The sequence below is a fragment of the Alsobacter sp. P4_H11 genome (genome assembly GCF_056400925.1).
Genome location: NZ_JBFUKI010000005.1, coordinates 2,501 through 113,813 on the forward strand (window position 1 = coordinate 2,501; position 111,313 = coordinate 113,813).

Below are 111,313 nucleotides of genomic sequence, written 5' to 3' on the forward strand. Positions count from 1 at the left end.
CGTCGCGTTTGACCCTGCGCGCCTTGGCGCTTCTTGCGGCTGCCTCCGTGGCCAGCCATCCGGCTTTCGCGCAGTCCGCCCCCCCTGCCCCGGCGGGTAAATCCGACGCGAAAACCCCGGGGGCGGCGGGAGCGGCGCCCCGCTCGGTTCCGGTCGTGCTCGGCAAGGCGGAACGGCGCTCGATGCCGCTGAGGTTCGACACGATCGGGACCGTGCAGCCGATGGCGAGCGTGACTGTTCGCAGCCGGGTCGAAAGCCAGATCGCGGCCGCTCCGTTCGACGATGGCGGCAAGGTGCGCAAGGGCGACCTCCTGTTCCAGCTCGACAGCCGGCAGATCGAGTCGCAGATCAAGCAGAGCGAGGCGACGCTGACGCGTTCCCGGGCGCAGCTCGAACAGGCGCAGCGCGACGTGCGCCGCAACGAGGCGCTCGCCGCCAACGAATACGCCTCGCGGCAGAAGCTCGACGACAGCCGCACCGCCGTGCAGACGATCTCGGCGCAAATCCAGGCCGACGAGGCCGCGATCGAGACGCTGAAGGTCCAGCTCTCTTATTATACGCTGCGGGCGCCCATCGACGGGCGCATCGGCATGGCGGGGCTGAAGGCCGGCAACATCGCCAAGACGGGCGACAACTCGGTCGCGCTCGCGACCATTAATCAGATCAGCCCGATCTACGTGTCCTTCTCGATGCCGCAGCGGCTCCTGCCGGAGTTGCGCGACGCGATGGTGAACGGCGCGGGGTCGGTGCTCGCGACGCCTCAGGGCGCCCGCAAGGGCGTCGAGGGCAAAATCGCGGTGTTCGACAACGCCGTAGATGCTTCCACGGGCACCATCACGATGCGGGCCGTGTTCGAGAACGCCGACGAGACCCTGTGGCCGGGCGCTTTGTGCAATGTCCGGGTGACGCTGCGGACAGACGTGGACGCGGTCGCGGTGCCGCGCGAGGCCGTGCAGACGAGCCAGAACGGCACCTTCGTGTTCGTGGTTGTGGACAATGTCGCCAAGGTCCGGCCCGTGAAGGTCGCCCGGCTTGTCGATACATTTGCGGTGATCGAGACCGGCCTCAACGGCGACGAGACCATCGTGACGGACGGACAACTCCTGCTGACGGACGGCGTGCGTGTGGAGCCGCGTGAGCGCAAGCCCGTCGCTGCGCCTTCCGCCCCCACGGCGGGCGCGGCCGAAACGAAACCTGCAGACGCCGGCAAGGGAGCCTGACGATGTCGCTCCCGGAGCTTTGCATCCGCCGGCCGGTGATGACCACGCTCATCACCCTGTCCTTCATCATCTTCGGTCTATTCGCCTATCGGCAACTCCCGGTCGCCGCCCTGCCCCGGGTCGACTTCCCGACCATCAGCGTGCAGGCCAACCTGCCCGGCGCGAGCCCCGAGACCATGGCGGCCTCCGTGGCCGCGCCGCTGGAGCGGCAGTTCTCCAACATCTCCGGCATCACTTCGATGACGTCGCTCTCCTCGCAGGGGTCGACGAATATCGTGATGCAATTCGACCTCGACCGGAACATCGACGGCGCGGCGCTGGACGTGCAGTCCTCCATCGGCGCGGCGGCGCGACGGCTGCCGGCCGACCTGCCGAATCCGCCGAGCTTCCGCAAGGTGAACCCGGCCGACCAGCCGATCCTGTTCCTGGTCGTGACCTCGGCCACCCAGCCGCTTTCGGTGGTCAATGATTATGCCGAGACGGTGCTGCAGCAGCAGATCTCGCAGATCCCGGGCGTCGCGCAGGCGCTGATCTTCGGCGCGCAGAAATACGCCGTGCGCATCATGGTGGATCCAGAGGCGCTCTCGGCGCGCGGCCTTTCCTTCACGGACCTGCGCACCGCGATCTCGTCGGCCAACTCCAACCAGCCGACCGGCACGCTGCGCGGCGAGCGCCAGCGCGTCACCATCGAGGCGACCGGGCAGCTGCGCAAGGCGGCCGATTACAACGATCTCATCGTGGCGTCGCGCAATGGCGCGCCGGTGCGGCTGGAGGACGTGGCCACCACCAAGGATTCAGTGGAGAACGACGAATCCGCCAGCTGGTACAATGACCAGCGCTCGCTGATCGTCGCCATTTTCCGCCAGTCAGACGCCAACACGGTGGACGTGGTCGACAAGATCCGCGAGCGCATCCCGAGCTATCGCGAGCAGCTGCCGGCCTCCATCGGCCTGAACGTGTTGAATGATCGCTCCGTGCCGATCCGTGAGGCCGTGCACGACGTGAAGTTCACGCTCATGCTCTCCGTCGCGCTGGTCGTGATGGTGATCTTCCTGTTCCTGAAGTCGCTCACCGCCACGCTGATCCCCACGCTTGCCTTGCCGGTGTCGCTCGTCGGCACCTTCGCGGCGATGTATGTGATGGGATATTCCATCGACAACATTTCGCTGCTGGCCTTGACGCTGTCGGTCGGCTTCGTGGTCGACGACGCCATCGTGATGCTGGAGAACATCGTCCGGCACATCGAGGAGGGCATGAAGCCCTTCGAGGCGGCCCTCCTGGGCTCGCGCGAGATCGGTTTCACGATCGTGTCGATCACGCTGTCGCTCGTGGCCGTGTTCATTCCGGTGTTCTTCATGGGCGGCGTGGTGGGGCGCGTGTTCCGCGAATTCGCGGCCGTGATCTCGGTCGCGATCCTGGTTTCGGGCTTCGTGTCGCTGACGCTAACCCCGATGCTGTGCGCCCGCATTCTCAAGGCGCACGACGCGCATGCGCGGCCGAACCTGTTCTCGCGGATCGTGGACGCGGTTCTGGACGGCATCCTGGCGGCCTACCGGTGGGCCCTGGACGTGTGCCTGAAGGCGCGGCTCATCGTGCTGCTGCTCACGATCGCGTCCGTGTTCGTCAGCGTGAAGCTCTACATGGACGTGCCGAAGGGCTTCTTTCCCACCGAGGACACCGGCCTGATCCGCGGCGCGACCGAGGGGCCGCCGGACACCTCGTTCGAGGCCATGGCGGCGCGCCAGCAACTGCTGAACGAGATCGTCCGGGCCGATCCCGCCGTGGACTACTTGACGTCGAATTCGGGGTTCCAGTCGATCAGCCAGGGCTTCATGTTCATCGCCCTGAAGCCGCGCGAGGAACGTGAGCCCGTGAACGAGGTGATCGCGCGGCTGCGCCGCAAGGTCGCCGGCGTCCCGGGCATCAGCCTCGTGATGCAGCCGGTGCAGAACATCAATCTGAACTCCGGCCGTCAATCACGCGCGCAATACCAGTACACGCTGCAAAGCGCCGACCTGGCGGCCCTCTACAAGTCCGCGCCCGACATGCGTGCCCGGCTGGCCAAGATCGACATGCTGCGCGACGTCAACATCGACCTGCAGCTTTCCAACCCGCAGGCCATGGTGGAACTCGACCGCGAAAAGGCGGCTCAGTTCGGCGTCACCTCGGACCAGCTGCGGCAGACCCTCTACAGCGCCTTCGGGTCGCGACAAATCTCGACCATCTTCACCCCCGCCAATGACTACCAGGTCATCATGGAGGCGGACCGCATCTTCCAGACCGATCCGTCGGCGCTGTCGCGCATCTTCGTGCGCAACAATGCGGGCCAGAACGTGCCACTGGAAGCGATCGCGACGGTGACGCGCAATGTCGGTCCGCTCTCGGTGAGCCGGCAGTCGCAGCAGCCGGCCGTGACGATCTCGTTCAACACCGCGCCGGGCGTTTCGCTTGGCGACGCCGTGGAGGCGATCAAGCGGGCGGAGCGAGAGGCGGCGCTTCCGGCCTCGATCACGACCGGGTTCACGGGCTCGGCGCAGCTGTTCCAGGACGCGCTGAAGGGCCAGGGCGTGCTGATCCTGGCGGCCGTGCTGGTGATCTACATGGTGTTGGGCGTGCTCTATGAGAGCTTCATCCACCCGATCACGATCCTGTCCGGCCTGCCCTCGGCCGGCCTGGGCGCGCTGCTGGCGCTGCAATATTACGGCATGGACCTGTCGGTGATCGCGATCATCGGCATCCTGATGCTGATCGGCATCGTCAAGAAGAACGCCATCATGATGGTGGACTTCGCGATCGAGCGGCGGCGCGAGGGCGCGGACGCGCTGACGGCGATCCGCGAGGCCGCGCTGCTGCGTTTCCGGCCCATCATCATGACGACCTTCGCGGCCCTGCTCGGCACCCTGCCGATCGCGCTCGGGTCGGGCGCAGGCTCGGAGTTGCGGCAGCCGCTCGGCATCGCGGTGGTGGGCGGCCTGTGCGTCTCGCAGCTGCTGACGCTGTTCATCACCCCGGTGGTCTATTTCTACCTCGACAAGATCGAGACCATGCTGTCGGGCCGCGGCAAGCACGCGGTTCGGGATGACGCGGCCATTAGTGAAGCGGTTCCGGCCGGCGCGGCCCCGACGGGAGCCGCCTACCAGCGCGCCGACTGAGCTTTCGCTCTTCGCTAAAGGTTAACGCCGTCGCAATACGTGCAATCGGCGTTAACGCTCTCTTGAACATGCGGTTGAATGCCTGCCGGTTTATGGCAGGAATAACCATGAGTTCAATTTGAGTGGCGTCGCGCGTGATGCGTAGGGTGAAGTGGAGTTCCTCGGGCGCCGAGCCGTCGTTCGGCCCGCAAGGCCTCGCCGGCTCCGGCGGGAGTGGCATGCAGAAGCTCTGGAAGGGCTTTGCAGCTTTTCTGCTCGGCGTGACGCTTGGCGTCAGCGCGATCATCTTCGGTGAAACGGCGATCAGCAGTGCGCCCGGGGACGAACCCGCGAGCGTCTGGCAGGGTCAACCGCAACTGCGGCGCTGACCGGCGCTTTCCCGCAAGACGGACGAAGGCGGCCTTTGGGCCGCCTTTTGCGTTCAGGCGTCCGTGACGGTCGCGACCTTGAAGGTGTGCAACACGCCCTCTTCGTCGCGGATGGAGACGTAATCTCCCGGGTTGAACGTGTGATCGCCGAAGCGATAGCCGGCCTCGTCGTCGGCGCTGCGGGCGGGATCGTAATCAAAGGCCCAGTTGGCGCCGCCCTTCCCGCCCGGCCGGTGCACGAGGTGGCCGGTTTCGGTCGGCTCGCCGTCCCAGAAGCGCCTGACGCGGCAGCGGGCGCGCGCCTCGCGCCAGGCGTGGGCGTCGAGGCGCCCTGCCGCGTCCAGGGGCGCAACGAGATCGTAGCCGTGGCGGCTGGAGCCCTCGGGGTGCTCCTTGGAGCGCGCGAGGTGGAGGACGATGCGCTTGAGGGCCGTCTTTGCGCCGAGAACGTCGGACATGGGGGGATCTCCCGGTTGGATCAGTCGCGATCCAGCTTTCGGCCTCTTCGGCGTCCACGTCCTTGATGTTCCGCAAAGCCGGCCTGCCCGGACCGGCTTTTCTCAGCGGCCTCTCAGCTCTGCAGCTCGGGCAAGTTCGCGAAGAGCTCCAGCGCCTCGGGGTTGGCCAGCGCTTCCTTGTTATTGATGGGGCGGCCGTGCACGACGTCGCGCACCGCGAGCTCGGTGATCTTGCCGCTCTTGGTGCGCGGGATGTCGGCCACCGCCACGATGCGGGCCGGCACGTGCCGCGGGCTCGCGCCGGTCCGGATCTTGGTCCGGATGAGCTGCTGAAGCGCGTCCGTGAGAGCAGCGCCTTCCCGCAGGCGCACGAAGAGAACGACGCGCACGTCATTGTCCCAGTCCTGCCCGATGGCGAGGGCTTCGATGACCTCGGGGATCTGCTCGACCTGCGCGTAGATCTCGGCCGTCCCGATCCGCACGCCGCCCGGGTTGAGGGTGGCGTCGGAACGGCCGTGGATGATCATGCCGCCATGGGGCGTCCACTCGGCATAATCGCCGTGACGCCAGACGCCGGGGAACCGGTCGAAATAGGCGGCGTGATACTTGGCCCCGTCGGGATCGTTCCAGAACGCGATCGGCATGCACGGGAAGGCCTTGGCGCAGACCAGCTCGCCCTTGCCGGACGCGATGGGACGGCCCGCCTCATCCCACACGTCGACCGCCATGCCGAGGCCCGGCGCCTGGATTTCGCCCTTGTAGACCGGGCTGGTGGGATCGCCGAGAACGAAGCAGGAGGCGATGTCCGTGCCGCCCGACACGGAGGCGAGGTGCACGTCCGGCTTCACGGCCTCGTAGACATAGTCGAAGCTTTCGGGAGCCAGGGGCGAGCCCGTGGAGGCGAGCAGCCGGACGCTCGACAGGTCATGCGTGTCGCGCGGGCGCAGGCCGGCCTTCTTGCAGGCATCGATGTATTTCGCCGACGTGCCGAAGAGCGTGAAGCGCTCCGCCTGGGCGAAATCGAACAGCACCGGCGCCTGGGGGTGGAACGGCGAACCGTCGAACAGCATCAAGGCCGCCTTGCTGGCGAGCGCCGAGACGAGCCAGTTCCACATCATCCAGCCGCATGTGGTGAAGTAGAACACCCGGTCGCCCGGGCGCACGTCGCTGTGCAGCTGGTGCTCCTTGAGGTGCTGCAGCAGCACGCCGCCGGCGCAGTGGACGATGCATTTGGGCACGCCCGTGGTGCCCGACGAATACAGGATGTAGAGCGGGTGATCGAAGGCGAGCCGCTCGAACCGCAGCGGCTGCGGGGCGAAGGGCTCAAGGGCGTCCGCCAGCGCCACGCCATTGGGGAGCGCCGCGGCGGTCGCGGCGGCGTCGCCCAGATAGTCGACCACCAGCACGGTCTCGGCGCTCGTGAGCTGCGGCGCAATCTCGGCGAGCTTGTCGAGGATCGGCAGCCGCTTGCCGGCGTACCAGTAGCCATCGCAGGCGATGAAGAGCTTCGGCGCGATCTGGCCGAAGCGGTCGAGGACGCCGCGCACGCCGAAATCCGGCGAGCAGGACGACCACGTGGCGCCCAGCGAGGTCGCGGCCAGCATCAGGATCACGGTTTCGGGCAGGTTGGGCATCATGGCGGCGACGCGGTCGCCGACGCCGACGCCGCGCGAAGCCATCCATTGCTGGGCGCGAGACACCTCGGCGCGCAGCTCGCGCCAGCTCAGGCGCTTCTCGACCTTGTCCTCGCCGCGAAACACGATCGCGTCACCGTCGCCGTCGAGCGGCAGCAGGTTCTCGGCGAAGTTCAGCCGCGCATCCGGGAAGAAGCGTGCGCCCGGCATTTGGTCGTCGACCAGCACGCGATCGCCCTTGTCGCCGACCACGCCGGCGAAATCCCAGAGCAACGACCAGAACGCCTCGCGCCGGTCCACCGACGCCGCATGAAGCTCGCGGTAGGACCGTGCCTGCGTGCCTTCGCGCGCGTTGAACGCGTCCCGGAAGCGCGCCATCGCGGTTGATTCGACGCGTTCCCGCGAGGGTGTCCAGAGCGGGCGTTCTGCATCGGTCATCGTTCGGCCTTCTTGTCGGCTCAGCGGAGCTTCTGGGATAGCCAATCCTGCGGGTCGGGGAAAGTCGGCACAACGGCTGCGCGAAGCCTTTGGACAAACTCCATGCTTCAGCTTCGCCATCCTGCGCATGGTTAAAAAGTGGTATATCGTCTTGCTTAGTCGAACGGGCCCAACGGCCCTTGCGGGATCAGGATGACGGCTGGTCAGCTCCTCACGCGCGGCGGCGCGGCATGACGCGAAGGCTCGCGATCGCGCTCCTTTTGCTGGTCCTGGCCATCGGCGCCGGGGTGACGCCCTGGCCTGCGCCGCGGGCGGCGATTGACGCCCTGAGCCGTCTGGCCGCGCTGGGCGGTCCTGCGCCGCTGCGCGTCGCCGCAGCCGACGGGGCGACTTTCACGCTTCTCCCCGAACCGCGCCTCCAGACCGCCGGTCTGCGCGTCGAGAGCCCAGCCGGCGAGACGCTGCTCACCGTCGAGCGCGCGAGCGCATCGGTGCGGCTCGCGTCATTGTTGACGGGCGCGTTCGAAGTCGCGGACCTCACGCTCGTGCGGCCGAAACTTGCCGCGGCGAACGCCGCCTCGCTGGTCCCGGGCCTGGGTCTGGCTGGACCAGGGAGCGATGCGCGGGGCCGCATCGCTGATCTGGACCGAATGATCCTGATCGACGGCGAGGCGACCGGCGCGGCGATGCCGATCCAAGCCGTCAACATGGTGCTGCGGAGACGTGCGGCCGGCCTCGAAGCCGCCGGAACGCTGCGGCTGGGTGGGCAGGCGCTGGAGGTGCAGGTCGCCGGGCCTCGGCTCGATGCGCTCCTGTCGGGCGAGTACGGTCCCCTCGCGGCCTCGCTGCGCACCGGCCATGGATCGGTCGATTTCTCCGGCTCCTTCTCGGCCGGCCCCAATGCCCCCCAGGCAAACGGCAGCCTGACGGCGGCGCTCTCCAACGCCCCTGCCCTCACGCGATGGCTGGGCGTAGACTGGCCGCTCCCGCTCGGCGAAAGCGCGTCCGTGACGGCGACGCTGCGGCTCGCCGGCGCTGCGGTGGCGCTCACCGACGCGCGCATCCAGACGCCAGCCGGCGCGCTGGATGGAGCCTTGTCCGCAACCCTGACGGCCGGGCATGTCGGCCTGAGCGGGACGCTGGCCGCCGAGCGGCTCGACCTCACGGCGGCGCTGCGGCCCTTGTTCCCGGCGCGCCGCGCCGACGGCTCCTGGAGCGCCGAGCCGATCGATCTCAAGGCGCTGCCGGCCGGCGACGCCGACCTGCGCCTTTCGGCCGGGCGGCTGACCATGGGCAAGACCGTGTTCGACAATGCCGCCCTCTCGCTCCTGTCGCGGGCCGGAAGGGCGGACGTGACGCTGAGCAGCGGGGACTTCCTGGGCGGGCGCGTGAAGGGCCGGGCGACGCTGGTCTATGGCGAGGGCGACGGCGTCGACTTAAAGGCGCAGGGCTCGTTCGAGCGTGTGGACGCCGCCCTCGCGGCGCTGCTGTTTGCGGGCAGCGAGCGGCTGACCGGCGCGGCCGGCGGGTCCTTCGCGGTGGACGGGTCCGGCGCCAGCTTCGCGGCCCTGGTCCGCTCGCTCGACGGCAAGGCTTCGGTGACGATCCGCCAAGGCGAGCTGCTGGGCGTCAACCTGCCCGAGGTGCTGCGCCGGATCGAGCGGCGACCCCTGATCGCAGCACTCGACATGCGCGGCGGCAAGACGCCGTTCGACGTCGCCAGCTTCGGTGGGCGTATCGGCAAAGGCGTGCTCGACATCGCGGACGGCTCGCTGGCGTCTCCGGCCACCAAGGTGCTGCTCTCGGGCCAGGTCGGGCTTGCGGAACGGACGCTACAGCTCACCGGGCAGGTCCAATCCGCTGACCAGGGGCGCGACGCGGTCGTGCTGCCCTTCGCGGTGAGCGGCAGCTTCGACGAGCCCTCCGTCACGCCGAACGCCAGCGCCCTGTTCCGGAAGTCAGGCGCGCTCGCGCCGCAGCCCGTGCCGGCCAGCGCGGTGGTGGAGGCGGATCTCCCGCTGCCCTCGCCCTGATCAGTGGTCGCTCTGCAGGGCCTCGGTGATCCGGTCCTCGAGGACCTTGGGCTGGCGGATCACCAGCGCGCCGCGGGTCTTGGCGATGACGCCCTGCCCGGACAGGGCCGAGAGCTCGCGCGTCACCTGCTCGCGCCGGCAACCGATGCGCGCCGCCAGCACATGGTGGAAAGGCGGCGGGCTCACCACCCGCTCCCCGTTTCCGCCCGCGCGCGGCGCCGACATGCGGATCAGTTCGGCATAGAGCCGGTGTTTCAGGTCGAACACCGAATGCTCTGTGATGCGGGCGTTGAGCTCGCGGATGCGGGCGGTGAGGAGCCGAAGCAGGCGATCGCCGACCACCGGCGACGCGAACACGATCTCCTTGAACACGGACGCGGGCATGATGCACATCTCGGCGCGGGTCAGGGCCGTGACGTTGGCCGAGCGGCGAACATCGTCGATGGCGGCCAACTCGCCGAAGAACTGCCCGCCCTTCATCTCGGCCAGGATGATCTCCTTGCCGGACTGGGTCCGAATGAGGATCCGCACGTCGCCAGAGAGGATGAAGTACACGTCCGTCGATGGGTCTTCGAAGTCGACCACGATTTCGTCGTCGTCATACCGGCGCCAGGCGCAGCGCCGGTCAAACTTGTCGAAGTCGATGCCGGCGTCCTTGAAGAACGGAACGCGCGCGAGCGTCTGCATCCACCAGCCTCCCCATCAGAGAGGCGCATGCTAGTGCAGCTACAACTCAAGCGCGAAGTGCAAATGCGCTCTTAGGTTGCATTCCGGTCAAAGAACTGCGGCCATGTAGCCATGGGCGCGCATTTCGCCCGGCTGCAGCACGATCATGCCCGGTTTTTCGAAGAGATCGCCCGTGAAGCCCTCGGGATCGCCCGACCCCGTCCAGGTCTCGACGCATACGAACGGCGCTCCGGGCTTGCTCCACACGACCACGTTCGGGTAGTCGCGCCAGCCAATGCGCAATGTGGCGCCATCTCCCGTCGACAGGTCGAGCGAGCGGCTGCGGACGTCCATGAAGCAGAGCGCATCGTCGGGGAAGAGGCTGTCATCCAGAGGCAGGACGCGACCGTCCTGGAGGGGCGCTGTGCGGCGCCGGTCTGAGATCAGGCCGCCCGGCGCGATCACGGGCACGCTCGCCTCCTCGGCGGCCTCGAAGACGAGGCGCGCGCTCGCCTTGCTGGCCAGAAAGCCCGGATGGACGCCGACAGCGTAGGGCATGGGCTCGTCGCCCGTGTTCCGGACGGTGAGCGTCAGATCGATCGAGGTTTCGTCGATGGCGTAGTCGGCCGTGAGCGCGAATCCGAATGGATATTGGGCCAACGTCTCGGCGTTTTGCTCCAGCCGCATCCGGACAGTGCGATCGCCCGTCTGCTCGGCGCTGAACACCGAGCGCCGTGCGAAGCCATGCAGGCCGAGCGGGTAGGTGCGGCCGCCGACCCGCGATTCGCCTTCCCGCGTCCACCCCACCACCGGGAACAGGATGGGGCTGCGCTCCGGCCACCACTTGGGATCTCCCTGCCAGAGGATCTCGCGCCCTCCCAGCCGCCAACTGCGCATCTCGGCGCCGAGCGTCGCGATCTCGAGCCGATTCGCGCCGGCCTCCAGAACAATGGCATCCGTCATGGGCTCGCCCTCCCCGGCTAGGCGTCGATCTCGGCAGGTTTGCGCCGCGATCGCCGGCGCTACTCGGGGCGAAACCTAGCCTGCCGCGGTTTGCGCCGCCACGTTCGAGCGACGCCCGATTCAGGCTGGACAGCCGACGATCCCACCCCTATAAACCGCCCCGTTCGCGGCGCTCTGGCGCCCGCCGGACGCCCAGGTAGCTCAGTTGGTAGAGCATGCGACTGAAAATCGCAGTGTCGCTGGTTCGATTCCAGCCCTGGGCACCATCCGCCCTGCGGAATGGTCCAAGCTGCCTTTTCTGACATCATCAGGCTGACGAGCGCTCGAAGTGAGCGCGTCAGGCGACTGCGACCTGCGTCCGAGCGCGCCAGCGGGCGCACACCAGTTTTCGTATCGGTTGTTCGGGTCTAAATCCGATTTGCCGTTGTTGCCCATTCAAGCCCGAACTATGCTGCCCAAATAAGCGAGCGCTCGAGAAAGCGCCGCGCCTCGGGAGGAAATGATGAGCCGCACTACTCGTGCCTGGCTGATGGCAGCCTGCGTCCTTTCGCCAAGTCTTTTCGCGCTCGCCGCGCCTGCGAATGCTCAGGGCATTCCGCAGAACATCCCGCGTAACGAGACGCTCATCCTCGAAAATCCTGAAGGCACGATCAAGAACGCCGGCTGGTTCAATATCTGGTCCATCAATGCTGGCAGCCAGTCCAACGGCCTGCAGCAGGCTGCGCTGGATACGCTCTGGTATATCGACCCGGAAAGCGGGATCGATGGCGTGTGGGACAATTCGCTCGCGTCCGAGAAGCCGAAATACAACGCCGACTTCACCGAGATGACCGTGAAGCTGCGCAAGGGCATCTTCTGGAGCGACGGCGTGGAGTTTTCGGCCGCCGACGTGGTCGGCACGGTCGAGACCCAGATCAAGAACCCCAACATGCGCTTCAGCGCCGTGCTGGCCAACAACGTGGCCAGCATGGAGATGCCGGACGAGAGCACGGTGATCTTCAAGCTGAAGAAGCCGAACTCGCGCTTCCACACCAACTTCACGGTGCGGTGGGGCGCCATCTGGATCATGCCGAAGCACGTCTTCGACAAGGTCGCCGACCCGCTGAAGTTCGACTTCAACAAGCCGGTGTCGCTGGGCGCCTACACGCTCAACAGCTTCGACCCGGACGGCAAGTGGTACATCTGGCAGCTGCGTGAGGACTGGCAGCGCAGCTCGCTCGGCCGCTTCGGCAAGCCCGGCCCGAAATACCTCGCCTATGTGGATCCGGGCCCGCCCGACAAGCGCGTGATCGCGCAGCTAAACCACGAACTCGACGTCATCCACGACATCGCCCCCGAGGGCATGTTCACGCTGGCGAAGCAGAGCAAGACCACGACGGCCTGGTTCAAGGGCTTCCCCTTCGGCCACCCGGATCCGACGCTGCCCGCTCTGGTGTTCAACACGCAGAACGAGAACTTCAAGAACAAGGACGTCCGCTGGGCGCTGGCGCTGCTGATCGACATCAAGGCCGTCGCGATGGCGGCCTATCGTGGCGCGGCGACGATCTCGGCCATCGCGGTGCCGCCGACCGGCAAGCACCCGGAGGCCTATCACCAGCCCATGGAGGCCTGGCTGAAGGACTTCGAGGTCGACACCGGCAAGCAGAAGTTCAAGCCGTATGATCCGACCGTGGGCAAGCAGATCGCCGACATGCTGCGCCCGTCGCTGGGCGAGCAGATCCCGCAAGACCCCAAGGACATAGCCAAGGCCTTCGGCCAGGGCTGGTGGAAGACCAACCCGCAGGCCGCGCAGGAGCTGCTGGAGAAAGCCGGCTACAAGAAGGTCGGCGGCCAATGGCAGACGCCGGACGGCAAGCCGTTCACCGTCCGCGTCATGGTGGAAGGCGACCTGCGGCCGGTGATGACCCGCGCCGGCAGCATGATCGCGCAGCAATGGAAGCAGGCCGGCATCGACGCCAAGATCGACGTCGCGCAGGGCACGCTGCTGACGCGGCGCGGCGCCGGCGACTTCGACACCTTCATCGGCTGGAGCGTCGAGACCTGGGGCGGACACCAGGACCTGTCCTACTTCATGGACAGCTGGCACTCGCAATTCGTCGCCGAGGCCGGCAAGCCGCAGCCTCTGCGCAACTGGCAGCGTTGGTCCAGCCCCGAGCTCGACAAGATCATCGAGCAGACGCGCACGATCGACTTCGACGATCCGAAGGCGATCGAGCTCGGCAAGGACTATGTGAAGCTCGCCGCGCGCGAGATGCCGATCATTCCGCTGATGGCCTACAACGTCTTCACGGCGATGGACCAGACCTACTGGACCGGCTACCCGACGGCCGAGAACCCCTACGCCAACCCGGTCACGAACTGGGGCAACTCGCGCTACATGTTCGTCAAGCTCAAGCCCACCGGCAAATAAGGGGCACGCGCCTCTGCAATGCCCGAACGGGCGGCGATCCCCTCGCCGCCCGAACGCTCCCCGCATCCCGGAAGGCTCATGAGCGGTTACCTCGCATACCTGGCCAAGCGGCTCGGGCAGTTCGTGCTGGTCGTCTTCATCGGCGTGAACATCGCCTATGTGGTGACGCACGCGACGCCCATCGATCCCGTCGAGCAATCGATCTCGGCCGTGACCTCCTTCGGCAACACGGCGCCGGAGGCGATCGAGCAGATGCGCCAGTCGCTCAAGGAGCTCTATGGCGTCGGCGGCTCCTGGCGGGAGCAGTATTTCACCTTCTGGTCGCGCATCCTGCGCGCTGATTTCGGGCCGTCCATGTCGGCCTTCCCAACGCCCGTCTCGGCGCTGATCGGCCGGGCCCTGCCCTGGACGGTCGGACTCCTGGTGGTGTCGACGCTGGTCACCTGGGCGCTCGGCAACCTGCTTGGCGGGCTGGCCGGCTACTACCAGCGCAGCCGCTCCTTCAAGCTCATGGGCGTGGTCGCGATGGGGCTGCACCCGATCCCGTACTACATCGTCGCCCTCATGCTACTGATCGTGTTCGGCTTTCTCTGGCCTGTGCTGCCGATCACGGGCGGCTCGGCCATGAACCTGCCGCAGGGCTGGACGCTGGCCTTCATCGGCAGCGTGATCAAGCACTCCATCCTGCCGGCGCTGTCGCTGATCCTGATCGGGGTCGGCAGCTGGTTCCTCGGCATGCGTTCCTTGGTGTCCAACATCGTGACCGAGGACTACGTGCAGTTCGCCGAGCTCGGCGGCGTCAACCGCCGGCGCATCCTCGGCTCCTACGTGATGCGCAACGCGCTGGGGCCGCAGGTGACCGGGCTGGCAATGTCGCTCGGCGGCATCTTCAACGGCGCGATCATCACCGAGAAGGTGTTCGGCTATCCGGGCGTGGGCACGCTGCTGGTGGACGCCGTGTATGCGGGCGATTACGGGCTGGTGCTGGGCGTGACCACGATCTCGATCCTGGGCGTGTCCGCCGGCGTGCTCGCCATCGACCTCCTTTACCCCCTCCTCGATCCGCGCGTGCAGGTGGCCTGATGCTGGCGATCCTCCGCGACCTCCTAAAATACAATCTCGAATTCCGGATCGGGATCATCCTGGTCGGAATCGTGGTCGGGCTGGCGATCTTGTCGGGGTTCTCGCCCTACCCGCCGGGCGACGTCTATGTGGTGCCGCCGGACGTGCCGCCCTCGAGCGCCTACTGGTTCGGGACCACCTCGCGCGGGCAGGACGTGTTCTGGCAGGTCTGCGTCGCCATCCGCAACACGCTGCTGTTCGGCATCACGGTGGCGGCCATCAGCCGAGTGCTGTCGCTCGTGATCGGGCTGCTCAGCGGCTACAAGGGCGGCTGGATCGACCGCGCGCTGATGGCTGTGAACGACACCTTCATCGTCATCCCGCTCTTTCCCATCCTGGTGCTGTTCTACTTCGTGATGCGCGACAGCATGACGTGGCTGATGCTGGCCATGATCATGGCGACGCTGGGCTGGGCCTATGACGCGCGCTTGATCCGCGCCGTCGCGATGAGCCTGAAGACGCGGGAGTTCAGCCAGACGGCCGTTTTCTCGGGCATGAGCACGCGCGAGATCCTGACGCGCGAGCACCTGCCCTACGTCATGCCCATCGTGTTCTCGACCACGATGAACAACATGAACTGGTCGATCGGCCTGGAGGTGACGCTCTCGGTGCTGGGATTCACGGACATCAACACCCCCACGATCGGCGGCATGATCTATTGGGCCAACCAGCACACCGCCATCGTGGCGGGCGTCTGGTGGTGGATCGCGTTCCCGATCGCGGTCGTCATCATGGCGTTTGTCGGGCTGTTCCTGCTCGCCGTGTCGATGAACGAGTATATCGACCCGCGCAGCCGGTTGAGCCGCATGGGCGGAGGCGCGCGATGAGCGGTCCCGTCGCCCTGCAATCGCCCGCGACGCCCGTCGCCGGGGCTGATTCCGCAAGCGATCCCGTGCTGCGGGTGAACGACATCCAGGCGCATTTCCGGACGCAGCATTTCGGCGTGAGCCGCGAGGTGCGCGCCGTGGACGGCGTGACCTTCGACGTGCGCCGCAACGAAATCTACGGCCTGGCTGGCGAGTCCAGCTCCGGCAAAACCACGCTGATCAAGACCATCGCGGGCGCGATCAAGCCGCCCCTGCAGGTGGTGGGCGGCAGCGTCCATTTCAGCTTCATGCCGGGCTATCCGGGGCTGCACGCCGCGCCGCCGGCCGAGGTGGAGCGGGTGCGCTGGCGCCACCTCTCCTATGTGATGCAAGGCTCCATGAACGTGCTGAACCCGATGCGCCGGGTGATCAGCACCTTCCAGGATTTCGCCTGGCGGCATCTTGGCGGCTCCCGCAAGCAGTTCGAGGAGCGCGTCGTCGCGCATCTGGCGCGGGTGCGGCTCGATCCCGCGGTTCTGCGCGCCTATCCGCACGAGCTCTCGGGCGGCATGCGCCAGCGCGTCACCATCGCGCTGGCCACCATCTGCAAGCCGGACTTCATCATCGCGGACGAGCCCACGACGGCGCTGGACGTGATCGTCCAGAAGGACGTGCTGGGGATGATCCGCAGCATCCAGCAGGAGATGGGCTCCTCGGTTCTGTTCGTCACGCACGACATGGGCGTGCATGCGCATCTCACCGACCGGCTCGGCATCATGTATGGCGGGCGGCTCGTCGAGGAGGCGCCGACGCCGGAGATTTTCTCCCGGCCGCTGCACCCCTACACGGTCTACCTGATCGGCAGCCTGCCGCGCATCGGCGACGACACGCCACGCAAGAGCCTGGAGGGCAGCCCGCCCAACCTCGCCGACCCGCCCACCGGCTGCCGCTTCCACCCGCGCTGCCCGCTGGCCATGGAGGTCTGCGCCCGGCAGGTCCCGCCCATGGTGGAGAGCCTGCCCGGCCACCGGGTCGCCTGCCACGCCGTGAACCCGGGAGCCGCCGCATGAGCGAGCCCCTGCTGCGGCTGGACCACGTGTCCAAGACCTTCGCGCGCGGCGGCTTCTTCAGCCGCCGCCGGATCGAGGCCGTGAAGGACCTGTCTTTCACGATCGCGGCCGACAAGGCCGAGATCTTCACAATCATTGGCGAGTCGGGCAGCGGCAAGTCGACCACGGCGCGCATGATCCTGGGGATCGAGCGACCCACCGGCGGCAGCCTCCAGTTCGACGGGCTCGATGTCGGCGCGCTGAACGGCCATGCCGACCGGATGCGCTTCATGCACGCCGTGCAGCCGATCTTCCAGAACCCGTTCGAGGCCTTCAACCCGTTGAAGCAGCTCGACCGCTACCTCTTCCTCACCGCCCGGCGCTTCGGGGCGGCGCGGGACAATGCGGAGGCCGAGCGGCTGGCCGACGAGGCGCTGCGCAAGGTCGGGCTGTCGCTGGCGGAGGCGAAGGGCCGCTTTCCGCACGAGCTTTCGGGCGGCCAGCTGCAGCGCGTCGCCATCGCGCGGGCGCTTCTCTCGAACCCCAAGCTGATCGTGGCGGACGAGCCGGTCTCGATGGTGGACGCCTCGCTGCGCATGGCGATCGTGAACCTGTTTAAGGCGCTGCGCGACGAGCTCGGCATCTCGATCATCTACATCACGCATGATCTCGCCACCGCGTACTCGATCAGCGACCGCATCATCATCATGCAGAAGGGCGAAGTCGTGGAGGCGGGCGACGCCCGCGCCGTGCTGGCCGCGCCCCAGCATCCCTATTCACGCCAGCTGCGCGAGGCGGTGCTGACGCCCGACTCGCCGCGGGCGCTTGCTTCCTGAAACGCCGCTCTCCGAGGGAGACCACGATGAGAAAAGCCACCGTCCTCATGGACCGCGATTTCGCGATCGGACAGACCGATCCGCGCCTGTTCGGCGCCTTTGTCGAGCATCTCGGACGCTGCGTGTATGGCGGCATCTACGAGCCGGGCCACGCCACGGCCGACGAGAAGGGCTTCCGCCGCGACGTGCTGGACCTGGTGCGCGAGCTCGGGCCGACCATCATGCGCTACCCGGGCGGCAACTTCGTTTCCGGCTACAATTGGGAGGACGGCGTCGGCCCGGTGGAGCAGCGGCCGACCAGGCTGGATCTCGCCTGGTTCACCACGGAGCCGAACACCTTCGGCACCAACGAGTTCATGGACTGGTGCAAGGCAGCGGACGTCGAGCCCATGATGGCCGTGAACCTCGGCACGCGCGGCGGCGATGAGGCGCGCAATCTGGTCGAGTACTGCAATCATCCGGGCGGCACCTACTGGTCCGACCTGCGCAAGCAGCACGGCTGGGAGCAGCCGCACAACATCAAGTTCTGGTGCCTGGGCAACGAGATGGATGGCCCCTGGCAGATGGAATACAAGACCGCAACGCAATACGGCATGGTCGCCAAGGAAGCGGCCAAGATGATGCGCTGGATCGACCCCACCATCGAGCTCGCGGCCTGCGGCTCCTCGGCGCGCAACATGCCGACTTACGGTCGCTGGGAAGACGAGGTGCTGGAGCACACCTTCGACCACGCCGAGTTCATCTCGCTCCACACCTACTTGAACAACTACAAGGACGACACGGCCTCCTTCCTGGCCTCGCCCGACCTGATGGACAACTTCATCGACGAGGTCGTGGCCATCGCGGACGGCGTCGCGGCGCGCCGTCGCTCCACCAAGCGCATGATGCTGAGCTTCGACGAGTGGAACGTCTGGTACCGGACCCGCCGCAAGCGCCAGGACCGGGTGAAGGAAGGCTGGCCGGTGGCCCCGCCGATCCTGGAGGAGATCTACACGATGGAGGATGCGCTCGCGTTCGGCGGCGCCTGCATCTCGCTGCTGAACCACGCCGACCGCGTCAAGTCGGCCTGCCTGGCGCAGCTCGTCAACGTGATCGCGCCGATCATGACCGAGACCGGCGGCCCCGCCTGGCGGCAGACGATCTTCCACCCCTTCGCGCAGATGTCGAAGTTCGGCCGCGGCAAGGTGTTGCGCGCGCAGGTCGAGAGCGACAGCTACGATTCCGAATACTACGACCCGCGCGGGTCGCAGGAGGTGTCGTACCCGGTCACCAACGTGGCTTACCTGAAGCTCTCGGCCGTCGCCGACGAGAAGGGCGGGCTGTCGCTGTTCCTGCTCAACCGCGACATCGCGCAGAACATGGAGGTCAGCATCGACGTGCGCGGCTTCGGCCGGCTCGCGGTCGGCGAGGCGCTGGAGCTCCGGCACGATGACCTCAGCGCCATCAACGACAAGAATGCGCCCGATCGCGTCGCGCCGACGGCTCTTTCGGGCGTCGTCGTGGATGGCGGGCGCATCCGCGCCACGCTGAAGCCGGCGTCCTGGAACGTCATTCACCTGACAGCCAACTAACCGCCGCCGGCCATCGGCCGGTCCGGCTCAGGATTGCGACATGCTGGACCGCAAGGACGCCAAGACCGCGACGGGCTCGACCAAGCCCGTCGCCAAGCCGAAAACCGGCGACGACGCCCGAGAAGCCGCCGGGCGCAGCTTCCTGGTGGTGAACCCGGAACGCCAGTTCGACGTGATCCGCGGGCTCGCCTCTCCCGTGCGGGTCCGTATCCTACGGCTGCTGCGCCGCAGCGGGGCGCTGAACGTCAACCAGATCGCCGAGAAGCTCGGCCTGCCGCAATCCACCATCGCGACCAACATCCAGATCCTCGAAGAGGCGGAGTTGATCCTCACCGACGTCGTGAAGGCCGCGAAAGGGCAGCAGAAGATCTGCTCGGCGCGTTTCGACGAGATCGTCGTGCGGCTCGACGCGGACGACCCCAGCCGCGACAAGAACGTCATCGAGGTGGAGATGCCGCTCGGCCTCTACACCAGCTACGACGTCTCGGCCCCCTGCGGCATGTGCTCGACCCAAAGCATCATGGGCGTGCTCGACGTGCCGGACCTGTTTCTGGACCCCTGCCGCGTGCAGGCGGCGCTGATCTGGTTCGGCCGGGGCTTCGTGGAATACAAGTTCCCCAACAACGCCAAGGTGCTGAAGGCCGACCTCGCCGAGATCGAGTTCCAGATGGAGCTCTCCTCCGAGGTGCCGGGCACCAACACCAACTGGCCGTCCGACATCAGCCTGTGGGTCAACGGCGTGAAGGCCGGCACCTGGACGTGCCCGGGCGACTATGGCGACCGGCGCGGCGCGCTGACGCCGCGGTGGTGGAAGCTGGAGGGCTCGCAATATGGCGTGCTGACGCGCTGGCGCATCACGCCCTCAGGCGCGTTCATGAATGACGAGAAGCTCTCGGACGTGTCGCTGGCCGACCTGTCGCTCTCCGATCACCACTCGATCCGCCTGCGCATCGGCATCGAGCCGAGCGCGTCGCATCCGGGCGGCGTGAACATCTTCGGCCGCGGCTTCGGCAACCACAACCAGGACATCCTGATGCGGCTGCACCTGCGCCCGGCGGGCTCGCCCCGCGCTGAGCGGCCGCTCAGGCTGCCGCCGTGAGCCCGCCGCCGACGTCCGGCGTCTTGCGCCGGCGCATCAGCAGCCAGCCGGCCGCCGTGAGGTTCAGCAGGTTCCAGGCGACGCCGTTCAGGAAGGCAATGCGGTAGCTGCCGGTGTAGTCGTAGATCACGCCAGACACGTAGCCGCCGAACGCCATGCCCAAGATGGTGGCCGACACCACCAGGCCGATCTTGGCCCCCGCCTCGCGCGGCGGCAGCAGCTCGCGGCAGATCACCGCGTACATGGGGACAATGCCGCCCTGGAAGAGCCCGAAGATGCCCGACACGATGTAGAGCGACGTGAGCCCGTCAAACAGCGTGTAGAGCACCAGCGCCAGCCCCTGCATGAAGGAGCCGATCAGCAGCGTCGCCGCGCCGCCGATGCGGTCCGCGACCAGGCCGGAGCCGATGCGCGAGAAAATGCCGAGCGCCAGCATCAAGGACAGCATCTCGGCGCCGCGGGCGACGCCGTAGCCGAGGTCGCCGCAATAGGCGACGATGTGGACCTGCGGCATCGACATGGCGACGCAGCACGAGAAGCCGGCCGCAATCAGCAGCATCACGAGAAAGCGCGACGACATGCCGACGTCTGCACGAGCCGCCTTGGTGGCGGCCTCAGCGTCCGCCATCATGCGGGCCGAGGGGCGCTGGCGCATGAAGAACGCGAGCGGCGTCACCGTGACGGCGATGAAAAGGCCGATGCCCACATAGGTGTAGCGCCAGCCAATGGCCGGGATGCCGAACTTGATCACCAGCGGCCAGATCGTGCCGGCGATGTAGTTGCCCGACGCCACGATCACGACCGCGAGGCCGCGCCGCTTCACGAACCAGTGCGAGATGTCGGCGATCATCGGGGCGAAGCCGGTACCGGCGAACACGCCGATCAGCAGCGCGTGAATGGTGGAGAACACCATGAGATTGGGGGCGAGGCCCGCGATCACGAAGCCGCCGCCAAGACCAACGCCCGCCATGCCGAGCAGAAGCGCGATGCCGGTGCGGTCCATCATGCGCCCGAGCACGATGGTGCCGAAGGCGACGCCGAACATCATCACCGTGTAGGGCAGCGAGGCGCCGGCGCGGTCGACGCCGAACTCCGTCTGCACGCTGGGCAGCACCACGATCACGGCCCACATGCCGGCGCCCAGGATGGTGGCGATCAGCAGCGACAGCGCCAGCCGCGTGTAGGCGTAGCGGCTGTCCGGAACGTAGCGGTCGGCCGGGATCGGCTGGCTCTGGGCGGCGGGCATCGGCAAGGTTCCAGGTTCCGCGGGACTCGCGGGAGTGGGCGGCAGGTGAACACCTGCGGTGAGGCTGCACAAGGCTTGATCATGCATGGCTGGGGACGCCGCGCCTCGTATTTGATCGGCCGCAAGGCGCACGCTGCCTATAAACAAGGCAGTCACCCGCCTCGCGAAGCGCGTTCGTCTCGCGCCCGGGCGCTTCCCGCGATCTGGCCCGCTCCTTGCTGATTGGCATTCCGCAATCGCTGGAGACCCGCGACCCATGAAGACCATGCATTTGGCCGGCTACGCCGCAGCCCTGACGCTCAGCCTCGGCCTGACGGGCTCGGCCCTGGCGCAAGGCACGCTGCGCATCGGCATGACGGCCTCCGACATTCCGCTCACCACCGGACAGACCGACAACGGCGGCGAAGGCCAGCGCTTTCTGGGCTACACGGCCTATGACGCGCTGATCAACTGGGACATGAGCAGCGCCACCAAGCCGTCGGACCTCGTGCCCGGACTCGCGACCTCATGGGCCGTGGACGCGACCGACAAGACGAAGTGGGTCTTCAAGCTGCGCGACGGCGTGAAATTCCACGACGGCAGCGCGTTCACGGCCGACGCCGTGGTGTGGAACCTCGACAAGCTGCTCGTGAAGGAAAGCCCGCAGTTCGACCCGCGCCAGTCTGCGCAGGGCCGCTCGCGCATTCCGGCGGTGGCGAGCTATAAGGCGATCGATCCGCTCACCGTGGAGATCGTTACCAAGACGCCCGACGCCACCCTGCCCTACCAGCTCGCCTGGATCATGATGTCCTCCCCGGCAAACTGGGAGAAGCAGGGCAAGAGCTGGGATGCGGTCGCCAAGGCCCCGTCCGGCACCGGCCCGTGGAAGATCGTCAACTTCGTGCCGCGTGAGCGCGTCGAGCTGGTTCCCAACGCGGACTATTGGGACAAGCCGCGGGTCCCGAAGCTCGACAAGATGGTGCTGATCCCGCTGCCCGAGGCGAACGCCCGCGTGGCGGCGCTGCGCTCGGGCCAGGTCGACTGGATCGAAGCGCCTGCGCCCGATGCCGTGGCGTCGCTGAAGCAGGCCGGGTTCAGCATCGTCACCAACGCCTATCCGCATAACTGGACGTGGCACCTGTCGCGCGTCGAGGGTTCGCCCTGGAACGACATCCGCGTCCGCAAGGCCGCCAACCTGGCGGTGGACCGCGAGGGGCTGAAGGAACTGCTCAGCGGCATGATGATCCCGGCCGAGGGCTTCTTTCCGCCCGGCCATCAGTGGTTCGGATCGCCGAAGTTCAAGCTGAAGCACGACGTCGCCGAGGCCAAGAAGCTGATGGCGGAGGCCGGCTACGGCCCCAACAAGCCGATGAAGACGAAGATCCTGATCTCGGCCTCCGGCTCGGGCCAGATGCAGCCGCTGCCGATGAACGAGTTCGTGCAGCAGAACCTCGCCGAGGTCGGCATCCAGGTCGATTTCGAGGTTGTGGAGTGGAACACGCTCATCAACATCTGGCGCGCCGGCGCCAAGCATGAGAGCTCCCGCGGGGCGACGGGCATGAACTACACCTACTTCATCCAGGACCCCTTCACGGGCTTCGTCCGCCACCTGCAGTGCAATCTCGCGCCGCCGGCCGGCACCAACTGGGGCTCCTATTGCGATCCCGAGATGGACAAGCTGTTCGACCAGGTACGCAACACCTTCGAGCCGAAGGAGCAGACCGCGATCCTGCAGAAGATCCACGAGAAGTACGTGGACGAAGCGCTATTCCTGATGGTCACGCATGACGTGAACCCGCGCGCCATGTCGACCAAGGTGAAGGGCTTCGTGCAGGCGCAGAACTGGTTCCAGGACTTCTCGCCCATCACGATGACGAAGTGAGGCGCACCGCCGCTCCGTCCCGCGCCGCTCTGGCGCGGGACGCCCCCGCCAAGGCCGGACGCCCCCATGCTGCTCTACATCCTGAAGCGCATCCTCTACGTGCTGCCGGTCGCGATCGGCGTCAGCATCGTCTGCTTCCTGCTCGTGCACATCACGCCGGGCGATCCGCTCACGGCCGTGCTGCCGGTGGACGCGACGCTTGAGCTGCAGCAGCAGATGCGGGCGCTTTACGGCTTCGACAAGCCGCTTCCGGTGCAATACGGGCTCTGGATCTGGCGCGTCGTCCAGGGCGACCTCGGCGCCTCCATCGCGACCGGGCGGCCGGTGACATCCGAGGTGTTCAACGCCGTCAAGAACTCGCTCGCGCTGGCGGCCGCCGCCACACTGATCGGCTTCGTGGCCGGCGCCGGGCTCGGCATTCTGGCCGGCTATTTCCGGGGCGGCTGGGTGGACCGGGTCGCGTCCTTCGTGTCGGTCCTGGGCGTCAGCGTCCCGCACTACTGGCTCGGCATGGTGCTGGTGATCATCTTCTCGGTGCAGCTCGGCTGGCTGCCCGCCACCGGCGGCGGGCCGCAGGGCTCCGCCAGCCGTTCCTGGGATTGGGACTACCTGCGCTTCCTGGTGCTGCCGGCCGTCACCATGTCGGTGATCCCGATGGGCATCATCGCCCGCACCGTGAAGGCGCTGGTGGGCGAGATCCTGAACCAGGAATTCGTCAACGCGCTGGCCGCCAAGGGCCTCACCGAGCGCGGCGTATTCCGGCATGTGATCAAGAACGCGGCCCCGACGGCTTTCGCGGTGATGGGACTGCAATTGGGCTACCTGCTCGGCGGGTCGATCCTGATCGAGACCGTGTTCTCGTGGCCGGGCACCGGCTTCCTGCTGAACGCAGCCATCTTCCAGCGCGACCTGCCGCTGCTGCAGGGCTCGATTCTGGTGCTGGCGCTGTTCTTCGTGTTCCTGAACCTGACGGTCGACATTCTCCAGGCCGCCATCGATCCGCGGGTGCAACGCGCATGAGCCTCAGCGCCGCCATTGGGCAGAACCCCAGCCCCTCCCCGGTCGCGGACGCCGCCGTGGTCCGCTCGCCCGGCTACTGGACCGGCGTGCTGCGCCGGCTGTCGCGCGATCCCGTCGCGATGACGGCGTTGGCCGTGATCGTCCTGTTGCTGCTGATGGCGATCTTCGCGCCCTGGATCGCGCCGGCCGACCCCTCCAAGGGCTCGATGCTACGGCGGCTGAAACCGATCGGCTTTCCGGGCTATCCGCTCGGAGCGGACGAACTCGGCCGCGACATGCTCTCGCGGCTCATCCACGGTGGACGGCTATCGCTGCTGATGGGCGTGACCCCTGTGCCGATCGCCTTCGTGATTGGCTCAATGCTGGGCATCACGGCCGGCTATGTCGGCGGCCTGACCAATACGCTGATCATGCGCACCGTGGACGTATTTTACGCCTTTCCGTCGGTGCTGCTGGCCGTGGCGCTCTCGGGCGCGCTCGGGGCCGGGCTCACCAACGCGCTGGTGTCGCTCACGCTCGTGTTCGTGCCTCCGATCGCGCGGGTCGCCGAGAGCGTCACCACGCAGGTGCGCGGGCTGGACTACATCGACGCCGCGCGCGCCTCAGGGGCTAAAGCGGGGTCCATCATCCGCGTGCACGTGCTCGGCAACGTGCTCGGGCCGATCTTCGTCTACGCGACCAGCCTCGTGTCGGTATCGATGATTCTCGCGTCCGGCCTGTCGTTCCTGGGCCTCGGCGTGCGCCCGCCGGAGCCCGAATGGGGCCTGATGCTGAACACGCTGCGCACCGCGATCTACACGCAGCCAATGGTGGCGGCGCTGCCGGGCGTGATGATCTTCATCACGTCGATCGCCTTCAACATGGTCTCGGACGGGCTGCGCAGCGCCATGGACGTGAAGTCATGATCATCGGCGAACCCGCCTTTCTGCCGGACGACCCGGATCGCGGCGGCCCGGCCCAGCCGCTGCTCAGCGTGCGCGACCTCGTCAAGCACTTCCCGGTGAAGGGCAAGGGCCTGTTCGGCAAGGGCGCGGTGGTGCGCGCGGTGGACGGCGTGTCGTTCGACATCCGCAAGGGCGAGACGCTCGGCGTCGTCGGCGAGAGCGGCTGCGGAAAGTCGACGACGGCGCGACTGCTGATGCACCTGATCAAGGCCGACGCCGGCGAGATGGTGTTCGACGGCGAGAAGGTCGGGGCCGACCTCGACCTCACCGCCTATCGCCGCCAGGTCCAGATGGTGTTCCAGGACAGCTACGCGTCCTTGAACCCGCGCCTCACCATCGAGGATTCCATCGCCTACGGGCCGCAGGTGCATGGCGTGCCGGCCGCGAAGGCGCGCGCCAGGGCGCATGACCTCTTGGCGCGCGTCGGGCTGGAGCCCGGGCGCTTCGCGGGCAGGTACCCGCATGAGCTCTCGGGCGGGCAGCGCCAGCGCATCAACATCGCGCGCGCGCTCGCGCTCGAGCCCCGCCTCGTGATCCTCGACGAGGCTGTGTCGGCGCTGGACAAGTCCGTGGAGGCGCAGGTGCTGAACCTGCTGCAGGACCTGAAGGACGAGTTCGGGCTCACCTACGTGTTCATCTCGCATGACCTGAACGTCGTGAAGTTCATCGTCGACCGCGTGATGGTGATGTATCTCGGCAAGGTCGCGGAGATCGGCGAAGGCCCGGCCGTGTTCGGCGCGCCGCGCCATCCCTATACGGCGGCCCTGCTCGCCTCCATGCCGAAGATGGATCCGGACGCGCGCAGCACCGAGGCGCCGCTCACGGGCGATCCGCCCAATCCCATCAATCCGCCAAGCGGCTGCCGCTTCCATACGCGCTGCGCCTTCGCGGAGCCGGTCTGCTCGGCCAAGGAGCCGCCGCTGGCGGCGATAGAGGGCCTGCAGGAGGCCGCCTGCCTGATGGCGCTGCCGGGCTCCGGCCACAGCCGCGCGCCCGCTCTCGCGGAGGCCGCCGCATGACCGACGCCGTCGCGATCGAAAACCTGAGCGTCACCTTCACGGGCGGCTCCAAGCCGGTGCGCGCCGTGGACGGCGTGTCGCTGTCGCTGGCCCAGGGCGAGGTGCTGGCGCTGCTGGGCGAATCCGGCTCGGGCAAGAGCGTCACGCTGCGCTCGCTCCTGCGCCTGCACCCGCCCAGGCGCTCGCTCATGACCGGCGCGATCCGGGTCGGCGGCCGCGACGTGCTGGCGCTGTCGCCGGGCGAACTCGCCGATTTCCGCGGCGGCACGGTCTCGATGATCTTCCAGGAGCCCATGCTGGCGCTGGACCCGGTCTACACCGTCGGCGCCCAGATCACCGAGGCGATCCGCCGGCACGAAAAGATCTCCGCCGCGGACGCGCGCCAACGCGCGCTGGCGCTGTTCGAGCGCGTGCGCATCCCCTCGCCCGATCGCCGGCTGGACGCCTACCCGCACGAGATGTCGGGCGGCATGCGCCAGCGCGCCATGATCGCGCTCGCGCTGGCGTGCCGGCCGAGCGTGCTCTTGGCCGACGAGCCCACCACGGCGCTCGACGCCACGGTGCAAATCCAGATCCTGCTGCTGCTGCGCGAACTGCAGCGCGAGCTCGGGCTGTCGATCATCTTCGTCACCCACGACATCGGCGTGGCGGTGGAGATCGCCGACCGGATCGCCGTGATGTATGCGGGGCGCGTGGTGGAAAGCGGCTCCGTGCGCGACGTCATCCGCTCGCCCCGGCACCCCTATACGCGCGGTCTCCTCGCCTCGCGGGTCGAGCGGGCCCAAAAGGGCGACCGGCTGGAGACAATTCCGGGCTCGCCGCCGGATCTCACGGCCCTGCCGCCCGGCTGCGCCTTTGCGCCGCGCTGCTCGCTCGCCGCACCGCAATGCCGCGAGATCGTGCCGCCATTGGCCGAGGTCGGCGTGGCGCACGCGGCGGCGTGCATCCGGGTCGCCGAGACGGTGTAGCTTCGGGCGATGCGCATCCTGCTCGTGAACCCGAACACAAACGCTGCGACCACGGCCGCCATGGTGGCGATCGCCAAGGAGGCCGCCGGCGCCGCCGCGACGATCACCGGCGTCACGGCCCCGAGCGGGCCGCCGCTCATCACCAGTGAGGACGCGCTTGTGGCCGCCGCGCTGACGGTGGCCGGCATGGCGGACGCGATCGCGTCCCTCGCTCCGGACGCCGTGATCGTGTCGGCCTTCGGCGATCCCGGCCTGGCCGCGCTGCGGACCGCGCTTCCCATGAAGGTGGTCGGGATCGGCGAGGCGGCGTTCCGGGCCGCGCCGCCAGGGGAGCCGGTAGCCGTGGTGACGACCACGCCCGATCTCGTTCAATCGATCAGCGCCATGGGCCGCACCTATCGGGGCGACGCGTTTCTCGGCGTGTTCCTGACGCCCGGCGAGCCCGCCACCCTGATGGCGGATGCATCCGCGTTGCGGGAGGCGCTCTACCGAGCCTGCGGGGACGCCCAGCAGGCGGGCGCACGGGCGATCATTATCGGCGGCGGCCCGCTGGCCGCGGCCGCACGGAGCCTCCGCAACGAGGTGTCGGCGCGCCTCCTGGAGCCCATTCCGGAAGCCGTCAGGTTGGCGATCTCGGTCATCGAAGAGTCATAAACGGGGTCGGCGCTTGCGGGCGACGTTGCGGTCGGGTTCAACGGAGCGGCCCCCTGCCGGAGTTCGCCCATGCCGCCCCTCGATCCCGCCTTCTTCGTCGAGACCGTCGCCGATCTGGAGGCGCTCTATGGCGCGCCGGGGGCGGCATCCACCGCCAAGGTGGCGGACCGGATCACGCCGCACTACCGCGCGCTGCTGGAAAGCTCGCCCTTCTGCGCGCTCGCGACGAGCGGCCCCGAAGGGCTCGACTGTTCGCCTCGCGGCGACGTGCCTGGTTTCGTGCGCATTCACGACGACCGCACGCTGCTGATGCCGGATCGGCGCGGCAACGACAGGATCGATTCGCTACGCAACATCGTGCGCGACCCGCGCGTCGGCCTGCTGTTCCTGATCCCCGGCCTCGGCCACACTTTACGGGTGAACGGCCGCGCCCGCATCAGCAAGGAGCCGGCGCTGCTCGAAAGCTTCGCGCAGGACGGCAAGGCGCCGCGCAGCGTGATCGTGATCGGCGTGGAGGAGGTCTATTTCCAGTGCGCCCGCGCCATCGTGCGGTCGCAGCTCTGGAACCCGGAGCGGCGCGTCGATCCCGCGAGCCTGCCAACGCCCGGGCAGATCCTCGCCGGCATGACGGATGGCGCTGTCGGGGGCGACGCCTATGACCGCGAGTGGCCCGAGCGCGCCCGCAAGACCATGTGGTGACGTGGCGGGCGTCTCTGCGCCACCGCGGCGCGCGCCCGCCTGAACGAGCGTCAGCCCTGGCCTTCCTCGGCCGGCGCAGCGGCGTCCTCGACGGCGGGGCCGTTGTAGTACGGCTCGACCGGCCCCTTCAGCTTGATGGTCATCGGGTTGCCGAAGCGGTCCTTGGTGTTCCCGACGCTCAGGCGCACCCAGCCTTCGCTGACGCAGTATTCCTCGACGTTGGTCTTGTCGACGCCCTTGAAGCGAATGCCGACGCCGCGGCCCAGCACGGCTTCGTTGTAATAGGGGCTCTTGGGGTCGACCGAGAGGCGGTCGGGAAGGCTGTCGGCCATGGTGGTGAACTCCTTGCGTGTGGGCGCAGACCTATCCAAATGCGGGCGCGAGGACAATCCGTCGGGGACCATCAACTTTTTTCACCATGCGCTGGAACCGCGGACAGTGCGGGACGTTATCGGTCCGCAAGCTGAGAATGCCCCCTCCAGATTGCACGAAGCCCTCGCGAGCTCCAAAGCTTTCGGGGGCTTCTTCTTTTTGGCCTCGGCTTTCTCGCTTCGTTTCTCGCCGCCCTTTTGGCGTGCTAACCAGCCGTTCGGACGAGCTGGAGAAAACGGATGTCGGACGAAATTCTTTATTCGGTCGAGGACGGCGTCGCGCGTCTGGTTCTCAATCGTCCGGCGTCCCGCAACGCCCTCACTTTCGAGATGTATGAGCGGCTCGCCGAAATCTGCTCCTCGCTGAGCGGCCAGACGGACGTGCGGGCCCTCGTGATTACGGGCGCCGGCGACAAGGCCTTCGCGGCCGGCACCGACATCGCGCAATTCAGGGCGTTCTCGACGCCCGAGGACGCGATTGAGTATGAGAGCAAGATCGAGCGAGTTCTGTCCGCGCTGGAGGATTGCCCGGTCCCCACCATCGCGGCCATCGCGGGCGCGTGCACGGGCGGAGGGGCGGCCATCGCGGCCTGTTGCGATCTGCGCATCGCGGCCTCGAACGCCCGGTTCGGATTTCCGATCGCGCGCACGCTCGGCAACTGCCTTTCGGTCGGCAACTATGCACGGCTGGCGGCGCTGATCGGCCCCGCCCGGGTCAAGGACCTCATTTTCACGTCGCGGCTCGTGGACGCCGCCGAGGCCAAGGCCATCGGCCTCGTCACGGAGCTGGTCGAGGATGTCGCCGCCCTCCCCTCGCGCGCAGACGCCCTCGCGCGACTGGTCGCCGGTCAGGCTCCGTTAACGCTGCGAGCGACAAAGGAGGCTCTGTCGCGCATTCGGCGGGCGTCGGCCGGGGCGGCCGGCGATGATCTGGTCGTCCTTTGCTACACGAGCGCTGATTTCAAGGAAGGCATTGAATCGTTTCTGGAAAAACGTCCTCCGCAGTGGAAGGGACGCTAACTTCAGCGTCTATGTCCAAAATTCAAAAGATCATGTCGCGTCGAATTGGCTGATCCGCTTGATAATTGTCTTCTTTTTTGACCAGTTCTATGCATAGCGGCGTATTTTTACGCACGGGATACACCGCATGGCGTAGCTCATGCCGACGTGACAAGGATCATACCTCGCAGTCGAGGATGATTGATGTATCCGGTTCCCGCCAACGAAACGGCTCGCCAAAAGGCGCTCGACCGCTTGGAGATCGTGGACACCAGCGCCTCCCCGGCGTTTGACCGCATCTGCCAGATTGCGCAGGAATACTTCCACGTTCCCATCGTGCTGGTGACGTTCATCGACAGCAACCGCGCCTGGGCCAAGGCCAAGATCGGGCTGCAGGCCTCCGTGCTGCGCCGTGAGGACGCGTTCTGCAGCCATACGATCATGGGCGACGACGTTCTGGTGATCCAGGACACGCTCCGGGATACGCGCTCGGCCAAGAACCCCTTCGTGGTCGGCCAGCCCCATATCCGCTTCTACGCCGGCGCTCCGATCGTGCCGTCGAGCGGGTGTCGGGTGGGCAGCGTCTGCATCATCGATACGAAGCCGCGCACGCTAAGCCGCGCCGAGACGATCGTGCTGCGCAACCTCGCCGACATCGCGGTGTCGGAACTCCGCCTGGTTCAGGCCGGCCGCGTCGCGCGCGAGATGCTGGCCGAAAAAGCCTGCATGGCGGGCTGAAATCGCTCAGGCGGCCTTGCGACGCGCCTGGTCGACGGCGAGGCGGATGCACGCGATCGCCTCCTCGATGCCCTTGGCCTGGGCCCCATAGGAATAGCTCGGCAGCTCCATCTGCTTGACCTCGCGCAGGATGCGCCGGTCGAGGTCGTCCGGGTCGCGTGCGCCGCCATCCGTGGCAGCCTCGAAAGCGACGCGAAGCGCCTCCATCATGGCCATGATCGTGACCGCGTCGGCTGCCAGAGTGGCGTCGCTTCGCATTGAACTCTCCACGCACGAACAGGCGGGCCCGGACCCGCTATGGGTCAAGTTGCAGCAGAAGCGTTGAACTTTCCCTTACCATGCTGGTGAACCGGCGCGCGCCGGACCTTGCGGCGCCGCACCGCCGACCCAGGATTTGCGCTCGGCAAGCGCGGCTAGAACGCCGCTTTCCGAATGCTCTTCCCTCGGGGCCGCGCTTTCGCCTACTCTTTCCGTCCCTTAGGGAGGGATTGAAACAATGAACATGAAAAAATGGCTGCTCAGCGCAGCGATGACGCTCGCGGCCGTATCGGCGCAGGCGCAGACTTCCGTGAAGATCGGCGTGCTGAACGACCGGTCCGGCCTCTACGCCGACATCACGGGTGAAGGCTCGGCCATCGCGGCCCGCATGGCGGTCGAGGACTTCAAGGCCGCCGACAAGGGCATCAAGGCCGAGATCGTCGTCGCCGACCACCAGAACAAGCCGGACATCGGCGCCGCGATCGCGCGGCAATGGTATGACCGCGACGGCGTCGACATGATCATCGACGTGCCGACCTCATCCGTCGCGCTGGCCGTATCGCAGATCACCAAAGAGAAGAACAAGGTCTACATCAATTCCGGCGGCGGCACGTCCGATCTCACCGGGGCGCAGTGCTCGCCGAACACCATCCACTGGACTTATGACACTTGGGCGCTCGCCAACGGCACCGGCACCGCCATGGTGCAGCGTGGCGGCAATACCTGGTTCTTCATCACGGCCGACTACGCCTTCGGGGCGGCGTTGGAGCGCGACGCCTCGGCGCTGGTCACCAAGGCGGGCGGCAAGGTCGTCGGCTCGGTGAAGCACCCGTTCCCGGGAACGGACTTCTCGTCCTTCCTGCTGCAGGCGCAAGCCTCGGGAGCCAAGGTGGTGGCGCTGGCCAACGCGGGCGGCGACACCATCAACTCGGTGAAGCAGGCGGCGGAGTTCGGCATCGTCAAGGGCGGCCAGAGCATTGCCGGCCTGCTGGTGTTCATCTCCGACGTGAAATCCCTCGGGCTGAACGTCGCGCAGGGGCTGGTGCTGACCGAGTCATTCTACTGGGACAACAACGACCAGACCCGCGCCTTCTCCAAGCGCTTCGCCGAGAAGAACAACGGCAAGATGCCCAGCATGGTGCAGGCCGGCGTCTACGCGGGCACGCTCCACTACCTGAAGGCGATCGAGGCCATGAAGGCCAAGGATGACGGCCTTAAGGTCATCAACAAGATGAAGGAAATGCCCACCGACGACCCGCTGTTCGGCAAGGGCTCGATCCGCCCGGACGGCCGCAAGCTGCACGACATGTACCTGTTCGAGGTCAAGAAGCCGTCCGAGTCCAAGGGCGAATGGGACCTCTACAAGACGCTCGCCACCATCCCGGCCGACAAGGCGTTCCGGCCGATGGCGGACGGCGGCTGCGCGTTCGTGAAGGGCTGATCAAGCCCTGCTCAACGATGTGAGAAGGGCTCCCTCTCGGCCGAGAGGGAGCCCTTTTTGATGGTGACCAGGGAGTTCAGGCCGCCAGGCCGCGCATTGCTTACGGACCGGCCTTCAGCGTGCGAGCCTTGTCGTACCAGGTGGCGGCCGCGGCGGCGTCGGGCTCGAGGCCGATCACCGGCAGCTTGGAAAGAACCTCGGGATCGAAGGTGCGTCCCATCGCGGTCGCGCCGCGGGCGTCTCCGGCAAGGGCGACCCGCTCGAAGTAGCGGCGGGCCGAGGCGATGTCGCCGGCTTTCAGCCGCGCCTCGCCACGCGCCAGCGATGACAGGACTTCCTGGGTGGACAGGTTGAGCGACCCCGTCGCGAGAGCGCCCACGGCCGCGGCGCCCGCTTTCTGGTCAGCCGTCATGGCCGGCGCGGGCGCCGACGGCGCGGGGCTCGCCGGCTCGGGCGGGGCCACGACGGACGCCACGGGCGGAGCAGCGGGCTCGGGAACAGCCGCCGCAGAAGGAGGCGCTGCAGGCGCAGCCATCTGATCGGCCGGCGTCGGCGATGTGGTCTGCGGCAGGGCGGCAACCGACGAAGGCTTCGGGGCCTGCGCAACCTCGGCGGGTTGTGGTTGCGAGGCAGGCGCGGCCGCCTGCCGATAGGACCCCAACCGATCGGCCTCGCCGGGCGCGAGCGCCTGCACGATCACGGTGGCGAGGCCCGCCGCCATGAGGGCGATCACGGCCGCACCCGCGAAGGGCTTCCAGGCGCCTTTCCGCTTCTTGCGCGCATGCGGAGCCTTTCTGGGCCCGCTGTTGCGCAGCCGCGCGGCTCCGATCGGGGCGTCGCGGTCGATGGCGTCAGGACTGAGCATTCAACTCCTCCTCGATCAGCCGGATCACTGCGCCGCCGAGGCGGCGCGCCGTGTCTTGATCTGGCTCTGCACCCACTGGTCGGCGGCCTTCAGCCGCCGCTTGCCGTCCACCACGGCGGCGAGGTTGGTCTCCTTCCACTTGGGATGGCGACCCTCCTTCAACAATTCAGGGAAACGCTCCATCAGGGCCCGGGAGCCGGCCGTGAGATCTTGCTGCCGCGGCGAACTCTCGCGCCACCACGGCGCGACGAGGATCGCGTCCACCGCCGCGGTCTCGATGCGCTCGCCCTCTCGCACGAGGCCCGGATAGTCGGCGCTGGAGAAGGAGGCGGGATCGTAGTTTTCGCCGAGCGCCGCATATGACACGGGCACGAGGTGCAGGCCCCCTGCTCCGCCCAACTCGGCGATCGGCGCGAAGGGCTTCGGAGCCAGCAGCATCACGGCCGCGATCCGGCCTTCCCGCAGGCTCGCGAGCGCCTCCGCGAGCGTTCCGCCAGCCGGGGTCACGTCGACGCCGCGCTGCGTCAACGCCGCGCGGGCGACGAGCTCGCTGTCGCCACCCGCCGCCCCGAGATAAACGGTCTTTCCGGCGAGATCCTCCAACGTCCGGACTTCGGATCCGGCGACGACGTGCAGTTCCTCGCCGAATAGCTTGGCGACGTAGACCAGCTTGGCGGCAGCCGGGCCTGCGTCGGCCAGCATGGGCGACGACACCACCGCCATGTCGACGCTCGGCAGGGACAGGAGGTCCTTCAGCGGCGCAGCCTTGCCGCGGACCGGTTCGATCCTGACCTTCGGGTCAAGCGCGGCGCCCAGGTCGGCAAGGATCGGGGCGAGCGCCTCGTCGGGGCCCATCAGGACGCCAAGGCGTGCGGGGCCGGCCTTCGCGGGCGCTGGCGCTTTGCCGGACGCAGCCCGCGAGGCTTCGGCGGCCGGCTGCGCGGCGCCGTCGTCTGGGGCGTTGCGGGCGGCCACAGGGGCATCGCGCACCGCCGACGTAGCGAGATCGTTGACGGAGGTCCCAGCGTTGCGGCGCGGCGCTTGGCCCACCGCACGGCGCACATGTTTCGGCTTCGCGGTCTCGAGAGCCAGCGGCGGTTGTCCGGTCGCCTGCGGCGGCGCGGCGGCCTGGCGCGCGCCCGGCGGATTGCGATCGCCGCCGATGCCGCGCACCAGCTGGCACAAGGCGTTGCAAGGCTCGGCCGCCGGCTGCTGGGTCGGCTGCGGGGTCGGCTGCGGGGCGGGTTGCTGGGCCGTGGCCTCACCGGCCGCAAAGGATGCCGCAGCGGCGATCATGGCGGCCGCGAGCGCAGCGCGAGCGGTCGTTTGCATGGTCCTGATCCTCGGATGCTACCCGCGTTCAGTGGCGTGTGAATCCGGCCAACTTGTGTCCAAGTGGTTGCGGAGGCTGGCTGTTCGCACACAGTCAAGCGAATTTCCGGCTTGAAGCGCGCCATATGGGACTTCGCGCAGCCCTCCGCCGCGACCCGAGGTCTCGCCCAGGAACCACCCCGCGCCAGCGCCGTTGCTTGCCACATCCGCCGCGCTCGCGGCCCAAAAGCAGCAAGGGAAACGTCATGATGAGCAACACAGTCACTCGCAACGCGCTCCTGGGCATGAGCGCCGCCGTCGCGCTGGGTCTCATGGGCGGCGCGGCCTTCGCGAAAGAGCCCGCCAGCAAGGCCTTCATCACCAAGGCCATCCAGGGCAACATGGCCGAGGTCTCCATGGGCCAGCTCGCGCAGCAAAACGGCCAGTCCGACGCCGTGAAGCAGTATGGGCAGATGCTGGCGACCGACCACGGCGCCGCCAACGAAAAGGCGCAGGCGGTGGCGCAGCAGATGAACGTCACGGTTCCGACCGAGCCTTCCAGGAAGCAGAAGGCCGACATGGCCAAGATGCAGAAGCTGAACGGCGCCGCCTTCGACAAGGCCTTCGCACAGCACGCCGTGATGGACCACAAGAAGGACATCGCCGAGTACACCAAGGCGTCGAAGATGAAGGGCGATCCGGCGGGCGACTACGCCAGCCAGACGCTTCCCGACCTGCAGAAGCATCTCGAAGCCGCCCAGGCCCTGCAGAAGGGCGGCGCGAAGAGCATGTAATTGGAAACTGGGGCGCGTCTCAGGGCGCGCCCCACTTCAGATGCGGGCGTGCGGCAGGGCCGCTAGCGCCATTCGCGCAAGATCACGTCCGTGGCAGCGGTCTCAACCTGCTGGCCGTAGCGCCGATGATAGAGCGTCATCATCGCGTCGTGCGTTTCGTCGGATGAACTGCACAGCGCGTCCGTGGCGACGACGACGCGATAGCCGCGGTCCACCGCGCCCAGCACCGCCGCGAGCACGCACACGTCCGTCTCGCCGCCGCTGACCACGACCGTGTCGGCTTTCATGTCCCGCAGCACGCCTTCGAGCCCGGCGTCGATCCAGGGCGAGTAGACCCTCTTGTCCAGCACCCGCGCGGGCGGGGCGAAGCGGCGCAGGTCGGGGACGAGGTCGACCATGTCGTCGCCGATGCGCTCCACGGTTACGTCGGCCCAGCGCTCGTAATAGCGTTTCCAGGTCCCCTCGCCTTCGCCCGGCCGTCGGGCCGGCACGAAACGGGTGAAGATCGTCCGTTCGGGCCGCGGCTCGACCAGGCGCGCGACCGCCGGCGTGACCCGGGTCATCCAGGGCGTCCGCCAGGGCGTGTCCTCGGCGAACAGGCGTTGCATGTCGACGCAGAGATGGACGGTGGTGTCGGGCCTCAGGGGGCCGTAGCGCAGCGCGTCATCTTCGGACATGCAAGACCTACTCCTTGGGAACGTTGCGTTCGAGTTCCGCCAGCCAGGCGTCGGCATTGCCGTCCGACGGCGCCCGCCAGTCGCCGCGCGGCGACAGCGAGCCGCCCGCCACCACCTTGGGCCCGTTCGGCATGGCCGAGCGCTTGAACTGGCTGAAGGCGAAGAAGCGGCGCAGGAAGACCTCCAGCCAGCGGCGGATCTCCGGCAGCCCGTGCGCCCGGCGGCGATCGTCCGGGAAGCCGGGCGGCCAGGCTCCGGCCTCCGCGTCACCCCAGGCGTGCAGCGCCATGAAGGCGATCTTGGATGGCCGGAAGCCATAGCGCAGCGTGTAGAACAGGTTGAAGTCCTGCAGCTCGTAGGGCCCGACCTTGGCCTCCGTGCTCTGCGGCTTCTCGCCGGCCTCCACGGGCACCAGCTCGGGCGAAATCTCGGTCCCCAGGATTGCGTCCAGCGTCTTGCCGACGTTGTCGTCGAACTGGCCTGACGCGATGACCCAGCGGATCAGATGCTGGATCAGCGTCTTGGGCACGCCGGCGTTGACGTTGTAGTGGGACATCTGGTCCCCCACCCCGTAGGTGCACCAGCCGAGGCCGAGTTCCGAGAGGTCGCCGGTGCCGATCACCATGCCATCATTGTGATTGGCGAGCCGGAACAGGTAGTCGGTCCGCAAGCCCGCCTGAACGTTCTCGAAGGTGACGTCGTAAACGGCCTCGCCTCTCGCGAAAGGGTGGTCCAGATCGGCCAGCATCTGGCGGGCGGCGGGGCGGATGTCGAGCTCGCTCCAGGTCACTCCCAGCGAGGACATCAGCGCGATGGCGTTGGTCTTCGTTTCATCGCCCGTGGCGAAGCCCGGCATCGTGTAGGCTAGGATGTCAGTGCGAGGGCGCTTCAGCAGGTCCATCGCCTTGGCGACGACGATCAGCGCCTGGGTGGAATCCAGCCCTCCCGAAACCCCGATCACGGCCCGCTTGACGCCCGAGGCCTTGAGCCTTTGCACGATGCCGGCGACCTGGATGTTGTAGGCTTCGTAGCAGTCCTGCGCGAGGCGCTCCGGGTCGGCTGGCACGAACGGGAAGCGCTCGACCCGGCGCATGAAGCCGCAGTCTTCGGCGTGAGGCTCCACCGCGAAGCCGATCCGGCGAAACGCGATGGCGCCGCCGGCCAGCCCGCGATTGTCATCGAACGTGCCCTGCCGGGCGCGCTCCTGCCGCAGGCGATCGAGATCGACATCGGCGAGCACGAACTGCGCGCCCTCTGGAAAACGCGCGCTCTCGGCCAGCAGGGCGCCATTCTCATAGATCGAGGTCTGGCCGTCCCAGGCGAGATCGGTGGTCGACTCGCCCGCTCCGGCGGCCGCATACAGATAAGCGGCAAGGCAGCGCGCCGATTGCGATGCGCAAAGCTGCGCCCGCGTCTCGGCCTTCGCGATGGTGATGTTGCTGGCCGAGAGGTTGGCCAGCACGGTCGCGCCCGCCAGCGCGCCGAAGCCGCTGGGCGGCGCCGGCACCCACAGGTCCTCGCAGATCTCCGCGTGCACCACGAGGCCGGGCACGTCATGCGCGTCGAACAGGAGGTCCGGCCCGAAGGCGGCGTCCTGCCCGGCCAGCGTGATCATGCCGCCATCCGTGTCGAGACCGGACGCAAACCAGCGGCGCTCGTAGAACTCGCGGTAGTTCGGCAGGTGGACCTTTGGAACGACGCCGAGCAGCCGGCCTCGCTGGACCGCGAGCGCGCAGTTGTAGAGGCGGCCCTCCCAGCGCAGCGGCGCGCCGACGAGTAAAAGAGGACGGAGGTCCTGCGAGCCCTCGATCAACGCCTCGACCGCGGCCTCGACGGCGTCCAGGAGCGTGTCCTGCAGAAACAGATCGTCGATCGAGTAGCCGGACAGCGCGAGCTCCGGAAACACCGCCACGGCTGCGTTCTGGTCGTGGACCTGCCGGGCGACCTCCAGGATCCGCTCCGCATTCGTGAGCGGGTCGCCCAGACGAGTCACCGTCGTGCAGGCCGCCACGCGTGCGAAGCCGTGCCGGTAGATGGAGCGGAATTCCATGGTCGTCATCCCGTTTTGAAGCCGCGCAGGCGGCTCTCGGTTCCGAACCCGCGGCGCCGCGCACCGAACCGCGCAGGGCGCGGCGCCGTCGCGACCGAACATATGCTCAAACTGAGCAAAAGATTATAGTGGCGACCCACGTGGATGAGAAGCGACGGCGCCCCATTTTGTGCGGCGCGCGCGTTGTGCCCCCGCTATGGTTCGCGCCGCCGATCAGAAAAGGACAATTTGCATGGAAACCCGCACCCTTGGCCGCTCAGACATCGCCGTTCCGCCGCTGTGCCTGGGCGGCAACGTGTTCGGCTGGACCATCGACGAGGCGCGCTCCTTCGAGGTGCTGGACGCCGCTTTCGCGGCCGGCCTGACGTTCATCGACACGGCCGACGTTTACTCGCGCTGGGCCGAGGGGCATGTGGGCGGCGAATCCGAGACCATCATCGGCAAGTGGATGAAGGCGCGCGGCAATCGTGACCGCATCGTGCTGGCCACCAAGGTCGGCATGGACATGGGCGACGGCAAGGTCGGGCTGAAGCCCGCTTATATCCGGCAGGCCGTGGAGGATTCGCTGCGTCGCCTTCAGACGGACCGCATCGACCTCTACCAGTCGCACAAGGACGACCTGGACACGCCGCAGGCCGAGACGCTCGGCGCCTATGCGGAGCTCGTGAAGGCCGGCAAGGTGCGCATCATCGGGGCGAGCAACTACTCGCCGGAGCGGTTCTCGGAGGCGCTGACGCTCTCCGAGCAGCACGGCCTGCCGCGCTACGAGACGATGCAGCCGGAGTACAACCTCTATACCCGGGCGGACTACGAGAATGGCCTCGAGCCCGTGTGCCTCGCCAACCAGGTGAGCGTGATCCCGTTCTTTGGATTGGCGGCCGGGTTCCTCACCGGCAAGTACCGGTCGGAGGCGGATCTCGGCAAGAGCCCGCGCGGCGCGCGCAGCATCAGCCGCTACCTGAACGATCGCGGCTACCGCATCCTGGCGGCGCTGGACGCCGTGGCGGCCCGGCGCGCCGCGACGCCCGCCCGCGTGGCCCTGGCCTGGCAGATCGCGCGGCCCAGCATCACGGCCCCGATCGCGAGCGCGACCAGCGTCGAGCAGGTGAAGGAGCTCGCCGCCTCGATGAGCCTCAAGCTCGCCGCGCAGGACATCGCCGAACTGGACGCGGCGAGCGCCGGCTGAGCGGAATGTTAAGCTCAAGCTGCTTTGGTGATGCGCCGGGCGGTGGATCGTCCGGCGCAGTGCGAAGCGCCCGGGGGCGACATGGTGCGGTGGCGCTCAGCCTTCATGAACTCGATGCGCGGCTTTGGATGGGCGATCCGGAACGAGGCCTCCGTGCGCGAGGAGGTCGTGGCCCTGGTCGTGGGCTTGCCGCTTGCGTGGGCGATCGCGCCGGATTGGGCAGGCTGGTGTGTGCTGGTCGGCGCCATGGCCCTGCTGCTTGCGATAGAGCTTCTGAACACCGCGATCGAGAAGCTCGCCGACTTCGTGACCCTGGAGCACCGGCCGGCGATCGGCGTCGTGAAGGATCTCGGCAGCGCCGCCGTGTTCTGCATGCTGGCGCTCAACGCGGTTCTCTGGTTTGGCATGGCGGCCCGCAAGCTGCTGGCCTGAACCGAGCCGAGGAGCTTTCCCCCGCATGACGGCAACACCTCCGGAGCTGACGCGCAAGTCCGCTCTCATGCGAGTTTTGAGCTTTCTCATCGACGCCGTCGTCCTGCCTTTCGTTCTCGCCGACGAACTGCTCCGGCCGCTGTATCGGCCGCTGATCCGTCTCCTGAGCCGCCTGAAGTTCATGCGGTGGCTCGAACATGCGGTGGGCGCCCTGCCGCCCTACGGGGTGCTGGCCGCGTTCCTGGTGCCGTTCGTTCTGCTCGAGCCGCTCAAGATCCTGGGGTTCTATTGGCTCGGGACTGGTCATGTGCGGATCGCCATCCCGACGCTGATCCTGGGCCACGGCGCCAGCTTCGTGCTGGTGGAGCGCATCTACCAGGCAGGCCGCGACAAGCTGCTCACCATTGCGTGGTTCGCCCGCATCGCGCTCCTCGTGGAGCGCGTGCGCGACGTCGCGATGGCGTGGTTGCGCTCGCGGCCGGCCTGGATCGCCATCAAAAGCTACGCGGCCGCGACCCGGGTGCGGATCGCGGCCTTTTTCAGCCGGTTGAGAGCCCGTCGTTCGGCGTGACGCCTACTTGGCGTCGAAGACTTTCGCGAGCGAGTTGACGGCCTGCACGCGCGGGCTCGGCAGCGGTTCGAGATCGAAGCGCTCGGTGATTAGCTTGAGGATCGAGCCCGTGTCGTACTCGGTGTGGTCGATCAGGCCCTTCTTCACCAGCGGCGAAACCACCAGCGTCGGAACGCGCGTGGCCGGGCCGATAAAGTCGGCGCGTGCGCCGGCGGCGGGGCCGCTCGGCGGAGCGACGTGGTCGAAGAAGCCGCCATTCTCGTCATAGGTGATGATCAGGGCGTAGCTGTCCTTTATCGGGCTCTTGGCCAGGAGGTCGGCGATTCGCGCCACCTCGCCGTCGCCCTTGTCGAGCTCGGCGTATCCGGGGTGCTGGTTCAGCTTGCCGGACGGCTTGTAGAAAGTGACTGGAGGCAATGTCCCGGCCTGGATGTCGGCGTCGAGCTTGGCGACGTCCTTCAGATGCTTGCCGCGCTCGGCCAGCCCTTCCGGCGTGGTCGGGTCGAAGCGCTTCCAATATGCGAATGCCTGATGGTGCCACTGGAACCGGACTGATCCGGCGAGGTATTTCGATTCCTCTTCGGTCCGGTCCGTGCGGGCCGCGAGGTCGAACCCGCCCGAATACCAGGCAAAGTCGACGCCCTTGGCCGAGAGACGATCGCCGATGTTCGGGATTGTCTGGGCCGGCAGCAGGTTCGCGCCCTGGCCGCCATTGTTCAGAAACACTGACTGGATGGTGTTGACCGCGTAGTCGCCGTCCGCCACCGCCACGACGCGGTTGTCCTCGAAGTCGCCGGGCTTCTTGGGATCCGGCACGGGCCGGCCATCCGCGTCGAGCTTGGAGCGCTGCGCCTCGGGGGCTCCGTTCCAGACCGGCGCGCAGGCGCAGACGAGATAGATGTGGTTCAGGAACGAACCGCCAAAGGCGCCCATGAAGAAGTGGTCGAGCAGCGCGTTCTCACGCGCCAGCTTCCACAGAGTGGATTTCTCCATCGCCTCGCGGGAGTAGTAGCCCATCGAGAGGCCGCCGGCGTCCGAATAGGCCGCGAAAAGGTCGTTCTTGCCGCCGTTGATCTGGGTGCGGTTGGTGTAGAACCGATGCACGAGGTCGCGGGTGTTCACCGCCGTGCTGATCTCGGGCGCCATCTTGTCGATCGCGAATGGCGCATTCGGGCGATCGCCGAACGGCAGCTCGCGGATCTCCTTGGGATTGTCCGAGACGTCGAAGGGGCCCGTCTTGTGAGGCGGCGGCAGCTTGTCGTAGGGCTTGCCCGAGGCGTCGCGCTGCAGCGTCTGGCCCTTCGCGATGGCTTGCTCGATGCCCTCAGCGCCAGGAAACGTCCCGAACAGGTTGTCGAAGGACCGGTTCTCCAGAAACAACACCACCACGTGGCTGATCTTGTCGATGGGGCGGGTCGTTTGCGCCTGGGCGGCCGTGGCGCTGGCGGCGAGAACAGCCGCAAAGGCGGCGTGTTTTGCGAATGCGGCCTGCTTTGATTGGCGCTTCATCCTGTTCTCCTCCCGTTGCGGGATCGCGCGCCCCGCCTGTCCGCATCAAACAGCGAGCGCGGCCTCAGCGCTAGAGGCGTGTGATGAAACTCTTGCGACGGTTTCATGACAGTTTTCGATTGCCGGACTCGCAGTCCTGGCCTAGCACCCGGCCATGCCCGCGATGCAATTCGCCGCCCTGCCCTATCGTGTGATCGAGGGACGCGTCGAGGTTCTCCTCGTCACCTCCCGCGAGACGCGCCGCTGGGTGATCCCGAAAGGCTGGCCGATGCGCGGCAAGCAGCCGCATCAGGCCGCCGCCCGCGAGGCTTTCGAGGAAGCCGGCGTCAAGGGCGACGCCGCCCCTGAGGCGATCGGCGGCTTCACCTACTGGAAAAAGCTGCGCCGGAATCGTCTCCTCTGCACCGTCGAGGTGTTCGCGATGACGGTTTCGGCCGAGCTCAAGGTCTGGCCCGAGCGACGCCAGCGCAAGCGCCGGTGGTTCCCGGCCGCCGAAGCCGCCGAGCAGGTCGAGGAGCCGGGTTTGGCCGCCCTGATCCGCGATGTCCTGCCGGCGGTCGTCTCCAAGTTCCCGACGCCGCAACCCACTCTCGTCTAGGCGATCACCATGCTGAACTGGTTCAGAGCCCTCCTGCCCCGCGAAGATCGCTTCTTCACCCTGTTCGAGCAGCATTCGCTGACGCTGCAGAAGGGCGCCGACGCGCTCGCCAAGCTGCTGGAGGGCGGCGACGACGTGCCGCGCTGGTGCGCCGAGATCGTCAAGCACGAGAACGAGGCGGACGCGATCGCGCATGAGGTCATGCTGGCGGTGCGGCGCACCTTCATCACGCCGTTTGACCGGGGCGACATCAAGGACCTGATCCAGTCCATGGACGACGCCATCGACCAGATGCACGGGACCGCCAAGGCGATAACCCTGTACGAGCAGCGCGTATTCGATCCGCCGATGCGCGAGATGGCGGCCATTACGGTGGAATGCGCCCGGCTCACCATCGAGGCCGTGCCGCTGTTGCGGCGCATTGGCGAATACGCGGGCGCGATCAACACCTACGCGGAGCGCATCACCAAGCTGGAGGGCCGCTCGGACGAGTTGCACGACGAGGGGCTGCGCGACCTCTTCCGCCGCCATCGCGGCGGCGACGCCATGGCGTTCATCGTCGGAACCGAGATCTACAAGCACCTCGAGCGGGTGGTGGATCGTTTCGAGGACGTCGCCAACGAGATGAACGGCATCGTCATCGAGCACGTCTGAGCATGGACGCCCCCATCGCGCTCTCGCTGCTGATCGGCCTCATCGCGGTCGCGCTGCTGTTCGACTTCCTGAACGGCCTGCACGACGCCGCCAACTCGATCGCCACCATCGTGTCGACGCGGGTGCTGCGGCCTCGCTATGCTGTGTTCTGGGCGGCGTTCTTCAACTTCATCGCCTTCCTGTTCTTCGGCCTGCATGTCGCCCAGACGCTAGGGACCGGGATCATCGAGGTCAGCATCGTCACGCCGCGCGTGATCTTCGGCGCGCTGGTGGGCGCGATCACCTGGAACGTGATCACCTGGGTGCTCGGCATTCCTTCCAGCAGCTCGCACGCGCTGATCGGCGGCCTCGTGGGCGCAGGGCTGGCCAAGGCGGGCTTCAGCGCCGTGGTCTGGAGCGGCTTTGCAAAGACCGCCTCCGCGATCGTGCTGTCGCCGCTGGTCGGCTTCGTGCTGGCGCTGGTGCTGGTCCTCATCGTGTCCTGGATCTTCGTGCGCCAGACCCCGCTCGCGGTCGACAGCACGTTTCGGATCCTGCAGTTCGTCAGCGCCTCGCTGTACTCCCTCGGGCATGGCGGCAACGATGCGCAGAAGACCATGGGCATCATCGCGGTGCTGCTCTACTCGCAGGGCTACATGGAGGGCGGCTTCCACGTGCCGCTCTGGGTGGTGCTGTCCTGCCAGGCCGCCATGGCGATCGGCACGTTGTTCGGCGGTTGGCGCATCGTCCACACCATGGGCTCCAAGATCACCCGGCTGACGCCGATGCAGGGCTTTTGCGCCGAGACCGGCGGGGCGCTGACGTTGTTCCTGGCGACCTGGCTTGGCATCCCGGTGTCGACCACGCACACGATCACCGGTGCGATCGTGGGCGTCGGCGCCGCGAGGCGGGTGTCCGCCGTGCGCTGGAACGTGGCCAGCAATATCGTGGTGGCCTGGGTGGTGACCCTTCCAGCATCGGCGGCGATCAGCGCGCTGGCCTACTGGGCCGCTGGCCTGCTCGGCTGAGCAGGTTGTCTTAGCAGCGGCTTAACCGAAATCGATCATGCTTCCGATATTGGGCAATCGGGCATTGATCATGACAGCCACCAAGCCTCTCGCCGCCGCCATCGTTCTCATGGCGCTCGTGTACCTTCTTTCGCCGCTCCGCTTTGGAGAAACGAAGCCGAACTGCGCCAAGGACCAGATCGGCTGCCTGATCGTGGCCGCCGACGCTGACGCTTATGATCCGGTGGTGACCGGCAGCGTGCCGAAGCACGCCAAGCGACCCGCCAAGCCCTGATCGAACCCCGCGCGCGGCGCCTAGGCGCCAACCGCCAAAAATGCTCTAGGATCCGCCTCAACGACGTTGGGAGGATCGATCCGTGAGCCAAAGACCCGTTTTCGGCGTAAACCGCCGCACATTCGTCGCCGGCGCGGCCGCGCTGTCCGTTGCGGCTCCGGCCGTGGTCCGCGCCCAGGCCGCCACCCTGAAGGTCGGCGTCATGCTGCCGCGGTCGGGCTTCTTCGCCCAAGCCGGCCAAAGCTGCCATCGCGGCGCGCTTGCCGCCCCCAAGGTGCTGGCCGACCTCGGCTACAAGGTCGAACTCTTCCATATCGACACCGAATCCTCCGCCGACACGGCCCGCACGCAGGCCGAGCGCGCCATCAATGACGGCATCCACTGCCTGGTCGGCGCTTTCGACTCCGGCCACACGCTCGCGATCGCGCAGGCCGCCGAGCAGCGCCAGATCCCCCTGATCTGCAACATCGCGGCGGCGCCGCAGATCACCGAGCAGGGCTACAAGTTCCTGGTCCGCAACTTCCAGACCGGCGGGGCGCTGGTCACAAACGGCCTGCGGCTGATCAAGGACATCTCGGCCGCCACCAAGGTCGAGTTCAAGTCGGCCGTGTTCCTGCACGCCAACGACACGTTCGGCACCGCCCAGCGCGGCGCCATGGACGCGATCTTCCCCAAGCAGAACATGCCCTTCCAGCTCGTCGAGAGCATCGCGTACGACCCCAAGGCGCAGGACCTCGCCGTCGAGGTCACCAAGCTGCGCTCGCTCAACCCCGACCTCGTGCTGGTGGTGAGCCGCGCCGGCGACGCCATCAAGCTGGTGCGCGACATGGTGCGCCAGCGCTTCGAGCCCAAGGCGATCATCTCGCCCGGTTCGCCCGGCCTCTATGACGAGGAGTTCTACCAGGCGGTGGGGCCGCTGGCCGACTACCTGATGTTCAACCTGCCCTGGGTGAACCCGAAATCGGACATGACCCAGGCGCTGGAAGCCTCCTTCAAGCTCGCCAACCCGAGCAACCGCTTCGCGGTGGACTGCTTCAACGCCGGCTTCACCTTCGAGGCCATCCTGGTGGCGGCCGACGCCCACAAGCGCGCGGGGGCGAGCGATGGCCCGGCCCTGATGGAGGCGATCCGCAAGACGAACATCGAAAAGCACGTGATGATCGGCGGGCCGATCCAGTTTGACGCCAAGGGCAACAACCCGAATATCGGCTCGGCCGCTGTACAGAACCGCAACCGCACGCCCACGGTGGTGCTGCCCGCCGAGGTCGCCACCGAAGCGCCCGTGCTGCCGATGCCGAGCTGGCAGGGTCGCAAATAGGATTGGCAAACCATATGCGGCGGAAGGCTGGCCCAGCTCCCCGCCCGTTAAGGTCGATGTTACCCCGGCGCTGCTCTCTGGAGTTGCGCCGGAGAGCCCCGTGACCCTCGATCGTTTCCGCTGGTACGCGCAACGCCTGCGCGCCATGAGCCCCGCCGAAGTGCTGCATCGCTTCGGCGAGCAGTGGAAGCGCGCCCGCTCGCGCGGCTATGCGGCGGGTTGGGATGGCTTCGACCGCGGCGACGGCGCCCTGAAGCGCCTGCCGATCTTCGAACGCCTGCGCGACGAATGGCCGGAGGCGCTGCTCGCCGAGACGCGCGCGGCCGCGGCCGACGCGCGCGCTGGCCGCATCACGCTGCTTGGCCAGACTTGGCCACAGACCCATTACGAGCCAAACCTCTGGGCGACCGATCCGGTTTCGGGCGAGCCCTGGTCGTCGCCGTCCACCTACTGTTTCGACGTCGACTTCCGCCACGCCAAGGGGCGCGGCGACGTGAAATTCGCCTTCGAGCTCAGCCGCCTGCAGTTTCTGCACCCCGTCGCCGCTCTTGCGATCCGGGAGCGCGACCCTGAGGCCGGCGCTTTCTGCCTCCGCGTGCTGCGGTCCTGGATGGACGGCAACCCGCCCTTCCGCGGCGTGAACTGGTACTCGGGCATCGAACTCGCCCTGCGGCTCGTCAGCGTGGCGCTCGTGGTCGCGGCCGCCGGCGAGGCGCTTTCGCCCGAGGACCGCCGGCGCATCCGCGCGCTGGTCGCCGCGCATGGGTTCTGGCTGGCGCGCTATCCGTCCCGGTTTTCGTCCGCGAACAATCATCTGGTGGCCGAAGGGCTCGGCCTGCTCGTCGCCGCCCTGCTCGCGCCCGACCTCGCCGAGGCCCCGCATTGGCGCGCCGAAGGCCGTGGCATCCTGTTTGAGGCGTCGAAGAGCCAGTTCCACCCTGACGGCTGGGGGGCCGAGCAGTCGCCCACCTACACGGCTTTCACGCTGGAGATGCTGGCGCTCGGCGTGACGCTGCTGGCCGACGCAGATAATCCTCTGCCACCGGAATGCATCGTCCGCCTGCGCAAGGCCGGCGCGGCGCTGCATTGCGCGCTCGACCATAAGGGCCATGCGTCTCACATCGGCGACGACGACGAGGGCCGCGTGCTGGCCTGCCCGCCGGATCGCGAGCCGCGCTATGTCGCGTCCGTGGTCGCCGGCTTGGCGGGGGCGCTGGACGCGCCGGAGCTCTGCCCTGCCGAGCGGGACTCGCACTGGCGGGATATCATCTTCGGCAGCCCAACCGCGGGCGGCGCTGCGCCCGATGGAGTTTTGTCGTTCCCGCAGGGCGGGATGACGTTCGTCCATGGCGCAAAGGCTGGCCGGCGCACGATGCTTGCGTTCGACCACGGACCGCTGGGATTCCTCTCCATCGCAGCGCACGGCCACGCCGACGCGCTGGCGCTCTGGCTGCACGTGGATGGCCGCCCGGTGATCGTCGACAGCGGCACCTATCTGTATTCCGGCGGCGGCAAGGTTCGCGCCTGGCTGCGCTCCTCGGCGGCCCACAGCACGCTGACGATCGACGAGCAATCGCAGAGCCTTGTCTCCAGCGCGTTCAACTGGCGCTTGAAGACGGACGCGCGCCTCGACGAGCACTTGCCGGGCGATGCCTGGGGCGTCCGCGCGTCGCACGGGGGCTACGAGAAGCGTTTCGGCTTCAGGCACGAGCGCACAATGGAGCCGGCCGAGAACGGCTATGTGGTCACGGATCGCCTGATCGGCGCGGGGCCGGATCGGCCCGTTGCGATCCGGTTCCAAATCCATCCAGCCCTAGGCATCGCGATCGGGGCCGACGACGTCGTCGTGCACGATGACGGCGGGCCCTTGGTGGCCATCAGGCCCGCCACGCCCGCTCGCCTCGCGCTGGAAGCCGGGTCCTCCGCCCATCCACCCTGGTTCTCGCCGGCGTTCAACGCGCTGCAGGGCGGGCAGGCTGTCGTCATTCACACCACCACGGCCGCCCTGCGCCAGCCGCTCCGGACGCAGTTGCGGGTGCTAACAGCCGGCTGAAGCTCAATCAGCTCGAGCCTGCAACCACAGGCTGTATCGCGACGGCACATCTCCGGCCGGCCCCGGGCTTGCGACAGCTCGGCCAGTCCGGAGAATCCGTCCCGATGTTGCACGCTCTTCGCCGCTCAGCGCTGTTCGACCGGTTGGCCCGGCGTCCGCCCGTGCTCTATGGCCGCGCCCGCCGCGCCATCGAGGCCGTGGAGGCGATGGACGCCGGGCAGCGCGAAGACATGCAGGACCGATTGCTCCGCCGCGTGCTGGTCGACGCGCAGGGGCTGGCGGCCTACCCCGCCGCGAAAGCGTTCGCCCAACTGCCTGTTTTGCAGAAATCCGCCATGCGCGGGCGTGAAGCCCACTACGCGCGCCGCGGCGTCGGCGCTCCGGCGGCCACGGGCGGCACCACCGGGCAGCCGCTGCGCTTGCGCAGGTCGCCGGGCCAGATCGTGTTCGAGCAGGCCATGGTGGACCACCTTGTCGCTCTTGCGGGCGGGGTAGCCGGCCGCACCGTCACGATGCGCGGGGACGTGATCAAGCCCGTGGACGAGAGCGCCCCACCCTTCTGGCGCGAGGCCGGGCCCGGGCGCACCCTGCTTTCGGCGCACCACCTTTCCCGCGCCAATTATCCCGCCTACGCGGCCTTCCTGGAACGCGAGCGGCCGGGCGTCCTGCACGCTTATCCGTCCGCGCTGGAACAACTCACCCGGCTTGCCGAGGAGGCCGGCGGCGGCCCGCCGATCGGGCTCGTGTTCACGTCTTCGGAGCAGTTGCCCAGCGGCCTGCGGGCGCGGGTGAAGCGGGTTTTCGGGGCCGATCTGCTGGACTTCTATGGACAGGCCGAGCGGGTCTGCGCTGCATGGTCCCTTCAGGACGGCGAGTACTGGGTGCGGCCTGACTACGGCTTCGTCGAGTTCGCGGCAGCCGAGGATGGCGCGCACATCGTCGGAACGTCCCTGCACAATCGGTCGCAGATCCTGCTGCGCTACGACACCGGCGATCTGGCGGAGCTCGGCCCGGACAATACCGCCGAGCGCCTCCGCCTCGTCCGGCTAGGCCTTGCGCCGTTCGCCGGGCTGACGGGCCGGCAGTCCGAATATGTGGAGCTGCCGGATGGGACGCGCATCATCGGCCTGAACCACGTGCCACGCGGCGTGCCCGGCGCCGCCAGCGTCCAGGTTCTGCAGGTGGGGCCGAACCGCGTGCGCCTTCATGTGACGCAGGCGGAAGGCTTCGGCGACGCCACGCGCGCGGTCGCGGTCGGCAATCTGCGGCAGAAACTTCCCGCCAGCGTCGACGTGGAGTGGCTTGTCGCCGAGGCGCCGTTCAGGCTCCCGAACGGCAAGGCGCCGCTCTTCGTGGACGCGCGCAGACTCGCTATCGAGCCGGCGCAGATGATCTCAGAACCCGAGCGCCATTCCGCCGCCGCCGCCTGAGCTCATGACGGGGCGCATGCCGCCCTTGCCGGTGGGCCAACTCGGGTTCTGGTCCTTCTCGGGCAAGGGCGCCGGCATAGGCGCGTCTTCCCACTTGGGTTGGCGGCCAGCCGTTTGCGCCGTGGCCTGGGCCTTCGCGGCCGGCTTGGCGGCTTTGGCGACCGGCTTCGCGGGCTTCTGGGTGGCCGGCAAGGGGCTCAGTGGCGCGCCGAGTTGCTGGGCGACGGCCGGCGCCGCCAGGAAAGCGCCCAATGCGAGGGCCAGAACGGGAACGGTGAAGCGCATCGAGAAAACTCCATTGGCAACGCATCCATATCATCTTGCAGGATCTTGGCGAGCCCGAGGCGCCATCGAGAGTTGCAAAACCTCTCCCGGCCGGAGCCACCCGGCTTGCCTTCGCGCGCCGATCGGCGCATGAGGCGCGTTCCGCCAGCCAGACACCCACCCGCCCGAAACGATGTCCCTCCCCCTCTATCTCGAAGTCCTGCTTCAGGGCGTGCTCACAGGCCTCGTCTATGGCCTGATGGCGCTCGGGCTTTCGGTGATCTTTGGCGTCGTCCGGGTGGTGAATTTCGCGCATGGCGAATTCGCGGTGCTGGGCATGTACGCCGCCTTTGTGCTGTTCACGGCGTTCAATCTCGATCCCTTCCTGGCCATGGCCCCGATCGCGGCGCTGTTCTTCGTGATCGGCTATGGCCTGCAGCGGGTGCTCATCAACCCGTTCATCACCCGGCCGGAGCATGACCAGTTCATTCTGCTGGTCGGGCTGGCGATCATCATGGTCAACGGCCTCCTGATGATCTTCGGGCCGGACGCCCGGCACGTAAACCTTCCCTACTCGTTCGACAGCTGGTTCGTCCCCACGGGCATCGCCGGCGAGATCATCGTCGACAAGGTGCGGGTCTACGCCGCCCTCGCGGCGCTCGCGGTATGCGGGCTGCTGTTCGCGTTCTTCCGGTTCACGCTGACTGGCGCGGCCATACGGGCCTGCGCCGACAATCTCGTCGGCGCGGCCGTGGTGGGGCTCGACGTGAAGCGCCTCTACGCCCTCACCTTCGCGATCGGCCTCGCCTGCGTGGGCGCGGCCGGTTCGTTGATGGTGGCGCTCACCGACGTGACGCCCATGCTGGCGCCGTCCTTCACGCTGCTGGCGTTCACCATCGTGATCATCGGCGGGCTCGGCTCCATGGCGGGCGCGCTGGCGGGCGGGCTCCTGATCGGCGTCGCCGAGGCGCTGGCCAGCGTGGTGGTCGCGCCGTCGATGAAGAGCATGGTTTCGTTCGCGCTGCTGGTGCTGGTTCTCGCCTTTCGACCCCAGGGCCTCATGGGGCGGCGCGCCGCATGATCGGTCGTCTCCTACGCACCGCGCCCCCGCGCGCGCTCCTGCTGCTCGGCGTGCTGCTGGCCGTGCTGGTGCTCGCCCCGCTGGCGCTCGACCGCTATCTCACCTCGGTGCTGATCCTCGTGTTCTGGTTCGCCTATGTGGGCCAGGCCTGGAACATCATGATGGGCTTCGCCGGCCTGCTCTCGCTTGGCCACGCGCTTTACGTCGGCCTCGGCGCCTATGTGGCGGCGGCGCTTTTCGTGAAGCTCGGGATCGGCCCCTGGGCCGGGCTCTGGCTTTCGGCGATCGTCTCGGTGGCGGTGGGCGCCGCCATCGGGTGGCTCGGCTTCCGGTTTCGGATCGAGGGCGTGTACTTTTCGCTGCTCACCATCGCGTTCGCCGAAGTGGCCCGCATTGGCTTCGACCATATCGGCTGGACGGGCGGCGCGGCGGGGCTGTTCCTGCCGGTGAGCGCCGACGGGGGCGCCTGGTTCAACCTGCGCGGCGGGCCGCTGTTTTTCTACTATCTCGCCCTCGCGATGGCGACGGCGGCCTTCGTGCTCTGCGCGGCGCTGCGCGCATCTCGCCTCGGCTATCGCTGGCTGGCCGTGCGCGAGGACGCCGAAGCGGCCCGGGCGCTCGGCATCGACGTGTTCCGCGCCCGCATGGCGGCCGTGCTGATCTCGGGCGGGCTCACCAGCCTCGGCGGGGTGTTCTATGCGTTCTATTACAACAACCTGTTTCCCGGGCAGGTCTTCGATATCTCGCGCTCGATCGAGATGATCCTCGCCCCGATCGTGGGCGGGGTCGGAACCTTGTTCGGCCCGGTGCTGGGAGCCTTCATCCTGACGCCGCTTGGGGAAGCGTTGATCGCCATCACGGGCGCGCTCGGGCTCAACGCGCCCGGAACAAAGGCGGTGTTCTACGGCGTTTGCCTCATGGCCATCGTGATCCTCGCGCCCAACGGGCTCTGGCCGGCCCTGAAGCGCCGGCTCGGCGTGCCGGAGGGCGACGCATGAGCGCGCTGCTCGAAGTGCGGGGTGTCGCCAAGCGGTTTCGCGGGCTGCTGGCCGTGGACCATGTCTCGCTCACCGTGGATGAGGGCGAGATCTTTGCGGTGATCGGCCCCAATGGCGCGGGCAAGACGACCCTGTTCAACCTGATCGCCGGCGTCTATGCGCCCGAGGCGGGCGAGATCGCGTTTGCGGGCGAACGCATCGACGGCGCGGCGCCGGACGCGATCTGCCGCCGCGGGTTGGCGCGGACGTTCCAGATCGTGCGGCCGTTCCCGCATCTCAGCGTGCTCGACAACGCCATCGTGGGCGCGCTTCTCCATGAGCACGACGTCGAGAAGGCGCGCGCGGCCGCCGGCGACGTGCTGCGGCGGCTCGAATTGTGGGACAAGCGCGCCCAGAAGGCCGGCTCGCTCACGCTGCCGGACCGCAAGCGGCTCGAGGTCGCGCGGGCGCTCGCGACCCGCCCGCGCCTGCTTCTGCTCGACGAGGTCATGGCCGGCCTGCGCCCGACCGAAACCGACAGGATGGTGGCGGTGCTCAAGGACCTCAACCGCCACGAGGGCATGACGATCGTGCTCATCGAGCACGTGATGCGCGCCGTGATGGCGCTGGCCAACCGCATCCACGTCCTTCATCACGGAGCCACCATCGCGGAGGGCCCGCCGGAAGTTGTGACCCGGGATCCGCGCGTGATCGAATCCTATCTCGGCCAGGCCGACCACGCGGTGGGAGCGCTCGGCTGATGCTTTCGGTGCGCGACCTCGATCTGAGCTATGGCGACGCGCAGGCGCTGGACGGCGTCAGCCTCGACGCGCCCGAGGGCGCGATCGTCGCCATCGTGGGGGCGAACGGCGCGGGCAAGACCTCGCTGATCCGCGCCATCGGCGGCATGCTCAAGCCCTCGCGCGGGTCAATTCTGTGGAAGGGGCGCGACATCGCGGGCGAGCCGAGCCATGTCGTGTGCAATCTCGGCGTCGGCCAGGTCGCGGAAGGCCGGCAGGTGTTCCCGACACTGTCGGTGCGCGAGAACCTGCTGATGGGCTCGATGCTGCCGCGCGCCAAGGCGCGCCGGGCGCAGAACCTCGACCGCATGCTGACGCTGTTTCCCCGCCTCGCGGAACGGCACGCGCAGCCGGCCGGCACGCTGTCGGGCGGCGAGCAGCAGATGCTCGCCATCGCGCGCTGCCTGATGGGCGAGCCCGAGCTCGTGATGTTCGACGAACCCTCGCTCGGCCTGTCGCCGGCCATGGTGCAGCAGGTGCTGGCGAACGTGGTGGACCTCAACAAGACCGGCCTAACCTGCGTGCTGGTGGAGCAGAACGTCGCCGTCTCCCTGCGCCTCGCGTCCCGCGCCTATGTGCTGGAAAACGGCCGCGTCACGCTCTCGGGCACGGGCGCCGAGCTGTTGAATGACGACCGCGTGCGGCAGGCTTATCTCGGGCTTTGAAGGCGACCCTCCCGTCATTGCGAGCCGAAGGCGAAGCAATCCAGAGGCTGGGCTCGATGCTCGATCTCAAGAGCCGCTCTCGACGCCCGGCTTCTGGATTGCTTCGCTGCGCTCGCAATGACGGCCAGGGCGCCTTTCAGTCCAGCACGGCCGTCCTGAGCGTGTCGCCTTCGAGCCAGGCCTGGGCGGGCTTGCCGATCAAAGCTGGGTCGACGTCGTCGGCGGTTTTGTAGACGCCGTCGATGGACAGCAGCTCGGCTTCGAAGCGGCGGCAGAAGATGCGGCTCTTCGCGTTGCCGGAGACGCCCGCGATGGCGCGGCCGCGCAGGGGACCGTGCACCGTGATGGAGCCGCCGGCGACGATCTCGGCCCCGAACTGCACCGCGCCGATCACCGTGACGTCGCCCTTGGGGAAGTAGATCTGCTGGCCCGACCGGACCGGCTCGGCGAGCACCAGCGAGGTCGCATCACCCTCCCCGTGCGGCGTCTCTGGCTTGATTTCGGGGGCCGTGGCCACAACGCCCGCAGCCACGGCCGGCGCGGGCGAACCTTCGGCGCGAAACTCGGGGGCGGGATCGCCCTTGCCGCCCAGCAACTGCGCCGGGGTGCCGATGCCCAGCCATTCGACATCGGCGCCATCCACGCCCATGACGCGGACGTTGCGCGCCTGCACGGCGGCCACGATGGCAGGGATTTCGCTGCGCTCGGCCTTCATGGCCGAGAGATCGAGGATCACGGGGCGGCCCTTGAAGAAAGCAGGGGCGCGGGTGAGCCAGTCATCGAGATGCGCGAGCCACGTGTCCAAGGGCGGGTCGGGAGCAACCACGAGCGCCAGGAAATTGCGGCCGCGAAAACGGATGGTCGGCTTGGGGGCGGTTTCGGTGCTCAAGGGGGCGTCCTCTTCCCCTGATGCATCGGACCTCGCCGGATTCGTGTCAACGACGCAGCGCGCCTTGTCCACGGACCACCAAAACGCGAGAGGCCCGCGACGATGGCCGCGGGCCTCTGCGAAACCTATCCGATCCGGTCAGTCGCAGACGCGAACGGTCCGGTGTCCGGCCACGTAGCCGGCGGAGTCGTAGAGCGGCTCGCGGACGTTGTGGCATTCCGGGTAGACGACGACCGGCGGCGGGGGCGGACCGACCTCGCGGTACACGACCGGCGGGCGGTTGAAGCTGTTGGCGACGACGCCGCCGACGATCGCGCCGGCCGCGAGGCCGCCGAACAGGGCGCCGTTGACGCCGTCGCGCGCCTGGGCGGGCGCGACGAAACCGAGAGAGCAGACGAGCGACGTCGCCGCGAGCGTCGCGATGGCGGTGTTACGCAAGGACATGGCGGACCTCTTAAGCAGAACTGAAGCGAAGCTGCCGGAAACCCGTTAACGGTCGCTTACCTTTGCGCCGCGCTCGTCGCCGCGTCCGGGTCCGCCGCCGGAATGCGCACGAGGCAGGCCGCCTGCCCGGACGGGGATGGGGCCAGCACGGGCCGCACCTCGAGGCAGCGCGGTTGCGCCAGGGGGCAGCGCGTCGCGAACGGGCAGCCTGGCGGGATGGCGAGCGGGCTCGGCAAGTCGCCGGTCAGCACGATCCGGCGGCGGCTGCGCTGGGCCACGGGGTCCGGCAGCGGAATCGCTGAGAGCAGCGCCTCCGTGTAGGGGTGCGTTGGGGCAGCGAACACCGGGTCAGTCAGCCCCCGCTCGGCGATCGTGCCGAGATACATCACCAGGATCTCGTCCGCGATGTGCCGCACAACGGAGAGGTCATGCGAGATGAACAGGTAGGCCAGGCCAAGCTCGGCCTGCAAATTCATCAGCAGGTTCAGGATCTGGGAGCGGATCGAGACGTCGAGGGCCGACACGGGCTCGTCCAGCACCAGCAGGCGCGGCGAGAGGGCCAGCGCCCTGGCGATCACGACGCGCTGGCGCTGGCCTCCCGAGAGCGCGTTGGGCGTGCGGCCCGCGAAGCTCGCCGGCAGGCCGACGAGATCCATGACCTCGGCGACGCGCTTGGCGGCCGCGGCGGATTTCCAGCCCTGGATCGCGAGCGGCTCGCCGATGCTGTCCGCGATCGTCATTTTCGGGTCGAGCGCCGCCGAAGGATCCTGGAAAACGATCTGCATGTCGCCCGCCAGCGCGCGGCGGCCGGCGCGATCCAGCCGGGTGATGTCACGGCCGTCGAAGCGGACCTCGCCCGAGGTGGCCGGCTCGAGGCCTAGGATCGCGTAGGCGGTGGTCGATTTGCCGCAGCCGCTCTCGCCCACCAGCGCGACCGTGCGGCCGGCCGGCACATCGAAGCTGACGCCGTCGACCGCTTTCACGACGCCGCCGCGGCCGCGCAAGGGGAAATGGACGCGCAGGTCGCGGACCTGGAGCAGCGGTTCGGTCATGCGAGCGCGGCCGCCTCTTCGGTGCGCCAGCAGGCGGCGCGGCGCAGGGCGCTACGCACCGGCTCGAGCGGCGGCGTGCGTGAACAGATGTCAGCCGCGAGCGGGCAGCGGCTGCGGAAGCGGCAGCCCTCCGGCCATTGATCGGCGGTGGGCACCACGCCCTCGATGGTGCGCAGCGGCTCCTTGCGGCGGCCGTCGAGCCGCGGAATGGTGGCGAGCAGCAGCCGCGTATAGGGGTGGGCCGGGTCGGCGAAGAGCTCCTCCACGGGGCCGCTCTCGACGATGCGGCCGCCATACATTACCGCGACGTCGTCGGCCATTTCGGCCACCACGCCCATGTCGTGGGTGATCAGCAGGATGGTCGCGCCCGCCTCGGCGCGCAGGCCATGCATGAGGCCGAGGATCTGCGCCTGCACGGTGACATCCAGCGCCGTGGTGGGCTCGTCGGCGATCAGGAGCTTGGGCTGGCACACGAGCGCGGCCGCGATCATGACGCGCTGGCACATGCCGCCCGAGAGCTCGAACGAGTAAGCCTCGGCCCGGCGCTCCGCATCCGGGATGCCGACACGCGCCAGCATGGCGACCGCCTCGCGGCGGGCCTCCTCGCCGGAAAGGCCGCGATGGAGGCGCAGCGCCTCGGCCACCTGCTCGCCGACCCGCATCAGCGGGTTCAGCGACGCGACAGGCTCCTGGAAGATCACCGAAGCCTGGTCGCCGCGCACCCTGGCGAGCGCGCGCTCGTCCAGCGCGGTGAGGTCCTGCCCGTCCAGCGTCACACGGCCGCGCACGCGCCGGGCCGCCTTGGGCAGCAGGCCCAGGATGCTGAGCGCCGTCAGGCTCTTGCCGCAGCCGCTCTCTCCCACCAGCGCCAGCACGCGGCCACGTCGCAGGCTGAGCGACACGCCGTCCACCACGGACGCGCCGTTGATCGTGACCGCGAGGTCGTCGACGACGAGCAGCGGGGCGTCGGCAGCCGAAGGCAATGCTGCGCTCACGCGCGCTCCCCGACCGCAACCGCAGCCCAAGGGCTGGTCTGGTGCGCCATGCCGACGTTCTCGCCGTCGGGCGTGCGCATCACCGCCGACGCAATGGCGAAGTTCGTCGGGAACACGGTGTCCTCCACCATTTCGACCGGGAAGCGGCTGCGGATCAGCGCCGCCGTGTCCGGGGTCGCACGGGCGTTGACCCGGATGGTGGGCGTGCTGGCGTCGAGACGCGGCCAAAGGAACGCCTCTTCGAGGCTCATGCCGCCGTCCACCACGTGCGACATGATCTGCAGCAGCGTCGGGAAGATGGTGCGCCCGCCGGCCGCGCCGAGCGCGAACCAGGGCCTGCCGTCGCGGCGCAGGATCAACGGGCACATATTGGCGAGCGGCTTGGCCCCCGGCGCCATCGAGTTCGGCTGGCCGGGACGCGGGTCGAACCACATCACGCCATTGTTCATCAGGAAGCCGGCATTGGGCAGCACCACGCGCGAGCCGAAGCGCGACAGCAGCGTGTTGGTGAGCGAAACCATCGTGCCGGAGGCGTCGACCACGCTGAAATGGCTGGTGCAGCCGGCCTCCGGCGTCGCCGCATGCCCCATGGTGGTCAGCCGGCGCTCATAGGCGCCGCGGATCGCCACCGCATAGGCGAGCGCCGCTTCGGCCGGGGCGCCGGCGGGGTCGAGCGCCTGCCCTTCGAGCTCGGCGGCGGCCTCCAGATAGCTCGGGCCGCCGCTCAGGCCCGGAATGGCGTTGATCTCGACGCCGCGATATTGGCCGCGCAGGGGCTCGCGCCATTGCGGCGCATAGGCGGCGAGATCGGCTCCCGTGATCTTGGAGCCGCCGTCCGCGAGGTCGCGCGCGATCAGGCGCGCGGTCTCGCCTTCGTAGAAGTCGCGGGCGCCGGCTTGGGCCAGCCGCCGCAGAAGCTTCGCCTTGTTGGGCATCGGCTTGCGGTTGGGCGAGGCGGCGTCGCCGGCCTTGGGCGCCCTGCCCTCGTCCAGGAACAGCGCCGCTGTCGAGGGATGCCTGGCCAGCCCGGCGGCTTCCACCGCGAAGGACAGGCAGGCGAACCAGTCGATCTCCAGCCCGCGCTCGGCATGCTCGATGGCGGGCGCCAGCGCGTCCGCCCACGCGATCGTGCCGAAGCGCTCCAGCGCGGCCGACAGCCCGGCCACTGCGCCCGGGACCGCCATGGAGGTGAATCCCGAAACGTTGCGGTCGTCCACCACGGAGGGCCAGGCGAACCAGTTGCCCGCGTTCGCGCCGCTCAGCGGATAGTCGGCAGGGTCGAGCCCCTGCGCGGCCACGACGTTGAAGTCGAGCGTGTTCACCTCGCCGGTGGCGCCGTCGGCATGCAGCAGGAAGCCGCCACCGCCGATGCCAGACAGCCAGGGCTCCACCACCGAGAGCGTCAGCGCGGTCGTGACGGCCGCGTCCATGGCGTTGCCGCCCCGCGCCAGCACGGCGGCGCCGGCCTCGGCGGCGAGACGGTTCTGCGCCGAGACGAGGCCGTGGCGGGACCGGACCTCGTGCTTGCCGATCGTGAAAGTCTGCATGTCAGGACGCTCCGTGGCGGCGGGACGCGATGGCGTCGGGCAGGCGCGATTTCACCGCATATGTCTGGGCGTTGGTCGAAGCGGCATGATGCGCCGCCACTTCGGCGACGGTCGCGACCCAGACGGTCGGGTCCTTGGTGACCCGGTCGAGCAGCCGCTCCAGCATGCGGATGCGGTGGGCGCGGCCGGAGATCCAGTCGTGCACGGTCAGCATCGTGAGCGAGCCGAAGCGGTGCAGCGTCTCGAACTCGTCGATCCAGCCCTCCAGGATGGGTCCGGGCGCGGATGGCGGCCAGTGGTCGGCGCCGCCGCCGACGAACTTGAAGTACACGGCGTCGTCCAGCACCCACTGGACCGGTACCTCCGTGAGGCCGTCGATCGTGTAGGGGTGATCGAAGCCCATCAGCGAGCTGTCATAGAGGCCGCGGCGCTTCACCTCGGCCATCATGTGCGGCGTCATCTCCCAGGCGGGCGAGCGGAAGCCGACGGGCGTGATGCAGGCCTGGCGCTGGAAGAGCTCCAGCGCGGCGTCGAGCGCGGCCGTGAACTCCGCGTCGGAGGCCTGCGACGCCAGCTCGTGGAAATATCCGTGCAGGCCGACCTCATGGCCGCGCGTCACGAACTCGGGCAGCAGCTCCGGATGGTTCTCGGCCACGACCCCGGGCACAAAGAACGTGCCCTTGATGTCGTACTGGTCCAGCAGGTCCAGCAAGCGCCAGATGCCGACGCGCGGGCCGAACAGCCGCTGCTCCATCTGGCCGAGCAGGCGGGACGGCGGCGCATCCTTGAGGCTCCAGAGGTAAGGCGACTCGGCGTCGACATCCACCGTGAAGCAGAAGGCGCTGCGCCTGCCTTCCGGCCACATGTAGGGGGCTGGGCGGGGCTCGATCACCGTCATAGCGGGTTCTTCTTCGCCTGGTGCACGGCCAGCGAGCCGATGGAGTTGCCGCCGTCCACCGTGAGGGTCGAGCCGGTGACATAGGCCGAGGCGTCGCTTGCGAGATAAAGCAGCGCGGCGCCGACGTCGTCTCGCGACGACGGCCGGCCGAGCGGGATCTGCGCCACCGTGTTGCGGATGTGCTCGTCCGTGAGCGCGCTGACGGTGCTGCCGGCCGCGAAGCCCGGCTCCAGCGTGTTGGCGCGGATGCCGAACTCGGCCAGCTCGATCGCAAAGCCCTTGGTGAGCCGGTCCAGCGCGGTCTTGGACGTGCAGTAGGGAACCACGGTGCGGCGCATCTTGCGCGAGGCGCCGGACGAAATGTTGATGATCGAGCCCTTCACGCCCTGCCGGACCATCTGGGTCGCGAGCGCGCGGGTGAGGATGAAGGGCGCGCGCAGGTTGATCGAGAAGATGCGGTCGAACTCGGCGACGTCGATGTCGAGCAGGAAGCCGGACGGGTAGATCCCGGCATTGTTGACCAGGATGTCGGCCGAGCCCCAGCGCTCGCCGACGGCGGCCGCCAGCGCCTCGATCGAGCCCGCATCCGTGAGGTCCGCCGCATGGCCGAAACTGCCCTCGGCGAGGCCGAGCGAACGGACCTGCTCGTCGAGCGCGTTCTGTTTCGTGTCGGTGAGGCAGAGGCGGCAGCCGGCGTCGCGCAGGATTTCGGCGATCCAGCGGCCGATCACGCCGCCAGATCCTGTCACCACGGCGCGTTTGCCGGCGAGATCTGGGAATTGAGTCATGGCGTCCTCATGAGGCTCTTGGATCGAAACGGTCGCGCAGGTCGTCGCCGATCAGGTTCACGGCGAACACCAGCACGAAGAGGCACAGGCCCGGGAAGGTGGCGATCCACCAGGCCGTGGCGAGGTAGTTGCGGCCGGTGCTCAGCATGGCGCCCCAGCTTGCGGTCGGCGGCTGCACGCCCAGGCCGAGAAAGCTCAGGCCGGCCTCGAACAGCACCATCAGGCCGAACTCCAGCGTGGCCACCACCGTCATGGCCCCGATGATGTTGGGCAGCACGTGCCGCAGCAGGATTCGCGGCGCGCGCGCGCCCATGAAGGCGGCGAGCCGCACATAGGGCATGTTGGACACGCCGAGCGTCTGCCCATAGGCGACGCGGGCGTAGCGAGGCCAGCGTGTGAGCGCCAGCACGACGATGACGTTGATGAGCCCCGGGCCGAGCACAGCCACCGTGATGATGGCGAGCAGGATGGCGGGCACCGAGAGGAAGATGTCCACCACCCGCATGACCACCATCTCGACCGGCCCGCGCAGGTAGCCGGCCATCATCCCAAGCGTCGTACCGACGAGGCCGGACAGGATTACGGAGGAGAACGCCACCAGAAGCGAGATCCGCGCGCCATGGATGAGGCGGCTCAGGAGATCGCGCCCGAGCTCGTCGCTGCCGAGCCAATAGGTGACCCCGCGCGACACGAAGCCCGGCGGCTTGAGGCGCGCGAGCAGATTCTGCTGGGTGGGCGAATAGGGCGCGAGCCACGGAGCCGCGAGCGCGATGACGACCAACAACGCCAGCAGCGCGGCCGGAGCCCAGAGGCTCCAGCGAAAGCGGGCGCGGCGGCGAAGGACGGGTTGCGACACGGCGCTCATGCCCGGGCCCCGGTGAGGCGGATGCGGGGGTCGACCACGCTGTAGAGGATGTCGGCCGCCAGGTTGAGCGCCACCGTCACGAAGGCTCCGAGCAGCACCACGCCCTGCACCACAAGGAAATCGCGCGCCAGGATGGATTGCACGGTGACCTGCCCTAGGCCCGGCCAGGCGAACACCGTCTCGACGATCACCGCGCCGGCGAGCAGGTTCGAGATCTCCAGCGCCGCCACGGTGATCACCGGAATGGCGGCGTTGCGGGCGAGATGGCGCCGCAGCAGCCGGCCGGGCAGCACGCCGCGGGCGCGCGCGGTGCGGACATAGTCGCGCGACAGCTCATCCAGCAGCGCCGTGCGGGTGATGCGCGCGAAAGTCGCCATGCTGAGCAGGCCGAGCGCGATCGAGGGCAGCACGAGATGCGAGATCCCGCCTGTCGCCGAGGGCGGCAGCCAGCCAAGCGTCACGGCGAACACCAGAATCAGCAGGATGCCGCTCCAGAAGGTCGGCAGGCTCTGGGCCGCCAATACGAGCCCGGACAGGGACCTGGCGAAGACGCTATCGCGCCACAGCGCCAGCGCGATCCCGACCGGGATGCCGACGCCGCATGCGACCAGAAGCGCGCCTGCGGCGAGCGCCAGCGTGTAGGGCACCCGCGATGCGATGATGGTCGTCACGGGCGCGTTCTGGATCACCGAGCGGCCAAGATCGAAGCGCAGCAGATCGGCGAGGAACGACGCGTACTGCACCACCAGCGGCCGGTCGAAACCGAGGCTGCGACGCATGGCGTCGATGTCGGCCGGCGTCGCGGTCTCGGGCACGAGAAGGTAGGTCGGATCGCCGGTGAGGCGCTGGAGGAAGAAGATCAGCGTCGCGACGCCGAAAATCGTCACCAGCGCCTGGGCGAGCCGCCGGGCAAGAAAGCCCGCCATGGCCGGGCGCCCGCGCTACTCCTTCCAGTCCATCCGGTTCAGGAACATGCTTTCGTTCGGCGTGGGCTGCCAGACGAGCGGCTTGGCCGCGCCGTAGATGATGGCCGACTGGTAGAGCGGGATCAGCGGAACTTCCTTGGCGATGATCTCGTGCACCTGCTTGTAGGCCGCCATGCGGTTGTCCTGGTTCAGGGTCGCGCGCGCGGCTTCGAGCAGCTTGTCCGTCGTGGTGTTGCGATAGGCCGACCAGCCGCTCGAATTGTGCATCAGCGGGAACAGCACGCCGTCGGCGTCCTGGCAGGCGCAGGACCAGCGGCCATAGCTGAGCGCCGGGGTGCTTTCCGGGCCGCTCTGGGCGCGCTTCAGGTAGGACGCCATGTCGGACATGTTGATCTTCACGTTCAGGCCGACATCGGCCAGCATCTGCTGGACGGCCTGGACGATGCGCTGGTCGAACACCGGCGCGGTTGAAAGCTCGATCTCCGTCTGGCCGGCGGGGCCGGCGGCCTCGACGATCTGCTTGGCCTTCTTGGGATCAAAGGGCGGGGCCTCGATGCCTTCCACCCAGCCGAAATGGGCGGGCGTCAGCATCTCGGGGACGGCCTTGTCGTAACCGCCCAGAATGCCCTGCACGAGCGCTTCCTTGTCGATCGCCATCGCGACGGCGCGGCGGATGTCGCCCTTGTCGAATGGGGGCTTGGACGGATTCAGCCGCAGATAGGCCACGCGCTCGGTGAGCACCGACAGCGGCTTGGCCTTGGGAGAAGACTTGATCTGCGCCGCGAGGTCGCTGTCGAGGCTGACGCCGAGGTCGCTGGAGCCCGCCTGCAGGTTAGCGACGCGCGTGGAGGCGTCCGGCACGGCGCGGAAGGCGACTTCCGGGAACGGGGCCTTCTTGCCCCAGTATTTGTCGTTGCGCTTCAGCGTCACGGCCACGCCGCGCGACCAGTCGGCGAACACGTAGGGGCCGCTGCCGACAGGCTTGGCGTTGAAGGCGTCCTTGCCGACCGCCTCGACGACGTGCTTGGGCACGATCGACAGCTTCACGAGCTGCGCCAGCAGCGCCGGATAGGCGCCGTCGGTGACGAGCTTCACGGTGTTCGGCCCGGTCGCGACCGCGTCCGTGATCTTGTTGAACTGCCCGAGCTGGGGGCTGCCGAACTTCGGATCGGTGATGCGCTTGACGCTGAACACCACGTCCTCGGGCGTCAGCTTCTTGCCGTCATGGAACGTCACGTCGTCCCGGATGGTGAACTCCATCTCGGTGTCCGAGACCTGCTTCCACGCCGTTGCGATCTCGGGCGCGAGCGCGCCCTTGTCGTCGCGGGTGACGAGATTGTCGAAGATGTTGCGGTAGACGTAGTAGCTGTCCGGGTTCCACTGCACCTGCGGGTCCAGCGAAGACGGCTCGTTGACGAGGTCGACCACGAATCGGTCGCGGCCGGCCATGGACGGCGAGGCCGCGAAGCCAGCCGTGAGCGCGATGGCTGCGCCGGCGAGAAGATGTTGAATTCGGGTCATGATCGCTTCGCTCTGACGGGGGAAACGGATCATGGAACGGCGGCCCGCCGCCCACAAGTGCGGTTGTGGGAATGGGCGCCATCCACCACGCGCGCCCCTGCGCGATGGCGCGAGGGGCGCTGGCCGGGTCAGCCTTCCGGGGTCACCCACACGCCGCCGCCGGCGCTGGAGCGCAGCGCCGCATCCACGAAGGCGACGCCCGCGAAGCCATCCTCGATGGTCGGGAACGTGCCGGACGGGTCAGGCGCCGCGCCGGCCCGGCGGGCCATGATGGCCTCGGCCACCTCGGAATAGAGCGTCGCGAAAGCTTCCAGATACCCCTCCGGATGGCCGGCCGGGATGCGATTGACGCGCTGGCCATCCGCGTTCATGGCCGCTGTCCCTCGCCCGATCAGGCGCGGAGCTTCGCCGAGCGGGGACCAGGTGAGGCGGTTGGGCTCGTCCTGGCGCCAGTCGATCCCGCCCTTGTCGCCGTAGATGCGAAGGCGCAGGCCGTTGTCGTTGCCGGGCGCGACCTGGCTGGCCCACAACGCGCCGCGCGCGCCCTCGGCGTAGCGCAACAGCACCTGGACGTTGTCGTCGAGCCGCCGGCCGGGCACGAAGGTGGTGACCTCGGCCAGCACGTGGCTGGGCGCGAGCCCGGACACGAAATGCGCCAGCTGATAGGCGTGCGTTCCGATGTCGCCGATGCAGCCGCCCGCGCCGGAGCGGGCCGGATCGGTGCGCCAGTCGGCCTGCTTCTGGCCGGTCTGCTCCAGCGGGGTGGAGAGCCACTCCTGCGGGTATTCGACCTGGATCACCCTGATGGCGCCGAGTTCTCCATCGCGGATCATCCGGCGCGCGTGCCGCACCAGCGGGTAGCCGGTGTAGTTGTAGGTCACCGCGAAAATCCGGTCGCTGGCGCGCGCCTTGTCGCGCAGGCGGCGCGCCTCCTCGAGGGTGGCGGTGAGAGGCTTGTCGCAGATCACGTGGACGCCCGCGTCGAGGAAGGCCTCGGCGGCCGGGGCGTGCATATGGTTGGGGGTCACGATGGCGACCGCCTCGATCCCGTCCGGCCGCGTCGCCTCGGCGCGGGCCATCGTGGCGAAGTCCGGGTAGGAGCGCTCCGGCGCGAGCCCGAGCGCCTGGGCCGAGCGCAGCGCCTTGTCGGGCGTGGACGAGAGTGCGCCGGCAACCAGCTCGTAGCGGTCGTCGAGGCGGGCCGCGATGCGGTGGACGGCGCCGATGAAGGCCCCCTCCCCGCCGCCCACCATGCCGAGGCGGATGCGTGGGCTGGCCATCACTCCCTCCCCAGCCCGAGCATGCGCCGCGCCTGCGCGGGATCGACCTCGCCGCCGGCGAAATCGTCGAACGCCTTGTCGGTCACCCTGATGATGTGGTCGCGGATGAAACCCGCGCCCTCGCGGGCGCCGTCCTCGGCGTTCTTCAGGCAGCACTCCCATTCCAGCACGGCCCAGCGGTCGTAGCCGATGGCGGCGAGCCTGGAGAAGATCGCCTTGAAGTCCACCTGCCCGTCACCCAGCGACCGAAACCGCCCGGCCCGGTCCAGCCAGGGCTGGAAGCCCGAATAGACGCCCTGGCGGCCCGACGCGTTGAACTCCGCGTCCTTGACGTGGAAGGCGCGGATGCGGTCGGCGTAGATGTCGATGAAGGCGAGGTAATCCAGCTGCTGCAGGAGGAAGTGCGAGGGATCGTAGTTGATGGCGCAGCGCGGGTGATTGCCGGTGGCTTCGAGGAACATCTCGAAGGTGGCGCCGTCGAACACGTCCTCGCCGGGATGGATCTCGTAGCAGAGGTCCACGCCCGCCTCCTCATAGGCGTGGAGGATCGGCGTCCAGCGCCGCCCGAGCTCGGCGAAGGCGGTCTCGATCAGACCAGGCGGCCGCTGCGGCCAGGGATAGAGGAACGGCCAGGCGAGCGCGCCCGTGAAGCTGACGCTGCCGGTGAGGCCCAGGCGCCGGGAGGCCTTGGCGGCCTTGCGCATCTGGTCCACCGCCCATTCCTGGCGCGCCTGCGGCTTGCCGCGGAGCGCCGCCGGCGCGAAGGCGTCGAAGGCTTCGTCATAGGCCGGATGCACGGCCACGAGCTGGCCTTGCAAATGGGTGGACAGCTCCGTGATGGCGAGGCCATGGCTGGCCGCGATGCCGGCGAGCTCGTCGCAATAGGTCTGCGACTCGGCCGCCTTGTCGAGGTCGATCATGCGCGGATCGAAGGTCGGGACCTGCACGCCCTTGTAGCCGAGGCCGGCGGCCCAGCCGCAGATCGCCTCGAAGTTGTTGAAGGGCGCGGCGTCGCCGGCGAACTGGGCCAGGAAGATCGCGGGCCCTTTCATGGTGGCTGGCATGGTAATGCTCCTCAGGCCTTTGCGCCGCGCCAGTAGGACGCCGCCTCTTCGTCGGAGAGCGGCGCAGGTCGCTCCACGCGGGACTCGATGCGGACCGCTCCGCCACCCTCACCGGCCTGCAGAATGGCGTGCATGACGTCGAGCACATGCGACGCGAAGGCGCCCGATGAGCGATGCGGCGTCCCATGCAGCACTGCGCTGGCGAGGTCGGCGAGCCCCAGGCAGCGATAGTTCGCCCGGTCGGGAAGGCTCGGGGCCCAGTTCGGCGAGCGCCAGTTCGGCTTGCCATAGAGGCGCGATGAGGAATCCAGCACCTGCCAGTCATCGCCGCGCGCCGTCACCTCGACGACGCCGCCGAAGAAGTTCGGGTCGGGCGCCCGGAAAGAGCCCTCCGTTCCGTAAAGCTCGATAGGCGGATGGCCGTGCTTCCACACGTCCCAGCTCATGGAGAGAACGATGTCGGCGTCGGCCGCGAAACGCAGGAGCGCCATCACGGTGGTGGGCGTCTCGACCGTGATGCGGTCGCCCTTGCGGGGCCCCTCGGCCGAGACCACGCGCTCGGCGAAGCCGGTGGACGAGAGCGCCTGTACGCTCGCGACCGGGCCGAGCAGGTTGCACAGCGCGCCGAGATAGTAAGGCCCAATGTCGAGGATCGGGCCGCCGCCGGGCTTGAAGAAGAACTCGGGATTGGGGTGCCAATGCTCCATGCCGTGGGACATCAGGAAGCACGAGCCCGCCAGCACGCGGCCGATCTGGCCGCTGTCGACCGTCTCGCGCGCCAGCCGACCGCCGGCCCCCAGAAACGTATCGGGTGCGCAGCCGAGCTTGAGGCCGCGGGCGTCGGCCTCGCGCAGCAGCCTGCGGCCGTCCTCGGCCGAGACGCAGAGCGGCTTTTCGGTGAAGACGTGCTTGCCGGCCGTGAGCGCAGCGTGGCTCACTTCGAAATGGGCGTTGGGCGGGGTGAGGTTGAGGACGACGTCCACCTCCGGGTCCCGCATCAACGCGTCGATGGTGAGCGCCCGCGCGCCGAATTTGTCCGCCTGCGCGCGGGCCAGCTCCGGCGCGAGGTCCGCGCAGGCGACGAGGCGCAGGCCGCGGAACAGCGGCATGTTCTGCATGTAGATGGTCGAGATGACGCCGCAGCCGACGACGCCGATTCCAAGCTCTCGCATGGGTTTTCTCCTCAGCGCCAGGATGCGACGGTGGTCATCGCCCGGCGGGCGAAGCGGGCGACGTCGTTGGGCTTGTCATGCTCGGCGACGAAGAGCTTCACGCCGATCTCCTGCAGAACGGGCACGATGGCGCCCCAATCAAGGACGCCGTGGCCGGGATCGGCCCAGCCGTCCTCGTCGGCGCACTGGCCTTCGGGCGCAATGTCCTTGACGTGCACGGCCTCGACGCGGCCGACGTAGCGCTTCACCTCGGCGATGGGGTCGGCCCCGCCGCGCACGATCCAGGCGAGGTCGGCCTCCCACAGCATCTGCGGCGCTTCCTCCAGCAGAATGTGGAGGAAGCGGCGGCCATCGGCGGTCTTGCCGTACTCGAAATGGTGGTTGTGCCAGCCAAACCGCAGGCCCTCGCCGTTGACGGCCTTGCAGATGCGATTCAGCTCGCGGCCCATCGCGGTCCATTCGGCTTCCCCGCCGTCGCGCTCGCCGGGCGGCGGCGCCGGAGCGTAGATGGTCTCGATGCCCAGCCCTCGGCAGAGCTTCACGGTCGCGACCGGGTCGGCGCGCAGGCGGTCCATGCCGACATGGCAGCTCGGGGCGGTCATGCCGTGCTCGTCGAGCTGGCGCTTCAGCCTGTCGGGGTCGCCGAGCAGGCCGCCGAAGGGCTCGACCTTGCGGTAGCCGAGGCCGGCGAGCAGTTCGAATTGCCCCTCCAGCGGCTCCATCATGCGGGCGGAGTAGAGCTGGAAGGAAAGGCCGTCGAGAGGCTTCATTAGGGGATCCTTTCAGGGCAAGGTCAGAGCCGACGGCCGGAGGCGGCGTCGAAAAGGTTCAGCTTGTCGGGCGGCAGGCGGATCGGCATGGGCGCGCCGGGCGCGGCCACGGCCTCGGCGGACAGGCGCATGGAGACGGGGTGCTTGCCGAGGCGCAACCAGGCCAGTTGATCGGACCCCATCGGCTCAACCATCTCGACCGTGGCGTTGATCTCCATGCCGGCCTCGACATGCTCGGGCCGCACCCCCAGCTCGATGGGCGCGCCCGGCTGCAGGCGATCCTGGAAGGCGTAGCCATCGAGGCTGGCCGATATTCCGTCCGCCCTGAACCACGGCAAGCCGTCGCGGACCTCATAGGATCCCGGCACGAAGCTCATGGCGGGCGAGCCCACGAAGGAGGCGACGAAGCGGTTGGCGGGCGTTCGATAGATCTCGTTGGGCGTGCCGAGCTGCTGGATCACGCGGTCCTTCATGACCGCGATCCGATCGGCGAGCGTCAAAGCCTCGATCTGGTCGTGCGTGACGTAAATCATCGTCGCCGCAAGGCGATGGTGCAGTCTCTTGATCTCGACTCTCAACTCGGCCCGGAGCTGCGCGTCGAGGTTGGAGAGCGGTTCGTCAAAGAGGTAGACGCCCGCGTCGCGCACCAGCGCCCGGCCGATCGCCACGCGCTGGCGCTGGCCGCCCGAGAGCTCGGCGGGGCGCCGGTCCAGCAACTCGGTGATTTTCAGCATGGCGGCCGCCGCGGCGACGCGCGTCTCGATCTCGGCGGCCGGCATGCGGGCGACCTTGAGGCCGAACGACATGTTGCCGCGCACCGTCATGCGCGGATAAAGCGCGTAGGACTGGAACACCATCGCGATGTCGCGGTCCTTCGGCTCCTCCCAGGTGACATTGCGCCCGCCGATCCAGACCTGCCCGGCCTGCACGTCGATCAGCCCCGCGATGGCGTTCAGCAGCGTGGACTTGCCGCAGCCGGAGGGCCCAAGCAGCACCAGGAACTCGGATTGGGCGACCTCGAGATCCAGCTTCTCCAGCACGCGCACGGCGCCGAAGGAGATCTCGACACCGCGGATGGAGACGTCGCAGCGTTTCGTCATGGTCAGCCTTTCACCGCGCCGGAGGCGATGCCGCGGACGAACCAGCGTCCGGACGCGAAATAGACGACCAGGGGAACGAGCGCCGTCAGGATCGTGGCGGCCATGTCGACGTTGTAGGCGCGCTCGCCCTGGGTCGAGTTGACGATGTTGTTGAGCTGCACGGTCATCGGCAGGTTCTCGCGACCGGCAAAGACGAGCCCGAGGATGAAGTCGTTCCAGATGCCGGTGACCTGCAGGATCACGGCGACGATCAGCATGGGCGTCGCCATGGGGAGCATCACGGACCAGAAGATCCGGAAGAAGCCGGCGCCGTCGACCCGCGCCGCCTTGAACAGCTCGATCGGCAGCGAAACGAAGTAGTTGCGAAACAGCAGCGTCATCGTCGGCAGGCCGAAAACGGTGTGAATGACGACGATGCCCGGGATGGAATTGTTGATGCCCACGAAGGCGAAGACGCGCACCAGCGGGTAGATGAAGATCTGGTAGGGCACGAAGGCGACGATCATCAGCGCGCCGAAAAGCACGCCCGAGCCCCTGACGCGCCAGAACGAGAGCGCGTAGCCGGTGAGCGCGCCCACCGCGATGGAGGCGATCACGGACGGCACCAGAATGGCGACCGAGTTGAAGAAGCCGACGCTGATGCCGCTGCAGCTGAGGCCCGTGCAGGCCGAGGACCAGGCCTTGATCCAGGGCTCGATGGTGGGCGCCAGCGGCAATGACAGGATCGCGCCGGAGCGGATCTCGCTCATCTCCTTCAGCGACGTGACCACCATCACGTAGAGCGGCGTCAGGAAGAACAGCGCCGTGATGGCCAGGAAGGCGTAGAGGCCGACCCGGGCGGGCGTGAGGCGCCGCGGGCGCGCGCCGCTGGGCTCGAGACTGCGGGCGGAAGACGGCGCATTCGGCCAGGCCGGGCGCATGGTGTCGGCGGGAGCGGTCACGCGTGCGCCCTCCCGGTCCGGCGGCTCTGCCAGTAAAGCCAGGGCCCGACCACGGCCGCGACCGTGATGAGCATGGAGGTGGCGGCCGCGGTCGCGAGGCCGAGATTGCCGCGCTCGAACAGGTGGTCCATCACGAACTTGGCCGGCACCTCTGAGGCGACGCCGGGGCCGCCATTGGTCATCGCGACCGAGAGGTCGTAGAGCCGCACCACGCTGGTGGCGAGCAGCACCGACGCGGTGGCGAAGCTCGCGCCCAGCATCGGGATCACGACCGAGAGATACACCCGCCATGGCGGCAGGCCGTCGACGCGCGCGGCCTTCCAGATATCCTCGTCGATGCCGCGCAGGCCCGCCAGCATGATCGCCATCACGAGCCCGGCGGCGTGCCAGACCGCGGCGAAAACCAGGGTGTAGATGACCATGTCCTGGCGGACGATCCAGTCGAACCGGAAGTCCGCGAAGCCGAGGTCGCGGCCCATCTTCTCGATGCCAAAGGTGGGGTTCAGCAGCCACTGCCAGACGAGGCCGGTGACGATGAAGGACATCGAGAACGGGTAGAGGAAGATCGAGCGCAGCAGGTTTTCGCCCCGCACGCGCTGGTCGATCGCCACCGCCAGCAGGAAGCCGAGCGCGATGCTAACGAGCATGAACAGCACGCCGAACACCGCCAGATTGCCAACCGAGACCTGCCAGCGCTCGTTGGCGAACAACGCCTCGTATTGCCTGAGGCCGACGAAATTCGAGCTCGGCAGCATTCGCGACGACGTCATCGAGATCCAGATCGTCCATGCCGTGCAGCCGACATAGACGACGATGAGGATCGCGAGCGCCGGCGCAAGCCCGAGGAGCGCGGCGAAGCGGGATGCGAGGCGAGGCCTGATTGCGCGCATGGCGATCCTCCCACGGCGCTACGCGCGCCCGGAGCGAACGACAGGAAAACCGGCCCGCACCGGGCGGGCCGGCGCGGGGTCAGATCTGCTTCAGCGCCGCGGCGAACTTATCCGCGAACTGGTCCGTGCTCTGGGCGGGCGTGTTCCAGAAGGACGAGATCACGTCCTCCACCGCGCCGGTCACGGACGGCGGCGTCAGCAACTCCATGGCGGGCGCCTGCTGGGCCTTGTCGGCCGCCATCTTGGCTCCCTTCTGGGCGCAGATGTCCATCGAGCTCACGTCCACGTCGGTCCGGACGGGGATCGAGCCCTTCTTGGTGTTGAAAGCGATCTGCGTCTCGGGCTCCAGCATCAGCTTGGCCAGCATCACCTGCGTCTTGAGCTGGTTCGGATCCTTGGTCTTCGGAAACGCGAAGACGTCGCCGCCCATCACGTAGCCGCCGCCGGCCTTGCTCAGGATGGTGCAGCCAAATTCCTTGCCGGCCGTCTGGCCGGCCGCGATGAACTCGCCCTTGGCCCAGTCGCCATTGACCTGGAAGCCGGCCTTGCCCTGAATCACGAGCGCGGACGCGTCGTTCCAATTGCGGCCGGGCGCGCCCGGATCGACATAGCCGCGCAGCTTGCCATAGGTCTCGGCGACATTCTTGAACGCGGCGCTCTTCACGGCGGCCGGGTCTTTCTTGCCGTAAACCGCTTGCCAGAGCTCCGGGCCGCCCTGCCCGATCAGCACGGCGTTGAACAGGTTGCGTTCCCAGGTTTTCTGGCCGCTGAACGCAAGCGGGATCAGGCCGGCGGCCTTGATCTTGTCGAGGATCGGGATCAGGTCATCCCAGGTCTTGGGCTCCTCAGCCCCGACCTTTCTCAGAACCTCGGTGTTGTAGAACAGCCAGTTCTGGCCGTGGATGTTCACCGGCACGGCGAACATCTTGCCGTTGCGGGTGGTGGCCGCCAGGATCGGACCCGGGATCTTGTCCTTCCACTTCTGCTCGGTCGCGATCGCGTCAACGTCGTTGAGCAGGTCGTTCTCAACCAGCTCATCGAACTGCTTGCCGGTGTTGAACTGCATCATGGTGGGCGGCGTGCCGCCGACGGTGCGGTTGATGGCCGCCGTGCGGGCGTTGGCGCCGCCCGCGATCGCGGTGTCGACCCAGGTGCCGCCGGCCTTCGCGAACTGCTCGGCGAACACCTTCACGGCGGCGGACTCGCCGCCCGAAGTCCACCAATGGATCACCTCGGCCTTGTTGGCCTGGGCGACGGCCGGAGCTGTCCAGAGCGCCACACCGGCGAGAGCCGCGCCAAGCGTCGCGAAGTTTTTGACGGTCCTATGCGGCGCAGGCCGCGCACCCTTGCTGGTCATCGTTGATCCTCCCGCAGCATCGTCTTGAGCGCGATGCGTTTCGATTTGTAATCGATTACATTTCCGCATAGAGTGCCACACGAGGGGCGTGTGTCAAGCACCCCGCAGTCTAGCATGCGTCCGTTCGGCGCACGCGCGAAGGTTGGGCAACAGCAATGGGCGAGCGCCTGCCAAGGCCGAAGATCGACGATGTCGCCCGGCGCGCCGGGGTTTCGACCGCCACCGTCAGCCGCACGCTCGCCAATCCCGAACAGGTGAAGCCCAAGACCCGCGACGCCGTGATGCAGGCGGTGCGCGAGACCGGCTATGTGCTCAATGTCGCGGCTCGCAACCTGCGCACGAGCCGCACCCATGCGGTGCTCGCCGTTGTGCCGGACGTGTCCAACATCTTCTTTTCGCAGGTGCTGCAGGGCATCGCGGCGACGCTGCGGCCCGCCGGGTACAGCCTGATCATCGCCGATACGGGCAACGACCCCGAACGCGAGCGCGACCACGCCGATTTCGTGCGCGCCGGCCGGGTGGACGGCCTGCTGTTATTGAACGGGCGGCTGCTCTCGGCCGCAACCGGAGGGCCGGCCGGCGCCCCGACGGTCAGCCTCTGCGAACGCATTCCCGGCTCCGGCCTGCCGCATGTCGAGACCGCGAACCGCGAAGCCGCGCGGGCCATGACCGAGCGGCTGATCGAGCAAGGGCACAGGCGCATCGCCTATGTGGCGGGCCCGGCCGCCAACGTGCTGGAGCACGATCGCTTCGCTGGCTACCGCGAGGCCCTGGAGGCGCACGGCCTGCCGTTCGACGCCGCGCTGGTGCGGCCGGGCGACTTTTCCATCCGGGCCGGCGAAGAGGCCGCGCTCGCGCTGCTCGCCCTGCCCGAGCGGCCGGACGCGATCTTCGCGTGCAACGACGCTATGGCGATGGGGGCCATCCGGGCGCTTACCGCCGCCGGGCTCTCGGCGCCGGGCGACGTCTCGGTGGCGGGGTTCGACGACATCGAGTTCGCGGCGGCCTACAATCCGTCGCTCACCACGGTGCGGCAGGCCCGCACCGAGATCGGCGCGCGCGCCGCCGCCATGCTGGTGGACCTCATCGAAGGCCGCCAGCCGGCCTCGCGGGAGATCCGCTTGCCGGCCGAGGTCGTGATGCGCGACAGCACCCGTTCGCGCTAGCGCGACGGCCCTGCCCGCTCGGCCGAGGCCGCCCAGAGGTTCACGCCGCCCTCGACCGCATGCGTGTCGATTTCGGCGAGTTCCGCAGGCGTGAACTCCAGGTTCTTGAGAGCCGCGACGCAGTCTTCCACCTGCTCGGGCCGGCTCGCGCCGATGAGCGCCGAGGTGACCCGCCCGCCCCGGAGCACCCAGGCGAGCGCCATCTGCGCCAGCGTCTGGCCGCGCCGCCTCGCGATGGCGTCGAGCGCCCTGGCGCGGCCGATGTTCTCGTCGTTCAGGAACGTTGTGCGGAGCGACTTGCCGGCTGCGGCCCGGCTGTCGCCCGGCACACCCTGGAGGTATTTGTCGGTGAGCATGCCCTGCGCAAGCGGGGAAAACACGATTGAGCCCATGCCCTCCTGATCGAGCACGTCGAGGAGGCCGTCGTCCTCGATCCAGCGGTTGATCATCGAATAACTGGGCTGGTGGATGATGCAGGGCGTGCCGAGATCGCGCAGGATGCGGGCGGCCTCGCGGGTCCGCTGCGCGTTGTAGGACGAGATGCCGACATAGAGCGCCTTGCCCTGGCGCACGATCGCGTCGAGCGCCCCCATGGTCTCCTCGAGCGGCGTGTTCGGGTCGAAGCGGTGGGAGTAGAAAACATCCACGTAGTCGAGCCCCAAGCGCTTGAGGCTCTGGTCGAGGCTGGAGATCAGGTATTTGCGGCTGCCCCACTCGCCATAGGGACCCGGCCACATGCGGTAGCCGGCCTTGGTGGAGATCACGAGTTCGTCGCGCAGGCCGGCGAAGTCGGCGCGCAGGATCTCGCCGAAGGCGCTCTCGGCCGAGCCGGGAGGCGGGCCGTAGTTGTTGGCCAGGTCGAAATGCGTGATGCCGAGATCGAACGCCTTGCGGGCGATCGCGCGGGCGGTGTCCTGCGGACGGTCAAGGCCGAAATTGTGCCAAAGACCGAGCGAGATCGCGGGCAGCATCAAGCCGCTGCGGCCTACCCGGTTGTAGATCATGCCGCTCTCATAGCGGTCGGCGGCGGGCTGGTGGGGCAAGGCGGGCTCCTGGCGCTTTGATGGGCGTGCATCAGACACGCCGGACGACCCTGCCGCAACCATGACGGCCGCATGGCGGCCGTGTCCCGGCGGCGCGACCGCGTCAGCGACGACGGCCGGACGCGCCCTCCCCGGCCGTGCTGGCGGCTTCGGACGGTGTCGAGCCGGCCGGCGCCTTCTTGCTGCGTACGCTACGGCCGGATTTCGTCGCCGCGCCCGCGGAGGCCTGTGTCTCGACCGCCTCAACGGCGCTGCCGGCGGGTGTGGAGAGTTCGCGGAAGGCCTGGTCCCAATGGTCCTGGTCACGTCCGTGCGGCCGGCCTTCGTTCATCCAGATTTCATGCGCCCGCACGCGGATCCGCTGTTTCAACTCCTCGTCCATGCTCGTTCTCCGGGATTCCTGACCGAAAACGACGCCGCCGCGCCGCCGTTCCATCCGCGGAGAGAGAGGTTCGAGAGCGGCTAAAGCGTCAGCGTCAGCGGCCGGGGCGCGCGGCGCGGACCTGCCTGTCCAACTCCTGGAGGTTGGCGGCGATCTCGGGATTCTCCGGATCTCTCGCCAGGCCGGCGGAGAGGTTCTGGCTGGCCAGCTTGTAGTTGCGGCGCTGCAGATAGGAATAACCGCGATTGTTCAGATAGGCGGGCGTGCGGCCGCCGATCTGTTCGGCCTTGGCGTAGGCCCGATCGGCGAGATCGTAGCGGCGCAACTGGTCGTAGGACGCCGCCAGGCCGAGCCACGCTTCGGCGGTCGCGCCGGGGCTCTCGACGGATTTGCGGAAATGCATCTCGGCCAAGCCGTATCGTCCGGCGGCGAAGTGCTTCTGACCGAGTTCGAGATCGGCCTGCCCTTCCGGGACCGGCGTCGCCGCAACCTGCACCACCGTGGTGGCGGCCGGGGAAGGAGCCACGGCGCTCACCTCGAGGGTCGCCTCGCCGCCTGGCGCCAGCACGGGATTGCAGCCCGCAAGGCCCAACGACGCAAAGCCGGCCAGAGCAAGGGACAGGAACGAGGCGATGCGCATTGTCAGGAATTCGCGAAGGAGGACATGACCCGGACGCCGGCCGGATAGAGCAGCGTAATGATCAGAACAGGGAAGACGAAAACCGTTAAGGGAACCACAAGCTTTGCCGGCAGCGCGTAGGCCTTTTCCTCTGCGCGCGACATGCGCTTGTTGCGCATCTCGTCGGAGTAAACGCGCAGAGACTGCGAGAGGCTGGCGCCCAGCTCGGTGGATTGCTGCAGCAGAGCTGCGAACGTTACGGCTTCTTCCAGCCCAAGACGCTGGCCGAGACGGTTCAACGCCTCGCCCATCGGCGTTCCGGCGCGGATTTCCAGCGACACCATGGCGAGGTTTTCGGCCAGCCACGGATAGGATTGAACGAGCTCGCGCGAAATGCGGTCTATGGCGGATTCCATCGGCAGGCCGGCCTCGGCGCAGACCACCATGAGGTCCATGAAATCCGGAAACCCCATCCGGTAGGATTCGACCCGCGCCTTGATCCGCCGACCGACATAGAAGTCCGGGCCGAAATACCCCATGCCCGCCACGGCGGCCGTCCAGACCAGCAGATTGGCGTCGCTCTCGGCCAGCCAGAGCGTGAGCGCCGTTCCGGCTCCGCCCAACACCGCGCCGGCGAGGCGGGCGCCGAAGAACAGGGGCACGGCCGAGGGCGAGAGGAAACCCGCCTGCACGAGGCGCTGGCGCAGTTGGCGCTGCTCGCGCGCGTCCGCGCCCGCGAGGATGGGCGCGATATAGGCGGACAGGCGCTCCAGCGCGGCCCCGCCCTCATGGATGGCCGCGGGCGCGAGGCTGGGCGCGGCGCGGCGGCGCACCTGCCGGCGCACGCGCATCAGCGTCCACGCCACGCCCGCGACCACCGCGAGCGCGACGAGCGTGAGCGCGCCCCCGAACAGAAGATCGGCATCGAGGCCGGACAGGAGGTCGGTTTCGGGCGCGTCCATGGCGGCTCTCAGAATTTGAAGTTGATCATGCGCCACATGATGAGGTTGCCCACCATCATCCAGCCGAGCGACCCGCCCAGCACGTAAGGGGCCGAAGGCTGGCCCCACACGTCGCCGTAGAATTCCGGGCTGATGACGTTGATGGCCATGAACACGAAGACCGGCATGGCGTTCAGGATCGCGGCCGCGACCTTGCCTTCGGCCGAGAGGCCCTTGACCTTGCGGCGCATCTTGAAGCGCTCGCGAATGACCTTGGCGAGGTTCTCGAGGATCTGGCCGAGATTGCCGCCCGTAGTCGACTGGATCGCGATGGACGTGACGAACAGCGCGAGATCCTCCTGCCCGACCCGGGCCAGCATGCTGCGCATCGCGCCCTCGAGATCGGCGCCGTAGGTGATCTCGTCCGCGATCATGCCGAACTCCGAGCCGAGCGGGTCGGGCATCTCGCGGGCCACCATCGCGATGGCGATCGGCACCGGGTAGCCGGCTCGCAGACTGCGCACCACGACGTCGATGGCCTGCGGCAGTTGCTCGGCGAACTTGGCCTGCCGGCGCTTGCGCAGGAACAGCAGCGCGCCGAGCGGCAGCGCGGTCCCGGCAGCCAACGCCGCCACCAGCGCCAGCGTCGGTTCGAGCGTGGCCGAGTATGCGCCGCCGCCCGCCAGCAGCGGCAGCGCGACAAGCCCCGCGATGAGCGGCGGCCCCATGCGGACGCCCGACTGGAGGGCGAGCTGCTGGAGCCAGCCGGACCACGACGCATGCCCGTCGGCGTTCAGGCCGCGCTCGCGGCGAAGCTGCACGAGCACGCGTTCGGGCGCGTCGCCCTTGCCGCCGAGCGACAGGCGCCGATTCACGCGGGTGCGGTAGTCCTTCTTGTCGTAGACGAGCAGGTACAACGCTTCCACGACGAGCACGACCGCCAGGGCGACGAGGCCGAGCACCGCGTAGACGGGATCGATGTCGAGGGCGTCCATGCGTCAGAGCGGCTTGGACGGGTCGAAATGCGAGGACGGGATGTTGACCCCGTGGGCGACCAGCTCCTGCAGGAAGCGCGGCCGGATGCCGGTGGCCACGTGATGGCCCTGGATCGTGCCGTCCGGGTCCGTGCTGGTGCGCACGAACTTGTAGATCTCCTGCATCTGGATGATGTCGCCTTCCATGCCGGTGATCTCGGCCACCGAGGTGACGCGGCGCTTGCCGTCCGAGAGACGCTGCAGTTGCACGATCATCCGCACGGCGGCGGAGATCTGGCCGCGGATCGACGTCTGGCTGAGCGGCAGGCCGGCCATGCCGATCATCTGCTCCAGGCGCGAGATGGCCTCGCGCGGGTTGTTGGCGTGGATGGTCGCCATAGACCCTTCGTGGCCGGTGTTCATGGCCTGCAGCATGTCGAAGGCTTCTTCGCCCCGGCACTCGCCGAGGATGATGCGCTCGGGTCGCATGCGCAGGGCGTTCTTGACGAGGTCGCGCTGGCGGATCTCGCCCTTCCCTTCAAGGTTCGCGGGCCGCGTCTCCATGCGCGCGACGTGGGGCTGCTGGAGCTGCAGCTCCGCCGCATCCTCGATGGTGATCAGGCGCTCGGTGGGCGAGATGAACGCCGAGAGGGCGTTCAGCATCGTGGTCTTGCCCGAGCCGGTGCCGCCCGACACGATGGTGGTGATGCGGGCCTTCACGGCCGCGGCCAGCAGCTCGGCCATTTGCGGCCGCACGGCCCCGATCTCGACCAGGCGGTCCAGCGACAGCTTCGACTTGGAGAACTTGCGGATCGACACCAGCGGGCCGTCCACCCCGATGGGCCGCACCGCGCAGTTGAAGCGCGAGCCGTCGGCCAGCCGCGCGTCGCAAAGCGGGCTCGACTCGTCGACGCGGCGGCCCACCGCCGAGACGATCTTCTGGATGATGCGCATCAGGTGCGCCTCGTCCTTGAACAGCGACGGAACCTGCTCGAGCACGCCCCTGCGCTCCACAAAGACGTTCTCGTGGCCGTTGATGAGGATGTCGGCGATGCTCGGGTCGCGCAGCAGCGGCTCCAACGGGCCGAGGCCCGTCATCTCGTCCAGCACCTCGGAAACGAAGGCGTCCAGCTCCTTGGCGTTGAGCGGCAGGCGCTCGGCCACGACCCAGCCGGAAATGATGGCGTGGATCTCGCGCCGCAGCTCCTGCTCGGGAAGCTTTTCGAGGCTGGCCAGGTTCAGCTCCTCGATCAGCCGTTTGTGGAGGCGCACCTTGGCTTCGAGCAGTTTGGGCTTGATGGGCGCCGACGCGAGTTCGGGCGCGGCCTGGGCCACCGGCGCTGGCGCGACCAGGGTGGGGACCGGCGCGGGCGGCTCGGCCGCAACGGCGGCATCGGCCGGTATGGGGTAGATCGAGACCGCGGGCGCGGGCGGCAGTTCGGGCGCTGCGTGGTGCAACGGCTCATAGACCGGCGACGGCGGCTCGGCCGGCCAGGCGGGCGAAGCGGCGGTGCGGCGATTGGAAAAGCGTCCGAGCATGGGTTGGGGTCGCCGATCTTGAAGCGAGGCAATGCTGGCGGGCAGGTGTGAAAATCGCCGAAGGCCGCAAGGTAAAATTGCAGCTTTCGCCACGTTCTCAGGCGCGGGCGACAGGCGAGAGCACGATCTTGCGGAGATCCGCCGAGACGTTGCTGCCCGCCTTCACGGACTCAAGCGGCAAGCCCCGATCGATGGCTTCGCGCACAAGCGGATAGTTGTTGGCCACCGTGCCGGCGAAGAACGCCCCGAGCGCGCTTTCGGCGTCGGTCTTGCGCAGGCCGGTGCCGAAGAGCGAGGTCTGCTGGAAGCGGTTGACCACCACGCGCGGCTCGACCTCGGGCAGCCGCTCGGACACCGCCTTGGCGAGGTTGCGGCCCTGCCGGAGCCCTGGCACGGTCATGTCGGTGACCAGGAACACCGTGTTGGAGCCGCCCAGCACCGCGTCCGTCCAAGGATCCCAACGGCGCGGCAGGTCGATCACGACGTTGCGGAAGCGGGCGGAGACGAGGTCGAGCACGCGCAGCACGAAGTCCGGACTGACATCGTTGGGCTGCGCCGGCCGGCCGGGAGCCGCAAGCACCGACAAGCCCGACCCGTGCAGGCTGAGCATGACCTCCAGCAGTTGCTGGTCGAGCCGCTCGGGGTAGCGGCCCACCTCCTCGACGTTGAGGCGGGGCTCGATGTCGAGATACTCGGCGCAGGAGCTGCTCTGGAAGTCGAGGTCGACCAGGCAGGTCGACGGCTCCTTGCCATCGCGCAGCAGGATCATGGCGGTCTCGATCGCCAGGGTGGTGTTGCCGACGCCCCCCAGCGCCGGCAGCAGCGCATGCGTGCGGCCGGTCTGCTCCGGCATGGCCTGGCCGGCCCGCAGCGCCTGCACGCAGGATCTGAGCACGTCCTTGGGCTGCACGGGCTTGCGCAGGAAGTCCGCCACCCGGATCTGCAGGAACCAGCGCGCGAGGCCGTCGTCGAAGGCCTCGGTGAGCACGATCACGGGCGCGCCGGGGGCGACGGTCCCCATCAGCGTGCGCAGGCCCGCGAGGCTCTCCTGGCGCCGGGGATCGAGATCCACCACCACCACGGAGGCCTGCGCGGCGCGCGGATCGCGCGCGACCTGCTCGACCGGAAGAGCCGCAATAACGGGGCGCACCGACTGCACCGGCGCGAGCACGGCGGCGACGCCTTCCAGCAAAGCGGAGTCGGGGCCGATCAGGAGGATGGTGGAAGGCTGTTGGGCGTCTTGGGTCATGATTAAGCGGGAGGATCAGGGCGCTGCGGGGGGCGGCGCGAGCGTGACGGGGGCGAACACGGGGGCGCCGCTTGCGGCGACTCCGGCCGGCGCACGGCTCTCGTAGCGCTCGATTGCATCCGCGACGCGCCGCGCATTGGTGGGGATCGCCGTGTTGGCGGAGGACGCCGGCCAGGGATCGATGATGTGGATCGCCTTGTTCTGCGCGATGGCGTCGCCGGCCGCGATGTCGATGGTCTCGCGTCGCGCCAGGCTGTCCTGGCAAGCCGTCAGTGCCAGCATCAGGCCGAGCGCGATTTCCTTACTGCACCGCCGCATCGCGGACCCTCTTCGATTCCAGAATGTAGCCGCCGGCGCGCGCCGGACGCTCGGGCCCCGGGCCGGTCGTGCGCCCGAACAGGACGCGGTCGATGTCGTTGGCCATCGGCGACTGGTCCAGCGGAGTGCGCAGCCGCTCGCCGGGCCGCGCCGGGCGGACGAGGTGGGGGGTGACGATGATGGCGAGGTCCGTCTCCTTTTTCTCGAACGAGGCGGAGCGGAACAGGGAGCCGATCACCGGGACGTCGGCCAGCCACGGCAGTTGCTGCTGCGTTTCCTGGTTGACGCTCTGCAGGAGGCCCGCAATCGCGAAGCTCTGGCCGTCGCGCAGCTCGATTACCGTGGAGGCGCGGCGCACGATCAGCGCCGGAATGGCGATGCCAGCCGTGCGGATGGCGTTGTTGACGTCGAGCTGGCTGACCTCGGGCTCGATGCGCAGGTTGATGACGCCGTTGCCCAGCACGGTGGGCGTGAAGGTGAGGCCGACGCCGAACTTCTTGTAGTCGACGGTGATCCGGCCCTGGTCGGCCTGGATCGGGATCGGGAACTCGCCGCCGGCCAGGAAGCTCGCCTTCTCGCCCGACATGGTGATGAGGTTCGGTTCGGCGAGGCGCCGGGCGAGGCCCTTCTCCTCGAGCGCCTGAACGAGAACATCGGCCTGAACGCCGCTCGACAAGACGCGCCCGACCACCGCGCCGAACGGCGTGCCGCCGGACGCGAGGCCGCCCGTGCCGGATGCGGCGGCGAAGTTCAGCGCGCCCTTCAGCGGATCGCCATAGTTGTTCCCGACTGCGCGCCAATTGACGCCGAGATCCTTGCCGGCGGAGCGCGAGGCCTCGATGAAGCGGACCTCGAGCATGACCTGCTGCGAACCGCGCACCTGCATGGCGTTCATGACCTCGGGGCCGTACTGGCGGGCGAGGTTCACGGCCTTGGCGGCCGCGACGCCGTCCTCGACCTCGCCGCTCAGCACGGTCTTGCCATTGGCGGTCGAAATGCGGGCGCCGCGAGAGCCGAGGCGGTCGATGTCGGCGGCAAGGCGCGGCGTGTTGTAGGTGACCTCGACCTCGACCACGCCGACGAGCTGCTTCAGGCCGTCGAAGATGGACACGTTGGTCGTGCCGGCCTTCTTGCCCAGGATGTAGAGGCTTCGATCCGTCAGCGGCATGACATCCGCTATCTCGGGATCGCCGACCACGAGGTCGACGAACGACCGCGCCATCTGAACGGTCTTCGACTTGCCCTGAATGACCTGGGCCGAGCTGACCGAGCCGAGCGCGGCGACGCGGGTTTCGGCCGCAAGGCCCGCCGAGAGGCTCGCAAAGGACGCGAGAGCCAGCGCCGAGATGCCGATGATGGAGGAACGCACTGGATGTTCTCGCCCGAAAGTTGTGGGTCGAGCACACCGGTTGCGGCTTAACGAGGTCCTAAGACGAATCGCGAATGCGCGTTGAGCGTAAATGGATCAGGCCGCCTGACGCGTCTATTTGAAACAAATTTCTGATCTATTCGTCCAATCGAAGGTGATGCTCCGTTTATCGCAAGCTGCAATAGGCGCTAATACGCGACGCCTGCATCACGGATCGTCCGAATTTTAGCGATCCAGGCAAGTATCCCCCCATCGGTGTCCGTTCTGCTTGGTTTCATCTGAGCACCGAGGCAGACGCCATGCTTGCACAGCTGCACCATACCGGAACACCCCTCCCCCGCCCGCGTGGGCTGACGCTGGACTCCGCGGCGCGCACGGCCGCCATAACCGCGTTGGCGCTGGCCGCCTTGTGCGCGGTCGCGGCGGCCCGCTGGACGGCCACCGCGAATGCGGAGGCCGAGGCGCGCGAAGCCCGGGCGCTGGCGGCGTCGTTTGCGGGTTGGAAGCCCTTCGCCGCGCAGCCGGCGCTGGACGTCACGCGGGCGTTGCCGGTCGCGGTCGCCCCGCCGCCGTCCCCGCCAGCAATGATCGAGCGCGACTTCACCCGCCTCACGGCCGTCGACGCGCAGACGCTGGACGCGGGCGACTTCCATATTCGCTTGACCGACATCGTTGCGCCGCCCGCCGGAGAACAGTGCCGGCGCCTCGACGGCGTCTCCGAGCCCTGCGCCGTGCGGGCGACGACGAGGCTCGATCTGCTGGTGAAATGGCGCGTTACGACGTGCCGATACACGATGGAGAGCCCGTCTTTGGCTGTCGGCTCTTGCCGGGTGGGCTCCGCCAGCCTCGCAAGCCGCCTTGCGGCGCCGACCGCTCCGCCCGCCGCCGGGGTGCGCAACGAGAGCTGACGTCAGCGCTGCATGCGCATCATCTCGTCCATCGGCATGGTGTTGTGAGCGAGGTGGCTCATGATCCAGATCGAGCCGCCGATCACCAGGAAGACGATCAACACCCCGAAGGCGAGCGCCAGGACATTGTTGGTGTTGTCCGGCGAGGTGGTGATGTGGAGAAAGAACACCAGGTGCACGCCCATCTGCGCGATGGCGAAGACCACGAGCGCGATCGGGACCGCCGGCCCCCAGACAAGCCCCGTGGTGGGCAGCGCGAACGAGATCACGGTCAGCAGCGTGGCGAGCCCGAGCCCCAGCAGGTAGCTGCGGAAGCCGGAGGCGATATCGCCCTCCATGCGCAGTTCGTCGCCCGGCGCGCTGTCGTAGTCGTCATGCTCATGCCCGCTCATGCGCCTGCTCCCAAAAGATAGACGACCGTGAACAGCGCCACCCAGATGATGTCCAGCGCGTGCCAGAACAGGCTGAAGCACATGAAGCGGCGGACGATGTCGGGTCGGAAACCCTTGGCGAAGATCTGCGCCATCATGGTCAGCAGCCACAGCAGCCCCGCGCCGACATGCAGGCCGTGGCAGCCTACGAGCGTGAAGAAGGCTGACAGGAAGGCGCTGCGCGTGGGCCCCGCGCCCTTGTCGACGAGCTCGATGAACTCGCGGATCTCGAGCAGGATGAAGGCCGCCCCGAACACGAAGGTCAGCGCCATCGCGGCGTAGAACCAGAGCGGCTTCCGCGCCTCGACTGACAGGCTCGCGAGCCCGCAGGTGAAGCTAGAGGCGAGCAGGCAGGCGGTCTCGATGGCGGTGATGCGCAGGTCGAAGAGTTCCGCGCCCGTCGGGCCGCCCGCGGTTGCGCCTCGCAGCACCGCATAGGCGGCGAAGAAGGCCGAGAACATCACAATGTCGCTGAGCAGGAATATCCAGAACCCATAGGCCACCACGATGCGCTTGGGCGCGGGGCCGCCCTCGCCATGGCCGGGCGCGCGGCTATGGGGATGGCCCGCATGGCCGACGCGGTACGGGTCGCCCCGCGATCCTTCGGAGCGGTTGATCTCTGCGGCGGTCATTCGGCTGGCCCCGCATAGGTTGAGAGCGCGTCCGTTCGGGCGCTTCGGTTCTGGCGATCGAGCCGCGCGACGTCATGGGCCGGGATGACGTATTCGGGCACGTCGCGCCAGGCGAACACCACGAAGGTCGCGTAGGCGCCGACGAAGCCGAGGCCGACCAGCCACCAGATCTGCCAGATCAGCGCGAAGCCCATGAGGGTGGCGAAGAACGCGCAGACGAAGCCTGTCGGGCTGTTGCGCGGCATTTCTATTTCCTCGTATTCGGGCTCGTCGCGCAGCTTGTTCTGCTCGCGGGCCCGCTGCTTGATCTCCCAATAGGGCTCCTCGGCGCTGACATTCGGGAGCGTGGCGAAGTTGAAGGTCGGCGGCGGCGAGGCCGTGGCCCATTCGAGCGAGCGGCCGTCCCAGGGGTCGCCGGTAACGTCACGCAGCTGGTCGCGCTGGCGGATGCTGACGACGAGCTGGATGATCTGGCAGGCGACGCCGGCCGCGATCACCACGGTGCCGAGCGCGGCCGCGATCATCCACGGATGCCAGGGCTCGAAATCATAGCGCTGCATGCGCCGCGTCATGCCGAGGAGGCCCGCGACGTAGAGCGGAATGAAGGTGAGGTAGAACCCCGCCAGCGTGAACCAGAACGCGGCCTTGCCCCAGCCCTCATGGAGCCGAAAGCCGAACGCTTTCGGGAACCAATAGGTCATGCCCGCGAAGGCCCCGAATATGACGCCGCCGATGATGACGTTATGGAAGTGCGCGACCAGGAACATGCTGTTGTGCAGCACGAAGTCCGCCGGCGGCACGGCCAGCAGCACGCCCGTCATGCCGCCGATCACGAAGGTCACCATGAAGCCGAGCGCCCACAGCATCGGCGTGGTGAAGCGGATGCGGCCGCCATACATCGTGAAGAGCCAGTTGTAGACCTTCACGCCCGTGCCGACCGCGATGATGCTGGTCGCGATGCCGAAGAACGCGTTCACATCCGCGCCCGCCCCCATCGTGAAGAAGTGGTGCAGCCAGACCATGAACGAGACGACGCAGATGAAGAGCGTCGCCGCCACCATGGAGCGATAGCCGAACAGCGGCTTGCTCGAGAAGGTCGAGATCACCTCGGAGAAGACGCCGAAGACCGGCAGGACGAGGATGTAGACCTCCGGATGGCCCCAGGCCCAGATGAGGTTCATGAACATCATCGGGTTGCCGCCGGCTTCGTTGGTGAAGAAGTGGAAGCCGAGATAGCGGTCCAGCGTCAGCATCGCGAGGGTGGCGGTGAGGATGGGGAACGCGGCGACAATCAGGAGGCTGGACGCCAGCGCGGTCCAGCAGAACATCGGCATGCGCAGGTAGCCCATACCGGGCGCACGCATCTTCAGGATGGTGGTGACGATGTTGACGCCGCCGATCAGCGTTCCCACGCCGGATATCTGCACCGCCCAGAGATAGTAGTCGACGCCCACGCCGGGCGAATACGTCGTCTCGCTGAGCGGCGGATATGGCAGCCAGCCGGTGCGGGCGAACTCGCCGATCACGAGCGAGATGTTGACCAGCAGCGCGCCCGTGGCGGTGAGCCAGAATCCGACGGAGTTCAGAGTCGGGAACGCGACGTCGCGGACGCCGAGCTGGAGCGGCACGACGAAGTTCATCAGGCCGATCACGAACGGCATGGCGCCGAAGAAGATCATGATCGTGCCATGCGCCGAGAAGATCTGGTTGTAGTGCTCGGGTGGAAGGAAGCCTGCGGCCTTGTACGCCACGGCATGCTGCGAGCGCATCATCACGGCGTCAGCGAAGCCGCGCAGCAGCATCACGCAGGCGAGCAGCACATACATGACGCCAATGCGCTTGTGGTCAACGCTGGTGATCCACTCGCGCCAGAGATAGGGCAGATGGCCGCCCAGCACGACCCAGGCGATGACGCCGAGGATCACGAGCGCGACCGACCCGGATGCGATCATCGGGATGGGCTCATGCCACGGAACGGCGTCCCAATTGAGCTTACCCAGCATGCTAGCCCCCCGGTCTCGGTGAAACATCCGGGCCACCCCGGCCCTGGTCGGGCCCCGGCTGCGCCGGCAGCTCCTGCGAGACGATGGCGTGGAAGAGATGCGGCTCGACCGCACGATAGGTGGCCGGCGGATCGAAGGAGCTCTTCTTGTTGAGCTGCGCATAGGCGGCGCGATCGAGGGGCGCGCCTGCGCCCCGCGCGGTCTGGACCCAGCCGTCGAATGCTTCGCCCGGCACGGCCTTCACGGTGAAGAACATGCCCGGGAAGCCGTCGCCGCTGAACATCGCCGAGCGGCCGACGAACTCGCCGGGCTGGTCGGCCTGCAGGTGCAACTGCGTGGCCATGCCGTTCATGGCGTAGATCATGCTGCCGAGCTGGGGCACGAAGAACACGTTCATGACGCTGGCGGAGGTCAGCGTGAAATGCAGCGGGCGGCCGGCCGGCACCACTAGCTGGTTCACGGCCGCGACGTTCTGCTCCGGGTAGATGAACAGCCATTTCCAATCGAGCGAAACGACCTGCACCTCGAGCGGCTTCTGATCCGATTCCAGCGGCCGGTAGGGGTCGAGCTGGTGCGAGCCGACCCAGATCACGCCGCCGAGGAAGAGAATGACGAGGGTCGGGATCGACCACACGATCAGCTCGATCTTGCCCGAGTAGACGAAGTCCGGCCGGTAGCGCGCGCGCGTGTTGGAGGCCCGGAACCACCATGCGAAGGCCAGCGTGGCCACGATGGTGGGGATCACGATCGCGAGCATGATCGCGAGCGAATTCAGCAGGATCGTGCGTTCAGCGGCGCCGACCGGACCTTTGGGATCCAGCACGCCATGCTGGCAGCCGGAGAGGCAGAGGCTGAGCGCCGCTAGGGGCACGGTTCTGAGAAGGAAGGCTCCGCGGCGCATGCCTCACCGCCTCGCGAGCTGCGACAGATCTGCACGGGTCCGCGCGGCCTCAGCCTCGTTGGAGACCCTGGTTGAGGCCGGAAGGAGGCTGCCGGCGACCACGCAGGCGATCACCATTGCGCCGAGCACAAACGCCACGGTGCGTGACTGCGCCGGTGGAACCGGTCGCACCAGTTCGGAGTGCTCAGCAACGCCTGATATGGGCAGGGACGAGCCCGATCTGCCGCTCGCCGGCGTGCTAGGCGCCGGCGCCGCTTGCGCAAGGGTGGTTTCGATTGAGCTCGCCATGAACGGCGCCCCCAAATATGGCGCAGCGTCGGTCTGCCGACACTGCGAACGCAAGCCTGGCGGCTTTCGACACGCGAACGCGAGCGTGGCGACGTAAGTTCCATTTTCGGACTCCCGGCTCGGTCATGGCCCGAACGAAGGCCCTTTCCGCCGGCGGCGGCTGGCCTGGCGCTGAAAACATCGTTCTTCTGAAAATGCCGGTCGCCAAGCACTCGACACCAGGGCGCCTGCCAGCTTGGGCAGAGCTTTGAGAGTTAACAGTAATAGCAGGTGTACTGAACATGATTGGGAAACCGTCTTCTTCATTGAGCATCAAACCGGGAACCGACTGGCTCAGGTCACGTTCTTGCTGCATCGATTAGACGCAGAGAGGACGATCAAATGAACAAGGCTATTCTCGCCGCGACGCTGTCGCTGGCTATGCTCGCTCCCGCCGCCGCTTTCGCGCAGTCCGGCCAGAGCGGAGCCGCCGCCGGCGCCGCCACGGGCGCGGTGGGTGGCGCCATCGTCGGTGGCCCGATCGGCGCGGCCGTTGGCGGCGTGACCGGCGCCATCGTAGGCGGCACGCTTTCCCAGCAGGAGAGCACCCGCGTTCACCAGTACGTCGTCGAGCAGCGTCGCCCCTCGGTGAGCTACCAGGAGCGTGTCGTGGTCGGCGAGCCCCTGCCGCAGACCGTTGAGCTCTATCCGGTCCCGGCCGATGTCGGCGTGAAGACGCAGTATCGCTATTCGGTGATCAACAACCGCACCGTGCTGGTCGATCCGTCGACCCGCCGCGTCGTTCAGGTCATCGAGTAATCGCTCGCCGCAACGCGGCGTGTATGAAGCGGCCCCGGAGCGATCCGGGGCCGTTTTCGTATGGGCCAGCACCGCGAGGAAGAGACCTAAGCCGCCTTGGCGGTCTTCTTCCGGCTCTTGCCAGGGCCGGACTTAGGCAGGGTCTGGCGCAGGTCAAAGAACCCGTCCCAAGGATCGGCCGCAAGAAAGTCAAGCCGCTGCCGCAGATTGTCGATGCGGAAGTGGTCGGCCTTCAAGGCCTCGGACAGTTCATCCCAGGCCAGCGGCGTCGACACCGGCGCTCCGTCGCGGGCTCTTGTCGAGAAAGCCGCGACCGCGGTGGCGCCGCGCCCGTTGCGCAGATAGTCCACGAAGATGCGGCCCTTGCGCAGGCGCTTGGCCATGTTCGAGACGTAGAGCGCCGGCGCATCCGCTTCCATGGCTTCCACCACCCGACGCGTATAGTCCTTCACGGTCTCCCAATCGGCCGAGGGCGTGAGCGGCGCAACGACGTGCAGGCCCTTGCCGCCGGACGTCTTGACGAAGCTTTTCAGCCCGTCCTGATCGAGCCGGCGTCGGACCGCCAAGGCTCCGTCGATCACTTGCGACCAGGTCACGTCTTCGCCGGGGTCAAGATCGAAGATGATCCTGTCGGGCTTCTCGATGTCGGCGATCGTCGATCCCCACGGGTGGATTTCCAGGACGCCGGCCTGCACCAGCCCGAGCAACCCGCGCAGGTCTTCGATAAAGGTCATCGGCTCCGCGTCGCCTACCTCGATGAAGCGGATGTCGGGCGACAGCCCTTCCCACCGGTGCTTCTGGAAGAAGCACTGCTTGCCCGCCCCGTTAGGGCAGCGGACGAGGCTCAGAGGGCGGTTCACGAGGTGGGGCAACGCCCAATCGGCGATGTCGGCGTAAAAGTCCGCCAGTCCCTGCTTGGTGACGCCGCCCTCTTCCCACAGCACCCGTTCGGGATGGGTGAGCCGCACGCCGGAGAGGTCCACCTCGGCAGCGGGCGCGGCGTCTGCGCGACCGGAGCCGCCCTCGCGCACGACCTCGGCGGGGGGCTTGTCGTCCCGCAGGCCCTTGAAGGCGGATTGGCGCAGGAGCTCATCGTTGGTCCAGCCGCGGAACTCGATCTCGGCGACGAAGCGCGGCTCCACCCAGCGCACGCCCTTGTCGGTTCCGGCGGGCGGCTTTCGGCCGAAGGCCGGCTTCTCGGCCGCAATGGCGGAAAGGCCTGCATAGAGGCTCTGAGCCTCGTCACCCGAGAAGCCGGTGCCAGACCGTCCCGCATAGATCAGCTTGCCGTCCTCGTAGTAGCCGAGCGCCAGGGAGCCGATGGAGCGCTTCGCGGCGGTCGACACCGTGTAGCCGATCACCACGAATTCCTGCCTGAGGACGCATTTGGCCTTGAGCCAATGCGAGCCCCGGTCTGGCGTGTAGGGCGCGTCCTTGCGCTTGGAGATGACCCCCTCAAGGCCGAGGCGGCATGCGTGCGTCAGCATGGTTCCGCCGTCATGCTCGAAATGCGCGCTGTAGCGCAGCGGCGAGCCTTCGGGGAGGTCGGTCAGCGCGGCTTCGAGCAGCTGCTTGCGCTCGATCTGCGGCGTCTTCGTCAGGTCGACGCCGTCGAGATAGAGCGCGTCGAAGACGTAGTAGACCATCCGGTCCTGCCGGCCCGCCTTAAGGTCCGCCTGCAGGCCGCCGAAACTCGGGACGCCGCTCTCGGCCTCCGACACGATCTCGCCATCGAGCAGCGCCGAGCCGAGGCCGAGTTGGCGCACCGCGTCAGCGACACGGCTGAAGCGCTCCGTCCAGTCGAGCCCCTTGCGGGTGAGAAGCTGCACCTCGCCGCCATCGAGGCGCGCCTGGATGCGGTAGCCGTCATATTTGATTTCGTGGATCCACTCGCCGCCATCCGGCGGCTCCTCGACGAGGGCGGCGAGGCTCGGCTCCAGGAACACCGGCAACAGGCCCTTCCGCGCCTTCGGGGCCTTGGCGGGCTTGATTGCGACCGCCTTGGCGGCCGGCGCAGCCTTGCTGGCCTGCCGAGAGGCGTGATCCACCCGGATGGCGCCCTCGGTTTGGAGGTCATCGTTGGTCTTGCCGCTCAAAAAGGAGCGGTTCTCCTCAAGCACGTCGGGCTGGTCGGCCGTGCGGGCAAATTCGTCGTCGCCTTTCAGCAGCAGCCACTGCTCCTTCTTCTCATGCGGGCGAGGCCGCATCCGCACGAGATGCCAACGCCCGCCCAGACGCGCGCCTTCCAGCACGAAGTCGAGATGGCCCTTCGCAAGGGCCTTGTGCGGGTCGTGCTCCGGTCTCCACGTCCCGCGATCCCACACGATCATGGTTCCGCCGCCATACTCGCCCTGCGGGATCACGCCCTCGAATTCCAGGTATTTCATCGGGTGGTCTTCGGTCTGCACCGCCAGGCGTTTCTCGCCGGGGACGAGACTGGGGCCGCGCGTCACCGCCCAACTTTTCAGAACGCCGTCGAGCTCGAGCCGCAGGTCGTAGTGGAGCCGCCGCGCCGCGTGCTTCTGGACCACGAATTGGGCGCCCTGCCCTTTGGCGACCTCGGCGCCCGGCTCGCTCGTGCGCGTGAAATCGCGCTTCTCCCGGTAGAGCTTGAGGGGATCGGCCACCTCCTCGGTGGAAGCCGGCGCAGGTCCGGCTTTGGCGGGCTTCTTCGCCCGGCCATTTGGAGCTGAAGCCTTCGGTGCGGCCGCCTTGGCGGCGGACTTTCGAACTGCCAAAGCGACCTCCTGTCAGCGCTTGGTCGCGGTTCTGCGTGCAGCGGCCGGCTTCCGGGCCTTTGCGGCGGGCGACTTTGCGGTGGATGCGGCCGGGCGTCGGCGCTCGGTCGGCGCACCCTCCTGCTGCAGGCTGAGCCGCAGCGCTTCCAGGATCCCGGTCGGCTTGGTCGCAGCGGGCGCCTTGGGGGCCTTCGGAGCCTTTTTGCCCGCCTTCTTGGCTTCAAGCAGCGTGCGCAGGCTTTCCTCGTAGCGGTCGTGGAACTCGGCGGGATCGAACGCGCCGAGCTTGCGCTCGACCAGGGCGTCGGCCACTTCCAGCAGGTCCTTGTCGAGCTTGGGGGCGGCCGTGAGATCAGCGAAAACCTCCTCGTCGCCGCGCACCTCGTAGGGCCAGCGCAAGACGGTCGCCATGAGGCCGGCGTCGCGGGGCTCCAGCAGAACGATGTGCTCGCGCTGGTGCATCACCACGGTGGAAAGGGCCGCGAGCTTGCGCCGGGCCATCGCCTCGCGGATCACCTGGAAGGCTTCCTGAGAGGGCTTGTCGTCGGGGGCGAGGTAGTAGGGTCGGTCGAAGAAGAGTGGATCCACCTCGTTTCGATCGACGAAGCGGTTGATCTCCATGATGTGGGTGGCCTCGAGGCGGACATTGTCGAGTTCCTCCTCGGTGACCTCGACCATCTCGCCCTTGGCGATCTCGTAGCCCTTGGCCTGGTCGTCCTTCTCGACCTCCTGGTTCGTCTCCTCGTCGAAGAGATGAATGCGAAGGCGATTGCCGGTCTTGCGATTGATGCGGTGGAAGTGGACGGCTCGCGCCTCCGTGACGGCGGGGTAGAGCGCCACCGCGCAGTTCACGAGCGACAGCTTCAGGTAACCCTTCCAGACCGACCGCGGCGCCATTCCGTTCTCCGTGAGCCTGCGCGAGCGCAATTGCCCCAGAACAAGCTTCGGCCCCCGCGGCGGGTTCCGCGGGGGCCGAAGGCATGGCGCAGCTCGGTTCGGGTGAGACCGTCAGGCGCCGCTATCGAGGATTTCGATGACCTTGCGCGACTTGGGCTCGACCACGAGCACGCGGCTCTGGTCGATGACGATGCCATAGGCGCCATCCGCCTGGATGATCACCTGCGCGCCGGCCGGAAGAACGGCGCCGACCTTGATCGGCTGGGCGACGGATGAGGTTTCAACCTGGCCGACAGGCGGGGTCTTGGATGCAGCAAGGGCCGGGGTGGCGAGAGCGATCACGGCAAGAACGAGGAAGGGGCGCAAGACGCAGTCTCCGGTGGCCGCAGAGAACGATTGGAGCGGGCCGAAGTTGCCGGTCCGCCAAGGTTTTTTGCGCAACCAAACGGTTCCGCGCTGTGCGCTTGCACACACGGGCGGGCCTTGTTGACGAAGCGCAAATCGAGTGCGTCGCACGCAACCATCGGCAGGTCAGAAACGTCTTCCCGGACACCAAGACCAGCAAGAGGCTCCGACCATGGATATCGCCCTCGACAAGGTTTGCGCGCTGATCCGCCAGGCCCGCCAGTTTGACGTCAAGGAGGGCGAGACGGACCCGGACTCCGGCTCGAACCCGGCGGACGACCGTTCTTTCGACGTGCTTGAATCCGGCGAGGACGATCCGGTCGAAGGCGAGATCCGCGCTTTCATCACCGGCCTCAACGTGGACGAACGCGCCAACTTGGTGGCGCTCGTGTGGGTCGGCCGCGGCGACTACGGGCCGGATGAGTGGGACGACGCCGTCGCGCTCGCCAAGGAGCGAACCGATACGCCCACAGACGACTACCTGCTCGGGATTCCGAACTTGCCCGATCTGCTGGACGAGGGTCTTGCCTCGTTCGACCTCAGTTGCGTGGACGAAGCTGCCGAAGCCGGCGCGGGCGTCTGACGCCGCCCCATCGCATCCGGCTTGCGGTTTAGCTAGGGTGTCCGGGCCTTCGATTCAGCCCGGACCGCCCGTGACCGAGAAAGCTCCTCCCCGTCCCTCGCGGGACATCGCCGACCTGCTCGCCATCATGGCGGCGCTTCGCACCCCGGGATCCGGGTGCCCGTGGGATCTCGAGCAGGACTTCGCGTCGATAGCGCCCTACACGATCGAGGAGGCCTACGAGGTCGCGGATGCGATCGAGAAGGGCGACCTCTCGGACCTGCGCGACGAACTCGGGGATCTATTGCTGCAGGTCGTGTTCCACGCCCGCATGGCGCAGGAACAGGGAGCGTTCGATTTCGGCGGCGTCGTGGAAGCGATCACGACCAAGCTCATCCGGCGCCATCCGCATGTCTTCGGCGAAACGCGGCATATGCCGCCCGCGGCCGTCAAGGCGCTGTGGGGAGAGATCAAGGCGGCCGAGAAGGCCGAGCGGCGCGCGGCGCGCGAGGCGGCGGGACTGCCCGCGGAGGAGCATTGCGGGCTTCTGGCCGACATACCAACCGCCCTGCCCGGCCTGACGCGCGCCGTGAAGCTGCAAGCCAAGGCGTCCACGGTCGGCTTCGACTGGAATGACGCCCGCCTTGTCCTGGACAAGCTGCGCGAGGAGCTCGGCGAAATTGAGGACGCGCTGGACGTCGGCGACAAGGCGCAGGTGGCCGGAGAGGTCGGCGACCTGCTCTTCGCCGTGGCGAACCTGGCGCGGCATCTCGACGTGGATCCCGAAGCCGCGCTGCGCGGCACGAACGCCAAGTTTGAACGGCGCTTCGGCTTCATCGAGCGCGCGCTGGAGCAGCAGGGCCGCTCCACCGCGGACGCCAGCCTGGATGAGATGGATGCGCTCTGGAACGCGGCCAAAGCCGCGGAGTAGTCTGCAGCGGGCTCCTAGCGCGTACGCCGCGCGCCGGGGAACCGGCGCAGGAGCCGCGGCTCCTTTTCGGGCGCGATCCGGGCCGCGATCAGCACGCCGCCCTCGCCGTCCTCACGGCGATCGAGCACCTCGGCCTCCTCGTAGAGCCAGTGCAGGCCAGCGCCGTCGGCCGAGTCCACGGCGACGTGAAACACCGGGCGCTCATGAGCGAGCCTGTTCTCCACAGCGGCCTTGAGCCGGTCCATGCCCTCGCCGGTCACGGCCGAGACCAGAACCGGGCGCCCCTCGGCCGGCCGATGCTCGACGACGCCGAGCAGGCGCGTGCGCTCGTCCTCGGGCAGCAGGTCCGACTTGTTCCAGACCTCGATGAGGCGCTGGTGGTCGTCCGGATCGACGCCGAGCTCGCGCAGGATGCCGATCACGTCGGCCGACTGGGCGTCGGTGTCGCCATGCGAGACGTCGCGCACGTGCAGGATCACGTCGGCCGCGATCACGTCCTCCAGCGTCGCGCGGAACGCCGCGACCAGCATGGTGGGGAGGTCGGAGATGAAGCCGACCGTGTCGGACAGGATCACGGGCGCGCCGTGCGGCAGCTTGACCACGCGCGCGGTGGGGTCGAGCGTCGCGAACAGCATGTTCTCGGCCATGACGTCGGCGGAGGTCAGGCGATTGAACAGCGTCGACTTGCCGGCGTTCGTATAGCCGACCAGCGCTACCACCGGGTACGGCACCTTGCGGCGGCTCTCGCGGTGGAGAGAGCGGGTGCGCTTGACGCTTTCCAGCTCCTTCTCGATGCGGCCCATGCGCTCCAGGATGACGCGGCGGTCCGCCTCGATCTGGGTTTCGCCCGGGCCGCCCAGGAAGCCGAAGCCGCCGCGCTGGCGCTCCAAATGTGTCCAGGAGCGCACGAGGCGGCTCTTCTGGTACTCGAGATGCGCGAGCTCGACCTGCAGCCCGCCCTCGCGGGTGCGGGCGCGACGACCGAAGATTTCAAGGATAAGACCGGTGCGGTCGATGACCTTGCAGCCCCAGGCCTTCTCGAGGTTGCGCTGCTGAACCGGGCTGAGGCCGCAATCCATCATCACGAGGTCGATCTCGTCGGCCTTGATGGCGCCGGCGAGTTCCTCGACCTTGCCCTTGCCGAGATAGGTGGCCGGACGCGGCGACGCGATGGTGACGAGGATCGCCTGGACGACATCGAGGTCGATCGCGGCGGCGAGCCCGGAGGCTTCCTCCAGGCGCGCCTGCGGGATCCTCAGGTTGACGGCCGCGCTCTTGTCGTTCGCGGCGTCATAGGCCTGCTTCCGCGCGGAGAAATAGGGTCCGACCACGAGGGTGCGCGTGCCGGAGGCGATCTCCTTCTCCGGCTCGACAGGGCCCTTGTTCAGCGGTTCGGTAGGGCCAGGAGAATGCTTCAATTCAGTCCTTCATCGGGGTCGGGGCGCCCTCGTCCTGCTCGAACAGCGAGACGGGGTGGCCGGGCATGATGGTCGAGATCGCATGCTTGTAGACGAGCTGACTGTGCCCATCGCGGCGGAGCAGCACGCAGAAATTATCGAACCACGTCACAACGCCCTGCAGCTTCACTCCGTTCACGAGGAAGATCGTCAGCGGCACCTTGTTCTTGCGGACGTGGTTGAGGAAAGTGTCCTGAAGGTTTTGATTCCGCTCCGCAGCCATCGCATTAGCCCCTCTTGTTGCTCACCAGCTCGCGAGGACGGGTCCGCTTTTCGGCTGGTGCGTTAACGTCTCGAAATTATCCAAACCAACATGCCTGACGGCCTACGCGACAGAAATCGCCAAACAGGCCGTCACGCTACGCTACCACGATTACGCCCCACAACCACCCTCAAGCATAAGGCGCCGTCACCACATGTGACATTTCAGTCACTTGGTGCAGAGCTCCCCGTAATGCAAGGGCCGTGGGCCCCGGCTTGCCGTCGCCGACCGTCGCGCCGTCGATTTTGACCACCGGAATTACAAGGCTGGAAGCAGAGGTGATGAAGGCCTCGGCGGCCTGCTTGGCCTCCTCGACGGTGAACGGACGCTCCTCGAGCGTCAGGTTGCGGCGCCCGAGCAGGTCGACCACCCCGGTCCGCGTTACGCCGCGCAAAATGCGATTGTCGGCCTGCCGCGTGACGATCCGTCCATCATGGGTGACGATCCACGCGTTGGTGGACGCGCCTTCCAGCACGGTTCCGTCCTGGTCGACGAACCAGGCCTCGCCGGCCCCTGCCTCTTTCGCCTGCTGCTTGGCGAGAACATTCGGGAGCAGCGACACGGACTTGATGTCCGGCCGCGCCCAGCGGGTTTCCGGAACCGTAATCACGGAGACGCCGGCCGCAGCCGTCCGCTCGCCCGCGGCAGGATCGATCGATTTCGCGGTCACCACCAGCGCCGGCGGCGTCGCAGGGTCCGGGAACTTATGGTCCCGCCGGGCCACACCGCGCGAAACTTGCAGGTAAACAAGGCCGTGGCGGACGCGATTGCGCGCGACGGTCTCGCGCATGATCGTCAGCAGCGCCTTGCGGCCCATGGGGGCCGCGATGCGCAGCTCCCTCAGCGAGCGGTCGAGCCGGTCGAGATGGCGGGTCTCGTCCACCAACCGCCCTCCGAAGACCTCGCACACCTCGTAGACCCCATCGGCGAACTGGTAGCCGCGATCCTCGACATGGACGGCCGCGTCGCGGTGAGGCACGTAGCGGCCGTTCACGTAGGCGATGCGGCTCATTGGTCGGGTCCTTTGTCTTGGGCGCGTCGCGCCAGTTTTAGTTGTCAGGTGGTCGGCCAGGGCGATCCGCTGACCGCCTCAGCCGATGCCGAGCGACTTCAGCTTGCGATGCAGCGCCGAGCGCTCCATGCCGATGAACTCGGCCGTGCGGGAAATATTGCCGCCGAAGCGATTGATCTGCGCGACCAGGTACTCGCGCTCGAAGATCTCGCGCGCCTCGCGCAAGGCCAGTGACATCAGCTTCTCGCCGCCCGCCCCGTTGGGCGTGGACGGCACGAGCGAACCCACCTCGGAGGGAAGCAAATCCGCCGTGACCTCGGCGCTCGGATCGCCTTCGGCGAGGATCAGCAGGCGCTCGATGTTGTTGCGGAGCTGGCGGATATTGCCCGGCCAGTCATGCGACTGCAGCACCGCGAGCGCGTCATCCGCGATGGTGCGCTTGGGCAGGCCGGTCGAGGCCGAGATCTGGTCCATGAAGAACGCGATCAGCTCGGGGATGTCGTCGCGCCGCTCGGCGAGGCTCGGAACCCGGATCGGCACGACGCTGAGCCGATGCAGCAGGTCCTCGCGGAAGCGGCCGGCCATGATCTCGCCCGCGAGGTCGCGCGCCGTGGACGAAATCACGCGCACGTCGACATGGACCCGCATGGCCCCGCCGACGCGCTGGAAGTTCTGGTCCACGAGCACGCGCAGGATCTTGCCCTGCGTCTCGCGCGGCATGTCGGCGACTTCGTCGAGGTAGAGCGTGCCGCCATGAGCCTCTTCGAGTGCGCCAACCTTGCGGCCCTTGCCATCCGCGCCTTCGACGCCGAAGAGCTCGGTTTCCATGTTCTCGGGCGTGATCGTGGCGGCGTTGATGGCGACGAACGGCCCCGAGGACCGGGACGACAGCTGGTGGATGGTGCGCGCCGCAAGCTCCTTTCCGGAGCCGGGCGCGCCCGAGATCATCACGCGGGCGTTGGTGGTGGCCACCCGCTCGATGGTCTGCCGCAGCTGGTTGGAGGCCTGGGAATGGCCGATGATCTTGGTGCCCTGCTGCGACTTGACCCGCAGCTCCTTGACCTCGCGCTTGAGGCGCGAGGCTTCCAGCGAGCGCTCGGCGACCAGCACGAGCCGATCGGCCTTGAACGGCTTCTCGATGAAGTCGTAGGCGCCGCGCTTGATCGCCGAAACCGCCGTCTCGATGTTGCCGTGGCCCGAGATCATCACGATCGGCAGGTCGGGATGCTGCTCCTTGATGATGTCGAGGAGTTGTAATCCGTCCAGCCGGCTGCCCTGGATCCAGATGTCCAGAAACACGAGATGCGGGCGGCGGGCCTCGATGGCGGCGAGCGCCTCGTCGGAGTTGGCCGCCGTTCGGGTGCGGTGACCCTCGTCGTCGAGAATGCCGGCGACGAGTTCGCGAATGTCGGTCTCGTCGTCGACGATCAGGATGTCTGCGCTCATCGCGCGGTCTCCCTCTTATGAACGGTCGTGGATGAGAACATCACCGCGCCTTTTCTCGTGCTGCGGCGAGATCCCTCCGGGATTCGGCCAGTTGCGCTGTGTCTTTCGACACACCTTCGCGCGGGAACCACATGCGAACGAGGCCGCCCTGCGGCACATCCGGATTGTCGAGAAGCTCGATCCCGCCGCCATGGTCCTCGAGGATCTTGGCCACGATCGCGAGTCCGAGCCCCGTTCCACCGTCACGGGTGGTCATGTAGGGCTCGAGCAAGCGTTGGCGATGCTCGCGCGGGAAGCCTTTGCCGTTTTCGGCGACCGTGATCACCACGTTCCCGTCTTCGGCCTTGACGACCACCTTCACGAGGCCGGGGCCGCGCACCTCTTCGGGCGCGGCCGCGATCGCCTCGGTGGCGTTCTTGACGATATTGGTGACAGCCTGCGAGATCAGCCGGCGATCGAAGCGGGCGACCAGCGGCGTCGAGGGGATGTCTTCCTCGAACGCGATGTCGGGGCTGCCGACACGCATCAGGAAGAGCACCTGGCGGACGATGCCGCCCAAATCCTCGTTCTCGGCGAGGGGCTTGGGCATCCTCGCGAAGGACGAGAACTCGTCCACCATCCGCTTGATGTCGTCCACCTGGCGCACGATCGTGTCCGTGCACTGGTCGAAGATCTCGCGGTCGACGGTGATGACCTTGCCGTATTTGCGCTTGATGCGCTCTGCCGAGAGCTGGATCGGCGTGAGCGGGTTCTTGATCTCGTGCGCGATGCGCCGCGCGACGTCGGCCCAGGCGGCGGTGCGCTGGGCGCTCACGAGGTCGGTGATGTCGTCAAGGGTGATGATCCAGCCCTTGTCGCCATCGGGCGACTGCTCGCTCGACACCCGAACGGTCAGCGTCCTGTCCTGGCCGTTCGCCGACACGACGACCTGGCCCTGCACGAGGCGAAGACGCTCGCTCAGCGCCTCGTCGACGATCGGCGCCAGCGCCGGAATCATCTCCTGCACGGGCTTGCCCAGCCACTTGTCGCGGGAGCCGTGCAGCAGGCGCTCGGCGGAGGGATTGAGCACCGTGATGCGGCCGACGCCGTCGATGCTGATCACGCCCGCCGATACGCCGGAGAGCACCGCCTCGGTGAACCGCCGACGACGGTCGATCAGGTCGCGGGCCTGGGTCAGTCGATCGTGCTGCTGGCGCAGCTCGGAGGTCATCTTGTTGAAGGTCTCGGCCAGATGCGCGAGGTCGCCCTCGCTTTTGCGGGCCGGCACCTGAACGTAGAAATTGCCGGACGCGACCTGGTCGGTGGCGTGGATGAGGCGCCGGATCGGCGACACAAAGCTGTTGGCGAAGGCGAGACCGGTCCAGACGGCCGAGAACAGCAGGATCAGCGAGATCAGCACATACATGCTCGCGAAGGCGACCTGCACGTCGATCTTGCGCTGCGACAGCGCTTCATAATAGGCGGCGGCCTGCTCGGCCTGCTGCGGGAATTCGAGCGCTTTCGGGTCCACCGCCCTGGCGACGAACAGGAAGGTCTGGTCCATGGCGGGCACTTTCAGCACCGCCCGGAACACGTTCCCGGAGTTGGGGATCAGGCACCAGGCCTCGGAATCCTGCGCGGCCGCCATGTCGTCCTTGCTGGGCAGCGGCAAGCCTTCGATCGGCTTGATCTCGATCCGCTCCACGACCGAGAGATCGTCCTTCAGCAGCATCGCGACCGGGAAGCCGAGGAAGACCGAGCGCGACTGCATGAAGTCGCGGTAGGCGGGCCTGTTCTGGTCCAGCAGCGGCTTGGCGCGGGCGAGATCAGCCGCCATCAGGTTGATCTCGCGGCCGATGGTGCGGCACTGCAACTCACGATAGGCGTTGGCGACGTCGACCGAGGTCGAGAGCAGGTTGCGGATATAGCGGCTGAACTGGATGTCCAGCCCGCGCTCCAGCGTGATCCAGCCCACCACAGCGACGAGGATGGCCGGCAGGGCCGCCACGAGGGCGAAAAGCGCAACGATCTTGGCGTGGAGCCCCGAGGCCGCCACGCCGGCCCGCCTGGCCTTGATGAGCCGATAGGCTTCGCGCACCACGAAGCCCAGCAGCACCATCACGAGCAGCGCGTTGACCATGAACAGGCGCAGCACGACATCGTGCGTCGGCGACAGCGGCACGAGGCCGGCCAACACCACGAAGGTCGCCACCGCCGAGAGCAGCGCCAGGATGACGACCACCGTGCCGATCACGCGCGACGAGCGGGACGCCTCGCGCGGCGGGGTTCCGGGCGCGTCTGGCAGGCTCGGGAGTGCAACGGACGTACCTGCCATCGTGCCTGCGTCTTCTCCACGTCCCGTCGGCGACTCAGGGCCACGCCCTGATGCGGCGGGGCAACAGTGTTGCTCAATGAAGACGAAAACGAGGCGCGATGGAAGAGCGCGGCCGGGTTAGCGGTGGATCGTTAACCACCGCACCGCCGGCGAATGCGCCATTTGGGTTACATCTTCCGGGGCGGCGCGGACGCGACGCCATGCCCGTCAGCGGCGCGCTCCATGGCGGGGCCTTTGGTTCGCGACAGGTTCAGCGCCGTGTTGATGAGCCCCACATGGCTGAAGGCCTGCGGGAAATTGCCCACCATCTCGCCTGCCTCGACGTCGTATTCCTCCGCGAGCAGACCGACATCATTGCATATCCCCACGAGGCGCTCGAACAGCTTCTCGGCGTCGGCTCGGCGCCCCTGCATCAACAGGCAGTCGGCCAGCCAAAAGCTGCAGGCGAGGAAAGCGCCTTCGTCGGAGGGTAGCCCATCCGTGGTCGCGTCGAGGTCGTAGCGCATCACGAGCCCTCCCCGCATGAGCTTGCGCTCGATCGCCGCCACCGTGCCGACGAAACGCGGATCATTGGGCGGCAGGAAGCCGACATGCGGGATCAGCAGCACGCTCGCGTCCAGCGCCTTGGATCCGTAGGACTGCACGAAGGCGTTCAGCTCGCCGTCGAAGGCCTTGGCGCATACTTCGGCGTGTATCTCGTCCGCGATCGCGCGCCACTTCCTGGCCAACTGCTTTTCGCCGTTCCGCTCGGCGCTGGAGGCGGCGCGATCAAACGCCACCCAGGCCATCACCTTGGAATGCGTGAAATGCCGGCGCCCGCCCCTCACCTCCCAGATGCCCTCGTCCGGCTCGCGCCAGGCGGTCTCCAGGAACTTCATCATCACGGGCCGCAGCTCCATCGCGCGCGGATGGGGCGGCAGCCCGCCCTTCTGCGCGACCGACAGCGCGTCCGCGAGTTCGCCGAAGACGTCCAGCTGTCTCTGGTCCACGGCGGCGTTTCCGATGCGGACCGGGACGGAGCCGCGGTGGCCGGGCAGCCAGTTGGCTTCCCACTCGGGAAGGCGGCGCTCGCCCGCGATGCCGTACATGATCTGCATCTGGGCGGGTGAGCCCGCGATGGAGCGCATCAGCCAATCGCGCCAGGCGGACGCCTCGTCGTAATAGCCGGCGTCCATGAACGCCTGCAGCGTGAAGCAGGCGTCGCGGACCCAGCAATAGCGGTAGTCCCAGTTGCGGACGCCACCGATTTTTTCCGGCAAGGAGGTGGTGGGGGCGGCCACGATGCCGCCGGTGGGCTCGTAGGTGAGCGCCTTGAGGACGATCAGGGAGCGGCGCACCGGCTCCGTCCAGCGGCCGACATCCGGGGCGCGCTTGGAGAAGCCGCGCCAGAAGGCCTCGGTCCTCTTCAGCGCCGCCTGGGGATCGAGCGGCTTCGCCGGCGTCGCCGTGGACGCCTGCTGGGTGAGCACGAACGAGACGGTCTCGCCTTCCTTGACGGAGAAATCGCCAACGGTCCGCATGTCCTCGCCATGCAGGTGCACGTCCGACTGGATCGTGACGCGGTGCGGGCCCGCGATCGCCTGGATGGTCCCGTCCTCCATCCGGTTCACCCACGGAACCGTGAGGCCGTAGTCGAACCGCACGACAATCTCGGTGCGGAAGGCGACTTCGCCCGAGTCGCCGATCACGATGCGCACCACGTCGGCCCGGCCATCGCGCGGCGGCATGAAGTCGATCACGCGGGCGACGCCCCCGGCCGTCTCGATGCGGGTTTCGAGGATGAGCGCGCCGTCCCAGTATCGCCGGCTTCGTTTGGCTTTCGGGTCCGCGCAGGAGATGCGCCAACGGCCGTTGCGGGACGAGCCCAGGATCGCCGCGAAGCAGGCGTCCGAATCGAAGCGCGGCAGGCACAACCAGTCGATCGAGCCGGCGCGCGACACCAGCGCGGCCGTCTCGCAGTCGCCGATCAGCGCATAGTCCTGAATGCGGGCTACCAGGGCGAAGCTCCTCGTTTGGGGCTCGCTACGCTGGAGCCGAGCGACAACGATAGCGCGAAAGCTCGGTTCCGTGCCCGCGACGCCCGAAGAACGGGCAATTCGCGCCCAAGGCGCCCGATACGGAAGCGCGTTCGAATTCCGGCAACGCACAATCCGAATATCTCTTCTTTCTGGGACGGCGAACGCGTGCTTCACTGCCCTCAACAACAGCAATCATGATGGCCTCGGTCGAGCCAGCGCTCCCCGGCCGTTTCGTCTTCAACGCAGGAGGGTGCGTCATGGGACCGTTGGATCGCCGTCAGTTTCTCAAGGCCGGAGCGGCCGCCGCCGCAGCCGGGCCTTTGCTCAGCGTCGGCGCGAACGCGCAGGGCAAGCCCGTGGTCAATCTCCAGCTCGGCTGGATCCTGGGCGGCAACCAGATCGGCGAAGTCTGCGCCAAGCAGATGGGCTTCTACGACCAGGAAGGCGTCGACCTGAAGTTCCAATCGGGCGGCCCCAACATCGACGGCGTCGCCGTGGTGGCGGCGGGACGCTTCGAGGTCGGCCAAGTGTCGTCCTCGCCTTCCCTGATGCTCGCGGCGTCGCAGGACATCCCGATCCAGTGCTTCGCGGTTGGCGCCCAGCAGCACCCCTACACGTTCTTCTCGCTGAAAAAGAACCCGGTGCGCGAGCCCAAGGACCTGGTCGGCAAGAAGGTCGGCATCCAGGCCACGGGCGTGATCCTGCTGCGGGCCTTGCTGGCCAAGAACAAGATCCCCGAGAAGGACGTCACCATCGTGACCATCGGGGCCGACATGGCGCCGCTGCTCACCGGGCAGGTGGACGTGGTGACCGGCTGGCTCACCAACACCACCGCACTCAAGGTGCTCGGCCCGGACCGCGTCGACCTGCGCCTGTGGGACGCGGGCGTGCATCTCTACGCCCTGCCCTATTACGCCACGACCACCACCATCAAGACCAAGGCCGACGTGCTGCAGAAATTCCTGCGCGCCAGCGGCAAGGGCTGGGCCTATGCGCACGCCAACCGCGACGAGGCCGTGAAGCTGCTCGTCAAGGAGTTCCCCAACCTCGTGGCCGCCGACGAGCGCGAGGCGCTGGACGTGATGCTGCAATACGCCTTCTCGGCCAGGACCGGCGCGGAAGGCTGGGGCACGATGGATCCGGCCGTCTGGGCCGACCAGATCGGGCTCTACGCCGAGCTCGGGCAGTTCTCCAAGCGCACCCCCAAGCTGGAGGAAGTGATGACCATGGACATCCTCAAGGCCACGGCCGACGGCCGGCCGAAGATTGGCTGATGCGGGGATGACCGCCCCCTCCACGGCGACGTGCCCCCTCCCCGTCGCCGGGTTTCCTCCGGCGGCCGTGACGGCCGCGGGCGAGCCCGCCGTCAGCTGCCGCAACGTTACCGTTCGGTTCGTCACGGACCGGCGCACCGTCACGGCGCTGGAGAACGTGTCCTTCTCGGTTGAAAAGGGCGGCTTCCTGTCGCTGCTCGGCCCGTCGGGCTGCGGCAAGTCCACGCTGCTGCGCGTCGTGGCCGACCTGGTGTCGCCCACGCACGGCCAGGTGAACGTGCTCGGAATGACGCCGCAGGATGCGCGGCTGAAGCGCTCCCTGGGCTTCGTGTTCCAGGACGCCGCCCTGCTGCCTTGGCGGACGGCGCTGCAGAACGTCGAGCTGCCGCTCGAGGTCGGCGGCGCCAAAAAGCTGCCGAGCGGCGCACCGACGCCTCGGGAATTGATGAAGCTGGTGGGCCTGGAGGGCTGGGAAGGCAGCTTCCCGCACGAGCTCTCGGGCGGCATGCGCCAACGCGTCTCCATTGCGCGCGCCCTCCTGGGCGGCCCGCGCATCCTGCTGATGGACGAGCCTTTCGGGGCGCTGGACGAGATCACGCGCGACCGCCTGAACGAGGAATTGCGGCGGATCTGGCAGGAGACGGGCACGACCATCATGTTCGTGACCCACTCGGTCTACGAAGCGCTGTTCCTGGGCGAACAGGTGCTCGTGCTGGCCGCCAACCCGGGCCGCGTGACCGAGCTGGTCGACGTCGACCTGCCGCGCGACCGAACCCTCAAGATCCGCGAGACAGCCCCCTTCGTGAGCATTGCGGCGGAGCTGCGCGAATTGCTCGGGAGGGGCGTATGAGCACCATCGCCGAAACCGCAGACCTTCTGCCCGACGTTTCCGCAGCGGAGGCCGAGTTCGCCCGCCGCAAGGCGCGCGAGACGTGGCGTCGCCGTTTGCTGCCGGCGGCCGGCATCCTGGGCGCTCTCGCGCTCTGGGGCGCGGCGGTCTGGATCTTCAAGGTTCCGCCCTTCGTGGCGCCCTCGCCCGTCGCCGTGTTCGCGACGCTGACGGCCAAGTTCGGGCTCCTGATGGAGAACCTGCTGCCGACCGCCATCGAGGCGATCTGTGGCTTCCTGCTCGGCAATGTCACCGCGATCGTGATCGCCACGACCTTCGTGCACAAGAAGGTGCTCGAGGAGGCGTTCTTTCCGCTGGTGGTGATCATCAACACCATCCCGGTGGTCGCCAAGGCGCCGATCCTCGTGCTGCTGCTCGGCAACGGCATGGAGCCCAAGATCGCCATCGCGGCGCTGATCTGCTTCTTCCCGACGCTGGTGAACATGGTCCGCGGGCTGGAGTCCGTGAACCCGCAGGCCATGGAGCTGATGCGGGTGCTGTCGGCCTCCAAGACCGAGGTGTTCCTGAAGCTGCGCCTCTACAACTCGCTGCCCTACCTGTTCTCGGCGTTGAAAATCTCGGCCTCGACATCGGTGATCGGCGCGATCGTGGGCGAGTGGATCGGCTCCACGACCGGCATCGGCGCGCTGATCATCCAGGCCACCTACGCATTCGACTCGGCGCTGCTCTACGCCACCGTGATCGTCGGCTCGTGCTTCTCGATGCTGTTCTTTCTCACCATCACGCTGGCCGAACGGCTCGTGGTGCGCTGGCAGGCGCCGACCGGCCACTGAGTTCGCAGTTCTGATCAACCAACGCGCGCAAAGCGCTGATCCAATGACGGAACCCCCAAGGAGGTCCCGATGACGATGATCGACCGGATCGAAGAAAAGCCCGGCTCAGCCCGCGTCGCCGCACGCTCGGACGTGGTGGTGGTGGGCGGCGGCCCCGCCGGCTTCGCAGCCGCACTGGCGGCACGGCGCGAAGGCTGCAGCGTCACGCTGGTGGAGCGCTATCCCTATCTTGGAGGCCTCGCCTCCGGCGGCATGGTGCTGGTGCTGGACGACATGCACAACGGCGACGAAGTCACCGTGCAGGGCGTCTGCATGGAGATGATCGAGCGCATGGCCAAGGTCGGCGCCGCCGTATTCCCGCCGCCCGAGGACCGACGGCAGGGCTGGGACGTGTACCGCAAGTGGGCTCGCTGGGGCGCATTCGACTTCCGCGCCCAATCGAAGCCGGCCCCGATCGTGATGGCGGCGGCCTTTGATCCGGACGGATGGAAGCGGATCTCAAACGAGATGATCGCCGAGGCCGGCGTCAACCTGCGCCTCCATTCCTGGTTCTCCAAGGCAATCGTGCAGGACGGCCGGATCAAGGGCGTGATCTGCGAAACCAAGGCTGGCCGCGAGGCCATCCTGGGCGACGTCGTGATCGACACCACGGGCGACCTCGACGTCGCCTCGGCGGCGGGCGCGAAGTTCAACGAGGGCAAGTACATCGTCACGACGGTGTTTCGGCTTGGCGGCGTCGACGCCGACGAGAACGAGCGGTTCCGCGAGCAGGACCCCGAAGCCTATGCGCGCATCGATCGCGAGGCCAAGCGCGTCATGGGCGGCAGCTGGGACTTCTGGTGGCTGAAGACGCCGCTCCCCGGCATCGTGTGGTGCAATTGCCCGCACATGACCGGCTACGACGCGCTCACGGTCGAGGACCTGACCCGCGCCGACTTCGAGGGCCGCAAGCGCATCTATGCGCTGGTCGACTATGTGCGCGCCAACATGCCCGGCTTCGAGAAGGCTTTCGTCGTCGACGTCGCGCCGCAGCTCGGCATCCGCACCACGCGGCTGCTGGAAGGCGAATACGTGGTCACCAAGGACGACGTCCGCGACCGCGTGCACTTCGCCGACACGGTGGCGCGGGGCCGCGACTACTACACGCCCTATCGAGCCATGCTGCCGAAGGAGGTCGATGGGCTGCTGGTCGCCGGTCGCCACTACTCGGCGACCGAGTCGGCCCAGAAGATGTCGCGCGAGATCCCGCCCTGCATGTCCATGGGCCAATCGGCCGGCGTCGCCGCCGCGCTCGCAATCGCCGGGAACATGCCGCTGAAGCGGGTCGACCCCCGCGCGATCTGCGCCCGGGTCCGCGCCCAGGGCGGCGACCCCGGCGACATCCCGTCCGCCAACGCAACACTGATGGAGAACGCCGCGTGACCTCCCCGGCAGAACTGCCTCTCGCGGGCGTCCGCATCGTCGATTTCACCCAGGTAATGATGGGTCCGGTCGCGACCCAGGTCCTGGCCGACTTCGGCGCCGACGTCATCAAGATCGAGCGCCCGCCGACGGGCGACCTCTCCCGGACCTCGTTCCCGAACGACCCGGCCGGGCTGACCGGCCCGGTCTATTGTTCACTCAACCGCAACAAGCGGTCGATCGTGCTCGATACGCGCAAGCCCGAGGACAAGGAGGCCGTGCTGCGCCTCCTGGACGAGGCGGACGTGGTGGTGAACAATTTCCGCGCCGGCGTGATGGACCGCATGGGATTCGGCTACGAAACCCTGAAGGCCCGCAACCCGCGCCTGATCTACGCGGTGGGGACCGGATACGGCCTCGTCGGCCCCTATGCGCACAAGGGCGGCCAGGACGTGCTCGCGCAGGCCATGTCGGGCGTGATGGCGCGCCGCTCGGACGCGCATCTTCCGCTCTCGATCTACTCCACGACCTTCGCGGATTATTCGGCCGGCATGCACATGGTGCAGGGCGTGCTGCTGGCGCTGCTCCAGCGCGAGAAGACCGGCCGGGGGCAACTGGTGAGCGTGTCGCTGCTCGATTCCATGCTCGCGGCTCAGACCCAGGAGGCCGCCGCCTTCATGATGCGCGGACGCGAGGTGAACTGGGGCGCGATGCCGCTCACGGGCGTATTCGAGACCACGGACGGGGCGCTCGTGATGGTGGGCGCCTTCAAGGCCGATCCCGTGCGCGACATCGGGACTGCGCTGGAGCTGCCGACCCTGCACGAGGACCCGCGCTTCAAGGACCACGCCTCGCAGGTGGCCAACAAAGCCGCCCTGCACGCCATCTTTCGCGAGCGCTTCGCCACGGACACCACGGCCCATTGGCTCGGTCGGCTGGAGGCGCAGGACCTGCTCTGCGCTCCTGTCCGGACACTCGGAGAGGCGCTGGCCGACGACCAGACGCGGATCAACGGCATGATCCTGGAGACCCATAACAGCATCGAGAAAGTGCGCGTGGTCGGCTCGCCCGTGCACCTGTCCGACGCCGTCGTGGAGGTCCGCATCCCGCCGGCGGAGCTTGGGCAGCACACCGCCGAGGTGCTGGCCGAGATCGGCATGGCGCCGGTCGGAAAGGTCGCCTGATGCCGATCCGCTTCAAGGTCGCCGACCACGTCGCGCGCGTCACCATCGACCGGCCGGAGGTGCTGAACGCCATCGACGTCCAGGCCGAGCGTGAGCTGCAGGACATCTGGGCCACCATCGAGATGGATCGCGACGTTCGCGCCGTGGTGTTGACCGGCTCAGGCGACCGGGCGTTCTCGACCGGCGCGGATATGAAGGGCGGCAGCGGCGCGAGCGGGCTCGAATACTGGGCCATGCCGCGCCCCGGCGGCTTTGGCGGCATCGCCTTGCGCGAGACGCTGGACGTGCCCGTGATCGCCCGCGTCAACGGCCATGCGGTGGGCGGCGGCTTCGAGATGGTGCTCGGCTGCGACCTCGTGATCGCCGCCGAGGAGGCGAGCTTCGGCCTGCCGGAAGCCCGCGTCGGCCGCATGCCGCTGGATGGCGGAATGACGCTGCTGCAGCGCCAGATTCCTTTCCGTCAGGCCATGGGCCTCATGCTGACCGGCAAGCGCATCAAGGCCGACGAGGCCTTCCGCATGGGGCTCGTGAACGAGGTCGTCCCGCGCGCGGATCTCGACGCGGCCGTGGATCGCTGGCTCGCCGACATCCTGGCCTGCGCGCCGCTTTCGGTGCGCGCCATCAAGCAGGTGGTGCGCCGCACCGCCCACCTCACGGCCGCCGAGGCGCAGGCCCAGCGCCTGCCGGCTCTGGTCGAGGCGCTGGCGAGCGAGGATTCGCAGGAGGGCGTCCGCGCCTTCGTGGAAAAGCGCAAGCCGGTGTGGAAGGGCCGCTAGGCCATGACCTTCGTGATCACCGACCCGTGCATAGACGTGAAGGACAAGGGCTGCGTCACCGCCTGCCCGGTCGACTGCATCTACGAGGGCGGCCGCACGCTCTACATCCACCCGGACGAGTGCATCGACTGCGGGCTGTGCGAAACGATCTGCCCCGTGGCGGCGATCTACCCGGACGATCGCCTGCCATCGGCGCTGGAGCCGTGGCTGGCGGTGAACCGCGAGTTCTTCGGCCCGGACGTAACGGGCTTCGGCAGCCCGGGCGGCGCGGAGCCGCGCTTCCGGACGGCGCTGGACCACCCCGTGGTTGCGGGCTGGGCCGCGAAGGCCGAGCCCGCGCCCTAAGCTCACCGCGTCGTGCGGATCACCTGGATATCGAGATCCCGGATTTTCTTGCGCAGCGTGTTGCGGTTGAGGCCCAGCAGCTCCGCGGCCTTGATCTGGTTGCCGCGGGTGGCCGACAGCGCCGCGCCGATCAGCGGCTCCTCGAGGTCGCGCAGCACGCGGTGGTAGAGGCCGGGCGGCGGCAGGTCGCCCTTGAACTGCGAGAAATACTTGCCGAGATGGCGCTCGACGGAGGCCATCAGGGTGTCGTCGTCCGGCATCGACTCCGGACGGAGGATCGGCGACCCCGCCAGGCTGGGCTCGGCCAGCTCGGCCTCGATCAAGGGCTCGGTGATTGTTTCCTGCGGGTAGAGCGCCGCCAGGCGACGGACCAGGTTCTCCAGCTCGCGCACGTTGCCGGGCCAGCGATACCGCTTCATCCGGTCGAGCGCGCCCGCGTCGATCTGCTTGCGCGGCAGTCCCTCGCGCTCCACCATCGTGAAGAAGTGGCGCACGAGGTCCGCGATGTCCTCGGAGCGCTCGCGCAGCGGCGGCAGGCGCAGCGGCACGACGTTGAGCCGGAAGAACAGGTCTTCGCGGAACAGCCCCTGCTGGATCGAGATGCGCAGGTCCTTGTTGGTGGCCGCCACGATCCGGACATTCGTCTTGATCGGCGTGCGGCCGCCGACGGTGGTGTACTCGCCCTGCTGGAGCACGCGCAGGAGCCGGGTCTGCGCCTCCATCGGCATGTCGCCGATCTCGTCCAGAAACAGCGTGCCGCCCTCGGCCTGCTCGAAGCGGCCGGAGGCGCGCTGCATCGCGCCCGTGAAGGCGCCCTTCTCGTGGCCGAAGAGCTCGCTCTCTATGAGGTCGCGCGGGATCGCGGCCATGTTCACGGCCACGAACGGGCCCTTCCGGCGCTTGCCGTAGTCATGCAGCGCGCGGGCGACGAGTTCCTTGCCGGTGCCGGACTCGCCCGTGATCATCACGGTGAGGTCGGTCTGCATGAGGCGCGCGAGCGCCCGGTAGATCTCCTGCATGGCGGGCGAGCGGCCGACCAGCGGGATGTCCTCGGGCTGCTCCGGCTCCTCGGCAGCCGGCGCGCCTTTCGGCCGCGACAGGGCGCGGGCCACGATCGCCATCAGCTCCTTCAGGTCGAAGGGCTTGGGCAGGTATTCGTAGGCGCCGCGCTCGGAGGCCTTGATGGCCGTCATGAACGTGTTCTGCGCGCTCATCACGATGATGGGGAGATCGGGCCGAAGCTTCTTGATGCGCGGCAGCACGTCAAAGGCGTTCTCGTCGGGCATCACCACGTCGGTGACGACGAGATCGCCCTCTCCGGCCGCAACCCACCGCCACAGGCCCGAGGCCGTACCGGTTGAACGAACTTCGTAACCCGCCCGCGCAAGCGCTTGATTCAACACAGTCCGGATTGCGGCATCGTCGTCAGCGACGAGGATAGTGCCACTCGGCATCGATCACCTTTGTTGTTGCTCAGGCCCGACCGTCGCGCGCCACATGCATCGGCATCAGCACCCGGAAAGTCGTCCTGCGGGGCAAGGAGTCGCACTCGATGACGCCCCCGTGGTCCCCAACGATCTTCGCAACCAAAGCAAGACCGAGGCCACTCCCGCTCTGCTTGGTGGTGACGAACGGATCGAACAGGTGGCGCACGAGGTCGTCCGGAACGCCCGGGCCGTTGTCGCGGACACAGAATTCCAGCGGCAGGCTGACGCGCTCGCGCGAGCCCGGAACCGTGATCCGCACGCCCGGCCGGAACGCCGTGGTGAGCTCGATCTCGCCGTCGACCGCATCCGGGCCGATCGCCTCGGCGGCATTCTTCACGAGGTTCAGGAAAACCTGGATCAACTGGTCCCGATTGCCCATCACGGGCGGCAGCGAGGGATCATAGGTCTCGATGAAGCGCACGTTGCGCGCGAAACCCGAGGCGGCGAGCCGTTTCACGTGCTCCAGCACGGCGTGAATGTTGACGGGCTCACGCTCAACCGGCCGCCCATCGGCGAAATCCTCGAAGCGATCGACGAGCTTCACGATCCGGTCGGTCTCGTCGCAGATCAGGCTGGTGAGCTTGCGATCTTCATCCGAGGCGGACATTTCGAGGAGCTGGGCGGCGCCGCGAATGCCCGAGAGCGGGTTCTTGATCTCGTGCGCGAGCATGGAGCCCAGCGCCGAGATCGACCTTACGGCCCCGCGATGCGTGAGCTGCCTGTCTATTTTTTCGGCAATTGTCCGTTCTTGCAGCATCAGCACCACTTGGGACTCGCTGTCCCCGGCCGGCGCGACGAAAACATCGACGATGCGCTCGCTGCCGATGCGGGGCGTGCCGATGTCGACGCGATACTCGTTCATGCTGCCGCCGCGACGGCGCGCCTCGTCCACTAGGTTCACGACCGGCGAGCCGAAGGGCAACAGGTCGGCCAGGCCGTAGCGCTGCAGCGTCGGTCGGCTCATCTCGAAGAAGCTCTCGGCGGCCGAGTTCGCCTCCGCGACCTGGTTGTCGCTGTCGATCAACAGCACCGGCAGCGGCAGGACGTTGAGAATGGCGTCGCCGCGACCGGCTGCGCCTGCCTCCCGGCGACGGTTGCGGGAAAACGAAGCGATGTTCATGCGGCTTCTTCCAGCAGGGGGCAGTCGAAGGCGGCCGACAGGGCCGCCGCGACGTTCGGGGGAGAGTCGTTGGTGACGAGGATCTGGCGCAGCGCCGCCGGGATGACCCGGCCCTCCCGAGCAAGATCCTCGACGTAGCCGACGAGGTGCTTGCGGGCGTGGCGAACGCCGACCCGGGCGCCGTAGGCGGTGAGAAGGCTGTCGTAGTGCTCCAGCGCGGCTTCCCGTCGGTCCTGAAGGCTCGGCGCGTGGGCAGGCCCGCCCGCGAGGCCCCGGGCGATCATGCCGGGCAACCACGGGCGGCCAACGGCGGCGCGGCCGATCATGACGCCGTCGGCTCCGGACCGGGCCAGCATGGCGTGCGCGTCTGCGAGCGTGCTGCAATCGCCATTGGCGATCACCGGCAGGGACACGGCCTCTTTGGCGTCACGGATCGCGTCCCAGTCGGCCTGGCCGGTGTAGAACTGGCAGCGGGTCCGGCCGTGGACGGTGATGAGCTGGATGCCCGCGGCTTCGGCGCGCCGCGCCAGTTCGGGCGCATTGCGGGTGTCGTCATCCCATCCGAGGCGCATCTTCAGCGTTACCGGGATGCGGACCGCCGCAACGGTGGCGTCGATCAACGTCAAGGCGTGGTCGAGGTCGCGCATCAGCGCGGAGCCGGACAGGCCGCCCGTGACCTTCTTGGCCGGGCAGCCCATGTTGATGTCGACGACGGAGGCGCCGGAGGCTTCCGCGACCCGGGCGGCCTCGCCCATCCAGTAAGCCTCGCGCCCGGCGATCTGCACCACATGAGGATCGATGCCGGTCCCCTCCGCGCGCAGCCTGGCCTCGGCCGACCCCCGCACGAACTCGTCCGACGCGACCATCTCGGAGACGACCAGCGAAGCGCCAAACCGGCGGGCGATGCGCCGCATGCCGGCGTCGGTCACGCCCGACATCGGCGCCAGCGCGACGCAGCCGTCGAGCTGCAACGGTCCGATACGCAAGGGCGCCAGCTCGGCCTGCACGCTTTTTGTGCACTCTTTCATCGTGCCTGCATTCTAGACATTTTTTGCATTGCAACAAGTGGAGCATCGGAGGCTGCGACAGGATGCGCGGCCGCCCCGACACGGGTTTGACCGCAACGTAAAATCGCGTCAAACCGAGGGCATGTCAGAGGATATACGCTGGGCCGTTCTCATCGTGGCGGCAGGTAAAGGCGAACGCGCCGGCGGCGCCGTTCCAAAGCAGTTTCGATTGCTTGCGGGTCAAACCGTGCTGGCGCGCAGCGTCCAGGCGCTTGCGGCCGGCTGCGAGGGCGCGCCCATTCTCTGCGTCATCGGCGAAGGCGACCAGGCCGCTTTCGACGCGGCCCTGGACGGGAACGCACAGCGTTCGCCGTT

Annotated in this window: 105 protein-coding genes and 1 tRNA gene (2 of these 106 cut by a window edge); 50 read left to right on the forward strand and 56 right to left on the reverse strand. The window is 67.9% G+C overall.

The window, feature by feature from the left end:
• The 3 genes from AC1DSZ_RS09680 to AC1DSZ_RS09690 form a co-directional block, all read left to right on the forward strand.
• Positions 1 to 1,220 carry the 3' portion of an efflux RND transporter periplasmic adaptor subunit gene (locus tag AC1DSZ_RS09680; protein WP_476838162.1) on the forward strand. It extends 4 nt beyond the left edge of the window, so only the last 1,220 of its 1,224 coding nucleotides appear in the window; its start codon lies beyond the left edge, outside the window; it ends in the stop codon at positions 1,218 to 1,220.
• Between the two features lie 2 nt (positions 1,221 to 1,222).
• Positions 1,223 to 4,372: an efflux RND transporter permease subunit gene (locus AC1DSZ_RS09685; protein ID WP_476838163.1), complete on the forward strand. Its 3,150-nt coding sequence runs from the start codon at positions 1,223 to 1,225 to the stop codon at positions 4,370 to 4,372.
• Between the two features lie 218 nt (positions 4,373 to 4,590).
• Positions 4,591 to 4,740 (forward strand): hypothetical protein, encoded by a 150-nt coding sequence (locus AC1DSZ_RS09690; RefSeq protein ID WP_476838164.1) that lies wholly within the window; start codon positions 4,591 to 4,593, stop codon positions 4,738 to 4,740.
• A 53-nt stretch (positions 4,741 to 4,793) separates the two neighbouring features.
• Here the strand turns inward: AC1DSZ_RS09690 and AC1DSZ_RS09695 are convergent, their stop codons facing one another.
• Both AC1DSZ_RS09695 and AC1DSZ_RS09700 read right to left on the reverse strand, forming a co-directional pair.
• Positions 4,794 to 5,198: a hypothetical protein gene (locus AC1DSZ_RS09695; RefSeq protein ID WP_476838165.1), complete on the reverse strand. Its 405-nt coding sequence runs from the start codon at positions 5,196 to 5,198 to the stop codon at positions 4,794 to 4,796.
• Positions 5,199 to 5,311: 113 nt separating this feature from the next.
• Positions 5,312 to 7,270 carry an acetoacetate--CoA ligase gene (locus tag AC1DSZ_RS09700; protein WP_476838166.1) on the reverse strand — a complete coding sequence of 653 codons (1,959 nt, stop codon included), beginning with the start codon at positions 7,268 to 7,270 and terminating at the stop codon, positions 5,312 to 5,314.
• Positions 7,271 to 7,500: 230 nt separating this feature from the next.
• On the opposite strand from AC1DSZ_RS09700, the gene AC1DSZ_RS09705 reads away from it, so the two are divergent.
• Positions 7,501 to 9,303 (forward strand): AsmA family protein, encoded by a 1,803-nt coding sequence (locus AC1DSZ_RS09705; RefSeq protein ID WP_476838167.1) that lies wholly within the window; start codon positions 7,501 to 7,503, stop codon positions 9,301 to 9,303.
• On the opposite strand, the gene AC1DSZ_RS09710 is transcribed toward AC1DSZ_RS09705, so the two are convergent.
• Both AC1DSZ_RS09710 and AC1DSZ_RS09715 read right to left on the reverse strand, forming a co-directional pair.
• Positions 9,304 to 9,990 (reverse strand): Crp/Fnr family transcriptional regulator, encoded by a 687-nt coding sequence (locus AC1DSZ_RS09710; protein WP_476838168.1) that lies wholly within the window; start codon positions 9,988 to 9,990, stop codon positions 9,304 to 9,306. It lies immediately after the preceding gene.
• A gap of 87 nt (positions 9,991 to 10,077) precedes the next feature.
• The gene (locus tag AC1DSZ_RS09715; RefSeq protein ID WP_476838169.1) at positions 10,078 to 10,932 is read right to left on the reverse strand and encodes an aldose 1-epimerase family protein; all 855 of its coding nucleotides are present in this window, start codon (positions 10,930 to 10,932) and stop codon (positions 10,078 to 10,080) included.
• A gap of 190 nt (positions 10,933 to 11,122) precedes the next feature.
• Here AC1DSZ_RS09715 and AC1DSZ_RS09720 point away from each other — a divergent pair.
• The 8 genes from AC1DSZ_RS09720 (at position 11,123) to AC1DSZ_RS09755 (ending at position 19,825) form a co-directional block, all read left to right on the forward strand.
• A tRNA-Phe gene (locus tag AC1DSZ_RS09720) sits at positions 11,123 to 11,198 on the forward strand.
• 236 nt (positions 11,199 to 11,434) lie between these two features.
• Entirely contained in the window at positions 11,435 to 13,342 is a 1,908-nt protein-coding gene (locus tag AC1DSZ_RS09725; protein ID WP_476838170.1) for an ABC transporter substrate-binding protein, read from the forward strand.
• A gap of 78 nt (positions 13,343 to 13,420) precedes the next feature.
• Positions 13,421 to 14,425 carry an ABC transporter permease gene (locus tag AC1DSZ_RS09730; protein WP_476838171.1) on the forward strand — a complete coding sequence of 335 codons (1,005 nt, stop codon included), beginning with the start codon at positions 13,421 to 13,423 and terminating at the stop codon, positions 14,423 to 14,425.
• Complete coding sequence (locus AC1DSZ_RS09735; RefSeq protein WP_476838172.1) at positions 14,425 to 15,291, forward strand: ABC transporter permease; 867 nt, start codon at positions 14,425 to 14,427, stop codon at positions 15,289 to 15,291. Before AC1DSZ_RS09730 ends, AC1DSZ_RS09735 begins: the two co-directional genes overlap by 1 nt.
• Positions 15,288 to 16,340: an ABC transporter ATP-binding protein gene (locus tag AC1DSZ_RS09740; protein WP_476838173.1), complete on the forward strand. Its 1,053-nt coding sequence runs from the start codon at positions 15,288 to 15,290 to the stop codon at positions 16,338 to 16,340. The genes AC1DSZ_RS09735 and AC1DSZ_RS09740 overlap by 4 nt, the downstream gene beginning before the upstream one ends.
• Positions 16,337 to 17,155, forward strand: coding sequence for an ABC transporter ATP-binding protein (locus tag AC1DSZ_RS09745; protein WP_476838174.1), 819 nt, complete (start codon positions 16,337 to 16,339; stop codon positions 17,153 to 17,155). Before AC1DSZ_RS09740 ends, AC1DSZ_RS09745 begins: the two co-directional genes overlap by 4 nt.
• A 26-nt stretch (positions 17,156 to 17,181) precedes the next feature.
• Positions 17,182 to 18,726, forward strand: a complete 1,545-nt coding sequence (arfA, locus tag AC1DSZ_RS09750; RefSeq protein WP_476838175.1) for an arabinosylfuranosidase ArfA — start codon at positions 17,182 to 17,184, stop codon at positions 18,724 to 18,726.
• Positions 18,727 to 18,766: 40 nt separating this feature from the next.
• Entirely contained in the window at positions 18,767 to 19,825 is a 1,059-nt protein-coding gene (locus tag AC1DSZ_RS09755; protein ID WP_476838176.1) for an ArsR/SmtB family transcription factor, read from the forward strand.
• Here AC1DSZ_RS09755 and AC1DSZ_RS09760 read toward each other — a convergent pair.
• Positions 19,809 to 21,071, reverse strand: coding sequence for an MFS transporter (locus AC1DSZ_RS09760; protein WP_476838177.1), 1,263 nt, complete (start codon positions 21,069 to 21,071; stop codon positions 19,809 to 19,811). The genes AC1DSZ_RS09755 and AC1DSZ_RS09760 overlap by 17 nt on opposite strands.
• 265 nt (positions 21,072 to 21,336) lie before the next feature.
• Here AC1DSZ_RS09760 and AC1DSZ_RS09765 point away from each other — a divergent pair, with 265 nt between their 5' ends.
• The 7 genes from AC1DSZ_RS09765 to AC1DSZ_RS09795 all read left to right on the forward strand — a co-directional run bounded on the left by AC1DSZ_RS09765 (position 21,337) and on the right by AC1DSZ_RS09795 (position 28,236).
• Positions 21,337 to 22,932: an ABC transporter substrate-binding protein gene (locus tag AC1DSZ_RS09765; RefSeq protein ID WP_476838487.1), complete on the forward strand. Its 1,596-nt coding sequence runs from the start codon at positions 21,337 to 21,339 to the stop codon at positions 22,930 to 22,932.
• 66 nt (positions 22,933 to 22,998) lie between these two features.
• Positions 22,999 to 23,952 (forward strand): ABC transporter permease, encoded by a 954-nt coding sequence (locus tag AC1DSZ_RS09770; protein ID WP_476838178.1) that lies wholly within the window; start codon positions 22,999 to 23,001, stop codon positions 23,950 to 23,952.
• Positions 23,949 to 24,857: an ABC transporter permease gene (locus AC1DSZ_RS09775; RefSeq protein ID WP_476838179.1), complete on the forward strand. Its 909-nt coding sequence runs from the start codon at positions 23,949 to 23,951 to the stop codon at positions 24,855 to 24,857. Before AC1DSZ_RS09770 ends, AC1DSZ_RS09775 begins: the two co-directional genes overlap by 4 nt.
• Entirely contained in the window at positions 24,854 to 25,915 is a 1,062-nt protein-coding gene (locus AC1DSZ_RS09780) for an ABC transporter ATP-binding protein (RefSeq protein WP_476838180.1), read from the forward strand. The genes AC1DSZ_RS09775 and AC1DSZ_RS09780 overlap by 4 nt, the downstream gene beginning before the upstream one ends.
• The gene (locus AC1DSZ_RS09785) at positions 25,912 to 26,883 is read left to right on the forward strand and encodes an ABC transporter ATP-binding protein (RefSeq protein ID WP_476838181.1); all 972 of its coding nucleotides are present in this window, start codon (positions 25,912 to 25,914) and stop codon (positions 26,881 to 26,883) included. The genes AC1DSZ_RS09780 and AC1DSZ_RS09785 overlap by 4 nt, the downstream gene beginning before the upstream one ends.
• Before the next feature lie 9 nt (positions 26,884 to 26,892).
• A complete protein-coding gene (locus tag AC1DSZ_RS09790) occupies positions 26,893 to 27,537 on the forward strand; it encodes an aspartate/glutamate racemase family protein (RefSeq protein WP_476838182.1) in 645 nt (214 codons plus the stop codon).
• A 69-nt stretch (positions 27,538 to 27,606) separates the two neighbouring features.
• Positions 27,607 to 28,236, forward strand: coding sequence for a pyridoxamine 5'-phosphate oxidase family protein (locus AC1DSZ_RS09795; RefSeq protein ID WP_476838183.1), 630 nt, complete (start codon positions 27,607 to 27,609; stop codon positions 28,234 to 28,236).
• Between the two features lie 50 nt (positions 28,237 to 28,286).
• Here the strand turns inward: AC1DSZ_RS09795 and AC1DSZ_RS09800 are convergent, their stop codons facing one another.
• The gene (locus tag AC1DSZ_RS09800) at positions 28,287 to 28,568 is read right to left on the reverse strand and encodes a DUF3297 family protein (RefSeq protein WP_476838184.1); all 282 of its coding nucleotides are present in this window, start codon (positions 28,566 to 28,568) and stop codon (positions 28,287 to 28,289) included.
• A 279-nt stretch (positions 28,569 to 28,847) separates the two neighbouring features.
• Between AC1DSZ_RS09800 and AC1DSZ_RS09805 the strand changes: the two genes are divergently transcribed.
• Together AC1DSZ_RS09805 and AC1DSZ_RS09810 are read left to right on the forward strand one after the other, a co-directional pair.
• The gene (locus tag AC1DSZ_RS09805) at positions 28,848 to 29,627 is read left to right on the forward strand and encodes an enoyl-CoA hydratase/isomerase family protein (protein ID WP_476838185.1); all 780 of its coding nucleotides are present in this window, start codon (positions 28,848 to 28,850) and stop codon (positions 29,625 to 29,627) included.
• A gap of 183 nt (positions 29,628 to 29,810) precedes the next feature.
• The gene (locus tag AC1DSZ_RS09810; RefSeq protein WP_476838186.1) at positions 29,811 to 30,344 is read left to right on the forward strand and encodes a GAF domain-containing protein; all 534 of its coding nucleotides are present in this window, start codon (positions 29,811 to 29,813) and stop codon (positions 30,342 to 30,344) included.
• A gap of 6 nt (positions 30,345 to 30,350) precedes the next feature.
• On the opposite strand, the gene AC1DSZ_RS09815 is transcribed toward AC1DSZ_RS09810, so the two are convergent.
• Complete coding sequence (locus tag AC1DSZ_RS09815) at positions 30,351 to 30,602, reverse strand: hypothetical protein (protein WP_188517544.1); 252 nt, start codon at positions 30,600 to 30,602, stop codon at positions 30,351 to 30,353.
• A gap of 244 nt (positions 30,603 to 30,846) precedes the next feature.
• Here AC1DSZ_RS09815 and AC1DSZ_RS09820 point away from each other — a divergent pair, with 244 nt between their 5' ends.
• Positions 30,847 to 32,043, forward strand: coding sequence for an ABC transporter substrate-binding protein (locus tag AC1DSZ_RS09820; RefSeq protein WP_476838488.1), 1,197 nt, complete (start codon positions 30,847 to 30,849; stop codon positions 32,041 to 32,043).
• A gap of 100 nt (positions 32,044 to 32,143) precedes the next feature.
• Here AC1DSZ_RS09820 and AC1DSZ_RS09825 read toward each other — a convergent pair whose 3' ends face one another.
• Positions 32,144 to 32,908, reverse strand: coding sequence for a hypothetical protein (locus AC1DSZ_RS09825; protein ID WP_476838187.1), 765 nt, complete (start codon positions 32,906 to 32,908; stop codon positions 32,144 to 32,146).
• A 24-nt stretch (positions 32,909 to 32,932) separates the two neighbouring features.
• The gene (locus AC1DSZ_RS09830) at positions 32,933 to 34,240 is read right to left on the reverse strand and encodes a TAXI family TRAP transporter solute-binding subunit (RefSeq protein ID WP_476838188.1); all 1,308 of its coding nucleotides are present in this window, start codon (positions 34,238 to 34,240) and stop codon (positions 32,933 to 32,935) included.
• Positions 34,241 to 34,488: 248 nt separating this feature from the next.
• Between AC1DSZ_RS09830 and AC1DSZ_RS09835 the strand changes: the two genes are divergently transcribed.
• Positions 34,489 to 35,013: a DUF4142 domain-containing protein gene (locus AC1DSZ_RS09835; protein ID WP_476838189.1), complete on the forward strand. Its 525-nt coding sequence runs from the start codon at positions 34,489 to 34,491 to the stop codon at positions 35,011 to 35,013.
• A gap of 62 nt (positions 35,014 to 35,075) precedes the next feature.
• Here the strand turns inward: AC1DSZ_RS09835 and AC1DSZ_RS09840 are convergent, their stop codons facing one another.
• Positions 35,076 to 35,690, reverse strand: a complete 615-nt coding sequence (locus AC1DSZ_RS09840) for a cysteine hydrolase family protein (RefSeq protein WP_476838190.1) — start codon at positions 35,688 to 35,690, stop codon at positions 35,076 to 35,078.
• Positions 35,691 to 35,697: 7 nt separating this feature from the next.
• Positions 35,698 to 37,740, reverse strand: a complete 2,043-nt coding sequence (locus AC1DSZ_RS09845) for an NAD(+) synthase (RefSeq protein ID WP_476838191.1) — start codon at positions 37,738 to 37,740, stop codon at positions 35,698 to 35,700.
• 232 nt (positions 37,741 to 37,972) lie between these two features.
• Here AC1DSZ_RS09845 and AC1DSZ_RS09850 point away from each other — a divergent pair, with 232 nt between their 5' ends.
• From AC1DSZ_RS09850 to AC1DSZ_RS09860, 3 genes are all read left to right on the forward strand, one after another.
• Positions 37,973 to 38,926, forward strand: a complete 954-nt coding sequence (locus AC1DSZ_RS09850; protein WP_476838192.1) for an aldo/keto reductase — start codon at positions 37,973 to 37,975, stop codon at positions 38,924 to 38,926.
• 105 nt (positions 38,927 to 39,031) lie between these two features.
• Complete coding sequence (locus AC1DSZ_RS09855; protein WP_476838193.1) at positions 39,032 to 39,358, forward strand: diacylglycerol kinase; 327 nt, start codon at positions 39,032 to 39,034, stop codon at positions 39,356 to 39,358.
• 25 nt (positions 39,359 to 39,383) lie between these two features.
• Complete coding sequence (locus AC1DSZ_RS09860; protein WP_476838194.1) at positions 39,384 to 39,929, forward strand: hypothetical protein; 546 nt, start codon at positions 39,384 to 39,386, stop codon at positions 39,927 to 39,929.
• A 3-nt stretch (positions 39,930 to 39,932) separates the two neighbouring features.
• Here the strand turns inward: AC1DSZ_RS09860 and acpA are convergent, their stop codons facing one another.
• Positions 39,933 to 41,438 carry an acid phosphatase gene (gene acpA / locus AC1DSZ_RS09865; RefSeq protein ID WP_476838195.1) on the reverse strand — a complete coding sequence of 502 codons (1,506 nt, stop codon included), beginning with the start codon at positions 41,436 to 41,438 and terminating at the stop codon, positions 39,933 to 39,935.
• Between the two features lie 154 nt (positions 41,439 to 41,592).
• Between acpA and AC1DSZ_RS09870 the strand changes: the two genes are divergently transcribed.
• The 7 genes from AC1DSZ_RS09870 to AC1DSZ_RS09900 all read left to right on the forward strand — a co-directional run bounded on the left by AC1DSZ_RS09870 (position 41,593) and on the right by AC1DSZ_RS09900 (position 48,772).
• On the forward strand, positions 41,593 to 42,036 hold the full coding sequence (locus AC1DSZ_RS09870) for an NUDIX hydrolase (RefSeq protein WP_476838196.1): 444 nt from the start codon (positions 41,593 to 41,595) through the stop codon (positions 42,034 to 42,036).
• Positions 42,037 to 42,045: 9 nt separating this feature from the next.
• Complete coding sequence (locus AC1DSZ_RS09875) at positions 42,046 to 42,690, forward strand: DUF47 domain-containing protein (RefSeq protein WP_476838197.1); 645 nt, start codon at positions 42,046 to 42,048, stop codon at positions 42,688 to 42,690.
• 2 nt (positions 42,691 to 42,692) lie between these two features.
• Positions 42,693 to 43,697, forward strand: coding sequence for an inorganic phosphate transporter (locus tag AC1DSZ_RS09880; protein ID WP_476838198.1), 1,005 nt, complete (start codon positions 42,693 to 42,695; stop codon positions 43,695 to 43,697).
• 70 nt (positions 43,698 to 43,767) lie between these two features.
• Entirely contained in the window at positions 43,768 to 43,971 is a 204-nt protein-coding gene (locus AC1DSZ_RS09885; RefSeq protein ID WP_476838199.1) for a hypothetical protein, read from the forward strand.
• Positions 43,972 to 44,053: 82 nt separating this feature from the next.
• Entirely contained in the window at positions 44,054 to 45,289 is a 1,236-nt protein-coding gene (locus AC1DSZ_RS09890; protein ID WP_476838200.1) for an ABC transporter substrate-binding protein, read from the forward strand.
• Positions 45,290 to 45,389: 100 nt separating this feature from the next.
• Complete coding sequence (locus AC1DSZ_RS09895; protein ID WP_476838201.1) at positions 45,390 to 47,342, forward strand: alginate lyase family protein; 1,953 nt, start codon at positions 45,390 to 45,392, stop codon at positions 47,340 to 47,342.
• Between the two features lie 104 nt (positions 47,343 to 47,446).
• The gene (locus AC1DSZ_RS09900) at positions 47,447 to 48,772 is read left to right on the forward strand and encodes a hypothetical protein (protein WP_476838202.1); all 1,326 of its coding nucleotides are present in this window, start codon (positions 47,447 to 47,449) and stop codon (positions 48,770 to 48,772) included.
• Here AC1DSZ_RS09900 and AC1DSZ_RS09905 read toward each other — a convergent pair.
• Positions 48,737 to 49,057 carry a hypothetical protein gene (locus AC1DSZ_RS09905; RefSeq protein WP_476838203.1) on the reverse strand — a complete coding sequence of 107 codons (321 nt, stop codon included), beginning with the start codon at positions 49,055 to 49,057 and terminating at the stop codon, positions 48,737 to 48,739. The genes AC1DSZ_RS09900 and AC1DSZ_RS09905 overlap by 36 nt on opposite strands.
• 172 nt (positions 49,058 to 49,229) lie before the next feature.
• Between AC1DSZ_RS09905 and AC1DSZ_RS09910 the strand changes: the two genes are divergently transcribed.
• The 4 genes from AC1DSZ_RS09910 to AC1DSZ_RS09925 are packed head-to-tail and all read left to right on the forward strand — an operon-like array spanning position 49,230 to position 52,559.
• Positions 49,230 to 50,117, forward strand: coding sequence for a branched-chain amino acid ABC transporter permease (locus AC1DSZ_RS09910; RefSeq protein WP_476838204.1), 888 nt, complete (start codon positions 49,230 to 49,232; stop codon positions 50,115 to 50,117).
• Positions 50,114 to 51,115, forward strand: coding sequence for a branched-chain amino acid ABC transporter permease (locus AC1DSZ_RS09915; RefSeq protein WP_476838205.1), 1,002 nt, complete (start codon positions 50,114 to 50,116; stop codon positions 51,113 to 51,115). Before AC1DSZ_RS09910 ends, AC1DSZ_RS09915 begins: the two co-directional genes overlap by 4 nt.
• On the forward strand, positions 51,112 to 51,855 hold the full coding sequence (locus AC1DSZ_RS09920; protein ID WP_476838206.1) for an ABC transporter ATP-binding protein: 744 nt from the start codon (positions 51,112 to 51,114) through the stop codon (positions 51,853 to 51,855). The genes AC1DSZ_RS09915 and AC1DSZ_RS09920 overlap by 4 nt, the downstream gene beginning before the upstream one ends.
• The gene (locus AC1DSZ_RS09925; protein ID WP_476838207.1) at positions 51,855 to 52,559 is read left to right on the forward strand and encodes an ABC transporter ATP-binding protein; all 705 of its coding nucleotides are present in this window, start codon (positions 51,855 to 51,857) and stop codon (positions 52,557 to 52,559) included. Before AC1DSZ_RS09920 ends, AC1DSZ_RS09925 begins: the two co-directional genes overlap by 1 nt.
• A 136-nt stretch (positions 52,560 to 52,695) precedes the next feature.
• Here the strand turns inward: AC1DSZ_RS09925 and minC are convergent, their stop codons facing one another.
• The 18 genes from minC to AC1DSZ_RS10015 form a co-directional block, all read right to left on the reverse strand.
• The gene (minC, locus tag AC1DSZ_RS09930; protein ID WP_476838208.1) at positions 52,696 to 53,448 is read right to left on the reverse strand and encodes a septum site-determining protein MinC; all 753 of its coding nucleotides are present in this window, start codon (positions 53,446 to 53,448) and stop codon (positions 52,696 to 52,698) included.
• Between the two features lie 138 nt (positions 53,449 to 53,586).
• Positions 53,587 to 53,892 (reverse strand): hypothetical protein, encoded by a 306-nt coding sequence (locus AC1DSZ_RS09935; RefSeq protein ID WP_476838209.1) that lies wholly within the window; start codon positions 53,890 to 53,892, stop codon positions 53,587 to 53,589.
• A 56-nt stretch (positions 53,893 to 53,948) separates the two neighbouring features.
• On the reverse strand, positions 53,949 to 54,944 hold the full coding sequence (locus tag AC1DSZ_RS09940) for an ABC transporter ATP-binding protein (protein WP_476838210.1): 996 nt from the start codon (positions 54,942 to 54,944) through the stop codon (positions 53,949 to 53,951).
• Complete coding sequence (locus AC1DSZ_RS09945) at positions 54,941 to 55,939, reverse strand: ABC transporter ATP-binding protein (protein WP_476838211.1); 999 nt, start codon at positions 55,937 to 55,939, stop codon at positions 54,941 to 54,943. The genes AC1DSZ_RS09940 and AC1DSZ_RS09945 overlap by 4 nt, the downstream gene beginning before the upstream one ends.
• Positions 55,936 to 57,486 (reverse strand): gamma-glutamyltransferase family protein, encoded by a 1,551-nt coding sequence (locus AC1DSZ_RS09950; RefSeq protein WP_476838212.1) that lies wholly within the window; start codon positions 57,484 to 57,486, stop codon positions 55,936 to 55,938. The genes AC1DSZ_RS09945 and AC1DSZ_RS09950 overlap by 4 nt, the downstream gene beginning before the upstream one ends.
• A gap of 1 nt (position 57,487) precedes the next feature.
• Positions 57,488 to 58,384 (reverse strand): polysaccharide deacetylase family protein, encoded by an 897-nt coding sequence (locus AC1DSZ_RS09955; RefSeq protein WP_476838213.1) that lies wholly within the window; start codon positions 58,382 to 58,384, stop codon positions 57,488 to 57,490.
• On the reverse strand, positions 58,381 to 59,172 hold the full coding sequence (locus AC1DSZ_RS09960) for an SDR family NAD(P)-dependent oxidoreductase (RefSeq protein WP_476838214.1): 792 nt from the start codon (positions 59,170 to 59,172) through the stop codon (positions 58,381 to 58,383). Before AC1DSZ_RS09960 ends, AC1DSZ_RS09955 begins: the two co-directional genes overlap by 4 nt.
• A gap of 7 nt (positions 59,173 to 59,179) precedes the next feature.
• Positions 59,180 to 60,037, reverse strand: coding sequence for an ABC transporter permease (locus AC1DSZ_RS09965; protein WP_476838215.1), 858 nt, complete (start codon positions 60,035 to 60,037; stop codon positions 59,180 to 59,182).
• Positions 60,034 to 60,963, reverse strand: a complete 930-nt coding sequence (locus AC1DSZ_RS09970; protein ID WP_476838216.1) for an ABC transporter permease — start codon at positions 60,961 to 60,963, stop codon at positions 60,034 to 60,036. Before AC1DSZ_RS09970 ends, AC1DSZ_RS09965 begins: the two co-directional genes overlap by 4 nt.
• A gap of 15 nt (positions 60,964 to 60,978) precedes the next feature.
• Entirely contained in the window at positions 60,979 to 62,484 is a 1,506-nt protein-coding gene (locus tag AC1DSZ_RS09975) for an ABC transporter substrate-binding protein (protein WP_476838217.1), read from the reverse strand.
• 128 nt (positions 62,485 to 62,612) lie between these two features.
• Positions 62,613 to 63,764 (reverse strand): Gfo/Idh/MocA family protein, encoded by a 1,152-nt coding sequence (locus AC1DSZ_RS09980; protein WP_476838218.1) that lies wholly within the window; start codon positions 63,762 to 63,764, stop codon positions 62,613 to 62,615.
• Complete coding sequence (locus AC1DSZ_RS09985) at positions 63,764 to 64,828, reverse strand: sugar phosphate isomerase/epimerase family protein (protein WP_476838219.1); 1,065 nt, start codon at positions 64,826 to 64,828, stop codon at positions 63,764 to 63,766. The genes AC1DSZ_RS09980 and AC1DSZ_RS09985 overlap by 1 nt, the downstream gene beginning before the upstream one ends.
• Positions 64,829 to 64,839: 11 nt before the next feature.
• A complete protein-coding gene (locus AC1DSZ_RS09990; protein WP_476838220.1) occupies positions 64,840 to 66,000 on the reverse strand; it encodes a Gfo/Idh/MocA family protein in 1,161 nt (386 codons plus the stop codon).
• Between the two features lie 11 nt (positions 66,001 to 66,011).
• Positions 66,012 to 66,770, reverse strand: a complete 759-nt coding sequence (locus tag AC1DSZ_RS09995; protein ID WP_476838221.1) for a sugar phosphate isomerase/epimerase family protein — start codon at positions 66,768 to 66,770, stop codon at positions 66,012 to 66,014.
• A 23-nt stretch (positions 66,771 to 66,793) separates the two neighbouring features.
• The gene (locus tag AC1DSZ_RS10000; protein ID WP_476838222.1) at positions 66,794 to 67,870 is read right to left on the reverse strand and encodes an ABC transporter ATP-binding protein; all 1,077 of its coding nucleotides are present in this window, start codon (positions 67,868 to 67,870) and stop codon (positions 66,794 to 66,796) included.
• Positions 67,871 to 67,872: 2 nt separating this feature from the next.
• Complete coding sequence (locus AC1DSZ_RS10005) at positions 67,873 to 68,790, reverse strand: carbohydrate ABC transporter permease (protein ID WP_476838489.1); 918 nt, start codon at positions 68,788 to 68,790, stop codon at positions 67,873 to 67,875.
• A gap of 17 nt (positions 68,791 to 68,807) precedes the next feature.
• Positions 68,808 to 69,701, reverse strand: a complete 894-nt coding sequence (locus AC1DSZ_RS10010) for a carbohydrate ABC transporter permease (protein ID WP_476838223.1) — start codon at positions 69,699 to 69,701, stop codon at positions 68,808 to 68,810.
• A 79-nt stretch (positions 69,702 to 69,780) separates the two neighbouring features.
• A complete protein-coding gene (locus tag AC1DSZ_RS10015) occupies positions 69,781 to 71,058 on the reverse strand; it encodes an ABC transporter substrate-binding protein (RefSeq protein WP_476838224.1) in 1,278 nt (425 codons plus the stop codon).
• A 155-nt stretch (positions 71,059 to 71,213) separates the two neighbouring features.
• On the opposite strand from AC1DSZ_RS10015, the gene AC1DSZ_RS10020 reads away from it, so the two are divergent.
• Positions 71,214 to 72,224, forward strand: a complete 1,011-nt coding sequence (locus tag AC1DSZ_RS10020) for a LacI family DNA-binding transcriptional regulator (RefSeq protein WP_476838225.1) — start codon at positions 71,214 to 71,216, stop codon at positions 72,222 to 72,224.
• Here the strand turns inward: AC1DSZ_RS10020 and mgrA are convergent.
• The 9 genes from mgrA to AC1DSZ_RS10065 all read right to left on the reverse strand — a co-directional run bounded on the left by mgrA (position 72,221) and on the right by AC1DSZ_RS10065 (position 80,658).
• The gene (gene mgrA, locus AC1DSZ_RS10025) at positions 72,221 to 73,267 is read right to left on the reverse strand and encodes an L-glyceraldehyde 3-phosphate reductase (RefSeq protein ID WP_476838226.1); all 1,047 of its coding nucleotides are present in this window, start codon (positions 73,265 to 73,267) and stop codon (positions 72,221 to 72,223) included. The genes AC1DSZ_RS10020 and mgrA overlap by 4 nt on opposite strands.
• Positions 73,268 to 73,370: 103 nt before the next feature.
• Positions 73,371 to 73,649: a DUF2934 domain-containing protein gene (locus AC1DSZ_RS10030; protein WP_476838227.1), complete on the reverse strand. Its 279-nt coding sequence runs from the start codon at positions 73,647 to 73,649 to the stop codon at positions 73,371 to 73,373.
• A 94-nt stretch (positions 73,650 to 73,743) separates the two neighbouring features.
• Positions 73,744 to 74,289: a tetratricopeptide repeat protein gene (locus tag AC1DSZ_RS10035; protein ID WP_476838228.1), complete on the reverse strand. Its 546-nt coding sequence runs from the start codon at positions 74,287 to 74,289 to the stop codon at positions 73,744 to 73,746.
• A 2-nt stretch (positions 74,290 to 74,291) separates the two neighbouring features.
• Positions 74,292 to 75,230 (reverse strand): type II secretion system F family protein, encoded by a 939-nt coding sequence (locus AC1DSZ_RS10040; protein ID WP_476838229.1) that lies wholly within the window; start codon positions 75,228 to 75,230, stop codon positions 74,292 to 74,294.
• 8 nt (positions 75,231 to 75,238) lie between these two features.
• The gene (locus tag AC1DSZ_RS10045; RefSeq protein ID WP_476838230.1) at positions 75,239 to 76,204 is read right to left on the reverse strand and encodes a type II secretion system F family protein; all 966 of its coding nucleotides are present in this window, start codon (positions 76,202 to 76,204) and stop codon (positions 75,239 to 75,241) included.
• Positions 76,205 to 76,207: 3 nt separating this feature from the next.
• Positions 76,208 to 77,722 carry a CpaF family protein gene (locus AC1DSZ_RS10050; protein WP_476838231.1) on the reverse strand — a complete coding sequence of 505 codons (1,515 nt, stop codon included), beginning with the start codon at positions 77,720 to 77,722 and terminating at the stop codon, positions 76,208 to 76,210.
• A gap of 97 nt (positions 77,723 to 77,819) precedes the next feature.
• A complete protein-coding gene (locus tag AC1DSZ_RS10055; RefSeq protein ID WP_476838232.1) occupies positions 77,820 to 78,971 on the reverse strand; it encodes a CpaE/TadZ family protein in 1,152 nt (383 codons plus the stop codon).
• 15 nt (positions 78,972 to 78,986) lie between these two features.
• Positions 78,987 to 79,289 (reverse strand): hypothetical protein, encoded by a 303-nt coding sequence (locus AC1DSZ_RS10060; protein ID WP_476838233.1) that lies wholly within the window; start codon positions 79,287 to 79,289, stop codon positions 78,987 to 78,989.
• Positions 79,273 to 80,658, reverse strand: a complete 1,386-nt coding sequence (locus AC1DSZ_RS10065; protein WP_476838234.1) for a type II and III secretion system protein family protein — start codon at positions 80,656 to 80,658, stop codon at positions 79,273 to 79,275. The genes AC1DSZ_RS10060 and AC1DSZ_RS10065 overlap by 17 nt, the downstream gene beginning before the upstream one ends.
• 299 nt (positions 80,659 to 80,957) lie before the next feature.
• On the opposite strand from AC1DSZ_RS10065, the gene AC1DSZ_RS10070 reads away from it, so the two are divergent.
• Entirely contained in the window at positions 80,958 to 81,566 is a 609-nt protein-coding gene (locus AC1DSZ_RS10070) for a hypothetical protein (RefSeq protein WP_476838235.1), read from the forward strand.
• A gap of 2 nt (positions 81,567 to 81,568) precedes the next feature.
• Here AC1DSZ_RS10070 and cyoD read toward each other — a convergent pair whose 3' ends face one another.
• From cyoD to cyoA, 4 genes are read right to left on the reverse strand one after another with little or no spacing between them, the layout of a single operon-like run.
• The gene (gene cyoD / locus AC1DSZ_RS10075) at positions 81,569 to 81,958 is read right to left on the reverse strand and encodes a cytochrome o ubiquinol oxidase subunit IV (RefSeq protein ID WP_476838236.1); all 390 of its coding nucleotides are present in this window, start codon (positions 81,956 to 81,958) and stop codon (positions 81,569 to 81,571) included.
• The gene (cyoC, locus tag AC1DSZ_RS10080; RefSeq protein ID WP_476838237.1) at positions 81,955 to 82,629 is read right to left on the reverse strand and encodes a cytochrome o ubiquinol oxidase subunit III; all 675 of its coding nucleotides are present in this window, start codon (positions 82,627 to 82,629) and stop codon (positions 81,955 to 81,957) included. The genes cyoD and cyoC overlap by 4 nt, the downstream gene beginning before the upstream one ends.
• A complete protein-coding gene (cyoB, locus tag AC1DSZ_RS10085) occupies positions 82,626 to 84,632 on the reverse strand; it encodes a cytochrome o ubiquinol oxidase subunit I (RefSeq protein WP_476838238.1) in 2,007 nt (668 codons plus the stop codon). The genes cyoC and cyoB overlap by 4 nt, the downstream gene beginning before the upstream one ends.
• A 1-nt stretch (position 84,633) precedes the next feature.
• Complete coding sequence (gene cyoA, locus AC1DSZ_RS10090; protein ID WP_476838239.1) at positions 84,634 to 85,533, reverse strand: ubiquinol oxidase subunit II; 900 nt, start codon at positions 85,531 to 85,533, stop codon at positions 84,634 to 84,636.
• Positions 85,534 to 86,202: 669 nt separating this feature from the next.
• Here cyoA and AC1DSZ_RS10095 point away from each other — a divergent pair.
• Positions 86,203 to 86,619: a DUF1236 domain-containing protein gene (locus AC1DSZ_RS10095; protein WP_476838240.1), complete on the forward strand. Its 417-nt coding sequence runs from the start codon at positions 86,203 to 86,205 to the stop codon at positions 86,617 to 86,619.
• An 86-nt stretch (positions 86,620 to 86,705) separates the two neighbouring features.
• Here AC1DSZ_RS10095 and ligD read toward each other — a convergent pair whose 3' ends face one another.
• The 3 genes from ligD to AC1DSZ_RS10110 form a co-directional block, all read right to left on the reverse strand.
• The gene (gene ligD, locus AC1DSZ_RS10100; RefSeq protein ID WP_476838241.1) at positions 86,706 to 89,357 is read right to left on the reverse strand and encodes a DNA ligase D; all 2,652 of its coding nucleotides are present in this window, start codon (positions 89,355 to 89,357) and stop codon (positions 86,706 to 86,708) included.
• Positions 89,358 to 89,369: 12 nt separating this feature from the next.
• Positions 89,370 to 90,254: a non-homologous end joining protein Ku gene (gene ku, locus AC1DSZ_RS10105; RefSeq protein ID WP_476838242.1), complete on the reverse strand. Its 885-nt coding sequence runs from the start codon at positions 90,252 to 90,254 to the stop codon at positions 89,370 to 89,372.
• 111 nt (positions 90,255 to 90,365) lie between these two features.
• A complete protein-coding gene (locus AC1DSZ_RS10110) occupies positions 90,366 to 90,620 on the reverse strand; it encodes a hypothetical protein (RefSeq protein ID WP_476838243.1) in 255 nt (84 codons plus the stop codon).
• Positions 90,621 to 90,831: 211 nt separating this feature from the next.
• On the opposite strand from AC1DSZ_RS10110, the gene AC1DSZ_RS10115 reads away from it, so the two are divergent.
• The gene (locus AC1DSZ_RS10115) at positions 90,832 to 91,242 is read left to right on the forward strand and encodes a DUF3775 domain-containing protein (protein ID WP_476838244.1); all 411 of its coding nucleotides are present in this window, start codon (positions 90,832 to 90,834) and stop codon (positions 91,240 to 91,242) included.
• A gap of 70 nt (positions 91,243 to 91,312) precedes the next feature.
• Entirely contained in the window at positions 91,313 to 92,152 is an 840-nt protein-coding gene (gene mazG / locus AC1DSZ_RS10120) for a nucleoside triphosphate pyrophosphohydrolase (protein WP_476838245.1), read from the forward strand.
• 14 nt (positions 92,153 to 92,166) lie between these two features.
• Here the strand turns inward: mazG and hflX are convergent, their stop codons facing one another.
• The 6 genes from hflX to AC1DSZ_RS10150 all read right to left on the reverse strand — a co-directional run bounded on the left by hflX (position 92,167) and on the right by AC1DSZ_RS10150 (position 100,640).
• On the reverse strand, positions 92,167 to 93,570 hold the full coding sequence (gene hflX / locus AC1DSZ_RS10125) for a GTPase HflX (RefSeq protein ID WP_476838246.1): 1,404 nt from the start codon (positions 93,568 to 93,570) through the stop codon (positions 92,167 to 92,169).
• A gap of 1 nt (position 93,571) precedes the next feature.
• On the reverse strand, positions 93,572 to 93,832 hold the full coding sequence (hfq, locus tag AC1DSZ_RS10130; RefSeq protein ID WP_188517487.1) for an RNA chaperone Hfq: 261 nt from the start codon (positions 93,830 to 93,832) through the stop codon (positions 93,572 to 93,574).
• Positions 93,833 to 94,001: 169 nt separating this feature from the next.
• Positions 94,002 to 94,883 (reverse strand): D-amino-acid transaminase, encoded by an 882-nt coding sequence (locus tag AC1DSZ_RS10135; RefSeq protein WP_476838247.1) that lies wholly within the window; start codon positions 94,881 to 94,883, stop codon positions 94,002 to 94,004.
• A 78-nt stretch (positions 94,884 to 94,961) separates the two neighbouring features.
• Complete coding sequence (gene ntrX / locus AC1DSZ_RS10140; RefSeq protein ID WP_476838248.1) at positions 94,962 to 96,329, reverse strand: nitrogen assimilation response regulator NtrX; 1,368 nt, start codon at positions 96,327 to 96,329, stop codon at positions 94,962 to 94,964.
• Between the two features lie 40 nt (positions 96,330 to 96,369).
• Positions 96,370 to 98,643 (reverse strand): sensor histidine kinase NtrY-like, encoded by a 2,274-nt coding sequence (locus AC1DSZ_RS10145; protein WP_476838249.1) that lies wholly within the window; start codon positions 98,641 to 98,643, stop codon positions 96,370 to 96,372.
• A 167-nt stretch (positions 98,644 to 98,810) separates the two neighbouring features.
• Positions 98,811 to 100,640, reverse strand: coding sequence for a glycoside hydrolase family 15 protein (locus AC1DSZ_RS10150; RefSeq protein ID WP_476838490.1), 1,830 nt, complete (start codon positions 100,638 to 100,640; stop codon positions 98,811 to 98,813).
• A 278-nt stretch (positions 100,641 to 100,918) separates the two neighbouring features.
• On the opposite strand from AC1DSZ_RS10150, the gene AC1DSZ_RS10155 reads away from it, so the two are divergent.
• From AC1DSZ_RS10155 to fdxA, 7 genes are all read left to right on the forward strand, one after another.
• Positions 100,919 to 101,935, forward strand: a complete 1,017-nt coding sequence (locus AC1DSZ_RS10155) for an ABC transporter substrate-binding protein (RefSeq protein ID WP_476838250.1) — start codon at positions 100,919 to 100,921, stop codon at positions 101,933 to 101,935.
• Between the two features lie 7 nt (positions 101,936 to 101,942).
• A complete protein-coding gene (locus AC1DSZ_RS10160) occupies positions 101,943 to 102,785 on the forward strand; it encodes an ABC transporter ATP-binding protein (protein ID WP_476838251.1) in 843 nt (280 codons plus the stop codon).
• Positions 102,782 to 103,618, forward strand: coding sequence for an ABC transporter permease (locus tag AC1DSZ_RS10165; RefSeq protein WP_476838252.1), 837 nt, complete (start codon positions 102,782 to 102,784; stop codon positions 103,616 to 103,618). The genes AC1DSZ_RS10160 and AC1DSZ_RS10165 overlap by 4 nt, the downstream gene beginning before the upstream one ends.
• Before the next feature lie 75 nt (positions 103,619 to 103,693).
• Positions 103,694 to 105,040, forward strand: a complete 1,347-nt coding sequence (locus AC1DSZ_RS10170) for an FAD-dependent oxidoreductase (protein WP_476838491.1) — start codon at positions 103,694 to 103,696, stop codon at positions 105,038 to 105,040.
• Positions 105,037 to 106,203 carry a CaiB/BaiF CoA transferase family protein gene (locus tag AC1DSZ_RS10175; protein WP_476838253.1) on the forward strand — a complete coding sequence of 389 codons (1,167 nt, stop codon included), beginning with the start codon at positions 105,037 to 105,039 and terminating at the stop codon, positions 106,201 to 106,203. Before AC1DSZ_RS10170 ends, AC1DSZ_RS10175 begins: the two co-directional genes overlap by 4 nt.
• Positions 106,203 to 106,979, forward strand: coding sequence for an enoyl-CoA hydratase-related protein (locus AC1DSZ_RS10180; protein WP_476838254.1), 777 nt, complete (start codon positions 106,203 to 106,205; stop codon positions 106,977 to 106,979). The genes AC1DSZ_RS10175 and AC1DSZ_RS10180 overlap by 1 nt, the downstream gene beginning before the upstream one ends.
• A gap of 3 nt (positions 106,980 to 106,982) precedes the next feature.
• Positions 106,983 to 107,324, forward strand: coding sequence for a ferredoxin (gene fdxA / locus AC1DSZ_RS10185; RefSeq protein WP_476838255.1), 342 nt, complete (start codon positions 106,983 to 106,985; stop codon positions 107,322 to 107,324).
• Positions 107,325 to 107,326: 2 nt separating this feature from the next.
• On the opposite strand, the gene ntrC is transcribed toward fdxA, so the two are convergent.
• Genes ntrC through dusB form a run of 3 tightly spaced genes read right to left on the reverse strand, consistent with a single transcriptional unit; the run spans position 107,327 to position 110,959 of the window.
• Positions 107,327 to 108,778 carry a nitrogen regulation protein NR(I) gene (ntrC, locus tag AC1DSZ_RS10190; protein WP_476838256.1) on the reverse strand — a complete coding sequence of 484 codons (1,452 nt, stop codon included), beginning with the start codon at positions 108,776 to 108,778 and terminating at the stop codon, positions 107,327 to 107,329.
• A 19-nt stretch (positions 108,779 to 108,797) separates the two neighbouring features.
• Positions 108,798 to 109,931, reverse strand: coding sequence for a two-component system sensor histidine kinase NtrB (locus tag AC1DSZ_RS10195; RefSeq protein WP_476838257.1), 1,134 nt, complete (start codon positions 109,929 to 109,931; stop codon positions 108,798 to 108,800).
• The gene (gene dusB, locus AC1DSZ_RS10200; RefSeq protein ID WP_476838258.1) at positions 109,928 to 110,959 is read right to left on the reverse strand and encodes a tRNA dihydrouridine synthase DusB; all 1,032 of its coding nucleotides are present in this window, start codon (positions 110,957 to 110,959) and stop codon (positions 109,928 to 109,930) included. Before dusB ends, AC1DSZ_RS10195 begins: the two co-directional genes overlap by 4 nt.
• A gap of 121 nt (positions 110,960 to 111,080) precedes the next feature.
• Between dusB and AC1DSZ_RS10205 the strand changes: the two genes are divergently transcribed.
• A protein-coding gene (locus tag AC1DSZ_RS10205) for a bifunctional 2-C-methyl-D-erythritol 4-phosphate cytidylyltransferase/2-C-methyl-D-erythritol 2,4-cyclodiphosphate synthase (RefSeq protein WP_476838259.1) crosses the window boundary here: on the forward strand, positions 111,081 to 111,313 show its 5' portion. It continues 970 nt past the right edge of the window; the window shows 233 of its 1,203 coding nt (coding positions 1-233); its start codon is at positions 111,081 to 111,083; the stop codon falls past the right edge of the window.

Coding starts and splice junctions, on each gene's coding strand:
- hfq (WP_188517487.1), bottom strand. CDS start 93,832: ATGGCTGCGGAGCGGAATCAAAACCTTCAGGACACTTTCCTCAACCAC.
- AC1DSZ_RS09740 (WP_476838173.1), top strand. CDS start 15,288: ATGAGCGGTCCCGTCGCCCTGCAATCGCCCGCGACGCCCGTCGCCGGG.
- ntrX (WP_476838248.1), bottom strand. CDS start 96,329: ATGAGCGCAGACATCCTGATCGTCGACGACGAGACCGACATTCGCGAA.
- AC1DSZ_RS10020 (WP_476838225.1), top strand. CDS start 71,214: ATGGGCGAGCGCCTGCCAAGGCCGAAGATCGACGATGTCGCCCGGCGC.
- AC1DSZ_RS09685 (WP_476838163.1), top strand. CDS start 1,223: ATGTCGCTCCCGGAGCTTTGCATCCGCCGGCCGGTGATGACCACGCTC.
- AC1DSZ_RS09755 (WP_476838176.1), top strand. CDS start 18,767: ATGCTGGACCGCAAGGACGCCAAGACCGCGACGGGCTCGACCAAGCCC.
- AC1DSZ_RS10010 (WP_476838223.1), bottom strand. CDS start 69,701: ATGCGCGCAATCAGGCCTCGCCTCGCATCCCGCTTCGCCGCGCTCCTC.
- AC1DSZ_RS09785 (WP_476838181.1), top strand. CDS start 25,912: ATGACCGACGCCGTCGCGATCGAAAACCTGAGCGTCACCTTCACGGGC.
- AC1DSZ_RS09885 (WP_476838199.1), top strand. CDS start 43,768: ATGACAGCCACCAAGCCTCTCGCCGCCGCCATCGTTCTCATGGCGCTC.
- AC1DSZ_RS09810 (WP_476838186.1), top strand. CDS start 29,811: ATGTATCCGGTTCCCGCCAACGAAACGGCTCGCCAAAAGGCGCTCGAC.
- AC1DSZ_RS10170 (WP_476838491.1), top strand. CDS start 103,694: ATGATCGACCGGATCGAAGAAAAGCCCGGCTCAGCCCGCGTCGCCGCA.
- cyoD (WP_476838236.1), bottom strand. CDS start 81,958: ATGAGCGGGCATGAGCATGACGACTACGACAGCGCGCCGGGCGACGAA.
- AC1DSZ_RS09855 (WP_476838193.1), top strand. CDS start 39,032: ATGAACTCGATGCGCGGCTTTGGATGGGCGATCCGGAACGAGGCCTCC.
- AC1DSZ_RS10155 (WP_476838250.1), top strand. CDS start 100,919: ATGGGACCGTTGGATCGCCGTCAGTTTCTCAAGGCCGGAGCGGCCGCC.
- AC1DSZ_RS09830 (WP_476838188.1), bottom strand. CDS start 34,240: ATGCAAACGACCGCTCGCGCTGCGCTCGCGGCCGCCATGATCGCCGCT.
- AC1DSZ_RS09880 (WP_476838198.1), top strand. CDS start 42,693: ATGGACGCCCCCATCGCGCTCTCGCTGCTGATCGGCCTCATCGCGGTC.
- AC1DSZ_RS09715 (WP_476838169.1), bottom strand. CDS start 10,932: ATGACGGATGCCATTGTTCTGGAGGCCGGCGCGAATCGGCTCGAGATC.
- cyoA (WP_476838239.1), bottom strand. CDS start 85,533: ATGCGCCGCGGAGCCTTCCTTCTCAGAACCGTGCCCCTAGCGGCGCTC.
- AC1DSZ_RS10115 (WP_476838244.1), top strand. CDS start 90,832: ATGGATATCGCCCTCGACAAGGTTTGCGCGCTGATCCGCCAGGCCCGC.
- AC1DSZ_RS09870 (WP_476838196.1), top strand. CDS start 41,593: ATGCCCGCGATGCAATTCGCCGCCCTGCCCTATCGTGTGATCGAGGGA.
- AC1DSZ_RS10005 (WP_476838489.1), bottom strand. CDS start 68,790: ATGCGCCCGGCCTGGCCGAATGCGCCGTCTTCCGCCCGCAGTCTCGAG.
- AC1DSZ_RS09900 (WP_476838202.1), top strand. CDS start 47,447: ATGTTGCACGCTCTTCGCCGCTCAGCGCTGTTCGACCGGTTGGCCCGG.
- AC1DSZ_RS09910 (WP_476838204.1), top strand. CDS start 49,230: ATGTCCCTCCCCCTCTATCTCGAAGTCCTGCTTCAGGGCGTGCTCACA.
- AC1DSZ_RS09980 (WP_476838218.1), bottom strand. CDS start 63,764: ATGGCCAGCCCACGCATCCGCCTCGGCATGGTGGGCGGCGGGGAGGGG.
- AC1DSZ_RS09770 (WP_476838178.1), top strand. CDS start 22,999: ATGCTGCTCTACATCCTGAAGCGCATCCTCTACGTGCTGCCGGTCGCG.
- AC1DSZ_RS09780 (WP_476838180.1), top strand. CDS start 24,854: ATGATCATCGGCGAACCCGCCTTTCTGCCGGACGACCCGGATCGCGGC.
- AC1DSZ_RS09760 (WP_476838177.1), bottom strand. CDS start 21,071: ATGCCCGCCGCCCAGAGCCAGCCGATCCCGGCCGACCGCTACGTTCCG.
- fdxA (WP_476838255.1), top strand. CDS start 106,983: ATGACCTTCGTGATCACCGACCCGTGCATAGACGTGAAGGACAAGGGC.
- AC1DSZ_RS09960 (WP_476838214.1), bottom strand. CDS start 59,172: ATGACTCAATTCCCAGATCTCGCCGGCAAACGCGCCGTGGTGACAGGA.
- AC1DSZ_RS10045 (WP_476838230.1), bottom strand. CDS start 76,204: ATGGACGCCCTCGACATCGATCCCGTCTACGCGGTGCTCGGCCTCGTC.
- AC1DSZ_RS09690 (WP_476838164.1), top strand. CDS start 4,591: ATGCAGAAGCTCTGGAAGGGCTTTGCAGCTTTTCTGCTCGGCGTGACG.
- AC1DSZ_RS09820 (WP_476838488.1), top strand. CDS start 30,847: ATGAAAAAATGGCTGCTCAGCGCAGCGATGACGCTCGCGGCCGTATCG.
- AC1DSZ_RS09925 (WP_476838207.1), top strand. CDS start 51,855: ATGCTTTCGGTGCGCGACCTCGATCTGAGCTATGGCGACGCGCAGGCG.
- AC1DSZ_RS10060 (WP_476838233.1), bottom strand. CDS start 79,289: ATGCGGCGGTGCAGTAAGGAAATCGCGCTCGGCCTGATGCTGGCACTG.
- AC1DSZ_RS09840 (WP_476838190.1), bottom strand. CDS start 35,690: ATGTCCGAAGATGACGCGCTGCGCTACGGCCCCCTGAGGCCCGACACC.
- AC1DSZ_RS10160 (WP_476838251.1), top strand. CDS start 101,943: ATGACCGCCCCCTCCACGGCGACGTGCCCCCTCCCCGTCGCCGGGTTT.
- AC1DSZ_RS10000 (WP_476838222.1), bottom strand. CDS start 67,870: ATGACGAAACGCTGCGACGTCTCCATCCGCGGTGTCGAGATCTCCTTC.
- AC1DSZ_RS09700 (WP_476838166.1), bottom strand. CDS start 7,270: ATGACCGATGCAGAACGCCCGCTCTGGACACCCTCGCGGGAACGCGTC.
- AC1DSZ_RS09735 (WP_476838172.1), top strand. CDS start 14,425: ATGCTGGCGATCCTCCGCGACCTCCTAAAATACAATCTCGAATTCCGG.
- AC1DSZ_RS09995 (WP_476838221.1), bottom strand. CDS start 66,770: ATGAAGCCTCTCGACGGCCTTTCCTTCCAGCTCTACTCCGCCCGCATG.
- AC1DSZ_RS09975 (WP_476838217.1), bottom strand. CDS start 62,484: ATGACCCGAATTCAACATCTTCTCGCCGGCGCAGCCATCGCGCTCACG.
- AC1DSZ_RS10015 (WP_476838224.1), bottom strand. CDS start 71,058: ATGACCAGCAAGGGTGCGCGGCCTGCGCCGCATAGGACCGTCAAAAAC.
- AC1DSZ_RS09815 (WP_188517544.1), bottom strand. CDS start 30,602: ATGCGAAGCGACGCCACTCTGGCAGCCGACGCGGTCACGATCATGGCC.
- AC1DSZ_RS10040 (WP_476838229.1), bottom strand. CDS start 75,230: ATGGACGCGCCCGAAACCGACCTCCTGTCCGGCCTCGATGCCGATCTT.
- AC1DSZ_RS09990 (WP_476838220.1), bottom strand. CDS start 66,000: ATGCGAGAGCTTGGAATCGGCGTCGTCGGCTGCGGCGTCATCTCGACC.
- AC1DSZ_RS09845 (WP_476838191.1), bottom strand. CDS start 37,740: ATGGAATTCCGCTCCATCTACCGGCACGGCTTCGCACGCGTGGCGGCC.
- AC1DSZ_RS10055 (WP_476838232.1), bottom strand. CDS start 78,971: ATGACCCAAGACGCCCAACAGCCTTCCACCATCCTCCTGATCGGCCCC.
- cyoC (WP_476838237.1), bottom strand. CDS start 82,629: ATGACCGCCGCAGAGATCAACCGCTCCGAAGGATCGCGGGGCGACCCG.
- AC1DSZ_RS09970 (WP_476838216.1), bottom strand. CDS start 60,963: ATGGCGGGCTTTCTTGCCCGGCGGCTCGCCCAGGCGCTGGTGACGATT.
- arfA (WP_476838175.1), top strand. CDS start 17,182: ATGAGAAAAGCCACCGTCCTCATGGACCGCGATTTCGCGATCGGACAG.
- AC1DSZ_RS09940 (WP_476838210.1), bottom strand. CDS start 54,944: ATGACCGAACCGCTGCTCCAGGTCCGCGACCTGCGCGTCCATTTCCCC.
- AC1DSZ_RS09905 (WP_476838203.1), bottom strand. CDS start 49,057: ATGCGCTTCACCGTTCCCGTTCTGGCCCTCGCATTGGGCGCTTTCCTG.
- AC1DSZ_RS09795 (WP_476838183.1), top strand. CDS start 27,607: ATGCCGCCCCTCGATCCCGCCTTCTTCGTCGAGACCGTCGCCGATCTG.
- AC1DSZ_RS09790 (WP_476838182.1), top strand. CDS start 26,893: ATGCGCATCCTGCTCGTGAACCCGAACACAAACGCTGCGACCACGGCC.
- AC1DSZ_RS10050 (WP_476838231.1), bottom strand. CDS start 77,722: ATGCTCGGACGCTTTTCCAATCGCCGCACCGCCGCTTCGCCCGCCTGG.
- AC1DSZ_RS09920 (WP_476838206.1), top strand. CDS start 51,112: ATGAGCGCGCTGCTCGAAGTGCGGGGTGTCGCCAAGCGGTTTCGCGGG.
- acpA (WP_476838195.1), bottom strand. CDS start 41,438: ATGAAGCGCCAATCAAAGCAGGCCGCATTCGCAAAACACGCCGCCTTT.
- AC1DSZ_RS09850 (WP_476838192.1), top strand. CDS start 37,973: ATGGAAACCCGCACCCTTGGCCGCTCAGACATCGCCGTTCCGCCGCTG.
- AC1DSZ_RS09985 (WP_476838219.1), bottom strand. CDS start 64,828: ATGCCAGCCACCATGAAAGGGCCCGCGATCTTCCTGGCCCAGTTCGCC.
- AC1DSZ_RS10135 (WP_476838247.1), bottom strand. CDS start 94,883: ATGAGCCGCATCGCCTACGTGAACGGCCGCTACGTGCCTCACCGCGAC.
- AC1DSZ_RS09835 (WP_476838189.1), top strand. CDS start 34,489: ATGAGCAACACAGTCACTCGCAACGCGCTCCTGGGCATGAGCGCCGCC.
- AC1DSZ_RS10180 (WP_476838254.1), top strand. CDS start 106,203: ATGCCGATCCGCTTCAAGGTCGCCGACCACGTCGCGCGCGTCACCATC.
- AC1DSZ_RS10030 (WP_476838227.1), bottom strand. CDS start 73,649: ATGGACGAGGAGTTGAAACAGCGGATCCGCGTGCGGGCGCATGAAATC.
- AC1DSZ_RS09775 (WP_476838179.1), top strand. CDS start 23,949: ATGAGCCTCAGCGCCGCCATTGGGCAGAACCCCAGCCCCTCCCCGGTC.
- AC1DSZ_RS10095 (WP_476838240.1), top strand. CDS start 86,203: ATGAACAAGGCTATTCTCGCCGCGACGCTGTCGCTGGCTATGCTCGCT.
- AC1DSZ_RS10035 (WP_476838228.1), bottom strand. CDS start 74,289: ATGCGCATCGCCTCGTTCCTGTCCCTTGCTCTGGCCGGCTTTGCGTCG.
- AC1DSZ_RS10165 (WP_476838252.1), top strand. CDS start 102,782: ATGAGCACCATCGCCGAAACCGCAGACCTTCTGCCCGACGTTTCCGCA.
- AC1DSZ_RS09825 (WP_476838187.1), bottom strand. CDS start 32,908: ATGCTCAGTCCTGACGCCATCGACCGCGACGCCCCGATCGGAGCCGCG.
- AC1DSZ_RS10195 (WP_476838257.1), bottom strand. CDS start 109,931: ATGAACATCGCTTCGTTTTCCCGCAACCGTCGCCGGGAGGCAGGCGCA.
- AC1DSZ_RS10145 (WP_476838249.1), bottom strand. CDS start 98,643: ATGGCAGGTACGTCCGTTGCACTCCCGAGCCTGCCAGACGCGCCCGGA.
- ku (WP_476838242.1), bottom strand. CDS start 90,254: ATGGCGCCGCGGTCGGTCTGGAAGGGTTACCTGAAGCTGTCGCTCGTG.
- ntrC (WP_476838256.1), bottom strand. CDS start 108,778: ATGCCGAGTGGCACTATCCTCGTCGCTGACGACGATGCCGCAATCCGG.
- AC1DSZ_RS10070 (WP_476838235.1), top strand. CDS start 80,958: ATGCTTGCACAGCTGCACCATACCGGAACACCCCTCCCCCGCCCGCGT.
- AC1DSZ_RS09965 (WP_476838215.1), bottom strand. CDS start 60,037: ATGAGCGCCGTGTCGCAACCCGTCCTTCGCCGCCGCGCCCGCTTTCGC.
- AC1DSZ_RS09695 (WP_476838165.1), bottom strand. CDS start 5,198: ATGTCCGACGTTCTCGGCGCAAAGACGGCCCTCAAGCGCATCGTCCTC.
- AC1DSZ_RS09875 (WP_476838197.1), top strand. CDS start 42,046: ATGCTGAACTGGTTCAGAGCCCTCCTGCCCCGCGAAGATCGCTTCTTC.
- AC1DSZ_RS09915 (WP_476838205.1), top strand. CDS start 50,114: ATGATCGGTCGTCTCCTACGCACCGCGCCCCCGCGCGCGCTCCTGCTG.
- AC1DSZ_RS09860 (WP_476838194.1), top strand. CDS start 39,384: ATGACGGCAACACCTCCGGAGCTGACGCGCAAGTCCGCTCTCATGCGA.
- dusB (WP_476838258.1), bottom strand. CDS start 110,959: ATGAAAGAGTGCACAAAAAGCGTGCAGGCCGAGCTGGCGCCCTTGCGT.
- AC1DSZ_RS09725 (WP_476838170.1), top strand. CDS start 11,435: ATGAGCCGCACTACTCGTGCCTGGCTGATGGCAGCCTGCGTCCTTTCG.
- AC1DSZ_RS09745 (WP_476838174.1), top strand. CDS start 16,337: ATGAGCGAGCCCCTGCTGCGGCTGGACCACGTGTCCAAGACCTTCGCG.
- cyoB (WP_476838238.1), bottom strand. CDS start 84,632: ATGCTGGGTAAGCTCAATTGGGACGCCGTTCCGTGGCATGAGCCCATC.
- AC1DSZ_RS09730 (WP_476838171.1), top strand. CDS start 13,421: ATGAGCGGTTACCTCGCATACCTGGCCAAGCGGCTCGGGCAGTTCGTG.
- AC1DSZ_RS09710 (WP_476838168.1), bottom strand. CDS start 9,990: ATGCAGACGCTCGCGCGCGTTCCGTTCTTCAAGGACGCCGGCATCGAC.
- AC1DSZ_RS09805 (WP_476838185.1), top strand. CDS start 28,848: ATGTCGGACGAAATTCTTTATTCGGTCGAGGACGGCGTCGCGCGTCTG.
- AC1DSZ_RS09800 (WP_476838184.1), bottom strand. CDS start 28,568: ATGGCCGACAGCCTTCCCGACCGCCTCTCGGTCGACCCCAAGAGCCCC.
- AC1DSZ_RS09705 (WP_476838167.1), top strand. CDS start 7,501: ATGACGCGAAGGCTCGCGATCGCGCTCCTTTTGCTGGTCCTGGCCATC.
- AC1DSZ_RS09765 (WP_476838487.1), top strand. CDS start 21,337: ATGCATTTGGCCGGCTACGCCGCAGCCCTGACGCTCAGCCTCGGCCTG.
- AC1DSZ_RS09955 (WP_476838213.1), bottom strand. CDS start 58,384: ATGACGGTGATCGAGCCCCGCCCAGCCCCCTACATGTGGCCGGAAGGC.
- AC1DSZ_RS09935 (WP_476838209.1), bottom strand. CDS start 53,892: ATGTCCTTGCGTAACACCGCCATCGCGACGCTCGCGGCGACGTCGCTC.
- AC1DSZ_RS09950 (WP_476838212.1), bottom strand. CDS start 57,486: ATGCAGACTTTCACGATCGGCAAGCACGAGGTCCGGTCCCGCCACGGC.